Source organism: Thermosynechococcus sp. QKsg1, from assembly GCF_031586415.1.
GTDB lineage: Bacteria > Cyanobacteriota > Cyanobacteriia > Thermosynechococcales > Thermosynechococcaceae > Thermosynechococcus.
The window spans coordinates 793,604-877,500 of record NZ_CP134200.1; the positions used below are offsets into that span (position 1 = coordinate 793,604).

The 83,897-nt window shown below is 52.9% G+C and carries 80 protein-coding genes (2 of these 80 running past the window's edge); 48 read left to right on the plus strand and 32 right to left on the minus strand.

The features are described 5' to 3' along the window. Positions 1–1,705, minus strand: the 5' portion of a protein-coding gene (gene ggt, locus RHP47_RS04040; RefSeq protein ID WP_310841092.1) for a gamma-glutamyltransferase. It extends 23 nt beyond the left edge of the window; the window shows 1,705 of its 1,728 coding nt (coding positions 1–1,705); its start codon is at positions 1,703–1,705; the stop codon falls past the left edge of the window. Positions 1,706–1,804: 99 nt separating this feature from the next. Between ggt and RHP47_RS04045 the strand changes: the two genes are divergently transcribed. The 11 genes from RHP47_RS04045 to RHP47_RS04095 all read left to right on the plus strand — a co-directional run bounded on the left by RHP47_RS04045 (position 1,805) and on the right by RHP47_RS04095 (position 16,280). Then, positions 1,805–3,634, plus strand: a complete 1,830-nt coding sequence (locus RHP47_RS04045) for an NAD(P)H-quinone oxidoreductase subunit F (RefSeq protein WP_302679881.1) — start codon at positions 1,805–1,807, stop codon at positions 3,632–3,634. Then, positions 3,619–5,115, plus strand: coding sequence for an NADH-quinone oxidoreductase subunit M (locus RHP47_RS04050; RefSeq protein ID WP_310841095.1), 1,497 nt, complete (start codon positions 3,619–3,621; stop codon positions 5,113–5,115). The genes RHP47_RS04045 and RHP47_RS04050 overlap by 16 nt, the downstream gene beginning before the upstream one ends. Further along, the gene (locus tag RHP47_RS04055; protein ID WP_149818410.1) at positions 5,112–6,257 is read left to right on the plus strand and encodes a CO2 hydration protein; all 1,146 of its coding nucleotides are present in this window, start codon (positions 5,112–5,114) and stop codon (positions 6,255–6,257) included. Before RHP47_RS04050 ends, RHP47_RS04055 begins: the two co-directional genes overlap by 4 nt. Before the next feature lie 66 nt (positions 6,258–6,323). Continuing rightward, positions 6,324–7,601, plus strand: coding sequence for a serine hydroxymethyltransferase (glyA, locus tag RHP47_RS04060; RefSeq protein WP_286626709.1), 1,278 nt, complete (start codon positions 6,324–6,326; stop codon positions 7,599–7,601). A gap of 28 nt (positions 7,602–7,629) precedes the next feature. Next, entirely contained in the window at positions 7,630–8,676 is a 1,047-nt protein-coding gene (locus RHP47_RS04065) for a glycosyltransferase family 4 protein (RefSeq protein WP_149818414.1), read from the plus strand. A 4-nt stretch (positions 8,677–8,680) separates the two neighbouring features. Further along, a complete protein-coding gene (locus RHP47_RS04070; RefSeq protein ID WP_315863455.1) occupies positions 8,681–9,931 on the plus strand; it encodes a competence/damage-inducible protein A in 1,251 nt (416 codons plus the stop codon). Further along, positions 9,928–10,335 (plus strand): hypothetical protein, encoded by a 408-nt coding sequence (locus tag RHP47_RS04075; protein ID WP_149818418.1) that lies wholly within the window; start codon positions 9,928–9,930, stop codon positions 10,333–10,335. The genes RHP47_RS04070 and RHP47_RS04075 overlap by 4 nt, the downstream gene beginning before the upstream one ends. A 921-nt stretch (positions 10,336–11,256) precedes the next feature. Beyond that, positions 11,257–13,965: a hypothetical protein gene (locus RHP47_RS04080; protein WP_310841099.1), complete on the plus strand. Its 2,709-nt coding sequence runs from the start codon at positions 11,257–11,259 to the stop codon at positions 13,963–13,965. Positions 13,966–14,228: 263 nt separating this feature from the next. Next, a complete protein-coding gene (locus RHP47_RS04085) occupies positions 14,229–15,191 on the plus strand; it encodes a glycosyltransferase family 9 protein (RefSeq protein ID WP_310841101.1) in 963 nt (320 codons plus the stop codon). Continuing rightward, the gene (locus RHP47_RS04090; protein ID WP_286626716.1) at positions 15,184–15,774 is read left to right on the plus strand and encodes an HAD family hydrolase; all 591 of its coding nucleotides are present in this window, start codon (positions 15,184–15,186) and stop codon (positions 15,772–15,774) included. The genes RHP47_RS04085 and RHP47_RS04090 overlap by 8 nt, the downstream gene beginning before the upstream one ends. A gap of 2 nt (positions 15,775–15,776) precedes the next feature. After that, complete coding sequence (locus RHP47_RS04095) at positions 15,777–16,280, plus strand: hypothetical protein (protein WP_310841103.1); 504 nt, start codon at positions 15,777–15,779, stop codon at positions 16,278–16,280. Here the strand turns inward: RHP47_RS04095 and RHP47_RS04100 are convergent. After that, positions 16,269–16,964 (minus strand): Crp/Fnr family transcriptional regulator, encoded by a 696-nt coding sequence (locus RHP47_RS04100; protein ID WP_310841104.1) that lies wholly within the window; start codon positions 16,962–16,964, stop codon positions 16,269–16,271. The two genes, RHP47_RS04095 and RHP47_RS04100, sit on opposite strands and share 12 nt — an antisense overlap. Before the next feature lie 563 nt (positions 16,965–17,527). Between RHP47_RS04100 and RHP47_RS04105 the strand changes: the two genes are divergently transcribed. The 3 genes from RHP47_RS04105 to RHP47_RS04115 are packed head-to-tail and all read left to right on the plus strand — an operon-like array spanning position 17,528 to position 18,579. After that, positions 17,528–17,737 carry a DUF2997 domain-containing protein gene (locus tag RHP47_RS04105; protein ID WP_190278215.1) on the plus strand — a complete coding sequence of 70 codons (210 nt, stop codon included), beginning with the start codon at positions 17,528–17,530 and terminating at the stop codon, positions 17,735–17,737. Positions 17,738–17,757: 20 nt separating this feature from the next. After that, positions 17,758–18,144 (plus strand): DUF1257 domain-containing protein, encoded by a 387-nt coding sequence (locus tag RHP47_RS04110; protein WP_149818434.1) that lies wholly within the window; start codon positions 17,758–17,760, stop codon positions 18,142–18,144. A gap of 24 nt (positions 18,145–18,168) precedes the next feature. After that, entirely contained in the window at positions 18,169–18,579 is a 411-nt protein-coding gene (locus RHP47_RS04115; RefSeq protein ID WP_286626721.1) for a ferredoxin, read from the plus strand. Here the strand turns inward: RHP47_RS04115 and RHP47_RS04120 are convergent. Continuing rightward, the gene (locus tag RHP47_RS04120; RefSeq protein WP_190278216.1) at positions 18,566–18,997 is read right to left on the minus strand and encodes an NfeD family protein; all 432 of its coding nucleotides are present in this window, start codon (positions 18,995–18,997) and stop codon (positions 18,566–18,568) included. The two genes, RHP47_RS04115 and RHP47_RS04120, sit on opposite strands and share 14 nt — an antisense overlap. A 204-nt stretch (positions 18,998–19,201) precedes the next feature. On the opposite strand from RHP47_RS04120, the gene RHP47_RS04125 reads away from it, so the two are divergent. Genes RHP47_RS04125 through RHP47_RS04135 form a run of 3 tightly spaced genes read left to right on the plus strand, consistent with a single transcriptional unit; the run spans position 19,202 to position 20,917 of the window. Then, on the plus strand, positions 19,202–19,378 hold the full coding sequence (locus tag RHP47_RS04125; RefSeq protein WP_190278217.1) for a hypothetical protein: 177 nt from the start codon (positions 19,202–19,204) through the stop codon (positions 19,376–19,378). Between the two features lie 38 nt (positions 19,379–19,416). After that, the gene (locus tag RHP47_RS04130) at positions 19,417–20,181 is read left to right on the plus strand and encodes an EI24 domain-containing protein (protein WP_286626722.1); all 765 of its coding nucleotides are present in this window, start codon (positions 19,417–19,419) and stop codon (positions 20,179–20,181) included. Then, a complete protein-coding gene (locus RHP47_RS04135; RefSeq protein ID WP_310841107.1) occupies positions 20,162–20,917 on the plus strand; it encodes a DUF429 domain-containing protein in 756 nt (251 codons plus the stop codon). The genes RHP47_RS04130 and RHP47_RS04135 overlap by 20 nt, the downstream gene beginning before the upstream one ends. On the opposite strand, the gene RHP47_RS04140 is transcribed toward RHP47_RS04135, so the two are convergent. After that, positions 20,914–21,213, minus strand: coding sequence for a DUF6825 family protein (locus tag RHP47_RS04140; protein ID WP_206199745.1), 300 nt, complete (start codon positions 21,211–21,213; stop codon positions 20,914–20,916). The two genes, RHP47_RS04135 and RHP47_RS04140, sit on opposite strands and share 4 nt — an antisense overlap. A gap of 284 nt (positions 21,214–21,497) precedes the next feature. On the opposite strand from RHP47_RS04140, the gene RHP47_RS04145 reads away from it, so the two are divergent. Further along, positions 21,498–23,189 carry a SulP family inorganic anion transporter gene (locus tag RHP47_RS04145; protein WP_149818445.1) on the plus strand — a complete coding sequence of 564 codons (1,692 nt, stop codon included), beginning with the start codon at positions 21,498–21,500 and terminating at the stop codon, positions 23,187–23,189. Here the strand turns inward: RHP47_RS04145 and RHP47_RS04150 are convergent. Genes RHP47_RS04150 through dnaK form a run of 4 tightly spaced genes read right to left on the minus strand, consistent with a single transcriptional unit; the run spans position 23,180 to position 27,882 of the window. Beyond that, entirely contained in the window at positions 23,180–23,692 is a 513-nt protein-coding gene (locus RHP47_RS04150; protein WP_255451731.1) for a DNA-3-methyladenine glycosylase, read from the minus strand. The two genes, RHP47_RS04145 and RHP47_RS04150, sit on opposite strands and share 10 nt — an antisense overlap. A gap of 46 nt (positions 23,693–23,738) precedes the next feature. After that, on the minus strand, positions 23,739–24,824 hold the full coding sequence (locus RHP47_RS04155; RefSeq protein WP_149818447.1) for an acyl-CoA dehydrogenase family protein: 1,086 nt from the start codon (positions 24,822–24,824) through the stop codon (positions 23,739–23,741). 3 nt (positions 24,825–24,827) lie between these two features. After that, complete coding sequence (locus RHP47_RS04160; protein ID WP_149818449.1) at positions 24,828–25,808, minus strand: DnaJ C-terminal domain-containing protein; 981 nt, start codon at positions 25,806–25,808, stop codon at positions 24,828–24,830. A 49-nt stretch (positions 25,809–25,857) separates the two neighbouring features. Next, positions 25,858–27,882, minus strand: coding sequence for a molecular chaperone DnaK (gene dnaK, locus RHP47_RS04165; RefSeq protein ID WP_310841110.1), 2,025 nt, complete (start codon positions 27,880–27,882; stop codon positions 25,858–25,860). Positions 27,883–28,172: 290 nt separating this feature from the next. Between dnaK and RHP47_RS04170 the strand changes: the two genes are divergently transcribed. Further along, positions 28,173–28,487 (plus strand): DUF6679 family protein, encoded by a 315-nt coding sequence (locus RHP47_RS04170; RefSeq protein ID WP_024125163.1) that lies wholly within the window; start codon positions 28,173–28,175, stop codon positions 28,485–28,487. A gap of 9 nt (positions 28,488–28,496) precedes the next feature. Next, a complete protein-coding gene (gene ribD, locus RHP47_RS04175; RefSeq protein WP_310841112.1) occupies positions 28,497–29,636 on the plus strand; it encodes a bifunctional diaminohydroxyphosphoribosylaminopyrimidine deaminase/5-amino-6-(5-phosphoribosylamino)uracil reductase RibD in 1,140 nt (379 codons plus the stop codon). On the opposite strand, the gene RHP47_RS04180 is transcribed toward ribD, so the two are convergent. Further along, entirely contained in the window at positions 29,608–30,078 is a 471-nt protein-coding gene (locus RHP47_RS04180; RefSeq protein ID WP_149818455.1) for a hypothetical protein, read from the minus strand. The two genes, ribD and RHP47_RS04180, sit on opposite strands and share 29 nt — an antisense overlap. 615 nt (positions 30,079–30,693) lie before the next feature. On the opposite strand from RHP47_RS04180, the gene RHP47_RS13090 reads away from it, so the two are divergent. The 3 genes from RHP47_RS13090 (at position 30,694) to RHP47_RS04195 (ending at position 34,198) form a co-directional block, all read left to right on the plus strand. Further along, positions 30,694–32,022, plus strand: a complete 1,329-nt coding sequence (locus RHP47_RS13090) for a M23 family metallopeptidase (protein WP_310841114.1) — start codon at positions 30,694–30,696, stop codon at positions 32,020–32,022. A gap of 3 nt (positions 32,023–32,025) precedes the next feature. Then, positions 32,026–33,546: a uroporphyrinogen-III C-methyltransferase gene (gene cobA, locus RHP47_RS04190; RefSeq protein ID WP_286668965.1), complete on the plus strand. Its 1,521-nt coding sequence runs from the start codon at positions 32,026–32,028 to the stop codon at positions 33,544–33,546. A gap of 61 nt (positions 33,547–33,607) precedes the next feature. Further along, positions 33,608–34,198, plus strand: coding sequence for a chromophore lyase CpcT/CpeT (locus tag RHP47_RS04195; protein ID WP_149818459.1), 591 nt, complete (start codon positions 33,608–33,610; stop codon positions 34,196–34,198). On the opposite strand, the gene lgt is transcribed toward RHP47_RS04195, so the two are convergent. From lgt to rpmI, 3 genes are read right to left on the minus strand one after another with little or no spacing between them, the layout of a single operon-like run. After that, complete coding sequence (gene lgt / locus RHP47_RS04200; protein ID WP_149818461.1) at positions 34,195–35,001, minus strand: prolipoprotein diacylglyceryl transferase; 807 nt, start codon at positions 34,999–35,001, stop codon at positions 34,195–34,197. The two genes, RHP47_RS04195 and lgt, sit on opposite strands and share 4 nt — an antisense overlap. A gap of 14 nt (positions 35,002–35,015) precedes the next feature. After that, the gene (rplT, locus tag RHP47_RS04205; RefSeq protein ID WP_286626737.1) at positions 35,016–35,366 is read right to left on the minus strand and encodes a 50S ribosomal protein L20; all 351 of its coding nucleotides are present in this window, start codon (positions 35,364–35,366) and stop codon (positions 35,016–35,018) included. Between the two features lie 41 nt (positions 35,367–35,407). Beyond that, a complete protein-coding gene (gene rpmI, locus RHP47_RS04210; RefSeq protein ID WP_149818467.1) occupies positions 35,408–35,605 on the minus strand; it encodes a 50S ribosomal protein L35 in 198 nt (65 codons plus the stop codon). A 65-nt stretch (positions 35,606–35,670) separates the two neighbouring features. On the opposite strand from rpmI, the gene RHP47_RS04215 reads away from it, so the two are divergent. Genes RHP47_RS04215 through RHP47_RS04225 form a run of 3 tightly spaced genes read left to right on the plus strand, consistent with a single transcriptional unit; the run spans position 35,671 to position 37,597 of the window. Beyond that, a complete protein-coding gene (locus RHP47_RS04215) occupies positions 35,671–36,069 on the plus strand; it encodes a hypothetical protein (protein ID WP_149818469.1) in 399 nt (132 codons plus the stop codon). After that, positions 36,070–36,801 (plus strand): photosystem II S4 domain protein, encoded by a 732-nt coding sequence (locus RHP47_RS04220; protein WP_149818471.1) that lies wholly within the window; start codon positions 36,070–36,072, stop codon positions 36,799–36,801. It begins immediately after the preceding gene. A 4-nt stretch (positions 36,802–36,805) separates the two neighbouring features. After that, the gene (locus RHP47_RS04225; RefSeq protein ID WP_149818473.1) at positions 36,806–37,597 is read left to right on the plus strand and encodes a YdcF family protein; all 792 of its coding nucleotides are present in this window, start codon (positions 36,806–36,808) and stop codon (positions 37,595–37,597) included. On the opposite strand, the gene RHP47_RS04230 is transcribed toward RHP47_RS04225, so the two are convergent. After that, entirely contained in the window at positions 37,594–38,481 is an 888-nt protein-coding gene (locus RHP47_RS04230) for an alpha/beta hydrolase (protein ID WP_310841118.1), read from the minus strand. The two genes, RHP47_RS04225 and RHP47_RS04230, sit on opposite strands and share 4 nt — an antisense overlap. Positions 38,482–38,746: 265 nt before the next feature. Between RHP47_RS04230 and RHP47_RS04235 the strand changes: the two genes are divergently transcribed. The 12 genes from RHP47_RS04235 to RHP47_RS04290 all read left to right on the plus strand — a co-directional run bounded on the left by RHP47_RS04235 (position 38,747) and on the right by RHP47_RS04290 (position 54,732). Then, positions 38,747–39,754, plus strand: a complete 1,008-nt coding sequence (locus RHP47_RS04235; RefSeq protein WP_310841120.1) for a PstS family phosphate ABC transporter substrate-binding protein — start codon at positions 38,747–38,749, stop codon at positions 39,752–39,754. 135 nt (positions 39,755–39,889) lie between these two features. Further along, the gene (gene pstC / locus RHP47_RS04240) at positions 39,890–40,903 is read left to right on the plus strand and encodes a phosphate ABC transporter permease subunit PstC (protein WP_149818479.1); all 1,014 of its coding nucleotides are present in this window, start codon (positions 39,890–39,892) and stop codon (positions 40,901–40,903) included. A gap of 2 nt (positions 40,904–40,905) precedes the next feature. Beyond that, entirely contained in the window at positions 40,906–41,853 is a 948-nt protein-coding gene (gene pstA, locus RHP47_RS04245; protein WP_149818481.1) for a phosphate ABC transporter permease PstA, read from the plus strand. Beyond that, positions 41,847–42,650: a phosphate ABC transporter ATP-binding protein PstB gene (gene pstB, locus RHP47_RS04250; protein WP_149818483.1), complete on the plus strand. Its 804-nt coding sequence runs from the start codon at positions 41,847–41,849 to the stop codon at positions 42,648–42,650. The genes pstA and pstB overlap by 7 nt, the downstream gene beginning before the upstream one ends. A 110-nt stretch (positions 42,651–42,760) precedes the next feature. Continuing rightward, positions 42,761–44,323: a polysaccharide deacetylase family protein gene (locus RHP47_RS04255; RefSeq protein WP_286626745.1), complete on the plus strand. Its 1,563-nt coding sequence runs from the start codon at positions 42,761–42,763 to the stop codon at positions 44,321–44,323. Between the two features lie 30 nt (positions 44,324–44,353). Further along, positions 44,354–45,025, plus strand: a complete 672-nt coding sequence (locus RHP47_RS04260) for a Uma2 family endonuclease (protein ID WP_149818487.1) — start codon at positions 44,354–44,356, stop codon at positions 45,023–45,025. Between the two features lie 23 nt (positions 45,026–45,048). Continuing rightward, positions 45,049–45,711, plus strand: coding sequence for a Uma2 family endonuclease (locus RHP47_RS04265; protein ID WP_149818489.1), 663 nt, complete (start codon positions 45,049–45,051; stop codon positions 45,709–45,711). Between the two features lie 23 nt (positions 45,712–45,734). Next, positions 45,735–46,400 carry a Uma2 family endonuclease gene (locus RHP47_RS04270; RefSeq protein WP_286649903.1) on the plus strand — a complete coding sequence of 222 codons (666 nt, stop codon included), beginning with the start codon at positions 45,735–45,737 and terminating at the stop codon, positions 46,398–46,400. A 22-nt stretch (positions 46,401–46,422) separates the two neighbouring features. Next, entirely contained in the window at positions 46,423–47,391 is a 969-nt protein-coding gene (locus RHP47_RS04275; RefSeq protein ID WP_286626747.1) for a cyanophycinase, read from the plus strand. 93 nt (positions 47,392–47,484) lie between these two features. After that, complete coding sequence (gene cphA / locus RHP47_RS04280) at positions 47,485–50,175, plus strand: cyanophycin synthetase (protein WP_310841123.1); 2,691 nt, start codon at positions 47,485–47,487, stop codon at positions 50,173–50,175. Positions 50,176–50,380: 205 nt separating this feature from the next. Continuing rightward, positions 50,381–51,040 (plus strand): transposase, encoded by a 660-nt coding sequence (locus tag RHP47_RS04285; RefSeq protein WP_399381520.1) that lies wholly within the window; start codon positions 50,381–50,383, stop codon positions 51,038–51,040. Positions 51,041–51,084: 44 nt separating this feature from the next. Further along, entirely contained in the window at positions 51,085–54,732 is a 3,648-nt protein-coding gene (locus RHP47_RS04290; protein ID WP_310841125.1) for a hydantoinase B/oxoprolinase family protein, read from the plus strand. A 10-nt stretch (positions 54,733–54,742) separates the two neighbouring features. Here RHP47_RS04290 and RHP47_RS04295 read toward each other — a convergent pair whose 3' ends face one another. Together RHP47_RS04295 and RHP47_RS04300 are read right to left on the minus strand one after the other, a co-directional pair. Further along, a complete protein-coding gene (locus RHP47_RS04295) occupies positions 54,743–55,144 on the minus strand; it encodes an AbrB family transcriptional regulator (protein WP_149818499.1) in 402 nt (133 codons plus the stop codon). Positions 55,145–55,641: 497 nt separating this feature from the next. Further along, complete coding sequence (locus RHP47_RS04300; RefSeq protein WP_149818501.1) at positions 55,642–56,250, minus strand: Uma2 family endonuclease; 609 nt, start codon at positions 56,248–56,250, stop codon at positions 55,642–55,644. An 89-nt stretch (positions 56,251–56,339) separates the two neighbouring features. Here RHP47_RS04300 and RHP47_RS04305 point away from each other — a divergent pair, with 89 nt between their 5' ends. Continuing rightward, a complete protein-coding gene (locus tag RHP47_RS04305; RefSeq protein WP_310841127.1) occupies positions 56,340–59,351 on the plus strand; it encodes an SMC family ATPase in 3,012 nt (1,003 codons plus the stop codon). Between the two features lie 72 nt (positions 59,352–59,423). Beyond that, a complete protein-coding gene (locus tag RHP47_RS04310) occupies positions 59,424–60,671 on the plus strand; it encodes a VWA domain-containing protein (RefSeq protein ID WP_310841128.1) in 1,248 nt (415 codons plus the stop codon). Here the strand turns inward: RHP47_RS04310 and RHP47_RS04315 are convergent. From RHP47_RS04315 to RHP47_RS04345, 7 genes are all read right to left on the minus strand, one after another. Then, positions 60,663–61,439, minus strand: a complete 777-nt coding sequence (locus RHP47_RS04315) for an SAM-dependent chlorinase/fluorinase (RefSeq protein ID WP_310841130.1) — start codon at positions 61,437–61,439, stop codon at positions 60,663–60,665. The two genes, RHP47_RS04310 and RHP47_RS04315, sit on opposite strands and share 9 nt — an antisense overlap. A gap of 7 nt (positions 61,440–61,446) precedes the next feature. Next, a complete protein-coding gene (locus tag RHP47_RS04320) occupies positions 61,447–62,181 on the minus strand; it encodes an SDR family oxidoreductase (RefSeq protein ID WP_310841132.1) in 735 nt (244 codons plus the stop codon). Next, complete coding sequence (locus RHP47_RS04325) at positions 62,178–63,536, minus strand: FAD-binding oxidoreductase (RefSeq protein WP_149818511.1); 1,359 nt, start codon at positions 63,534–63,536, stop codon at positions 62,178–62,180. The genes RHP47_RS04320 and RHP47_RS04325 overlap by 4 nt, the downstream gene beginning before the upstream one ends. Beyond that, positions 63,514–63,921, minus strand: coding sequence for a GtrA family protein (locus tag RHP47_RS04330; RefSeq protein ID WP_149818513.1), 408 nt, complete (start codon positions 63,919–63,921; stop codon positions 63,514–63,516). The genes RHP47_RS04325 and RHP47_RS04330 overlap by 23 nt, the downstream gene beginning before the upstream one ends. Then, positions 63,918–65,324 carry a UbiA family prenyltransferase gene (locus RHP47_RS04335; protein WP_310841134.1) on the minus strand — a complete coding sequence of 469 codons (1,407 nt, stop codon included), beginning with the start codon at positions 65,322–65,324 and terminating at the stop codon, positions 63,918–63,920. The genes RHP47_RS04330 and RHP47_RS04335 overlap by 4 nt, the downstream gene beginning before the upstream one ends. Before the next feature lie 75 nt (positions 65,325–65,399). Next, complete coding sequence (locus RHP47_RS04340) at positions 65,400–66,932, minus strand: protein O-mannosyl-transferase family (protein WP_286626762.1); 1,533 nt, start codon at positions 66,930–66,932, stop codon at positions 65,400–65,402. A gap of 217 nt (positions 66,933–67,149) precedes the next feature. Then, positions 67,150–67,809: a transposase gene (locus tag RHP47_RS04345; protein WP_399381529.1), complete on the minus strand. Its 660-nt coding sequence runs from the start codon at positions 67,807–67,809 to the stop codon at positions 67,150–67,152. A 131-nt stretch (positions 67,810–67,940) separates the two neighbouring features. Between RHP47_RS04345 and RHP47_RS04350 the strand changes: the two genes are divergently transcribed. Continuing rightward, the gene (locus RHP47_RS04350) at positions 67,941–68,576 is read left to right on the plus strand and encodes an EcsC family protein (RefSeq protein ID WP_149818521.1); all 636 of its coding nucleotides are present in this window, start codon (positions 67,941–67,943) and stop codon (positions 68,574–68,576) included. On the opposite strand, the gene RHP47_RS04355 is transcribed toward RHP47_RS04350, so the two are convergent. The 8 genes from RHP47_RS04355 to mnmA all read right to left on the minus strand — a co-directional run bounded on the left by RHP47_RS04355 (position 68,573) and on the right by mnmA (position 76,533). Beyond that, positions 68,573–69,607, minus strand: a complete 1,035-nt coding sequence (locus RHP47_RS04355) for an AI-2E family transporter (RefSeq protein WP_310841137.1) — start codon at positions 69,605–69,607, stop codon at positions 68,573–68,575. The genes RHP47_RS04350 and RHP47_RS04355 overlap by 4 nt on opposite strands. A 6-nt stretch (positions 69,608–69,613) precedes the next feature. Continuing rightward, a complete protein-coding gene (locus RHP47_RS04360) occupies positions 69,614–70,234 on the minus strand; it encodes a DUF3153 domain-containing protein (RefSeq protein ID WP_310841138.1) in 621 nt (206 codons plus the stop codon). A gap of 194 nt (positions 70,235–70,428) precedes the next feature. Next, complete coding sequence (locus RHP47_RS04365; protein ID WP_149818527.1) at positions 70,429–71,064, minus strand: peroxiredoxin; 636 nt, start codon at positions 71,062–71,064, stop codon at positions 70,429–70,431. Between the two features lie 119 nt (positions 71,065–71,183). After that, positions 71,184–71,879: an N-acetylmannosamine-6-phosphate 2-epimerase gene (locus RHP47_RS04370; RefSeq protein ID WP_286649907.1), complete on the minus strand. Its 696-nt coding sequence runs from the start codon at positions 71,877–71,879 to the stop codon at positions 71,184–71,186. Then, positions 71,876–74,467 (minus strand): TIGR03960 family B12-binding radical SAM protein, encoded by a 2,592-nt coding sequence (locus tag RHP47_RS04375; RefSeq protein WP_286649908.1) that lies wholly within the window; start codon positions 74,465–74,467, stop codon positions 71,876–71,878. The genes RHP47_RS04370 and RHP47_RS04375 overlap by 4 nt, the downstream gene beginning before the upstream one ends. Positions 74,468–74,492: 25 nt before the next feature. After that, complete coding sequence (locus RHP47_RS04380; RefSeq protein WP_149818533.1) at positions 74,493–75,173, minus strand: hypothetical protein; 681 nt, start codon at positions 75,171–75,173, stop codon at positions 74,493–74,495. A gap of 5 nt (positions 75,174–75,178) precedes the next feature. Further along, positions 75,179–75,409 (minus strand): DNA-directed RNA polymerase subunit omega, encoded by a 231-nt coding sequence (locus RHP47_RS04385; protein ID WP_149818535.1) that lies wholly within the window; start codon positions 75,407–75,409, stop codon positions 75,179–75,181. 14 nt (positions 75,410–75,423) lie between these two features. After that, a complete protein-coding gene (gene mnmA / locus RHP47_RS04390) occupies positions 75,424–76,533 on the minus strand; it encodes a tRNA 2-thiouridine(34) synthase MnmA (RefSeq protein ID WP_149818537.1) in 1,110 nt (369 codons plus the stop codon). Positions 76,534–76,767: 234 nt separating this feature from the next. On the opposite strand from mnmA, the gene RHP47_RS04395 reads away from it, so the two are divergent. From RHP47_RS04395 to hisD, 6 genes are all read left to right on the plus strand, one after another. Next, the gene (locus RHP47_RS04395) at positions 76,768–77,052 is read left to right on the plus strand and encodes an RNA-binding protein (RefSeq protein ID WP_149818540.1); all 285 of its coding nucleotides are present in this window, start codon (positions 76,768–76,770) and stop codon (positions 77,050–77,052) included. Between the two features lie 102 nt (positions 77,053–77,154). Continuing rightward, complete coding sequence (gene ilvC, locus RHP47_RS04400; RefSeq protein WP_286626778.1) at positions 77,155–78,150, plus strand: ketol-acid reductoisomerase; 996 nt, start codon at positions 77,155–77,157, stop codon at positions 78,148–78,150. A 21-nt stretch (positions 78,151–78,171) separates the two neighbouring features. Further along, the gene (gene ruvB / locus RHP47_RS04405; protein ID WP_286668978.1) at positions 78,172–79,260 is read left to right on the plus strand and encodes a Holliday junction branch migration DNA helicase RuvB; all 1,089 of its coding nucleotides are present in this window, start codon (positions 78,172–78,174) and stop codon (positions 79,258–79,260) included. Beyond that, positions 79,244–79,720, plus strand: coding sequence for a DUF29 domain-containing protein (locus RHP47_RS04410; protein WP_149818546.1), 477 nt, complete (start codon positions 79,244–79,246; stop codon positions 79,718–79,720). The genes ruvB and RHP47_RS04410 overlap by 17 nt, the downstream gene beginning before the upstream one ends. Before the next feature lie 30 nt (positions 79,721–79,750). Further along, positions 79,751–80,248: a DUF29 domain-containing protein gene (locus tag RHP47_RS04415; RefSeq protein ID WP_286626781.1), complete on the plus strand. Its 498-nt coding sequence runs from the start codon at positions 79,751–79,753 to the stop codon at positions 80,246–80,248. Positions 80,249–80,389: 141 nt separating this feature from the next. Next, positions 80,390–81,685: a histidinol dehydrogenase gene (hisD, locus tag RHP47_RS04420; protein WP_286626783.1), complete on the plus strand. Its 1,296-nt coding sequence runs from the start codon at positions 80,390–80,392 to the stop codon at positions 81,683–81,685. Here hisD and RHP47_RS04425 read toward each other — a convergent pair. Further along, positions 81,682–82,779 (minus strand): ArsA-related P-loop ATPase, encoded by a 1,098-nt coding sequence (locus RHP47_RS04425; RefSeq protein ID WP_286626784.1) that lies wholly within the window; start codon positions 82,777–82,779, stop codon positions 81,682–81,684. The two genes, hisD and RHP47_RS04425, sit on opposite strands and share 4 nt — an antisense overlap. Before the next feature lie 780 nt (positions 82,780–83,559). On the opposite strand from RHP47_RS04425, the gene RHP47_RS04430 reads away from it, so the two are divergent. Further along, positions 83,560–83,877, plus strand: a complete 318-nt coding sequence (locus RHP47_RS04430) for a hypothetical protein (RefSeq protein ID WP_310841144.1) — start codon at positions 83,560–83,562, stop codon at positions 83,875–83,877. Here RHP47_RS04430 and RHP47_RS04435 read toward each other — a convergent pair. Then, positions 83,846–83,897, minus strand: partial view of an IctB family putative bicarbonate transporter gene (locus RHP47_RS04435; RefSeq protein WP_149818554.1) — the end only. It continues 1,346 nt past the right edge of the window; the window shows 52 of its 1,398 coding nt (coding positions 1,347–1,398); the start codon falls outside the window, past its right edge; its stop codon occupies positions 83,846–83,848. The genes RHP47_RS04430 and RHP47_RS04435 overlap by 32 nt on opposite strands.

Below are 83,897 nucleotides of genomic sequence, written 5' to 3' on the forward strand. Positions count from 1 at the left end.
CCCCCCGAGGATCCGCTGCCCCTTCCAATTGTCCCTGATCCAAAACGCGAATTAAGCTGGCATTCCCCCAAGGGCGGCTTTGTTCTACCCGATAGCCCCACTGCTGCCACGTTTGAATCCAAGAACTTGGAATCGTTGGCTCGACAAAGAGGGTATCCGGCGCCCACTGCTGATGAATGCGGGGACGGGCAACGGCGGTGGCGGCATCCTGCCCTAAATCAACGACGTTCAGAAACAGTTGCAGCACAGTTGTAATAATGCGACTGCCGCCGGGGGAGCCTAAAACCATATTGAGGCGATGATCCTTTAGCACAATTGTTGGACTCATGCTCGAAAGGGGACGCTTGCCCGGTTCGATGCCATTGGCTAGGGGGGCGTTTTCTGATTGAATACCAACCACACCAAAGAGGTTGGGTTGATTGGGGGCAATGGCAAAATCATCCATTTCATTGTTGAGGAGAATCCCCGTTTGCGGCACCACCACACCCGCCCCAAAGGGACCATTGATCGTAAAGGTTAGGCTAACGGCATTTCTTTGGGCATCGACAACATTCAGGTGACTGGTGTTGTCTGACTCTGCAAGTTGGATTGGGGTTGCGGCACTCACAGCACGTTGGGGACGGGCACGACGGGGAAGAATTTCGCTAACCCGCTGTTGGGCATAGCGAGGATGGGTGAGGGCCGTGACCGGCACCGGCACAAAGTCACTATCCCCGAGGTAACGGGCGCGATCGGCGTAGGCAATTTGCATGACGCTGGCTAGGTAGTGACCGCGATCGCTGGGGGTAGAAGCAGGGGGCAACAGTTGCCAGAGGTTGAGCATTTGCACAAGGGCAACGCCACCAGCAGAGGGGAGTGGCATCGAACAGACCTGAAACGCACGATAGGTGCCACAAATTGGCTCTCGCCAAACGGGGGTATAGGTTCGTAAATCCTCTAGGGTGATCTTGCCCCCTTGCTGCGCCATAAACTCGGCAATCGCTCTGGCAATCCAACCCTCATAAAAGCTGCGCGGATCGCGGGCGATCGCCCCCAAGGTTTTTGCTAACTCTAGCTGTTGAATCACCGTGCCCAAGGGGGGAACTTGGCCATCCCTGAGGAAAATGCGCGCGGCGGTAGCATCGTGCTGCAGAACGGCTTGGCGCATCGTTGCCCACTGCTGATAACGTGGGGTAACCGCAAACCCCTGTTGGGCAGCCTGAATGGCGGGTGCCACCACCTGCGACCAAGGCAGTTGACCATAGCGCTGGTGCAAAGCGGCTAAGCCAGCAACGGTGCCGGGGGTGCCTGCGGCCAAGACTCCATCCAAACTGGCGCGGGGAATCACCTCTCCCTTCGCGTTGAGATACATCGTTGGTGTCGCTTGCAGGGAGGCACGCTCCCGAAAATCAAGGGCACGCAGGGTTTGAGATTGGGCGTGATACACAAGGGCAAAGCCACCGCCACCAATCCCAGCGGCATAGGGTTCAACGACGGCGATCATGAATGCGGTTGCCACGGCTGCATCCACGGCATTGCCCCCTGCCTTGAGGATGTCTCTTCCTATTTTTGCTGCTGCGGGTTGAGCTGCTGTCACCATTCCCCGCTGGCTAATCGTTTGAGCTGGGGCGGGTGGGGCGGCAAAAAACGTTACCGCTAGGACAATAGCGAGGAAGGGCGATCGCCCCCATTGCTCAACCTTCCCTAGAGTGAATCCTTGCTCCATGATTGATTTGGCTCAAAACTGCTGCGGAACCCCAGCCTGTAAAATACACGAAGAGAGCAGTATTGCAAACGTCCTCAACCGCCAAGGTTCATTTTTGCCATGCCAAATTCACTGTTAGAAACCAGTTGGTGGGTGCCCTGTTATGGCTTAGTGGGTGCAGCCCTGACGTTGCCTTGGGCCACCGGTGTTGTGCGGCGCACCGGGCCTCGACCCGCAGCCTACTTCAATCTGCTGATGACGATTGTTGCTTTTGTGCATGGCTTTTTCCTGTTGCAACAAACTCGCAGTGGCGCCACCGCAACGATTGTTTGGCATTGGCTACAGGCACCGGGACTCGATCTCTCGTTTTCATTGCTCATCAACAGTGTCACCACGGGGGCTATGGAGTTGGTGACGGGCCTGAGTATCCTCGCCCAGATTTTTGCCCTGGGTTATCTCGAAAAGGACTGGGGTATGGCCCGCTTCTTTGCCTTAATGGGCTTTTTTGAGGCGGCCCTCAGTGGCATTGCGATCAGTAACTCGCTGCTCCTGAGCTATGGCCTGTTGGAGATGCTGACCCTCTCGACCTATTTGCTGATTGGCTTCTGGTATGCTCAGCCCCTTGTGGTCAAAGCAGCACGGGATGCCTTTCTCACCAAACGGGTGGGGGATATCTTACTCCTCATGGGGGTAGTCGCTGTCGGCAGCCTTGCGGGGAGTTATGATTTTCCCAATCTCTACCAATGGGCAGAAGACGCCAATTTACCAGACGGTTGGGGCTTTTTACTGGGCTTAGCCTTGATTGCAGGTCCCACGGGTAAATGTGCTCAAGTGCCTTTGCACCTGTGGCTCGATGAAGCGATGGAAGGGCCCAACCCCGCTTCGATTATGCGCAACTCAGTGGTGGTGGCGGCGGGTGCCTATATTCTCATTAAGCTACAGCCGATTCTGGTGGCCTGCCCGGGGGCAAACATTGCGCTGATCCTGATTGGGGCAGTCACAGCCATCAGTGAATCCCTTGTTTCCATTGCCCAAATTGACATTAAACGGGCACTGTCCCACTCGACGAGCGCCTATCTGGGGTTGGTGTTTATTGGTGTCGGCACCAACTGGACAGATTTTGCCCTGTTTGTATTGCTCACCCACGCGATCGCCAAGGCACTGCTGTTTATGAGTATTGGCAGTGTGATTATGACCACTAACTGTCAGGATTTGACGGAATTGGGGGGCTTAGGCGGACGGATGCCAGCCACAAGTTCAGCCTTTGTGATCGGCGGTCTCTCCCTAATTGGCTGTCTACCCTTGGGTGCCTTTTGGTCGTTTTATCGCGGCATTGACTATTACTGGCAAACCCAGCTTGGCTTGGTGGGGCTGATTTTGCTGGTTAATACCCTAACGGCGGTCAACCTCACCCGTGTCTTTCGCTTGGTCTTCTTAGGGCCTGCTCAACCCAAAACCCGCCGTGCCCCTGAAGTGCCTTGGCCGCTGGCAGTGCCAATGGTCACCCTGAGTATTTTGAATGTGCTGGTGCCCTTTATCTTGCAGCGGGTGCAGTTGTTACCGACAACGATTGATTGGTGGATTGTGGTTCTGCTTGTGGTGTCAGGATGCACTGGAATTCTCCTTGGGGGTTTTGTCACCCTCAAGCGCCAGTGGACACGTCCGATCAAGGTGCCCTTGCGCTTTGTGCAGGATCTGTTAGCCTACGATCTTTACATTGAGGAACTCTATCGCTATACCGTGGTTTGGGCAGTGCGATCGCTCTCGCAGTTCAGCGCTTGGGTGGATCGCCACGTTGTGGATCGCATTGTGAATACAACGGGTGTGGCATCCCTTGTGGGGGGTGAGTTGCTCAAGTACAGTGCCAGTGGTCAATCCCAAGCCTATTTGCTGCTGGTGTTTATTGGTGTGGCAATTCTTGGGGGGGCGATCGCATGGCTACTACTGTAATGCCGCTGTTAAGTTTCCTTCTCTGGGTGCCCTTACTCGGTGCCCTTGCCCTCAGCCTGTTACCCGCTGAAAGTCTGGGACGCACCTACCGCAGTTTAGCCGCTGTCGTGATGGCGATCGCCCTTGTCGTCAGTCTCGCGATCGCCCGTCTATTTGACCCCGCCAATGCAGCACCGCAATTAACCGAGGTGATTCCTTGGTTGGAGCCACTGGGCTTGAGCTATCGCCTGAGCGTGGATGGCCTGTCGCTGCCGCTATTGGTCTTAAATAACTTCCTGACGCTGATTGCCCTCTTGGCCACTTCTGTCAATCTGCCCCGTCCGCGGTTGTATTACCCGCTGGTACTGCTGTTGAATGCGGGTGTCAGTGGCGCTTTTTTGGCCGATAATTTGCTGCTCTTTTTCCTCTTCTATGAATTGGAGTTGATTCCCCTCTACCTTCTGATTGCGATTTGGGGTGGGGCACGGCGCAGTTATGCGGCCACCAAGTTTTTAATTTACACGGCCATTTCTGGGGTGCTGCTTCTAGCCGGATTCCTAGGACTGGTGTGGCTTGCCCATGCCCCCTCCTTTGACTTTGACCCCCAGTTATCCACCCCCCTGCCCCTCAGTTCACAGCTGGTTTTGCTAGGGCTGATTTTGGTGGGCTTTGGCATCAAGATTCCCCTCGTGCCCTTCCATACGTGGTTACCCGATGCCCACGTTGAAGCTTCCACGCCGATTTCTGTGCTGCTGGCGGGGGTACTCCTGAAATTGGGTACCTATGGGCTAGTGCGCTTTGGCGTGCAGTTATTCCCGCAGGCATGGCAAGTTTTGGCGCCGGGGTTGGCCACTTGGGCGGTAGTCAGTGTCCTCTACGGTTCCCTAATGGCGATCGCCCAAACGGATATGAAAAAAATGGTGGCCTACAGTTCCATTGGGCACATGGGGTTTGTTCTCTTGGCCACTGCCACTGCCACTCCCTTGAGTATTTTGGCGGCTATTGCCCAAATGATGAGCCACGGCTTAATTTCCGCCCTCCTCTTTTTGCTGGTGGGGGTTGTCTATGAAAAAACTGGCAGCCGCAACATTGAGGTACTGCGGGGATTGCTGAACCCTGAGCGGGGGTTGCCCCTGATTGGTAGCCTGATGATTGTCGGTGTCATGGCCAGTGGCGGTATCCCCGGCATGGTGGGCTTTGTGGCGGAGTTCCTGATCTTCCGCAGTAGTTTCCTCACCTTCCCAGTGCAAACACTCCTGTGTATGGTGGGGACGGGCTTAACGGCAGTGTATTTTCTCTTGCTGGTGAACCGCGTCTTTTTTGGTCGTTTGCCCAATGAATTGACGGATTTGCCGCCCGTGGCGTGGGGCGATCGCCTGCCGAGCCTCCTATTAGCCACGCTAATCTTGATCTTAGGGATTGTTCCTAACTGGCTGATCCATTGGAGTGAAACCACCGTTAGCCTTCTCACCACTGCTGTTGCTACGCTGCCCGTACCATGACCCTGATTACTGCTGCTCCAACCTCCCTGCATCAAGAACTGCGTACCGCCATCCTAGAGCGGTTGCTGAATGGTCAAGCCCTGTTACCGGATACGCCAACCCATGTGATGGAAGTGGTGGGCATCCTCAAAAGCTATGGGGTGGTGCTCAAGGCCTATGCCGAAAATCTTTGTGACATTAGTCAGCGGCAGTTTCTGGTGCTCTTTCCCTTTTTCAAATACTTCAACGGTGAGATTACCATTCCCAAGCTGCTGCGCCACTGGTGGCACGACCGCATTAACTACGAATACGCCGAATACTGTATGCGTGCCATGATGTGGCATGGGGGCGGCGGTCTTGATGCCTTCCTTGATTCGGCAGAATTTCGGCAATTGGCGGCCAAGGCGATCGCCGCTAAACTGCGGGGCAATCCCCTGATGCAATTCGTGAACCAGCTTTTTCCAGAGTTTTTGCTGGAAACAGTGCGGATGCTTTGCTACTACAGTGGCTTGGGGCAGTTTTGGACGGTGATGTATCCCATCTTTCTCACCTTGAGCGATTGCTACGATGCGGGTGAGATTCGCAGCATTCCCGATGTCGTAGATCATATTCGCGCGGGACTGATTGCGGCTGCCGATCGCCCCATTACCTACAGCGTTACCATTCACGGCCAAACTTACGATATTCTGCCGGCTAGCGCTGGTCTTACCTTTTTAGCTGACACCGCCATTCCCTATGTCGAAGCGGTGTTCCTGCGGGGTACCCCCTTCTTTGGCCTCATTTCCTTCAATGCCCAAGCGCAACAAATTTCCCGCGATCAAGCCGAATTTGGCTATGGCGCCCTGTTTGCGGATCCCATTCCCACGGGTGCGGCTGGTATTCCTCCCACACTGCTCATGCAGGATATGCGCCACTATCTCCCTCCCTATCTTTTAGAGTTCTATCGTCGCCAAGGCCGAGGGGAAGACGATCTGCGCGTGAAAATTTGCCAAACCTTCCAAAAATCAATGTTTTGCGTCACCACAGCGGCAATCACCGCCCTTGCCCCCTATCCTTGGACGACCACTGACCCCCAAGAGCAAGCCGCCAATCGGGCATTCTACGAAACGTGGCTAGATCGCCTCGAAACCTCCCGACTCTGGAACGTGCAACTGAGCAACTAACCAAGGCTCAGGCAGCGATCCGCGATAAGATAGTAAGGCAGTTCATCTCCCTCCATCGACAATAAAATGACCCATATTGATTGGCTTGCGCAAACGGATCCCTTGGTCGCTGAAATGGTACAGCGGGAAATCCAGCGGCAGCAGCAACACCTTGAACTGATTGCCAGCGAAAACTTTACTTCTCCTGCGGTGATGGCCGCTCAAGGCACAGTTCTCACCAACAAATATGCCGAGGGATTGCCCGGTAAACGCTACTACGGTGGCTGCGAATTTGTGGATGAAGTAGAGCAACTGGCCATCGATCGCGCCAAGGAACTCTTTGCCGCCGCCCACGCCAATGTGCAACCCCACTCCGGTGCCCAAGCCAATTTTGCCGTCTTTTTGGCACTGCTCAATCCCGGCGACACGATTATGGGGATGGACTTGTCCCACGGTGGCCATCTCACCCACGGTTCCCCCGTCAACGTTTCTGGTAAATGGTTTAACGTCGTTCACTACGGTGTCCATCCTGAAACAGAACGCCTCGATATGAACCAGGTGCGGGATTTGGCGCGGCAGCACCGTCCTAAGCTGATCATCTGCGGCTATTCCGCCTATCCACGCGTCATTCCCTTTGCCGAGTTTCGCCAAATTGCCGATGAAGTGGGGGCCTACCTCATGGCCGATATTGCCCACATTGCCGGTTTGGTTGCCACAGGTCACCATCCCAATCCGGTGCCCCTTTGCGATGTGGTCACCACCACCACCCATAAAACCCTGCGCGGCCCTCGCGGCGGCCTGATTCTTACCCGTGATGAAGAGTTGGGCAAAAAGTTCGATAAAGCCGTCTTTCCCGGTACCCAAGGGGGGCCATTGGAGCACGTTATTGCCGCTAAGGCGGTGGCCTTTGGTGAAGCCCTTAAGCCCGAGTTTAAAGCCTATTCTGGCCAAGTGATCCGCAATGCCCAAGCCCTCGCTGCGGGGCTGCAAGCGCGACAACTGCGCCTTGTCTCTGGGGGCACCGATAACCACTTGATGCTGATTGACCTGCGATCGGTAAATCTAACGGGCAAAGAGGCCGATCGCCTGATGGGGGAAATCAATATCACCACCAATAAAAATACGATTCCCTTTGACCCTGCCTCTCCCTTTGTCACCAGTGGTCTGCGGTTAGGAACCCCAGCGTTGACAACCCGTGGCTTCACTGAGGCTGAGTTTACGGAAATCGCCGAAATTATTAGCGATCGCCTGCATGCCCCCGAGGATGAGGTGATTAAAAACCGCTGCCGCGAGCGGGTGGCTGCCCTCTGTGCTCAATTTCCCCTCTATCCCCACTTGCAATTGCCGCAACCAGTGCTAGCCTGAGGGGGAATCCTGCCAATGGTCTAATCAGATGCTGTACCACCTGATTGCCTTCCTTGCTGCCATTGCCGTTGTTCTGTTGGTCACCCCCATTGTCAATGACTTTGGCCAGAAGGCAGGGTTTGTGGATAGACCTAATGAACGCAAAATTCACACCCGCCCAATGGTGCGCCTCGGTGGCGTCTCCATTTTTCTTGGTAATCTGGTGGCACTGCTGATTGTCTGGAATGCCGGCGGATTTGGTGTTTTACCCCAGCCAGCGGAGTATGAAATTTGGGGGGTCACTCTTGGCGGGGTGGCCTTTTTCCTCATTGGCCTAGCGGATGATCTGCTGACTTTACCAGCGCTTCTACGCCTTGTCCTGCAATTTCTGGTGGCGGGTATTGTCTGGGCGGTGGGGGTCAAAATTCGCATTATCACAGTGCCTTTGGTGGGAACTGTTGACCTCGGCTGGCTCAGTTTGCCCTTGACCACAGTGTGGCTAGTGGGCATTGCCAATGCCATTAACTTCATTGATGGGGTAGATGGGCTAGCAGCAGGGGTGTCGGGGATTGCTGCCTCAGCAATGCTGTTTGTCTGTATGCTGATGGGGGAGCCGGAGGCAGGACTATTGGCAGCTGCCTTGGCAGGAGGTGCCTTGGGGTTTCTACGCTATAACTTCAATCCTGCCCAAATTTTCATGGGCGATGGCGGCGCCTACTTCATGGGTTTTACCCTTGCAGGTTTGGGGGTGATTGGCCTTGTGAAGGCTTACACAGCGGTGGCAATTTTGCTGCCCCTATTGATTCTGGCTGTGCCTATTGTGGACACCTCAACCGTTGTTTTTAACCGCCTCCTGAAAGGGCAGTCTCCCTTTGCCCCCGATAAGGGTCATCTGCACCATCGCTTGCTCAAGGCTGGTCTTTCTCAGCGGATGACGGTGCTGTTTATCTATTGCCTAACGCTATGGGTGGGGAGTCTGGCCTTGGCCTTGGCTGGTTTGCCGGGGGGATGGGGCTATGCCGTGGCTGCCTCCCTTTTGATGGGCTTTGCCGCTTGGTATGTATGGGAACGGGTGCGCAACAACGAAGATGACTGAAACAATGAGCGCAGAGATTATTTGCGTGGGCACAGAATTGCTGCTGGGGGAAATTCTCAACAGCAATGCCCAGTTTTTAGCGCAACAACTGGCGAGCTTGGGTATTCCCCACTATTACCAAACTGTCGTTGGCGACAATCCCACGCGGATTAAGAAAGTCGTCGCTATTGCCTGCGATCGCGCCCGCCTATTGATTTTCACGGGTGGCCTTGGCCCCACGCCCGATGACCTGACAACGGAAACCCTAGCGGATTTCTTTCAAGCCCCCCTTGAAGAACGCCCGGAAATTATTACTGACCTAGAACGCAAGTATGCCCATCGCGGCGGCTTTAGTCCCAGTAACCGTAAACAGGCGCTCCTGCCTGCGGGCGCCCAGATTTTGCCCAACCCGATTGGCAGTGCCCCCGGTATGATTTGGCAGCCGCGCACGGGTCTGACAATTCTCACCTTTCCCGGTGTTCCCGCCGAAATGAAGCAGATGTGGCAAGAAACTGCGGTGCCCTTTTTGCGGTCCCAGGGCTGGGGAAAAGAGGTGATTTACAGCCGTGTGCTGCGTTTCTGGGGCATCCCTGAATCGGTACTTGCGGAAAAAGTGGCTGCCCAAATTGCCCGTGAGCATCCCACGGTGGCGCCCTATGCCAGCAATGGGGAAACCCGCCTCCGCATTACCGTCCGTGCCAAAGATGAAGCGGAGGCCCAGCAATTGATTCAACCCGTTGAAGCAGAAATCCGCCAAATTGTCGGCCTAGATTGCTACGGTGCGGATGAGGATACCCTTGCCAGTGCGGTGGCGCGGCTGCTTCAGGAACGACAGCAAACAGTGGCAGTGGCAGAGTCCTGCACCGGCGGTGGCCTTGGGGAGATGCTAACCCGTTTGCCGGGGAGTTCCCTCTCGTTTAAGGGGGGCGTAATTGCCTACGCCAATGATGTCAAGGTAACTCTACTGGGGGTCAATCCTGAGGACTTAGAGCAAGAAGGTGCCGTGAGTGCCGTGGTGGCTGCCCAGATGGCTCTAGGAGTGAAAACGCGTTTAGGCAGTGACTGGGGCGTCAGTATTACCGGGATTGCTGGCCCCGGCGGCGCGACGCTCAGTAAGCCAGTGGGATTGGTGTATATTGGCGTGGCACTGCCCAATGGCGAGGTCATGACCCGTGAATCTCGCTTTAGTGGTCAACGGGGACGGGATTGGGTGCGGCATCTCAGTGCTATGAATGCCCTCGATGTCTTGCGGCGGCAGTTATTGGTGAATCGATGAGTCACGGTCTGCTCTGGTTACCCCTATTGGCTATTTTTATCGTGCTGGCACGGTTGGGCTGGGTCGAGTACCGGAAGGTGGAACACTATCGCCAGTGGGCAAAAAATTTTGAAACCAGTAAATATGACATTGCCGCTGTCCTCGGTCAACAGGGCGATCGCTTGACGTGGGGACGCCCTACCCAACAGGGCATTATTCATTTGCAAACTTGTGAATTATCGACTATTCAAAACATTTGGATTGAGTGTAACGGTCAACGAATTGACACACAAACTACTCATTCTAAAGGAGCAATTCAACTGGTGCTAGAAACCTTTACAGGAGACTGTTATCGCATTCCTTTTACAGAATTCACCCTTGCCTTGGCATGGCGCGATCGCCTGCAACGGGCGATCGGGAACTGATGAGGTTGATTAAAAACGAAAAAAATCTAAATTGTGCTTGACTAAGCTTGACAATTAAGCGAAGTCTGACTAGAGTTACCTAAGTAGTGAGCTAACGGGGGATACCAAAAAGGCAGGGTTTTCTTTCGCTTTTTTAGCGACTGTAGAACTTGTGTCTTTTTGAGTTTAAGGAAAGAGTAGCCCATAGGCAAGTGCAAAATTCTACAAAGCACTTGACTGTTGTATTTACACCTTAACCTTGGGAGGCCTATCCTCATGTGCAAAAGACTACACCCCGTTTTGGCTTGTGTTGTTAGCACAACAGTGCACATTATTCTGGTCACCACACCTGCATTGTCTCAAACTCGAGACTGTGGGAATCCTATTCCTCCTTTTCCTTTTTTGTTCAATTCTGCCACTGGTACAGGGAACGAAAACCTAATTTGTGGCGCAAATAACAATTTACTCCCTGCCTTGCAACGGTCTATTGCTGTTGGTATTAGCAACACAGTAAATGGTGGCACTGTCGCCAATCATGCGATCGGTAGCAACAATAACCTTGGGCCAAACATAAATACCGAAAACACTGCTGTTGGTCATAATAACCAAATTAACAGAGTTAATGCTCAGAATCATGCCTTTGGCTCTAACAACACAATCGGCATTGGAGCGCCTATTCCAGATGAAGACAAAGGCAACAATAACACTGCCCTAGGAGCACAAAATCAAGTCGGCACAACTGGAACACCCAGTGGATCAGGTTCTTTTCCCAACGCAGCTCGCAATAACAATACCGCAGTCGGTTATCAAAACGTTGCTGATGGCACTACGAATACAACTGGCAGTAACAACACCGCCATTGGCATGCAGAACCGAGCCGAGGGTGATAACAACACTGCTGTGGGGATGCAGAACCGAGCCCAAGGAGCTAATAGCACCGCAATGGGGATGCAGAATTCAGCGAATGCAGTAAATGCCACCGCCGTGGGGATGCAAAACCAAGCCCAAGGAGATAGAAGCACCGCAATGGGGTTTGTGAACCAAGCCAATGCAGACAACACTACAGCTGTGGGGTTTGTGAACACCGCACAAGGAGCTAATAGCACCGCAATGGGGTTTGCGAACCAAGCTCTGGGAAATGACAGCAGTGCGGTTGGCTTTGCAAACACTGCACAAGGAGTTCAGAGCAGCGCGGTTGGCTTTGCAAACACTGCACAAGGAGCTAATAGCACCGCAATGGGGTTTGTGAACCAAGCCAACGCAGACAACACTACAGCTGTGGGGTTTGTGAACCAAGCCAATGCAGTAAATGCCACCGCGATGGGGATGCAGAATTCAGCGAATGCAGCAAATGCCACCGCCGTGGGGATGCAGAATAATTATGATGGCACCACCAACACCTACCTTACCCCTGGCGCCAACAGTACCGCTGTGGGGATGCAGAACCGAGCCCAAGGAGATAGAAGCACCGCAATGGGGTTTGTGAACCAAGCTCTGGGAAATGACAGCAGTGCGGTTGGCTTTGCAAACACTGCACAAGGAGTTCAGAGCAGCGCGGTTGGCTTTGCAAACACCGCACAAGGAGCTAATAGCACCGCAATGGGGTTTGTGAACCAAGCCAATGCAGACAACACCACAGCTGTGGGGTTTGTGAACCAAGCCAATGCAGACAACACCACAGCTGTGGGGTTTGTGAACCAAGCCAATGCAGTAAACGCCACCGCCGTAGGCTCTGGTAACCAAGCCCAAGGGCTTGACAGCACCGCAATGGGTTCAGGCAACCAAGCCCAAGGAGTTCAAAGCAGCGCGGTTGGCTTTACAAACACTGCCCAAGGGTCTGACAGCACCGCAATGGGTTCAGGCAACCAAGCCACCCAAGCAAATGCCACCGCCGTGGGTAGACAGAACTTTGCCACTCAACAGGACGCCACCGCCGTAGGCTCTGGTAACCAAGCCCAAGGATTTCAGAGCAGCGCGGTTGGCTTTACAAACACTGCCCAAGGAACTAGAAGCACCGCAATGGGGTATGTGAACCAAGCCCAAGGAAATAGAAGCACGGCAATGGGGTATGACAACCAAGCCCAAGGAGATAGAAGCACGGCAATGGGGTATGACAACCAAGCCCAAGGAGATAGAAGCACCGCAATGGGGTATGACAACCAAGCCCAAGGAGATAGAAGCACCGCAATGGGGTTTTTGAACCAAACCTTGGGAAATGCCAGCAGCGCAGTTGGCTTTGCAAACACCGCCCAAGGAGTTCAGAGCAGCGCGGTTGGCTTTGCAAACACCGCCCAAGGAGTTCAGAGCAGCGCGGTTGGCTTTGTAAACACCGCCCAAGGAGTTCAGAGCAGCGCGGTTGGCTTTGCAAACACCGCCCAAGGAGTTCAGAGCAGCGCGGTTGGCTTTGCAAACACTGCCCAAGGAGATAGAAGCACCGCAATGGGGTTTGTGAACCAAGCCAATGCAGACAACACTACAGCTGTGGGGATGCAGAACCTAGCCCAAGGGCTTGACAGCACCGCAATGGGTTCGGGCAACCAAGCCACCCAAACAAACGCCACCGCTGTGGGGATGCAGAATTCAGCGAATGCAGCAAACGCCACCGCTGTGGGGATGAGGAATAATTATGATGGCACCACCAACACCTACCTGAACCCTGGCGACAACAGTACCGCCGTAGGCTCTGGTAACCAAGCCCAAGGAGCTAATAGCACCGCAATGGGTTCAGGCAACCAAGCGCTGGGGGCTCGTAGTATTGCCATTGGCCACCAAAGTACTGCAAATCCCGCTGATAGTATTGCAATTGGTCAGACTGCCCAAGTCGTGGGTGGTGCTACTGATGGTGTGGCCATTGGTAGAGGTGCCACAGTTCAACATGCCAACAGTGTGGCCATTGGGGCAAACTCTGTAACAACACAGGCCAATGTTGTGTCTGTTGGTGCCCCCGGTGCTGAACGCAAGGTTGTCAATGTTGCGCCTGGCATCATTGCACCAACGAGTACGGATGCAATCAATGGCAGTCAGCTCTCTGCCCTCATCAACCAACTGTTTGCTACTGGAATTTGTTCAATCACTAACGCAACAGTAACGTGCGGTAACATTGCTTTGGGAAATGCTGCTAACCCTGGGGGTGCTAATAGTATTGCCATTGGCAACAATTCAACGACGGGTGCCAATAATGCCATTGCCTTTGGCCCATCGGCACAGGCCATCCATCCCAACAGTGTGGCCATTGGCGCTGGCTCTGTAACAACAGCTCCCAACACGGTTTCTGTGGGCGCCCCAGGAGCAGAACGCCGCATTACCAATGTGGCCACCCCCATCAATCCAACGGATGCTGTCAATAAAGCTTATGTTGACGGCATGGGAGCAGTGGCCTTGGGCGCAGCGAATGCCTACACCGATGCTCAAATCAATCAATTACGGGGAGAGGCTTTTGCGGGCATTGCCTCGGCAGCAGCACTCATGCCGATTGTGCCGGCACGTTCTGGTCAAACCACATTTAATGTGGGATTTGCAACCTACGGTGGATACAGTGCAGCCGGGATGGCTATAGCCCACCAAATCGGACCGGTGATTATTGATGCAGGGGCAAGTTTTTCTAGTGCAGGCTATCCCTTAGCACGCATTGGTATCGGCGCCCGTTTTTAGAACAACAGGGAACTAGGGGGGCTTTGATGTCCACATTTGGGAAAAGACGCTAGCCTTTAAAATTGAAGCTAAGCCTCCTCAATACTGCCCAAGGAATCTAGCCCTATGGATGTGTCTGTGGTCAACCAGAATCCACCATTTATGCTGAATCAGCCAGCAATGGCTCAGTCTTGGATCAAGCCCTGCAAAGTGGTCTTCTTCTGGAAACGCAGTGGCTTTTATGGGGCTTTGGATTCAAGGCTTTTTGCTGTTGGAGGTCGCTGATGAAAAATATTGTGGCGCTGGTGCCAGGGGGTATTGGGGATCAAATTTTGTTTTTTCCTACCCTCGACGACCTCAAAACCCACTTTCCGAATAGTCAAATTGATGTGGTTGTTGAACCCCGTGCGGTTGCTGCCTACCAACTGAGTTCTACAGTCCACCAAGTGATTCCCTTTGACTTCAAAGACCGCAATGCCTTGGCTGACTGGGTAAATCTGATTGGTATGTTGCGGGATGGGGAGTACGACGCCATTCTCTCCTTGGGGCGCAGTAAGGCGGTGCGCTTTTTGCTGTGGCTGACGGGGATTCCCAAGCGCGTGGGCTTTGCGAAGCTCAATCCCTTGGGGTTTCTCACCGATGCGGTACCTGTCAACCTTGATCAATACAGCGCCGCCACCTACCACGATTTGCTCAAGGCCTTTGGCATTACTACCCCTTGTCCCCTACCCAAGGCAGTGATTGCCGAAGAAGATAGGCAATGGGCAACTGCAGAGCAGCAACGCCTAGGAATTACTGGGCGGTATCGCCTCTTGCACGGTGGCTCAAGTCAGATGGCACTTACCAAGGGAATTAACAAAATTTACCCCCCCGCTGCTTGGGCTGTAGTCATCCAGACGCTGCAACAGCAGGAGCCGCACCTGCCCTTTATCGTGGTCTGTGGGCCTGAAGATCACGCATGGGTGAGTGCGCTAACACAGGCGCTACCGGAGATTAAGATTAGCCGTCCTCCAGACTTGCGCAAACTGGCAGCTTTAATGCAACAGGCACAACAGATTCTCTGTACCGACAGTGGCCCAATGCACATTGGCGTGGCGGTGGGGACTCCCCTTGTGGCGCTTTTTGGCCCTACGGATCCTGCCAAACTCCTGCCCAACGATCCGCGCTTTCGAGCCGTTAAATCCCCTACTGGCAACATGGCCGATATTCCCGTCTCAGCCGTGATTGAGGCGGCTCGCCATGGCTAGACCGGCTGTCTTTCTCGATCGCGATGGCGTACTGAACCAAGAGGTGGGCTATATTCACCGCCTTGAGGACTTACAGCTCATCCCCGGTGTGGCTCAGGCAGTGCGACGGCTCAATGATGCGGGGTGGTTTTGCTGTTTAGCTTCCAATCAGTCGGGTCCGGCGCGGGATTATTACAGCATTGAGCATGTCTATGCCCTGCACCACAGACTTCAGGAGTTGCTAGCCGCCAGTGCTGGTGCGGTGTTGGATGCGGTTTATTTCTGTCCTGATCTCAGCCGTCCTGAAGGGGGAGTGGTTGCCGACTATGCGGGTTGGACAACATGGCGCAAACCCAATACAGGAATGCTCGTAGCGGCCGCTTGGGATCATGATTTAGATCTCAGCCGCAGTGTCATGGTGGGGGACAAAGCCACCGATATTGATCTGGCGCGGAATGCCGGCTGCTATGGGATTTTAGTACAAACCGGCTTTGGCGATCGCGTTCTTGAGGGGAGTTACCAGCACGCCAGTCGACCCGATTACATTGCAGCAGATTTAGCCGCTGCCGTAGAGTGGATTTGTACGCACCTTGCACCTCGTTAGCGATGAGCGCATCGCCAGACTATACCAAGTTTCCCCTTGCTCTACTGTTGCTGGTGGTTCTGGGCTACGTCCTCGTGGGCTGGTATTTGTCTGCCTATCCTTGGATGTGGTCAGCCTATGCCTCTTTTTTGGCAGCAATTCTGACAGTGTTTGTCGTGGGTGGCACCTCTAGCCTGTTGCGATCGCGCCAGAGCAACCCTAAAAGTATCTTTAGTGGCTTAATTATGCGCGTGGGCACCCCCAGTCTCTTTACAGTACTGGTGCTGAGTACGGCTGTCACCCTTGCCATTATTGCCTTTCACGTCTTTAGTGTGATCGCCATTCTCATTGGCACCGAAATTCTCGTGCGCATTGAAATGAAAGCCGCCGGCTACCACAACTGGCAAATTATGCTAGTGCTGATTCAAATGGCAATTTTAGGAGTGTTCATTGGCTGGAGCATTGGGCATTACTTGCTGCCATCGTCCTCAGGGCAATCATTATTGTTCTTAGTCCTAAAGGAGTAAACTTTCTAAGGCACGTAGATTCGTAATGCACAAGCTCTCTTGATTGCGGCGAATAATGCCCTTGCGCTCCAGTTTCCCAAGCACCCGTGTTACCGTCTCCCGTGCCATGCCACTTAAGCTACTCAGTTCGCGGTGGGGCAGATTCGGAATTTCTAGGCCATCCGCTCCCTGTCGCCCTTGACCATCCGCCAAAAACAGCAAAATATCCGCCACCCGTGACATACTATCCGATTCCCGCAGCCGCAGCCGCCGATTCAGTTGCCGGAGCCGTCGTGCCATCAACTTGGCGAGGCGTATGCCCGCTTGAGGTTCCGTATTGACAAGATTGACAAAATCCGTCGCGGGCATATTGGCCACAACTGTCGGTGTTAGGGTAATCACATCCGTTGAGCGGGGCACCTCCTCTAGGGGGGCCATTTCGCCAAAGAGTTCGCCGGGCCCGAGGATATTCAGGGTGACTTCTTTGCCATCAATGTTGTAGGTGCGAATTTTGACCCAGCCACTGAGGATAAAGTAAACCGATGTGCCCCAATCATTCTCCAGCAAGATGACTCGGTTGGCGGGATGCTGACGTGTCACTACATGGGCTAGGGCTTTCTCCACCACTGCCTGGGGTAAGTCGCGAAAAAAGGGCGTATTTTGTAAAGATAATTCAGGTGCAGGAGAACTACGCCGTTCTTGCATAAAGGTCAAGGCCGAGAGGGCGAAAGCAGAGGCTGAGCAGACAGGTCATCAGGCGCTGCAGGGAAATCAATACCTGTGATCTTACCATTGCTATCCATCATCACAATCAATGTATCTGTAACGTTAGAAAAGGCTACCTTGATACTGACAATATTGTCGTTGATCTGACTCCCAAGACGCTCTTTGTACACGCCTACCTGTCTCAGAATAACTGTTTTATCGTTTTTTATGGTTTTCTGAGGGTTTAAGGCGAAACGAATTTCTGAATATCATACCGCCTTTTCCAGAGGGATTGAGTGAGGTCGCGATCGCCCTGAGGCCGCCGTCCCGTCCAAGAAAAGCAATCTACATATCTCTTATCAATTCTCGACGCAGACTTGGCTCTATAGATGACTGATTCTTCAGGTCTTCAGGCATCCGGGGGAAACTGCTGCGGAGTGTAAAGTTTATTAAAGACCTTGACTCCTTTGGTTAGCCTTCGTCACAATGAGTTCCATAGGTTAGGACTTGAATTTTATCCTCGTGAGCGGTTAGTCATAGCTGCGAGTGGGTAGGTTGTGCCAATGCTAGAAACCCTTGAATTTGTGATTTATCCCGATGGCCGTGTCGTTGAAACAGTGACGGGCATTTCTGGGGCATCCTGTGCTGAGGTGACTGCTGCCATTGAAGCGCAACTCGGGTGTGTCATTAGCCAACAGCCCACCGCAGAATACTACGCTCCCCAAGAGGAAGAAAATCAATTGGTTGTTCAATCTGTCCCCTCCCAGTGGTAATCGTTGAGGATTGGTGATCCATGTCGCACTTCAGCCAAATCAAAACCCAAATTCGCAGTTTACCCGCCCTACAGGCTGCCCTAACGGACTTGGGCCTACCATGGCAATCTGGCTGCCAAGAAGTGCGCGGCTTTCGCGGTCAAACCCAAACGGCCCAAGTCGTTGTTCCCCAAGATAATGGCTATGACATTGGCTTTCGCTGGAATGGCACTGAGTATGAGCTAGTGGCGGATTTGGAGTTTTGGCAGCAGGCATGGTCAGTGGATCGCTTCTTGAATAAAGTCACTCAGCGCTATGCCTACCATGCGGTGTTGCAATCCGCTACTGAACAGGGCTTTCAAGTGCAGGCCACAGAACAGCAGGCCGATGGGAGTGTCAAGCTCGTATTGCAACGCTGGCGTTCCTAGCCGGTCAAAATAATGGATAGGCAGATGGGTCAGCCCCTTGGCTTAGAACCAGAGCTTGGCGGCCAACTGCGCCAAAGTAAACCTCGCAGCGGCTACGAACCTGAACTCGGAGGAACCCATCGCCAACGCGGTGTCTATGTCGATGAAATTACCTGTATTGGCTGCAAACACTGTGCCCATGTGGCTCGTAATACTTTCTACATTGAGCCGAACTACGGGCGATCGCGGGTTGTACGCCAAGATGGTGACCCCCTCGAACTGATTCAAGAAGCCATTGATACCTGTCCCGTTGACTGTATCCACTGGGTAGATTACACGGAATTAAAACGGCTTGAGAAAGAACGCCTTGAGCAGGTGGTTCCCCTTGCCGGTTTTCCCATTGATCCAGCCACCACGCACCGCAAGAAACGGCGATCGCCCCCTAGGACTGAATAGCATCCTCGGGCATCACAATCAGCGTCGTTCCCTGACGGCCAATGATAATCACCCGCTGATGCTCGGGAATGGCCAAGCGGGGATCATCACAGCGAGCTTGCCAAGAGATCCCTTCGTACAGCACTCGCCCCGTCTCGCCAGCGGGGATTTTCGTAAGTGTTTCCGCCTCGGCGGCTTCCTTGAGTACGGGGGGAACTCGCTTTGGTTGATACCGCCGCAGGAGAAAGACCACCACAACAGAGAGCACCATCCAGAGGAGAATCTGTATTGAAAAGCTGGGAATCAGAAACGAGAGAAAGGCAACAATCAGGGCGCTGAGGCCGAGAGTGGCTTCCATAAAAGCCGTCGGCAAAACAAGCTCCATCACAAAAAGAATGATGGCAACAATTAACCAAATCCAAAAGGGAGACAGGGGCATTGCTCTTATCACCCAAGGCAGCCACTTCAACGATAGCTCAAACTCTGCGGCTACAGCGAGCAGGTTTAACCGTTTTGAGTGTGTTCAATTCTTGCGAAAGAGTTGCACTGGAACTTACAAGAGTCCCACTGCGTCAAGAGAGCCAGCACTCAAGAGAGATTCCTCCGATTCTGTACAATAATGACTTCAATGAGGCGAACAACGATGACGGATCTATTCATTCCCCTCCTGGTGGGACTTCTCACCCTTGGACTGTTGACCAGTTGGCTATGGCGACCGACAGCAACGCCAGTTTCCCGTGCTGAACAGGTCAATACCCCTGATTTTGTTGCCGATGCGCCGCCGCCGGATGATGAAGGAACACCGCCCCGCCGTGGATAGGCTAGGATTTTCCTAGGGGCTTCTAGAAGAACAATTGAGTGATCAAGCAGCTTTGGTCAGCAGGACAGCGGTTTCAGGCGGGTTTCTTTGCCTTTGGTCGTGGTCTTTTTTTTATCGCCCGTTATCGTCTTTGGGGCTATCTATTGTTACCTGCCTGCTTGAGCCTCGTTCTGGGGGTAACGCTTATCATTGCTGCTTTCTGGGCTGTTCAAGTCATTGGTGATGATTGGTTTGTGGGTGGGGAATGGCAGTGGCTCTACCAAGGGTTCATTGATATTTTGGCAACCCTCATTGCTGTCTTTTTGGCCCTAATTGGCTATCAAACGCTGATTCCCCTTGTGGTGATTCCTTTCCTTGGTCCACTGCTCAACCGTGTTGAAAAAATTACCACGGGACAAACGATTGAGGTGGGGTGGCGGCGCGATCTATTGAACGCCATTATCGGTGGTTGGTTTGCGCTGCGGGATGCAGTGTTGCAGGTGATCTTCCTGCTACTTTCATTTCTAACGGGGCCGCTGCAACCTATCGTGATGGCGATCGTCAACAGTTTCTTCCTAGGGCGAGGCAGCTTTGATTACCTCCTTGAAAAACACAGCACCTCTTTGAGAGAGCGCAAGCTCTTGACCCGTGCCTATACGCCCCAAATCTATGGCCTTGGTTTGGCGCAGTTTTTGGGGCTGCTGATCCCCTTCGTCGGTTTGGTGCTCGTACCACCCGTGGGAGTTGTGGCTGCTGCTTTACTGATTCAAGATCATCCACCGCAACAACAGTTGATGGCAGCGAATGCGGTTTCTCGGCGTTGATCTGGCTTGGAAAGGGGGGGCATCAGGGTACTGCTGTTTGCAGTGGCAGGCTCAGCATCTAGAGATAGTGTGTCTGGCTCGCTCCCGTGATACGGATGAACTTTTGGCATGGATTGATCGCGATGCACCCTCTGCGCAAGCAGCCATGGTGGCGGTGGATGCCCCCCTAATTATTCCCAATTCGCGGGGAATGCGTACCTGCGATCGCCAAGCCCATCAAGTCCTTGGGCGGTATCATGCCGGCTGCTATCCTGCGAATCAGCAGTCCCCCTTTGCGCAGCACACCACGGGTTTTAGTCAAGCCCTTAGCCAACGGGGGTTTCGCCATGCGCCTACGATCGCCCCCCAAGCACACGGGCGATTTCAAATTGAAGTCTTCCCCCATGCCACGGCGATCGCCCTCTTTCAGCTTGACCAAATCATTAAATACAAAAAAGGCCGCCTTGCAGAACGAGCCAAAGGGTTAGCCAAGCTTAGGGATTTAATGGCCACCCAGCTTCCCCACTGTGAGCCACCCTTAGCACTAGAACTAACTATCGAAATCCCCAGCAACGGGCGAGACCTCAAGGCTCTTGAAGATCAACTCGATGCCGTTCTCTGTGCCTATACGGCAGCCTATTGGTGGTATTGGGGGCGCGATCGCCACTGGGTTTTGGGTGGTGAGTCTTTTTCCCCAGAGCCAGCATCAACCGATGCCTACTTAAAAACTGGCTATATTGTTGTTCCCCGTCGCTAGCTTTCGCGATTGCGGTAGCGTTGCAGTTCCGTGCGTAGAGCAGCAATTTCCGCCCGCAAATCATCAATGAGGGCTTGCCAATCCACTTGTTGGCTACGCCGAGGCACCACCATTTCTGCCTCTTGACGGGCACGAGCTTGCACCTCTTCCATGAATTGATGGAGCCGCTGCTGCTGTTCGGCATCAAATCGCCCCAGTTGACTCAGGAATTCTACAAATAGATGCTGCGCCTGATCACGCAGGAGCGTTGCGGTTGCCCGACCAAGGAAGAAGGCATCCAGCGGCGATTGACTCATAGGAGCTGTATTCCTCATCAGTTGTGTCTCTCAATCCACGAGTGTAACAAAGTTTTACAGTAAACAGATCTCGCTCTCTCCCCCTTCTCCAGCTTTTTCCTATAGAACAGATAAGAAATTCTTTGACGTTCTCCCTAGACCAATTGTCTCCGCTAAAGCATAGAATTATATCAATTAAATATTTTCTTACCATAGCTACAAGTTATGAGGATGCTCCCATAGGGAGTGCTCTTAACAGCGATTTCGCTATGACACCCTCTCTAGATTCGCCAAAAGGGGCAGAAATGCTAACAAATTTAGTTAATCGAGTTCACTTTCGCGATTGGCGCGGCGATCTCTTTGGTGGGCTGACTGCCGCCATTGTCGCCTTGCCGATGGCCTTGGCCTTTGGGGTCACCTCTGGGGCTGGTGCAACGGCGGGACTGTACTGCGTCGTCTTTCTTGGCTTTTTTGCGGCTCTCTTTGGGGGCACACCAACACTCATTTCCAATCCGACAGGGCCGATGACCGTCGTGATGACGGCAGTGATCACCCGCCTGACCAGTGAATATCCCGAACAGGGGTTATACATGGCTTTTACGGTGGTAATGCTGGCGGGCGGTTTTCAAATCCTCTTTGGTCTGTTGCGGTTGGGTAAATACATCACCCTTATGCCCTACACCGTGATTTCTGGCTTTATGTCGGGGATTGGCCTGATCATGATCCTGCTGCAAATTGGTCCCCTGTTGGGGCACAGCAGTAAAGGGGGGGTCTTGGGGGCAGTGCAACACTTGCCAGAGTGGATTCAAACCCTGAACTCGGCTGCCCTTACTTTGGGCTTGTTCACCCTCGGACTCATTTATTTCACGCCCCAGAAAATTCGGCGAATTGTGCCGCCACAGCTTCTCGCCTTGGTTTTAGGCACGATTTTGTCAATGGTGTTTTTTGGGGATGCCGGTTTGACCCGCATTGGCACGATTCCCACGGGGCTGCCAGCGTTTGTGCCGCCGACGTTTACACTGCCTGCGCTGAAAACGATGATTGTGGACGGGGCAATGCTGGGGATGCTCGGCTGTATTGATTCGCTCCTGACCTCGGTGATTGCCGATAGCATTACCCGCACCCAGCACGATTCCGATAAGGAACTGATTGGCCAAGGTATTGGTAACCTACTGTCCGGCTTATTTGGTGGTCTGCCCGGTGCCGGTGCCACGATGGGCACAGTGGTAAATATTCAAGCGGGGGGACGCACCTGCTTATCGGGCATGATCCACGCTGTCATTCTACTGATGGTGGTGCTGTGGGCGGCGCCTTTGACGGAACCGATTCCCAATGCAGTGTTGGCGGGGATTCTGATCAAGGTGGGGATTGACATCATTGACTGGAATTTTCTCAAACGTGCCCACCTCTTGTCCCTGCGGGCGGCCTTCATTATGTATGGCGTGATGCTGCTGACGGTCTTTGTGGATTTGATTGTGGCGGTGGGTGTTGGTGTCTTTATTGCCAATATGCTGACGATCAAGCGCTTGGCGGATCTGCAATCGGAGGATGTGAAGGCGATTACCCACGCCGATGATCAAACGCCCCTCACCCCCGAGGAAAAAGAACTCTTCCGCGAAGCCAAGGGTCAACTGTTGCTCCTCCACCTTGGGGGTCCGATGAGTTTTGGCTCCGCTTGGGCAATTTCCCAGCGGCAGGCGATCATGTCGGACTATAAGGTGCTGATTCTGGATGTCAGCAGTGTGCCCCTGTTGGGGGTAACGGCAACCTTGGCCATTGAGTCACTCATCCAGGAGGCACAAAAGCATCGTTTAGCAATTTTTCTCGTGAATGGTTCGGCGGATAAGGTGCAACAGCGGCTGCAACGCTTCCGTATTTTGGATCGGTTGCCGGCAGACCATGTGGTGAGCGATCGCCGAGACGCCCTCGAAAAGGCCATTCAGTTTCTCCACCAACCGGAGGAATTGCTGGAGGTGACAACGGGCAGCTACGAATAACGCGAGACCGCCGGGTTGCCCTGCACATACCAGCGCCACGGAATCTCCTGACCTTGGGAAATACCAATGCGAGTGGTTTGTACCACAGGGGCTGTCAGGGGTTGGGGCGGCTTTTCTAACCAGAGGCCGCTCTCTTTCCCTAGCATCAAGCCCGAAAGCTGGCGATCGATCCCCAAGACTTGGCACAGTTTCCCCGGACCAGCGGCACTGCGGGGGGGCAAGGGCGGACTGAGCATCTCAAGGGCACGGATGAGAACAGCACTGGCAAAATTGGGGCGATCGCTGGCGATATTCAGGCAGTGGTGAATGCCATAGATTTGATAGACATAGATTGTCCCCGGTGCTGCAAACATCGGGGCGTTGCGAGCCGTTTGGCGACGGTAGCCATGACACGCGGGGTCGCCGGCCATATAGGCTTCAGTTTCAACAATACGGCCGCGGTAGAGTTGACCATTGGCCTGCTGTCGCACGAGAAGACACCCCAGTAATTCTTGGGCAACCACTGGGGCAGGGCGAGCCAACCACTCAAGGGGCAGACACTGATCTCGCTCAATGGGAACCCTTTTCAAGCAACAAATCCTCCATCAAGGCATGGCGCACGGGGGCATTCAAGCCAGAGACGGTGTAGAGCATGGCTTCGCGATAGAGACGCTGCACCGTGTGACTGAGCATCAAGGCACTGCCACCCGTCGTCATCAGGGCAGCCTGAGCCGCTTGGACGGCAAGGTGAATGGCTGCGGCGCGCAGTTGTGCATGGTGGGGGGGATTCAGGTTCTCTAGCTCTTCTTGAATCTGGTCGTAAAGGCGGTGCCAGCGATCGCGAAAGTGGTGATAGAGGTCTTTGGCGTCGGTACTCTCGGCGAGAATCTGCAAACTGGCACGGGCACAACCCATGGGGGCGGCACTGCCCCGCAGCAATTGCTGGCGATCGCGGAGGGCCATCCAATCCGCCTCACTGATACCCACCACATCTTCCGGCGGGACTAACCAATCCACCACTTCTGCTTGCACCGTTTGAGTTGAGGGCACAGCCGCTAGAGGTAAGGGCAATGAGAGGTGCAAAATGCCACCGCCAGCCTGTTGGGCATTGATAAAGGGCATGAGGGCAAAGAGAATACGCTGATCCGGTAGGGGAGCTGCGGCGATAAACATCGTCATGTGCTGAAAGCCACTGAGCCAAGGCAGCGTGCCCTGCAGGAGGTAGCCCCCACTGGTGGGTTGAGCTTGTAGATCCACTGGGTTGTGGCGTAAGTGGGAAAAGCTGACACCAATCAACATCTGCCCCTTCATTAAGTCCGCTAGGTAGGTTTGGGCAACGTTCCCTTCAGGATGTTCGAGAATCATCCCCAAGGCGGATTGATGTTGTGCCACCAAAAAGGCAAGGGCACCGGAGGTTTGCGCTAGTTGTAAGCTCAAATGCCACAGCGTGCGGCGATCGCACCCCAATCCCCCCATTGCCTTGGGTACCGCCAAACGAAAAATGCCCAAATTTCCTAGGGCTTGCAGACTTTCCGATAAAAGGGACTTTTGCTGATCAATGCGGTTGGCAATTGGCGCAACAACGGTACTGAGGTAGGTCTGAATGTCCTCTAGGAGAGGCTGCGCTGCGGGGTCAGCAAAGACCAAGGCATCCATAGTTTAGGAGTACGCCAGATGGGCACGGGGGTTGTAGGACTCAATGGCCTGAAGTTGCCGGTAGAGATCGCGTTCAGCATCACTCAGTTGGGGCGGCAGTGTAATGACAATCTCCACCAGTTGGTCACCGCGATCGCCATCGGGGCGAGGATAGCCCTTACCCGCCAGTCGCAAACGTTGGCCTGTGCGTACGCCTGCTGGCACCATCATTTTCACCCAACCATCGAGGGTCGGGGCTTCAATTTGGCCGCCGAGGGCAGCCTCACTGGGGGTCACGGGGAGTTCACAGACAATGTCGTAGTCCTCAAGGCGAAAGAGGGGATGGGGCGTCACTTGAATTTTCAGATAGAGATCACCTCCACCCGTACCTTGACCCCGCAGCCGAATCCGCTGACCCGTAACCATCCCCGCTGGCAGCGTCACTTCTAAGGAGCGCCCATCCCCAAGGCGAATCCGCTCCCGTCCCCCTTCGTAGGCCTTCTCGAGGGGGATTTCTAGGGTGGCTTCAGCGTCGCGACGACTCACAGCGGTATAGGCGGTTTTGACGGTGCCGGGGCGAAAGTAGTCTGTCTCTATCGTAGGCGAGCGACGGGGGGGATCCGCAGCAACCGTAGAGGTGCGGGGCGATCGCCGACCCAACAGTTGATCCAAAAACTCTTGAAAATTATCTTCACTGAGGTCGGGTTCTTCCCTGACACTGGTGCCATTGCGCCGAGCCATAGTGGTACGTTGGGAAGGGCGAGTGCGAAAGCCGGGCTGTGACCAATATTCACCGTAGCGATCGTATTGCTCACGGCGAGCCGGATCACTTAGGACTTGGTAAGCTTCACTAATGTCTTTGAACTTCTCTTCAGCAGCGCGATCGCCCGGATTCATATCGGGATGATACCGCCGCGCCAGCCGCCGATAGGCACGTTTAATTTCCTCAGTGCTCGCACCTCGATCCACGCCCAAAAGCTGGTAGTAATCTCGAAAATTACGCATCGACAGTCCTATCTACACTCACAGTTGCGGCAAACAATGCAAACAAGCTCTACCAGTCGTCGTCATCCCAATCCTCCCATGCGGCTGAATCACTGCGCTGGGAATACCCCCGAGAACGCCGCGTCCGGGGTGGCTCATCCCACTCATCCTCATAATCGTCACGCCGCCGCTCTCGACCCCGCACCGCATCAAGGCCTTTATTGACTGCTTCCTTGAGGTTGGGCAGCTTAAAGAGATCCTCATCGTCTTCCAATTCCTCTTCGCTGAGGCGCAGTTGGCGGACAAAGTCGTAGAGCCGCTCTTCAAGAGCCGCATAGGTGAGGTCAATCTGGCGATCGTCCTCATTGCGAATGGCCTCCTGCAATTGCCGCACCAGGGCCTCAATACTCCGGCGCTGATCAGCGGCAAATTGATAGCCAAATTCTTGAGCCGCTTCCCGCAATTGACGTTCAGCGCGGTGAATCAAATCTTGGGCACGGTTGCGCTTCTCAATGCGTGCCCGCCGCTGGCGATCGCCCGCTGCATTGGACTCCGCATCCAAGAGCATCTGCTGAATTTCCTCTTCACTCAGGGTTGATGCCCCCTGAATCACCACACTTTGCTCACGACCGCTAAAGCGATCCAAGGCCACCACTTGGAGCAGGCCATTGGCATCCAAGTCAAAGGACACTTGAATTTGGGGCACCCCCCGAGGCGCTGGCGGAATTCCCGTTAACTTAAAGCGTCCCAAGGACTTATTGTGTTCTGCTAGTTCCCGCTCCCCTTGAACGACGTGGATTTCCACTTGGCTTTGGTTATTTTCTGAGGTTGAGAAAATATCGGAGCGGCGCACCGGAATCGTTGTATTGCGGGGAATCAGCACCTTCGTGACGCCGCCAATGGTTTCCACCCCTAAGGAAAGGGGGGTTACATCCAGCAGCAGGATATCCTTCATATCCCCGGCGAGAATGCCTGCTTGAATGGCGGCACCAACAGCCACCACCTCATCGGGGTTGACATTTTGGTTGGGTTCACGGCCAATCATCTGCCGCACCAGATCCTGCACCATGGGCATCCGCGTCGCACCACCCACCAGCACCACGGCATCAATTTGAGCGGGGGTTAAATGGGCATCCATCAGTGCCTGTTCGACCGGATAGCGCAGCCGTTGCAGCAGGTCTTGGCTCAGGTCTTCAAATTGGCGACGACTGAGGGTGGTTTCAATGTGTTTTGGCCCATCCGCTGTGGCGGTGACAAAGGGCAGATCGATATTGGTTTCCAGTAAGCCTGAAAGTTCAATTTTGGCTTTTTCGGCAGCATCGGTGAGCCGTTGTAGCGACTGGCGATCGCGCCGTAAATCAATGCCCTCTTTGGCGAGGAAGTCTTCGGCTAGCCAGTCCACAATCAACTTATCAAAGTCATTGCCCCCCAGTTGGGTATCGCCGCTGGTGGCCTTCACCTCAAACACGCCATCGCCAACATCGAGAATGGAGACATCAAAGGTGCCACCGCCAAGGTCAAAAACGAGAATCGTCTGCTCCTTCTGGCGATCGAGGCCATAGGCAAGGGCTGCTGCCGTCGGTTCATTAATAATCCGCCGCACATTCAGACCCGCAATCCGCCCAGCATCACGGGTGGCTTGCCGCTGTGAATCATTAAAGTAGGCGGGGACAGTAATCACCGCATCGGTGACGGGTTCCCCTAGATAGCGGCTGGCATCCTCCACCAGCTTGCGCAAGACCATGGCTGAAATTTCTTCGGGGGCAAATTCCCGTTGCAAGCGTGGGCACTTGATGCGCACTTTACCCGATTCATCGCGGCGAATCGTATAGGGTACCCGCTTGGATTCAGCCGTCAGTTCACTGTATTCGCGGCCAATAAACCGCTTCACGGCATAGAAGGTGTTTTGGGGATTGAGCACCGCCTGTCGCCGCGCCAACTGACCCACAAGGCGCTCGCCATCTTTGCCAAAGGCCACCACAGAGGGGGTGGTGCGGGAGCCTTCTGCATTGGCAATCACAACGGGTTTTCCCCCTTCCAACACAGCAATGACGGAATTGGTTGTCCCCAAATCAATGCCAACAATTTTGCCCATGCCGTTTGAACGACTCCGCACTGGTTAGAATAAATGAATAGCGTTATAGTAACGGATTATTTACCCTTCGTTACGCTTATTCGATTGTACGAGATCTGCCCCAGACCGTCAGAGAATCACTCTTTCCCCTGTGCTGCGCGATCGCTACAACGATATGAACAACCTCAGTCCCCACACCTCCCATTCACCGCTGCTCATCTTTTGAAGTCTAGCGGTAAGATGACAGGCAAGAGGTTGCAGCACAGCTTATCAACTGTTGCTACGCCCAATTCCGAGAAGGAGACCGTTCTATGCTACACCGCAAGCTTTATCAACTCTATACCGACGGCCAAGAAGTCTGGATTTACTTGCGGGATCAACAGCGCCTAATTGACCGGGCACGCATTGTAGACATCGAAGGGAATGTTGTTACCATCCGCTACGAAACGGAGGAAGACGACGAAGTGTGTGCTTGGGAAGAGATCGTCAATATCGAAAGCATTGGCTCGATTTCACGGCGGCTCGCAGCAGTTCCGCGGGGTTATGCGGAGTTACCCATTGCGGATGAGTGTCCAGAGGCGGAGCAACTGCCGAAGCATTCCTCGGAAACCGAACACGAGCGTTGATTCTTACCCATGCGCTCAGCCCCCGTTGTGGAGGAGATAGCCACGATTGATGCCCAGTACATGGGGCGCTGCCTTGAGTTAGCCGCTCGTGCCAAAGGCTGTACGGCTCCGAATCCCCTCGTGGGCTGTGTGATTGTGGCGGAGGGACGGGTGATTGGGGAGGGGTTTCATCCCAAGGCAGGGGAACCCCATGCCGAGGTGTTTGCCCTGCGCAGCGTCAGCGAGAGCGATCGCCCCCTCCTCAGCAAGGCCACCCTCTACGTCAATCTTGAACCCTGCAACCACTATGGCCGCACGCCCCCCTGTACCGAGGCGATTATAGCGGCGGGTATTCCCAGGGTGGTGGTGGGCATGATTGATCCGAATCCCCAAGTAGCGGGGGCGGGGGTAGAACGGCTGCGCTCAGCAGGCATAGAAGTCACCGTCGGCGTGCGGGAAGCAGAGTGTCAACGCCTGAACGAAGCGTTTGTGCATCGGGTGCGCTATCAGCGTCCCTTTGGCATTTTCAAGTACGCCATGACCCTCGATGGCAAAATTGCCTCCAGTGCCGGCCACAGTCTCTGGGTAAGTGGTGAAGCCGCACGAACCATGGTGCATCAACTGCGCTCTGAATGCGATGCTGTGATTGTGGGGGGCAATACCGTGCGTCTGGATAATCCCCTTTTGACCTCGCGCCATGAGCGCAACCCCCTACGGGTGGTGATGAGTCGTACCCTTGATCTACCGCCGAATGCCTCTTTGTGGGAAACGGCCACGGCTCCAACATTGGTGGTTACCGCTGCTTCCCCCCAACATCCCCTGATTCCCCAATTGCAGGCACAGGGCGTGGAGGTGGTGCACCGAGAGCCGCTAACACCGACCACCGTTATGGCAGAGCTGCATCAACGGGGCATTATGACGGTGCTTTGGGAGTGCGGCGGTTCCCTTGCAGCGGCAGCGATCGCCGAAGGCATGGTACAGAAAGTGTGGGCATTTATTGCGCCAAAGATTATTGGTGGCTCTGCTGCCCCCGCCCCAGTGGCCGATCTCGGCTTAACCAAGATGAATGAGGCCTTGTGCCTCGAGGACGTGACTTGGCAAACCGTGGGCGAGGACATTCTCCTAGTGGGCTACCTACCGCCTAGGCCTCGGGTTCCGTCACTTCAATAATGGTACAGCCCGTTTCTGTGGGGGGCGTATCCGCCTGCTCATAGAGCAAATCAATCCACAGCGACTCCGGGTAGGGCTTGCGACTAGAGACATAAAAAAGCCAATGCTGGCTGACATTGAGGGACTCGCGCCGCAGCTTGGCCATTGCCGGGGTTGTAATCAGGCGCAGCGCAGCGTTGGCATTGCGCCACTGCTCAATAATCCCAGCCGCCACCCGCAGGGTTTCCCCTTCGCTATTTTCTAATTCCAAAATGCCGTCAATGTGGATACTCTCCCACCAGTGCTGTGGATCCCGCAGATCCAATCCTTGGCCATCCATATAGTCAATGAGGTTGGGAAGATATTCGCGAATAAAGTTTTGGACAACACTAAAGGGGGGAAAAGGACGCAAGACTTTGAGGTGGCTTGCTGTTTGTTGAAACCACAGCTTGTGGTAAGTCATGGGGACAAAGCTCCGTCAAAAAGGCGATCGCCAAAAATCGTTACAAACTGGTTTATTTTACCAAGCAAGCTTGCTCCGATCGCTCCTGAGAGTGAAGATGAATATGTGCCACTTTTGGCGCAATTTGGCACAAGTGTTACTAGGACAATTTTGGTGTAACGACCAACGATGAGAAGGCTGTCAGCTGACTTACATTATTAAAAAAAACTATACACACTGATTAGCTAACTTTACTCTACTTATTCATTTATTGGAAATAATGATTTTTCTTTCATGGGTAGTAATTAAGCCCAAGTCGTGATGAATTCAGGTTTTTTGATTATTGACCAGTAGGTAGAAAATTCGCATTTTTATTTTGCAGCAAGTAATTCACCCCCCAGAGAGGGCAGGACGAGGCAAGGGGGTGGCTTGTCATTTGGTTGTGGATTGGGTAAAGTCACCTAGAAGTTTCGTCGTGGTGCCAAAACACCCTTTGCATAAACAACAGATTGGGACAGTTTTAGGCATAGATGCGGCGAGTGGCCTCTGGCTACCTTGGACGATTGCTCATGATGTGTGTTCTCGGTTCACCGCTTTGTCGAATCACTGTCAATTTCGTGTGCGAGGAGGATTACCTTGAGCAACGATAGTCGTACCCCTACCGCCTCTCAGGATGCACCCCTTGCGTCTGCTGCTATGCTTGGTCGTTCGCTGCGCTCCCTTTGTTCCTGTCTGCCCCTGCTGGGCACCTTTGTTTTGATTCAGCCTACGCAAGCCCTTGATCTGACCACTCTTGCGAGCGATCGCGATCTGGGTTCAAAGGACATTCGCCCCGAATCTCTTAACCTCCCCTCCCTCTTCAGCACTGAAAGCCAAGACCCGCTTGCGGAATTTGAAAATCTTTTATCCGCCGACAAAACTGAGTTACTCTTGGGCGTCACCCAAGCGGCATGGCAACGCACCATCCGGCCCCAAGTAAGGTTTGCCCCCTTGCCCTTGAGCACACCTGCACCGACCCTATCTGCCTCTGCCACCTTTGAGCACCGCAGCCGTCCTTCTGAACCGACCTTCAAAGTGGTGGATCGGCGGGTTCGCACCAATAGCTTGGCGGATCTGGTGACGCAGGCCACCACCTCTGTTGTTGCTTCCTTGGCCATTGATACCCCCTTTGCGATGGGTGGCTCTTTGGAGCAAACCACGACGGCAGTTGAACCACCGTTCACCGAGGGGGAAACGACTCAACTCTCGCAGCGGGTGGCAGTTGTGAACTCTCCAGCCGCATCGACCTCAACTGCAACCCTAGAGCCTGTTCCCTTTGGGCGTGCTGCTGAGCGGCGGCGGCATACCACCCCTGCCCTAGTTTCAGTCCAACAACCCCCTGCTCGCCCAGCGCTACCCCAGCCCACTGTTGCAAATCGCCCGCAAACAACAACAGTAACAGCACCGACACCTGCCGCCGTACAGCCCATTGCCCCCCCTGTGCCCGTCAAGGTGGCACGCTCAATTGTGGCTCCCTCTTTACCCAGTAATCTCGACCTACCCCCTCTGCCCAACTCCGATCGCTTTCTACCTAGCCTAACCACCAACTTTATCTGGCCGGCGCGTGGTGTATTGACCTCTGGCTTTGGCCCGCGCTGGGGACGGATGCACCGCGGAATTGATATTGCTGCTCCCATTGGCACGCCCATCTATGCTGCTGCCGCCGGTGTCGTTACCTACTCCCAATGGAATTCTGGTGGTTTCGGCAACTTGGTGGAAATTCGCCACGCCGATGGGACCCTGACGCTCTATGCCCATAACCATCGCAACTTGGTGCGCGTGGGCCAATACGTTGAGCAGGGTCAGCAGATTGCTGAAATGGGCAGCACCGGTCGCAGCACAGGCCCCCACGTTCACTTTGAGATACATCCCCCAGGGCGGGGTGCGGTCAACCCAATGATCTTCCTGCAACGTAACCAAGGCTAGGCGTTGACGATCTATTTTGTGGGGGCAGGCCTAGGTTCACTTGGCTATCTCACCTTGGCCGCTTGGGTTTGTCTACAGCAGGCGCAGGTGGTTCTTTACGATGCGCTTGTTTCCCCAGACCTCCTAGACCTTACACCCCCCGATTGTTTGCGAGTCGCGGTGGGCAAGCGGGCAGGGGCTGAGGCTGTTCCCCAATCAGAAATCAACCGCCTTTTAGTGGACTACGGCCAGCAGTATGAACGGGTTGTCCGCCTCAAAAGTGGCGATCCGGGACTGTTTGGCCGTTTGCATCAGGAACTTGAGGCTGTCTTGGGGGCAGGTTTAGAGGCTGTAGTGATTGCGGGGGCGTCCTCAGCGCTAGCGGCACCTTTATTGGCGGGTCTCTGTGTTACAGCAAAGGACGTGAGTCAATCCGTAGCGATTCTGTCGGGGCATGCGCCAGAAACCCTTCCTTGGGCAGCGATCGCCCAAATGGAGACGCTGATTTTTTTGATGGCCACCCGTTCCCTGCGATATATTGCCGAACAATTGCTGAGGCAGGGGCGATCGCCCGCTGAGGGACTGGCAATTTTGCAATGGGCCGGCCAGCCGCAGCAACAGTTTTGGTTTGGCACGTTGGAGAGCTATCTAAATACGCCTCACGTTCCAGACAGGGCACCAGCCGTCGTGGTTGTGGGGGCGATCGCCCAAAAACGCTACCCTTTGGCTAGTCTAGATCTGGTCTTCCCTGAATTTTTGAAGATTTCCCCATCAGCCATGTCTCCGCTCCACGGCAAAACCATTCTCGTCACCCGGGCAGCAGCGCAAGCGAGTGACTTTACGCAGCAACTGACAGCCGCCGGTGCCACCGTTTTAGAAATGCCGACACTGGAAATCGTTCCCCCCAGTTCTTGGCAGCCCCTCGATCAGGCTTTGGCGCAACTCAATACCTTTGACTGGCTCATTCTCACGTCCCACAATGCCGTTAGCTTTTTTATGGAACGGTTACAGCATCATGGCAAGGATAGTCGTACCCTCGCGGGTCTCAAGATCGCTGTTGTTGGCGAAAAAACCGCCCAAACCCTCAGCAGTTACGGCTTAGTGGCTGACTTCACCCCCAGTGAATTTGTCGCCGATGCCCTAGTGGCAGAATTCCCAGAACCTGTGGCGGGGTTGCGTTTTCTTTTTCCACGGGTTGAAAAGGGCGGACGACCCGTTCTAGTAGAGACCTTTACAGCGGCTGGGGCTGAGGTTGTTGAGGTGCCCGCCTACGATTCCCGCTGTCCCCAAACCGTTGATGCCCAAGTCTTAGGGGCGCTGCAAGGGGGTCAAGTGGATATGGTCACGTTTACCAGTTCTAAGACGGTGAAACACTTTTGCCAATTGGTGGGTGCGCAGGCGGCAGAGTTACTTCAGAATGTGCAGATTGCCAGTATTGGCCCGCAAACCTCGCAAACTTGTCGCGAACTCTTGGGACGGGTGGATACTGAAGCCACAGAGCATACCCTTGAGGGACTCCTTCAGGCGTTATTACGGATCACTTAGTGCTTTGGGTGCACCAATCCGCTAGTGTGAAAAAAGGACTGTTGTAAGGCAATTGTGGAGCATGACACACGCAACCGATGTGCTGACCCTTGGCCGTTGGATGGCGGCGGATTTTAGTAACCAAGCCCAAGCCTTTGAGAATCCCCCCTTCTATGCCCATATTCGGGTGTGTATGCGCCCTCTGCCCAGTGGTCTTCTAGAGGGCATTGCCCTTTATGTGGAACAGGCCTATGACTATCTTCTAGGTGTTCCCTACCGCACACGGGTTTTAGAACTGGTGCCCGCCAATGATCACATTGTGATTAAAAATTACATACTCAAGGATGAAAAACGCTTCTTTGGGGCAGCTCGCGATCGCCAGCGGCTTCAGGCGATGACAGCCGATGATTTGGAACTCCTCTGTGGCTGCAATATGCTCACCTACTGGACAGGGCACAGCTTTCGCGGTGAAGTGGAGCCGGGCAAAGCCTGTAAAGTCGTACGTAAAGGACGGGAAACCTATCTTGATAGCACGTTTGAAATTGATGGCGATCGCTTCATTAGCCACGATCGCGGACGGGATCCCGAAACCGATGAGCACGTTTGGGGCTCCGTGGCAGGTCCCTTTCACTTTGTGCGCTGGCAGAGCTTTGCTGATGAAATTATTGCCTAGGCGGTTTGCCAATCTGGTAACGGTTTGCCTTGGTAATAGAGGCGAAAGAGTCCCCAAGCCCCTAGGGCGATCGCCACCAAGCTAACCACTTGGGCAATTCGCAGCGGCCCCAACATCAGGCTGTCCATGCGCAGTCCTTCAATCCAGAAGCGACCCAAGCTGTAGGCAATGGCATAGACCAAAAGCAGGGTGCCGGGTTTTTGATAGCGAGGTTGACGAAAGAGCCACAGCAGGAGAACAAAGACTCCTAGGTTCCAAAGGGACTCATAGAGAAACGTGGGATGGTAATAGGCTTCGTTGATTAGCGCCGGGGGACGCTGCGGCGCAGGGATATAGAGTTTCCACGGCAAATCCGTAGGGGCACCAAAGGCCTCAGAGTTAAAGAAATTGCCCCAGCGTCCAATGGCCTGTCCCAAAATTAGTGAAGGGGCAATGACATCCGCCACTTGCCAAAAGGAAAGTCGCTGCACGTACGTAAAGATCGCCATCGCTAGCATACCGCCGAGGATGGCACCGTGAATGGCAATGCCGCCTTTCCAAATTTGCACCACTTGATCTAAGTGCTTTTGGTAAAAGCCCCAGTTAAAGGCGACGTAATAGAGCCGTGCAGCGGGAATAGCGGCAACCACAAGCCAAATCGACAGATCCGCAATCAGATCAGGATCAATCTGCCGCTGGCGTGCCAAGCGCTGACTCAGCCAAATGCCAATAAAGACGGCGGCAGCAATGAGTAGCCCGTACCATCGTAGGGTGATGAACCCTAGCTCAAGGGTGGCACCGGGGGATTGGAAAGTGGCGATCATGCCTAGAATAGGTTCTAAACAGCGCGAGCAGTCTGAATGACAGTGGCAAAGGCGTCCGTATCCAACACCGCCAATTGAGCCAGCATCTTGCGATTGAGGTGAATATCGGCTTTTTTCAGGGCGCCCATGAGTTGACTGTAGCTCATGCCATGTTGACGCGCAGCAGCGTTAATCCGCGCAATCCAGAGCCGCCGAAAGTCCCGTTTGCGCCGCCGCCGATCGCGATAGGCATTGCACAGTGCCTTCATGACCACCTGATTGGCGGTGCGGAAGAGCTTGGAGTGCCCCGCACGATAGCCCTTGGCGAGCTTGAGAATTTTTTTACGCCGTTTGCGGGCAACGTTACCCCGTTTGACCCTTGCCATAGTTCAATTTCACCCTTGATCAAAAACTGAAAATTTATCAATTAAGCGTAGGGCAGCATCAGCGATACTCGCTCAAAATCCCGTGGATCGACGAGGGCCTTGTGGGAAAGACGATTCTTGCGATCGCTCCCCTTATGTTCGAGTAAGTGATTTTTGTTGGCCTTACGGCGGACAAACTTACCACTGCCCGTCGTCCGAAATCGTTTGGCAGCAGCACGACGTGTTTTTAGCTTTGGCATAGCCTTGCCCTATTTTAGACACAGCTTACTAATGTACTATTTTGAAGAGAGTCTTGGCAAGCTGCATGGAACTGGAGTTCATTCCTGTCGAAGAGTTTTATTTTGCCCTTACCTTGGCCATGCGCACCCTAGAAGATTTAGGCGATGCGGCATTTGTGGAGCGGGTGCGATCGCGCTTGCAGGAGCGGTTTGGTCAAGCCTCAACGGTTGCTGCCGGCAAGCAAAACACTTTTAACTATGTCTTTCGCGTCAAGGGGGTGGACAATAGCCCCGCCCCACAGCTCATGCTATCCATCGCCGACTGGCAGGGGAAAATCCGCCTCAGCAGTGACTATGGCTGGACATTGGATGCACAGCGCAAAACCATCCGCACTGAGAAATTTGGCGATCGCCCCCAGTTTTGCCAACAGGTGAAAGCCCACTTAGCCCAGTGGCTGGAACTGCCGGAATTTCTTGAGGTCTAAATGTTTGACCTAGGGACCGCCCTTGACACAGCCATTAAAACTTGGTCGGTGGTGCATACCCCCTTTTTGTCCCCCGATCAGGTGGTGCAGGCACTCCGCACCCTTGAGCAACGGGCCGATGTTCATGGTCTCGCCTGGGGGGGGTACCCGCAAGCGGAACGCTGTCGGCTGGCGATCGCCCCCACTGAACTTAGTCTTGAAGAGCAACAGCCGCCCCTTGCTTTGGTGCGAATCACAGGCAACTTTCTCTTTGATCCCGCCACCTACAGTGATTTTGAGCGAGCGATCGCCAATGCCGGTCTCGATGACGGCGATTATGGGGATGTGATTCTCCTTGGGGAACGGGGGGCACAGGTCATTCTCATCCCTGAAAAAGTCCCTACTTTACAAGAACACTTAAAACAAGTGCGGACTGTAGCGGTGACCGTCGATCTCTGTGACTGGTCAGAACTGGCCGTAGCGCCCCCCCAACGGAAATCCCTCAGTACCGTCGAAGCATCATTGCGCTTGGATGCTGTGGCCTCAGCCGGGTTTGGCGTCTCCCGCAGTAAAATGAGCGACTGGATTAGCCAAGGACTGGTGCGGGTCAACTGGCAAGTGGTGCAACAACCGCGGTATCTGCTCAAGGTGAATGACCTCATTGCCATTCGCGGCAAAGGGCGATTACGGATTCAAGACATTCAAGTTACCAAGAAAGAGCGCTACCGCATCCAGATGGAGCGCATTCGCTAAGACTATGGATCTGCTGCTGTCGAAATTACTGCCGCCATTGCTGTATCCATTGCCCTTGGCCTGTTGGGCATTGATTTTTGCCATTGTTCGCTTTTGGCGTGCTCCCAAACAGGCGGCGATCGCCCTCGTGATTGCCCTGAGCATTTTACTCCTGAGCGGCAATGACTATGTGGCAACAGCGCTTATTGCTTCCCTAGAGCGACAGTATTTACCCCCTGATCCCATGCCCAAAGCTGCCGCGATCGTTGTTCTCGGTGGGGCGGTTGTCCCGCAAACGGCGCCGAGGCCTTGGGTAGAAGTCACGGAAGGGGGCGATCGCATCCTCTACGGTGCCCACCTCTTTCGCCAAGGCTATGCCCCCTATCTCATCCTCAGTGGGGGTCGCATTGACTGGCTCGGCGAAACCTTTCAGCGGGGAGAAGCAGCAGACATGGCGGAAATTGCCACCACCTGCGGTGTGCCGATGGACAAGATGCTGCTGGACACCACCGCACTGAATACCTATGAAAATGCCGTGAATGTCAAAGCGCTTCTTGAGCAGCATCAAATTCAGGGGAATCTGCTGCTGGTGACATCCGCCTACCACATGCCCCGCTCCGTCGCCATTTTTCGCCGTTTGGGAATGAAGGTGATCCCGGCACCGACGGACTATCGGTACCTGTCGATCGCGCGATCGCCCACCTGGCAAAACTTGCTGCTCAGCCTGATCCCCAATCCCTCCAACGTGGACATCACCACGATCGCCCTACGGGAATACCAAGGTCTGCTCGTTTACAAACTCAGAGGTTGGCTTTAGAGACCCTGAGCACGCAGAAACCCTTGACACGCCTCCACAAAAGCAGGGGCTGACTCATAGGGCAAGACATTGCGCCCCGCAATCACAACTCCCTCAGCATTGGGAAATGTCTTGGTATAAAATTGCAACCGTTTTGCAGGGGATTCAGCCCCACCATCGCGACTGATACTAGAGGCTTGGTCTCCCATCACCACAAACACTGGCTGCCCAGTCTGCTGCATTTTCTGACGATAGTCCCGCCGCCAAAAACCCGACAGGAATGAATACACCCCATGGCGACTCTCAAGGTCAGCACAACCAGCGGCCAGCATCTTTAGCCACTCATCATCCACATCCTCAGGCTTGGCAAAAAGCTGATTGATTGAAAACTGCCGCAGGAAACTTTCTTGGCGGGCATAGAGATAAAAGCCCCAACCCAAGGGAGAATCAAAAAGATTCCAGCGCACCCTTTGCCATGTGGGATTAGTGTTTTCAGACACCAAAGTGGCGGCGGGCGGGCCACTGAGGATCATTGCCCTGACTACTTGGGGATCAAGGTTCACTAGCTCCATCGCTACGGGAAACAATGCCCCTTGGACAACAAGAATCACCGCTTGGCGAATCTCAGAGGCGATAAAGACCTGTAACTGAGCCGCCCAATCTTCGGGGTAATAGGCAATGTGGGGTAGGGCGCTCTGGCCACAGCCGAGCAAGTCAGGGATATAAAATGAGTAACCTTCCCCTTGGAACTGCCAATGACCCACACAGCGATCCCAGAACCGCCCAGAGAGGCCAACCCCCACTGGATGGACAAAAACAATGGGGGTATGCCCTTCTTCACCACTGAGACGATAAGTGCAGGCAAAGCCCTGCCACCGATAGGTTTTAGAAACAAATGACGGCATTGCAAACAGCCTCTGAGGATTTTCCTGACACTGAACCAGCGGGTATGGAACCCACCTCAACAATATGGCTAATCCCTAACATTGGGTAGGAATTTTAACCAAATCTTTCCCTTGGTTTAACCTATCCCCTAGAAACGTTGCGTATTCTGACGGAAGGGTAGTTTGATCGGTTCGCCTACCTGCAACCTCTTGGCAGCCGTCAAGCCAAGACCCCAAGGGTTCAAGTCTTTGGGAAACGTTGTTTACTCCGCTAGGAGAGATTACTATGTTTACATCTGTAAAGAGCTATGCTCGTTTTGGTGTCGTCGCCGCGGTCGCGGCTCTATCGGGTAGCCTGATTCCTGCTGCTTTATCCCAAGGGACACCTACAATTCGCATTGATGGTTCCAGCACCGTTTTCCCCATTACTGAAGCTGTTTCTGAAGCCTTCCAAAAAGCCCAAGGGGGCAAAGTCCGTGTAACCGTCGGTGTGTCTGGTACAGGCGGTGGCTTCAAGAAGTTCTGCCGCGGTGAAACGGATATTTCCAACGCCTCACGCCCCATTTTGGCCAAGGAAATTGCTGACTGCCGCGCTGCTGGTATCAACTTTATTGAACTGCCAGTGGCCTACGATGCTATCACGGTAGTGGTTCATCCTCAAAATACTTGGGCAACAAGCTTAGCGGTTGCTGAATTGAAGCGAATTTGGGAACCCGATTCTAAAATCAATAACTGGAGCCAAGTGCGCCAAGGTTTCCCCAATATTCCTTTGAAACTCTTTGGGCCAGGTGCCGACTCTGGAACCTTTGACTATTTCACAGAGGCCATCAATGGTAAATCAAAAGTCAGTCGCAAAGATTTCACCGCCAGCGAGGATGATAATGTGCTAGTCCAAGGTATCAGTCGCGATCGCGGTGCGCTTGGATACTTTGGTTATGCCTACTATGCGGAAAACCGCAATCGGCTCAAAGCGGTTGCCATTGACAACGGCAAAGGCCCTGTTCAACCCTCCGAGCAAAACGTGCTGAATGGGACATACCAGCCCCTCTCCCGTCCCATCTTTATCTATGTCAACGCTAGGTCAGCGCAGCGGCCTGAAGTACGGCAGTTTGTCACCTACTACCTCAATAATGCCCCAGCCATGGTGAAAAAGGTGAAATATGTGCCTCTGCCGACTAGTGCCTACCGCACGATTCTGGCTAACTTCAACCGCAACCGTGTGGGTACGATCTTTGGGGGCAAAGAGGCTATTGGCTTGACGATCAACCAACTGCTGAGGATGCAACCCCAATAGATTGATATTTTGATTTAATGAAGGGTGTGAGGTATCAGCCCTCCACCCTTTTTTCCCATTTTGTCAACCTCAGTCGTTGATTCTCTCAAAAGATAAATTCCAACTAAAAGATTTTTGCTTGCTGGAATAATACCCATGGTAGAACAGCCCCTACCCTACTCAACGAAGCTACCTGTTACCCTGCCATCCCGTACCGTCAGGATTTGGCGGGAGCGGATCATTGCTAGCATTCTATTTTTGGCAGCAATCTCATCGGTCGTGACCACGCTTGTCATCATCTATATCCTGTTTACCGAAACAGTGATCTTCTTTGAAAAGGTGATGGAGCTGCATCAAGAGTCCCTCTTTGAAGCGTTGGTGGAGTTCTTTACGAGTACGGACTGGTCACCTCTGATTGAGCCTATTGGAATCGGCATCTTACCCTTGCTCTCTGGAACCTTCACGACCTGCTTTGTGGCCAGTTGTGTGGCTATCCCCCTTGGCACGATTGCGGCCATCTATCTGAGTGAGTTTGCACCCGCCAAAATGCGGGAGATCCTCAAGCCTATCCTTGAAATCTTGGCGGGTATCCCCACGGTTGTTTACGGCTACTTTGCCCTTTTGGTGGTCACTCCCTTTCTCCAGAAAATCATTCTTGGCGTTCAGCAATTTTTTAATCCTGGCAAGGAACCTTGGGAATATTTTGAGCTGCCTGGTTTTAACATGTTGGGGGCAGGTATTGTGGTGGGACTAATGGTGCTGCCCTATATTGCCAGCTTGACAGAAGATGCCCTGCAGGCTGTTCCTTTGCAACTGCGGGAGGGATCCTATGCAATGGGGGCAACGCGTTTGCAAACAGCAATCAAGGTTCTCATGCCGGCTGCTATCTCTGGCATTATGGCCGCCTATATTCTGGGGCTGGCACGGGCAATTGGCGAAACAATGATTGTGGCCGTGGCCGCTGGGTTACAGCCCAAATTCACCTTTAATCCCTTAGAAGGAGCCTCCACAACTACCGCCTTCATTGTCTCGGTCAGTTTAGGGGATCTCCCCCATGGCTCATTGGAATATCAATCTATTTTTGCCGCTGGGATCATGCTGTTTTTTGCCACACTGATTCTCAATGTGGCGGGGTACTTCTTTAGTCGTCGCTATCGTGAGGTGTACTAGCTATGCCTAGCCAGCACCCGCTTTTGAGTAACCTCCGCAACCCCATCGCCATCGCTGCCTCCATTCGCTCTCGCACCCGTTGGGAACGTTTTTTCATTGTTCTAGGGTGGTTTTCCCTAGCTGTAGCGCTCTTAACACTGATTTTTTTGGTCTCTGACCTTTTTCTGCGCGGCCTGCCAATGCTTAACTGGAAATTCTTCACTTCGCCCCCCAGTAGCGATCCAGAAGAGGCAGGCATCCTCACGGCATGGGTGGGGAGTTTGTTGGTCATTCTTGTAACGGCGTTCGTGGCCATTCCTTTGGGGATTGCGGCGGGCATTTACCTCGAAGAATATGCTCCCAAAAACTGGCTGTTGGATTTCATTGAGGTCAATATCACGAACCTAGCAGGCGTGCCCTCGATTATCTATGGTCTGCTGGCTCTCGGTTTCTTTGTCTATATCCTCAACTGGGGTGAGAGCATTCTCACAGCTGGGTTTACACTGGCACTGCTGATTTTACCCGTGGTGATTGTGACTACCCGTGAATCCTTGCGCGCCATTCCCCAAGGCATTCGGGAAGCCGCCTATGCGGTTGGTTCTAGTCGCTGGCAGGTGATTGCTGATCATGTGCTGCCCTACTCGATGGGGGGGATTCTCACGGGGATTATTGTGGGTATCTCCCGTGCGATTGGTGAGACGGCGCCCCTAATCACGATTGGTGCTTTGACGTTTATCACGTTCTTGCCGGATCCACCGATTCAAAGCGAGTTTCCCTACATTTCGTTTAAGTGGATTTGGTCTCCCTTTACGGTGCTGCCGATTCAGATGTTTAACTGGGTTTCCCGTCCTCAAGAGGCCTTTCAAGTGAATGCTGCAGCGGCTGGGATTGTCCTACTGGTGTTGACGCTGGCGGTGAATGCAACAGCTATTTATCTACGCTATCGTTTTAGGAAGAGTATCAAATGGTAAAACCTACAGATTGGGTCGTGGCTACCGAGAACGAGCCACTGAAAAAGCTGGCAGAAGTTCGGGACTTGAACTTTTACTACGGTGGCAAGCAGGCTCTGAAAAACATCAACTTGCCGGTCTATGAAAAGAAAGTTACGGCACTGATTGGGCCTTCAGGTTGTGGCAAGACCACGTTGCTGCGTTGCTTTAACCGCATGCATGATCTGTATCCCGGCAATCGCTACGAGGGGGAAATTTGGTTGGGGGATGAGCAACCGCGTAACCTCCTGCAAATGGATCCAATCGAAGTGCGGATGCAGATTGGCATGGTCTTCCAAAAGCCCAATCCTTTCCCCAAGTCGATTTACGAAAACGTTGCCTATGGATTGCGGGTGCGCGGCATCAATAACCGTGCGATCCTCGATGAGGTGGTGGAGCGATCGCTCCGTCGTGCTGCCCTGTGGGATGAGGTCAAAGATCGTCAGAAGGAACCGGGCACGTCTCTGTCGGGCGGTCAGCAGCAGCGGCTCTGTATTGCCCGTGCCCTAGCCACTGATCCAGAGATTATTCTCTTTGACGAGCCAACATCGGCATTGGATCCGATTGCCACGGTCAGTATTGAGAACCTGATTAGCGAACTCAAGGAGCAAGTGACGATTCTGATTGTGACCCATAACATGCAGCAGGCGATTCGTATTTCCCAGTTCACCGCCTTTATGTATTTGGGCGAAATCGTTGAGTACAACGAAACCATGTCCATCTTCACGAAGCCAGTGGAACAGAAGACTGCCGATTACGTGAGTGGTCGCTTTGGTTGATCGCTGCGTCAAGTCCGCTTGAGAATGTGGTCTAAGAGGTAAGGTGTGGTTGTGAATCGATCGCTACCCTAGGGCTAGTAGTTATTCGTTCTCGCTCTAGGAGCGCAGTTATGGTGGCATCGCTGGAGTCAACGGTCAGGGAGATTTCACCTCAGGCGATCGCCCGTGAATTAGCGCGCCGCCTTGCGCCGCAGGCCACCTATGTGCGTGTCGCTCACTCCGCCGAAGGCTGGAAAATTCTCCTAGAGGCAGAGCAAATTCCCGATCAACGCACCTGCCTTGATGTCTTGGTTGCTTTTTTAAGTCCTTTCCTACCCCAATCCATTGATGTCTATGGGCGACAGTTGGGGGGGCAGCGCCCTGCATGGGGGGTACGTCTGCGGCCTCGGCCGGTTGCAACCCCCACACCCGCAACAGTTCGCGCTCGCCAGCTTGAACCCTTAGCCCTAGCGGCCAGTGTCTTAGGAATCTTTGGTTTAGGAGCCGTCGGCCAATGGCAGTCTCCTAGTGTTTGGTTGGCAGCAGCACCCGAACCCACCGTTGAACAAGTGCGATCGGTCATTCTTAATGCTGCGCCCATTTTGACTCCCGCCCGCCCACCCCTGTGGCACCACTACTCACCCCCTGAGGCCTTTCGTGGCCATGTGTTTAATCGGGTTGCGTTACCCCCTGAGCAAAAGTTGGTGGCACTGACCTTTGATGATGGCCCTGATCCGACCTACACGCCCCAAGTGCTCGACATTCTTGCCCAAGAAAAGGTCAAAGCGACATTTTTTGCCATTGCCAGAGCCGTTGCAGCGCGCCCAAAATTAGCGCAGCGCATTGTTAGGGAAGGTCATGTCTTGGCCAACCACTCTTGGAGCCACGGCTACCATTACTTTAATCCTGCGGCTGCCCAGCACGAGGTGGATCAAAGCCAACAATTGATAGAAGACATCACTGAGGCAAATATCAAGCTCTTTCGACCACCGGGGGGAAATCTCCATAATGGTCTGGTGAGTCGCGCCAGCCAACAGGGCTACGGTGTGGTAATGTGGTCAGTAGATCCACAGGATTGGTTACCTCGCCAAACGAGCGATCGCATTGTCAACACAGTTGTCCAGCAGGCGCATGCCGGTGCCATTGTTCTGCTCCATGATGGGGGTGGCTCTCGGCGAGCAACGGTTGCAGCCTTGCCCAGAATCATTGCCGAACTGCGAGCTAAGGGCTATCAATTTGTTACTGTTCCTGAGTTGATTGCCGCTCAAGAGCCAACGAGTCTACCAGAACCCCCTTCTTGGCTGACGATTCAAGAAACGGCGCAGCTTCAGCAGTTGATTCTGCAACTAGAGACCCGCATTCAAGTTTTAGAAAAAGAGCTAAAGACTACACCCCCATGGGCGATCGCCGAACGGGAGTACCTAGCGGCCACCCTACGGGAGCAACAGGCAGCTCTGTCTTGGGTGCAACAACGGCTGGCCTTTGAACAAGCTGCTGAAGGTCAATATCAAGCGGCTCTCAAACTGGCGGAGCAGGCGACGCTTGCCGCTAAAGCACAACAATCATCAGTGGCTAAGACCTTGTGGCAGCGGGCGATCGCCACCCTAGACAGCATTCCCAACACGGCTTTTGTTGCCCCCCTTGCCCAAATCAAGCAGCGACAATATAGCCGCAGAATGCACCAACTACAATAAAGGCAGCACGCGGATCCTCAACAGCCTGCCATGACAATTGAACACCCAGTGCAACTGCCGCCCCTTGAAAATGGCGATCGCCTGACGCGGGACGAATTTGAGCGTCGCTACGCGGCTATGCCCCACCTGAAAAAAGCAGAACTGATTGAGGGAATTGTTTACGTGGCTTCTCCCCTACGCTACCGCAGTCACGGTCAACCTCACCTATTCCTAATCACTTGGCTGGGCACCTACTGTGCAGCCACACCGGGGGTTGAAGCGGCAGATGCTCCGACTATTCGCCTAGATGCCGATAATGAACCGCAACCCGATGCCATTTTACGCCTCAGCCACGGGGGGCGATCGCGAATTACTGCTGATGACTATATTGAGGGCGCGCCAGAACTCGTAGTTGAAATTGCCGCCAGCAGTGCTGCCTACGACCTGCACGATAAGCTCAGGGTGTACCGCCGCAATGGCGTTCAGGAATATCTTGTCTGGTGTACCTACGATCGCCAAATCCACTGGTTCTCCCTTGAAGCAGGGGAATACCAGCCCCTCACTGCTGATGCTGAGGGCATCATCCGCAGTCGCCAATTTCCTGGACTCTGGCTCGCCCCTGAGGCATTACTCGCCCATGATCTGGGTACTGTCTTGCGAGTGCTCCAACAGGGAATTGCCACCCCTGAACATCAAGCGTTTGTGGCTCGCCAGCAGCGATAGAGAGATTCTGAGGAGAGAGAGCCATGACACTAAAGTATTCTCTACCCCCCCTTGAAAATGGCGATCGCTTGACACGAGCGGAATTTGAGCGCCGCTATACAGCCATGCCCCACCTGAAGAAAGCAGAACTGATTGAAGGAGTTGTATTCATGGGGTCTCCCGTGAGTATCGATCATAGTCGCTCCCATGGCTCAATTATGGGATGGTTATGGTTCTACAGTGCTGCAACACCGGGGCTAGGTTGCTATGACAATCCGACGGTTCGCTTGGATGGCGATAATGAACCGCAGCCCGATGCTGTGCTCCGCCTTGAAAGCGGGGGCAACTCTCGCATTAGTGAGGATGGTTATATCGAGGGGGCACCGGAACTTGTAGTTGAAATTGCCGCCAGCAGTGCCGCCTACGACCTGCACGATAAGCTCAGGGTGTACCGCCGCAATGGCGTTCAGGAATATCTTGTCTGGTGTACCTACGATCGCCAAATCCACTGGTTCTCCCTTGAAGCGGGGGAATACCAACCACTTGCTGCCGATGCTGAGAGGATAATTCGCAGTCGTCAATTTCCCGGACTCTGGCTTGCCCCTGAGGCATTACTGACCCATGATCTGGGTACGGTTTTGCAGGTACTCCAACAGGGAATTGCCACCCCTGAACATCAAGCGTTTGTGGCTCGCCAGCAGCGATAGAGAGGTTCTGAGGAGAGAGAGCCATGACACTAAAGTATTCTCTGCCGCCCCTTGAAAATGGCGATCGCCTGACACGGGACGAATTTGAGCGCCGCTATGCAGCCATGCCCCACCTGAAAAAAGCAGAACTGATTGAGGGAATTGTTTACGTGGCTTCTCCCGTTCGTGTCAGTCACAGTCAGCCCCATGCCGAGATCATGGCTTGGCTCGGTTTTTACAAAGCAGTTACGCCGGGGGCTCTCGTCTATGACAATCCGACGGTTCGCTTGGATGGCGATAATGAACCGCAGCCCGATGCTGTGCTCCGCCTTGAAAGCGGGGGCAACTCTCGCATTAGTGAGGATGGTTATATCGAGGGGGCACCGGAACTTGTAGTTGAAATTGCCGCCAGCAGTGCCGCCTACGACCTGCACGATAAGCTCAGGGTGTACCGCCGCAATGGCGTTCAGGAATATCTTGTGTGGTGTACCTACGATCGCCAAATCCACTGGTTCTCCCTTGAAGCAGGAGAATACCAGCCCCTCACTGCTGATGCTGAGGGCATCATTCGCAGTCGCCAATTCCCCGGCCTTTGGCTCACCCCTGAGGCATTACTGGCCCATGATCTGGGTATGGTTTTGCAGGTACTCCAACAGGGAATTGCCACCCCCGAACATCAAGCGTTCGTGCAAATCTTGACCAAAACTTAAAAAATTTCCCTAATCTGGCATTATTCTGTATAGAATCCCCGTGTCAATAGGGGGGTATTGGCATCGCCCTTGCCAAATGCATCGATTCTGTCTGCCGATTGAACGTTTCATTCACCGTAGCCCTATGTTGCAATTAGACCCCATTTCCAAAACGACCAATCAACATTCTGGTCACAAAGGTTTAGTGATGGCGATCGGGGGAGCCGAAGACAAAGTACGTGGGCGACAAATTCTCACCACCTTCTGCCAACGCGCTGGCGGCCTAGATGCCATCATTGGCGTCATTCCCTCTGCTTCCCGTGAACCCGATGCCATGGGGCGGCTCTACCACGATATTTTCCGCGAAATTGGTGTGCGCGAAGTGGACGTTCTATTGGTGGGCGATCGCGCTGATGCCGAACAGGAAGAGATGCTAGCTCGCTTGAGTCGCTGTACTGGCATTTTTATGTCCGGGGGCGATCAACTGCGTTTGTCGGCGCTGCTAGATGAAACCCCCCTCCTCTACCAATTGCGTCATCAAGTCTGGGAAGGCAAATCAATTCTTGGGGGCACGAGTGCCGGTGCCGCTGTCATGGGTGAGTGCATGATTGCCAGTGGGGGCAGCAATGAAGCTCCAAACCGCTCCCTAGTGGATTTGGCTACAGGCTTGGGTATTCTTCCCGATGTTTTAGTGGATCAGCATTTCCACAATCGCAATCGCCTCGCGCGCCTGATCAGCGCCATTTCTGCTCACCCCGACAAGCTGGGAGTCGGCATTGATGAAGATACCTGTGCCATGTTTGAAGCTGATGGTATGCTGCGGGTTCTTGGTCGTGGCTCTGTCACCATTGTTGATCCTCGGGATGTCAGCTACACGAACTATGCCCATGTGGATGTTAACGAACCCTTGAGTATCTACAACTTGCGCCTGCACATCCTCAGTGATGGTGACTGCTATAACCTCCGCACCCATCAAGTGCAGCACAAATGTATTTTGCCTCCCCTAAATTAAGTTTTCAGGAAAGTGTTGCTTAAGATACAGTTTATTGCGTCACTCGCCTCAAAACTAAAAATGGTAAGCTGTCCTTAAAAAAGCCACTCTTCTATGAAAATTCTCAAATTACAAACGCTGCGGGGTCCTAATTATTGGAGCATTCGGCGTCATAAGCTGATTGTCATGCGTTTAGATCTAGAAGAGGTGGCCAACACCCCCTCCAATCAGATTCCCGGCTTTGTGGATGGGTTGGTGCGGGTTTTACCCAGTCTCTACAATCATTTTTGTTCCCTTGGCCATGAGGGGGGCTTTCTCACCCGCCTAAGGGAAGGCACCTACCTCGGTCATGTGGTTGAGCATGTCGCCCTCGAACTCCAAGAACTAGCAGGGATGCCCGTTGGTTTTGGCCGCACGCGGGAGACCTCAACGCCGGGGGTGTATCAAGTCGTCTATGAATACCAAGTGGAAGAAGCGGGTCGCTATGCCGGCCGCGCAGCAGTACGACTCTGTCAAAGCATTATTGATACGGGCACCTATCCCCAGCGCGAACTGGATCAGGATCTCGCCGATCTCCGCGAGTTAAAAGCCAAAGCCTCCCTAGGCCCAAGTACGGAAGCGATTGTCCGCGAGGCGGAAGCCCGTAATATTCCTTGGTTTGAGTTGAGCAGTCGCTCGATCATTCAATTGGGTTATGGTGCCCGCAGTCATCGCATCCAAGCCACCTTGAGCGATCGCAGTGGCATCTTGGCCGTGGAACTCGCAGGGGACAAAGAAGGGGCAAAGCGACTGCTTCAGGATGCCGGAATTCCTGTGCCCAAGGGAACCGTCGTCCGCTACATTGAAGACCTCCCTGAAGCCATTGAAGACATCGGCGGCTACCCGATTGTCATTAAGCCCCTCAACGGCAACCACGGTCGGGGGATTACGATTGACATCAACAGCCTAGAAGAGGCCGAAGAAGCCTTTGAAATTGCCAGCAGTGTCTCCAAATCAGTGATTGTGGAACGCTACCATGCGGGTCGCGACTTTCGGGTTCTAGTGGTCAATGGCAAAGTAGTCGCCGTTGCTGAACGGGTGCCAGCCCATGTCATTGGCGATGGCCGCTCCACCATCGAAGAACTCATTGAGAAAACTAACCAAGACCCGCAGCGGGGAGACGGTCACGATAATATCCTCACTCGCATTGAGGTGAATCACGACACATGGACACTCTTGGAAAAGCAGGGCTATACCCTAAATACTGTCTTGCAACCGGGGGAAATTTGTTATCTACGCGCCACGGCGAACCTGAGTACCGGTGGCATTGCCGTCGATCGCACCGATGAAATTCACCCGGAAAATGTTTGGATTTGCCAGCGGGCGGCTCAGATCATTGGCCTCGATATTGCGGGGATTGATGTTGTCAGCCCCGATATTAGTCAGCCCCTGCCTAAAGTTGGCGGTGTGATTGTCGAGGTCAATGCTGCTCCCGGCTTTCGCATGCACACAAACCCCAGCCAAGGGATTGCCCGCAATGTCGCCGAACCGGTGTTGAATATGCTCTTTCCACCGGGAACGCCCTGCCGCATCCCAATCTTTGCGATTACGGGCACCAACGGTAAAACCACCACCACCCGCCTCATTGCCCATATCTGCAAACAAACGGGGCAAACCGTTGGCTACACCACCACAGACGGCATCTATATTGGCGATTATCTGGTGGAAAAAGGGGACACCACCGGGCCTCAAAGTGCCCAACTGATCCTGCAAGACCCCACAGTTGAGATTGCTGTCCTAGAAACAGCGCGCGGTGGTATTCTCCGCTCCGGCTTGGGCTTTGACCACTGTGATGTCGGGGTGGTGCTAAATGTGCAGGCTGACCATCTTGGCCTTGGTGATATTGACACCGTTGAACAGTTGGCGGACTTAAAGGCCGTGGTGGTGGAATCCGCTTGGCCGAATGGCTATGCTGTCTTGAATGCCGATGATTCCCTCGTGGCGGGAATGGCACGCCAAGTCAAAGCCCAAGTGGCCTATTTCTCGATGAATCCCCACAATCCGATTATTCGGCAGCACATTCAGCAGGGGGGTCTCGCCGCCGTTTATGAAAATGGCTATCTCTCGATTTTGAAAGGGGACTGGACGCTACGGATTGAGCAGGCAGAAAATGTGCCCATTACCCTTGGCGGTCGAGCCGGCTTTATGATTGCCAATGCCCTCGCTGCCAGTCTAGCCGCCTTTGCCCAAGGCATCAGTATTGAGCATATTCGCGCTGCCTTGACCAGCTTCCGAACCTCAGTGGAGCAAACCCCCGGGCGGATGAACCTCTTTGATTTGGGGCAATTTAGTGTCTTGGTGGACTATGCCCACAATCCAGCAGGGTATGAGGCCATTGGTGAATTTGTCCAAAAATGGCCAGGGCAGCGCATTGGTGTCGTTGGCGGACCGGGCGATCGCCGTGATCAAGACTTAGAACAACTGGGTGAACTCTCGGCGAAAATCTTTGATTGGATCATCATTAAAGAAGATGACGATACCCGTGGCCGGCCGCGCGGCGATGCCGCCTATTGGATTGAGCGGGGAGTACATCACCACAGTGTCCAACGCCAATACGACATCATCCATGACGAGGTAGCAGCGATTCAATTTGCCCTCGATCGCGCCCCCCAAGGCTCCCTAGTGGTGATCTTTCCAGCGGAAATCAGCCGCACCATTCAACTGATTCACCAGCATCATCAACGACTCCAAGGGGAAACGACCAATGGCTTTCACAGTGAGGGAATTTCCACCAGTGGTGATCTCAATCCCTCCATCTCCCAATAGGCAGTTTCTCGACCGCGGGCAACGCTGATCTGATCAAGTCACTCTGATCAACAGCGAGAAGGACAGTATAGGCCTTTTCAAAAAGGTTGGAGGATCTCACCGCTTTTACCAGAAGTGTTGAAAGATAGTTTGAGAGGCTAGAAAAAAGGGAAGAAATGTCATATTCTTCCCTTAAAAGAAGAAAAAACAATCAACTTACTATACTATGGTATCTTTTGCAACTCTTGTCAAGTCCATTCTCAATCAGCTCAGCCCCTGTGACTACCCCGTGCTGAACTCTCAATTGTTCTTCAAAATCTGGTTGACCTACGTTCTCGACCAAGGGTTAACCAGTATGAGAGCCTTATTTTATCGCTTGAATCATGCAGGGATTACAAATGCTGTTGTAATCATGGATAGAGGGTTTGCGAGCTGGCAATTTTTAGAGCGACTGAGTGAGAGGAAGTGCCCATTTGTTGTACGTATCAAGAATAACATGAGAATGAAGCTCAATCATGAGAGATATCGCGTGGTTCAATTTTTTGACGAGAATCAAAGGGAGTTTCGTATAGCGACAAATCTAAAGGAGCTAAGTGATGAGGAAGTGAGTGAGTTATATCGGCATCGGTGGGCGATTGAGAACCTATGGAAATTTCTGAAGATGCATTTATCATTAGACAAGTTGATTACGAAGAGTTTGAACGGGGTGATAAATCAGATTTATATGGTTTTAATTGCCTATTTAATTTTAGAGCTGGTGGAGATACCTGAATACTTTGGGAAGAAGCTATTAGACAAATTGCGATATTTGCAACTGGAACTCAGTCGTCGCTGCTCGATAGTGCATTGGAGCTTTGATTGGCAGCCAGAGCTACTGGTCACTTAAAATGTTAAGTTTTGTTGTAGGATTCAACACTTCTGAGAGTGATCATGAACAATGCGGTTGCAATGAAAGCCAAATGGCAATTTTGGATCGATCGCGGCGGCACGTTTACGGATATTGTCGCCCGCCGTCCCGATGGTCAAATGGTGGTGCACAAGCTGCTCTCAGAGAATCCAGAGCAGTATCGCGATGCAGCAGTAGCGGGAATTCGTACCCTCATGGGGTTGGCGCCGGATGCCCCCATTCCCAGTGAAGCCGTTGAAATTGTGAAACTGGGGACAACGGTAGCCACCAATGCTCTTTTAGAACGCAAAGGCGAGCCAACGGTGCTCCTGATTACCCAAGGCTTTGGGGATGCTCTAGCCATTGGCTACCAAAACCGCCCGGATCTGTTTGCCTTAGCAATTCAGCAACCGCCGCCCCTCTACAGCCATGTCATTGAAGTCAAAGAACGGGTGAGTGCCCAAGGGGAAATTCTCGTCCCCCTTGATTTAGAAGCCCTGAAGCCGCAATTGGCAGCGGTCTATGACCAAGGCATCCGCAGTTGCGCCATTGTGCTCGTGCATGGCTACCGCTACCCTGACCATGAACAACAGGTGGCAGCCTTGGCAAGGGAGATGGGGTTTAGCCAAGTGTCGGTGTCCCACGAGGTAAGTGGCCTGATCAAGCTGGTCAGCCGGGGCGATACGACTGTTGTGGATGCTTATTTGTCGCCGGTGCTGCATCGCTATCTACAGGGGGTGCAGGGGGAGCTGGGGGAGATTCCCCTCTACTGTATGCAGTCCAATGGCGGTGTGGTGGCGGCGGCCTGCTTGCGCGGTAAGGATAGTCTGCTTTCAGGCCCTGCTGGGGGGATGGTGGGGGTGGTGCGCACTGCTTTAGCCGCAGGGATTGAGTGGCTGATTGGTTTAGATATGGGAGGTACCTCGACAGATGTCTGCCACTATCGCCACAATCCGGATGCCCCTTGGCCAGAGTATGAGCGGTGGCAGGAAACCACCATTGCCGGTGTGCGCTTGCGATCGCCCCTCCTAGCCGTGCATACCGTCGCTGCCGGCGGTGGCTCGATTTTGCGATTTGATAAGGGGTGCTACCAAGTGGGGCCAGACTCTGCCAGTGCCAATCCCGGACCTGCTGCCTATCGTCGCGGCGGACCTCTCACGGTGACCGATGCCAATATCCTCTTGGGGAAAATTCAGCCCGCCTATTTCCCCGCTGTCTTTGGCGCCGATGGTCAACAGCCCTTGGATCGCGAGACGGTGGAACAGCAATTTGCTCAACTGCGCCAAGAGATCTACGAGAGCACCGGAGATGCCCGCAGTGTTGCCGATGTGGCGGCTGGTTTTATTGAAGTGGCGGTGAATACCATGGCACAGGCAATTAAGAAAATTTCCCTAGAGCAGGGGCACGATGTGCGCGACTATACCCTCTGCTGTTTTGGCGGTGCCGGCGGCCAACACGCCTGTTTGATTGCCGAGGTGTTGGGAATGCCGCAGGTGTATCTCCATCCCTATGCGGGGGTGCTCTCGGCCTACGGCATTGGTCAGGCGGAGCTGCGGGTACTCAAGGAGCAAACGATTGAACAACCCCTCACCGCCGCTGTTCTGGTGGAGCTGCAAGGCCAAATTGAGCAGCTAAAAGGGCAAGCAATAGATGAACTTGTTGCCCAAGGGGTCGATCGCCCGCAGATTCAAAGTCAAGTGCGCATCGGCTTAGGTTATGTGGGGACAGATACGATCCTCTGGGTGCCCTGGGCAGATTTGGAAAGGATGGCAGCCGCATTTGCCCAAGCCCATCGCGATCGCTATGGGTTTACTATACGGGGGCGATTGCTCCGCATCGGTCAAGTCGCGGTTGAAGCCATTGCTGTTCAGGCAGTTCCAGCGGTCACGATGCCCCATGCCGCCACAGAACTCACGCCCCTTGCCCATGTGTCGGTTTACAGCAAAGGCCAATGGCACAAAGCACCCGTCTATGAGCGCGATTGCCTCCCTGTCCATCAGGTCATTGCAGGGGTGGCCTTGATCTTAGATGCTACGGGCACCAATGTGGTTGAGGCGGGCTGGCAGGCGGAAGTGGATGATCAAGGGGGATTGTGGCTGCGTCCCCTGCAGGAATCCCCGGCACCGTCAAAGCAGATTGCCGTCACCGTTGCGGATCCGGTGCAACTAGCCATTTTTCAGCAGTTATTTCGCGCCATTGCTGAGCAAATGGGAGTAACGCTCCAGCAGACCAGTGCCTCGGTCAATATCAAAGAACGGTTGGATTTTTCCTGTGCTCTGTTTGATGCTGCCGGCAACCTTGTGGCCAATGCCCCCCATATCCCCGTCCATTTGGGGTCAATGAGCGAAAGTGTTAAGGCACTGCTGGCTGAGAAAGGCAACACCCTCCGGGCGGGTCAGGTTTTTGCCACAAATAATCCCTATCGCGGTGGCACCCATCTGCCGGATATTACCGTGATTACCCCCGTATTTCTCAAGGGGGAAGCGCAACCCGCCTTCTTTGTCGCCTCACGGGGGCACCATGCTGACATTGGGGGCATTAGTCCTGGATCAATGCCGGCCAATAGTACCGATGTCCGTCAAGAGGGAATTCTCTTTGATAATGTGCTGCTGGTGGAGGGCGGGGAGTTTCAAGAGGCGGCCATTAATCAACTGTTGAGCCAAGCCCCTTGGCCGGCTCGCTATCCTGAGCAGAATCTGGCGGATCTGCAAGCCCAAATAGCCGCCAATCAGCGGGGGGTACAAGAACTGATTACCCTGTGCGATCGCTATGGTCGCGAGGTTGTCGCTGCCTATATGGAATTTAGCCAAGCCAATGCTGCTGAGTGTGTGCGCCAATGCCTGCGATCGCTCCAAGGGGGACGCTTTTGCGTGGCCATGGACAACGGCAGCCAAATTCAGGTGCAAATCACCATTGATAGCAACGAAGGCACCGCCTGCCTGGACTTTGAGGGCACCTCCCAGCAAACCAATGACAATTTCAATGCTCCCCTTGCCATTACCAAGGCGGCTGTGCTGTATGTCTTCCGAACCCTCGTACAAGAGGACATTCCCCTGAATGCGGGCTGTTTGCGTCCCATTGAACTGCGGGTGCCGCAAGGCTCACTGTTGAACCCCCAGTTTCCGGCGGCGGTGGTTGCTGGCAATGTCGAAACCTCGCAAACCCTCACCAATGCCCTCTACGGTGCCCTCGGCATTATGGCAGCGGCTCAGGGAACGATGAACAACCTCAGCTTTGGCAGCGATCGCTATCAATACTACGAAACCATCTGTGGCGGCGCTGGGGCAGGAGCCACCTTTGCCGGAGCCAGTACGGTGCAAACCCACATGACCAACTCTCGGCTCACCGATGTCGAAGTGCTCGAAAACCGCTACCCCGTGATTGTTTGGGAGTTTTGCCGTCGGCGGGGCAGTGGGGGCAAAGGGCAGCAACCGGGGGGAGATGGGGCAATTCGTGTCCTTGAGTTTCGTGAACCCATGACCGTCAGCCTCCTCAGCCAGTCGCGGAAAATTCCCCCTTTTGGCCTTGCGGGTGGTGAGTGCGGTGCAGTGGGTGAAAATCAATGGCTGAAACTCGGCCAAATTCCCCATCCCTTAGCAGGAACCGCCACAATCAATGTTGAAGCGGGCGATCGCCTGCGCATTTGTACCCCAGGTGGTGGTGGCTTTGGGGTACCTCAACTCTCAGATTAGATATATCAAATTAATCTTCATCGTCGGTGGGTTGACCGTTGCTGCTCACTTGTCTAAGGTGAATGTGCTTACGGCCAAGGGTAATTTCAAATTCATCCCCCGGCTTGAGATTCATTTGCTTGGTATAGGCCGAACCAATGAGTAAATTACCATTGGCTTGTACCGTGATTCGATAACTAGCACTGCGACCGCCTCGGCTACCACCACGCCCTGACTTCGTATCAAGATTCATCCCCAAGGCTTCAAGAAGCGCCTTATTAAACTTCATTTTGCTGATGCGCTCCTTACCACTTTGGGTGACCGTGTAGTAGCCACAGGCCTTTGCTTTTTCCTCGTGGCTGAGATGTTCCAATTGTTTGTACTTCTCTAATAAAGCAGCACCTGTCAAGGGTTCTACTTGCTTGCGTCCCATTTTAACCTACCTTTTCAATGATCAAATACTGTCTATTCATTGGCGATTCAATCAAAGAGTGCCAAAGCCTGACAGCGAACTCGTAATGAATGAGTGTCTATTTTTAGCAAACCATAATTTTTTTCAGAATTCAAGTTGCGATCGCCCTTGAGTCAGGGTTTTACATTTCCTTTAGACGAGTTACATTGACACTCTTTTCACAGGGACGCAAGAGACTCAAAAAAGTGAGGGCTAGTGTAGAAAGTACGCCACCTCTTTTACAGCCCTTTTCACAGGTATCGCGCAGACTCAAACACTACAAAAGCCACGACGGAAGAGATTTCTATCAGCGTTTATGTATCCCTTATTTAAGACAAGGGCGGTAGATGCTCTATCCTTCAGAAAATGACGCCAATCAAACTTACGGCACTTTTTGCAAGAATTGAATACGCTCACAACAGTCGCTTCAGTGTGAGGTGGCAAAGCCCAAGAGTGTCAAACCCGAATTGGCCTGCTGATCATTGTGAACTATTTGGGAAAATAGAAGCAAGCTCAAGCACTTGTTCGGGGAACTGCGGCAATTGCACAACGCCACTGGTCGGAATAATTCTCTTGCTGAGGTAGCCAAACTGCCGCGGGGTAATTTCAGCAGGTTCGCTATAGACTTCCAGTGTGCGATCGCTGACATTGAACAGCCAGTAATGGGGAATCTTGGCTTCAGCATAAAGCGATAGTTTCACTGTGCGATCGTACTCTAGGGATGAATCCGCCACTTCTATCACAAGGAGCGTGTCCGCAGGTGTGGGATGGGCTGAGGCATAGTCATCTTCTTGGTTTTTAACGATCGCCACATCGGGTTCTGGCTCACCGTCAAGGGCAATCGTAATCGGCGACTGGCACTGAAGCGTGGCGCGATCGCCCACAATCTTCGGTAAAATTCGCAACAATCGCCGCAGACAGCTTTCGTGCGCTGTTCCCTTGGCCGCCATTCGCACCAATTCCCCCCGAATTAGCTCAATGTGGTCATCTTCCCTCAGAAACCCAAGTTCCAATAAACGGTGATAGTCCTGCACCGTAAATCGCACTGGTTGGGGGGTTGGAGTGGGTTGGCAAGTGGTGATGATCATGATCTTAATTTTAGGCAGAGTCTCAGAAGTGACGCATTCTTCGCTAGAGAATGCCCTAAACTGTGGAAACATCAAGGGTGTGGTGCCCTATGATTCCACGTCAACTGGTATTGCGCAATTTCCTCAGCTATCGCCAGGCCATTCTTCCCTTTGCGGGGTTACATCTGGCCTGTATTTGTGGTGCCAATGGGGCGGGCAAGTCCTCGCTTCTTGAGGCGATCGCCTGGGCACTCTGGGGGCAAAGCCGCGCTAGCCGTGAGGATGATGTGATCTACTACGGCGAAATGGAAGCCCAAGTGACGTTTGAGTTTAGCGTTCAGGGGCAGACCTATCGGGTGGTACGGTTGCGGCGACGCGAGCAACATACGGTTTTAGAGTTGCAGATTCAAACAGCAGCGGGCTATACCTCGCTAACGGGGCGATCGCTACGAGCAACACAGGAAAAAATCATTCAAATTCTGCGCCTTGACTACGCCACGTTCGTCAACAGTGCCTATCTGCGCCAAGGCCGTGCCGATGAATTTATGGCCAAACGCCCCAGTGAACGCAAGCAACTCTTGGCCACCCTTTTAGGCTTGGATCAATACGAGACCCTTGCGGAAGCGGCTCGCGATCGCGCCCGTGACTACAAAGCCCAAATCAGCGTTCTGGAACAACGCCTCCAGAGCCTAGGGGAGCAACTCGCCCAAGAACCGCAGTTACGCGCCCAACAGGCAGCGGTGAGCCAGCAGATTCAACAGCAACGGCAGCAAGTCGAGCAGTGTCAACAACGGCTCCAAGAGCAACAGGCCGCCTACCACGTCCATCAACTGCAACAGCGGGACTATGAACACCTGCAACAGCAGCGAGACACCCTCGGGACAACAATCGCCCATCTCGAGCAGCAGTGCCAGACGCTCCGCCAAGAACAGGCCGCGATTGCGGATCTAGAAGCCCGTGCCCCCCTCTTGGAAGCCGCCGTTAGCCAATGGCAGCGCCTGAAAACCGCTGAAGCGCAATTGCAGCAGTGTTTTGCTGACTATCAACGGCTGCGCCAAGAGCGCGATCGCCAGCAGCAGAACCTCGACCAGCAGCGCCAAGACCTTCTGCGCATCCTGCATGGATTGGAGAGCCAGCAGCAATTTCTTCTGGAACAATGCCAGCAGTTGGAAAAGCTCCTCAAGCAAGAAAATCAGATTGTCGCTGCCCTTGAGCAGTTACAGCGATCGCGCGCTCAGCTCCAAGCACAGGAAGAGCTTCAACAAAAAGTCTTTCCCCTTCTGCAAGCCAAACAGCGCCTTGAACTGGAACGGCAACAGCAGGAGCAACGCCTCCGCAGCCGGCGCGATGAATTGCAGCAGCTGTGGCAGCATCTCCACCAACAGGTGGAACGACAACCTGCTCTCCAAGAGGCGGTGATACTGATTACAACACAGATTGAAACCCTTGAAAAACAACGGGTTTATCAAGACCATGTGCGGGAAAAGGGACTAGAGCGCCGCCGCTTCCTAGAGCAACTGCAAGCCCGCCAGCGGGAATACGAGCGGCAGATTCATCAACTGAACCAGCGCCTAGAACTGCTCCATCAACCGGGAGCCATCTGTCCCCTGTGTCAACGTCCCCTCGATGCCGAGCACTACCAGGCTGTCCTGCAGCGCCATGTCGCTGAAAAACAGGAACTGCTCAATCAGGTGTGGGTAATCCGCGAGCAGCTGGCAGTCACAGAGCGCGAAATTCAGGTCCTGCGGCGGGAATATGCAACGGTTGCCCATGAGATTTCCCAACTGACGCAACTCTTTGAGCAGCGGGGGCAACTCCAGCAACAACTCCAGAGCACACAGGATTTGGAACCTCAGTTGAATCGCTTGGCTGCAGAAATTCAGCAGATTGAGCGGCAGCTGAGGAACGGCCATCAGGAAACCCTTGGGGAACTACAATCGATTGAGGCGGAACTGAAGCGCCTCAACTATGACGAGAAAAATTTAGCGATCGCCCGCGGGCAAGTGGAAAAATGGCGTTGGGCCGAAGCCAAGGAACAGGAACTCCGCCAAGCGCAGCGGCAATACCGCCAAATTCAGCAACAACTGCCGGCCCTAGTGGCACAACAGGAAGAACTGCAACGCCAACTCAATGCCCTTGAAACCCTCTCCCCCTTGGCACAAACCTTGGCCACCATTGATCAGCAGTTGGCGGCCTTAGCCTACGATCCTGAGCAGCATGCCCAAATTCAGGCACAACTGGCGGCATTAGAACCGAACTGTGAGGCCTATCAGACCCTGCAACGGGGGCGATCGCGCCAATCCCAACTCCGCCAAGACCTCCAGCACCTAGAGGAAACGCTGCACCAACAACGGGAACAACTGCAACGCATTACTGACAAACTTGCTACCCTTGAGGACACTGCACGCGCCGCCAGCCGCCTTGCCGCCGAGCTGAACCAATGTCAACAGGAACTCCTGAAGCAGCAGCAGACCCTCGAAGCTAACCTTGCCCAGCATGGCAAACTCAGCGCTGAATTAGAGCAACTCCATCGCCTAGCCCAAGAATACGAACAGGGACAGCAAACCCTTGCCCACCTCCGCTATCAATACCGCCTCTACTGCGAACTAGCCCAAGCCCTAGGCAAAAATGGCATTCCTGCCATGCTCATTGAAACGGTCTTGCCCCATCTGGAGGCAGAAACCAACCATATCCTAGGCCGCCTGAGTAACCATCAACTCCATGTGCAGTTCATTACCCAACGCAGTCGGCGGCGCAGTGGCGCTGATACTAAGCCCATTGAGACCCTCGATATTCTCATTGCCGATTGCCAAGGGACTCGACCTTACGAAAGTTATTCTGGGGGTGAAGCCTTTCGCATCAATTTTGCGTTGCGTTTAGCCTTGGCGCGATTGTTGGCGCAGCGCTCCGGCAGTGATGTCCAGTTTCTCATTATTGATGAGGGGTTTGGAACCCAAGATGCCCAGGGCTGTGAACGGCTGATTGCCGCCTTGAACGCGATCGCCCCTGAATTTCACTGCATCCTCGCCATTACCCATGTGCCTGCCCTCAAAGAAGCTTTTCAAACCCGCATCGAAGTCACCAAAATAGGGGGAGCCTCCCAACTCAGCATCATTACCTAGGACAGGGGTAGCAGCTTGCGGCACAATATCGGCAAAATGGTAGAGTAGGGTCAGCAACAGCACACTTTGCCAATGACGGTTGAACTTATTGCCAAACTCAGCGATCCCATTGTCAGTGCCGGACAGGGGGCACAGCGCCAACTGGAACTAACGTTAGCGGCACAGCGGCAACAACAGCGTGCTCCCCTCAATCTCTGCCTGATTTTGGATCACAGTGGCTCAATGGCCGGACAACCTTTGGCAACGGTCAAGCGAGCCGCGCAGTCCTTGGTGGATCGGTTACTGCCGAGCGATCGCCTAAGTGTCGTGGCCTTTGATCACAAAGCTCAGGTGTTAGTGCCCAATCAATTTGTGCAGGATAAAACCGCAATCAAGGAGCAAATTGCAACCCTTGAGCCAAGTGGTGGCACTGCCATTGATCTGGGGATGAAACTGGCTCTGACAGAGTTGGCCAAAGCCAAACAGGGAACCATCTCCCAAGCCTTTTTGCTCACCGATGGGGAGAATGAACACGGCGATAACCAACGCTGCCTTGAACTGGCCAAGCTGGCAGCAGAGTACAACATTACGTTTAATACCTTGGGGTTCGGCGTTCACTGGAATCAGGATGTCCTTGAGCAGATTGCTGATGCGGCAGCAGGGCGTTTAGTCTTTATTGAATATGCGGAGCAGGCGATCGCCTGTTTTCAAGCACTCTTTAGCCACATTAGCAGCGTGGACTACACCAATGCCTATGTCCTATTGACCCTGAGTGAGGCGGCACAACTAGGGAACTTCAAACCAGTCAACCAAGTGGCTCCCGATACGATTGAACTCACCTACGACAGCCCCACCCCCCACGAGTATGTGATTCGGGTTGGCGATGTTTCCGCTACCGTCAAACGCACACTCTTGATCACCCTGAGTACCCAACCCTTGCCCCCAGGCTCTCACCTGATTGGTTTTGTCCAAGTCCGCTACAATGACCCCGTGCAGCAGGCCACGGGTCTTTTCTCTGAAAAAATTCCCCTCACACTCACGGCAGAACCCGATCACATCGCCCAAGTGGATCCAGAAGTACAGCAGAGTATACTCACCCTCGAAAAATACCGCAAAACCCAGTTGGCAGAAACAAAGCTGCAAGCGGGAGATACCGCGGGCGCTGCCACCTTTTTGCAAAGTGCTGCCAAAACGGCTCTGCAAATGGGAGATACGGAAGCAGCAAAAGTCCTTGAAGCCTCGGCTCAAGAGCTACAGCAACAATCTACCCTCAGTGAAGCCGCCCTCAAGCGCACCCGCATTGCCTCAAAAACAGTCCTGAGCAATCCCCCCTCAAACTAGCCACACAGCATCGCCATTCTGGCAGCCTAAGAGCGACTGGGCATTGCCACCATTCACCGCTAGCTCAATAAACCCATGACTGCCTACTAATGCCATCAGATGTTGAGGTGGAACATCGCCATAGGTGTGGACGAGGGGAATCTGCTGTCCCTGAATCTGAATGTGGTGGTAGTCCTTGGCTAAAAGCGCCGCAGGGAGTGTGGTGATCACATTCCCAAAGTGATCAATGGCTTGAATCCAACCTTGGATGCCTTGGGGGGTAATCTCATAGGTGAGATGGGGCAAGCGCACCAAACTATCTGGCTCAATGGCAGAGCCAAGGCGCGCCAAATCGGTTCCTGCAGCTAAATGGGCGGCCACGGGGGCAAAAATATCCCGCCCATGGAAGGTAGCACTGGGGTTGGGGGTACGCCAAAACTGCGGCTGGGTGAGTTCAACCACTCGCTGAGGAGGATAGCGATCGCCCACTAGACTAAAGACCCCATTATCGGGTCCCACACAATAGCCAACCCCCAGATCAAGGGCGATCGCCCGCCGACGGGTTCCCACCCCCGGATCCACCACCACGACATGCACCGTTTGCGGGGGAAAATAGGGCACCGCTTGCAGCAGTTGAAAACTGGCCGTGCGACAATCCTGCGGTGGAATTTCATGGCACAGATCAATCACTTGGGCTTGGGGATCAATACTTAAAATCACCCCCTTCATCACCCCCACATAAACATCCTGATGGCCAAAATCCGTCAGCAGGGTAATGCAGCGAGCCATAGGCAGTTCACAGAGACAGTCGCTTAAACAAGGGTTCAGGAATCCAACGAATGATCACCATGATCCAGCGCCAAATGGGTCGCACATAGATCACATCTTTCTTTTTTTCTATGGCTGTGAAGATCGCATTGGCCACTTCCTGCGGCTGAGCAGTGAGTAGGGGGGGCAACCTCATGCCTTCGGTCATCCGTGTCTTCACATAGCCCGGCAAAACCGTTAAGACCCGAACCCCCGATTTGGCCAAGCGCTGCCGCAACCCCGACAAAAAGGCTGTAAACCCCGCCTTGGCAGAGCCATAGCAGTAATTCTTTGCCCGCCCCCGTTCCCCGGCCACAGAGGAAATCCCCACTAACGTCCCAAACCCCCGCTGCTCAAACATATTGGCAAAGAGACTCAAAATAACGACTGGCCCCTCATAATTGGTGCGCATCACTTCAAGGGTAAGGGATAAATCTTGCTCACATGCCTTTTGTTCTGGCATGAAACCAACAACGCAGATCACGATCGCGGGTTGCTCCGGGAGTTGCTGGATAAAACTTGCATGGGTCTCCACCGCTAAAACATCAAATTCATGGACACTGACGGCCACGCCGTAGCGTATTTCCAGATCTGCTTTATCTGGCTCTAGGCGACTCACCTGTCGTGCCGCCAATTGAATCGGATAGCCCTGAGCTGCAAACCGCTGGGCGATCGCCCGCCCCATATCGGAAGTTGCCCCCAAAATCAGCACAGGCGCCCTCATAGATGTAACCTCTTTGACTGTTCCGAAGCAAAGTTCACCGTCCACTGTTGGGCATCCCTGACCTTGACAAACGTTTCTACCCGAGCATCGGACTGGCGCAGGCGCATTGGCGTCAAATGGCTATCCTTGGCAAGGTAAAAGCGACCCCCATAGTGTAGGGTGATCTCCTCCAGTTGATCCAAAACCTTGAGGGTGCGTTGCGACATCGGAAAGTCCAAGGCCAAGGTATAACCCGCCATGGGAAATGAAAAATAACCCTGTTGATCCCCCAACTTCTTCAAGACCGCCAGAAAGGATCCCGCTCCTGCGGCTGACGTGCAATGCAGTAACGCCGATAAACCTTCACGGGCAGTGCTCAGGGGCAAGACACATTGGAACTGGACAAAACCGCGCCGCCCATAGATGCGATTCCATCCCAATAAGCTATCAAGGGGATAGAAGAAGCGATCCCAATCCACGAAGGACTGGCTGGCTTGCCGTTGCTGATTGAGAAAATACAGTTGATTAAAAGCGCGAACCGTCAAGGGATTCAAGGCACCATTGGGAAAATCCACGGGAATCGAGAGTTTGCGTCGTTGCGGAGTCCGCAGTGGCCTTTGGCGATATTTGGCTGGCAACTCCTCCCGTGTGGCATGTTCGCCCAGTATGAGCACAGACCGTCCTAACTGCGAACCAGTCGCCAGACAATCAATCCAAGCCACGGAGTAGGTCACGTCCTGAGCCGCCTCAAAGAGATCAATGACCTCGTCTAAATGCTTGGCGATGCGGGTCGTTTGGCGAATCCACGCGGTTTCAATGGGGCGCAAGCGAAAGGCGGCTCTGAGGATCACCCCCGTCAAGCCCATTCCCCCCACCGTCCAGTAAAACAAATCCTGATTTTCGGAAGGGGAGCAGCGATAAATTTGCCCCTCACTGGTGAGGAGATCCAGCCAGTCCAAACTCTGAACAAAACTGCCCTCTTTGTGGTGATTCTTGCCATGAACATCAGCCGCAATCATGCCCCCCACAGTGACAAACTTTGTACCGGGGGTAATCAAGGGAAACCAACCGCGAGGCACAAAAATCTCGAGAATCTCCGCCAGCAGCACCCCCGCCTCAGCAATCAATTGACCCGTGTGCGGATTAAACCCCAATAGGCGATTGAAGTGGCGCATTTGCAGCGTTGCTTCCCCATTGAGGGCGCTATCGCCGTAGGCACGGCCATTTCCTCGGGCAATGAGCGGCAAATCCCTCTTGAGAAGCTGGAGAATTTCGGATTCTGAGCGCGGGCAATAGACATGACAGGTCTGCACAGGATACCGCCCCCAGCCGCAGAGCGTTTTAAGAGAACCCCTAGGCGTCATGGGAGAAGACATATCGCTTATCCAAGTGATACTTGACCACATAGCCAATGGCTAGACCAATAATGGCGCCAATTTCGCGCATGAAATGGCTGTGCCAAATCAACCAAAAGACAGTTTCAAATCCCCAAAAGATGGCCGTTGTGAAAATCCCCATCGAAGCATACAGACTAAATTGACGGCTATAGTGATGCACACCCTTTTTATGATCAAAAAAAATCCAGCGCTTATCCAGATAGTATTTCACTACCAAACCCACGAGGGTACCCACTGCCACTGCGGTTATAAAATAAGGGAAACTATTATCAATGAGTAATATCACTCTTTGAAAAAATAAATTCATAAAGGTGGCAATAACCGCAAAAACTGTATAGCGAATAATCAGAGTTTGCAAACTCATAGAATCCCACCAAGAATAAAGAGAACTAGGCAGATCAAGAAACAAATTTGACTTTGGCGATCTTTAATTGCATAAACAATTGGATCATAGTGCATCAACCCGCGATGGGTCAGCAGGATGGTGCGGGTAATCCAATATAGCAGCACACAGCAAATACCCCAGAGCACCTGTGGTCTTGTGTAAAGAAGCTGCACTTGGGGAGAGTTGATATAGAGTGCCAGCACCAAAATTGAGACATAACCCGCCCCAATGGCCATCATGCTAATAATCGGCAAATCGTCAATATGATAGCTCCGACCACTGGTCTTGAGTTGTTTGCGGTGACGATGATCCACCAGTTCTGCTTGCCGCTTGACTGTTGCTAGGCAAAAGAAGAAAAAGATGGAGAAGGCCAAAAGCCAGACACTGAGGGAAATTCCTGTGGCAACCGCACCCGCAAAGATGCGAAGGGTATAGAGACCAGCGAGGGTGCAAATGTCAACAATAATCCGTCGCTTTAGGTAAAAGGAGTAGGCAGTTGTGAGACCATAATAGGCCAGCAGAATGCCCAGAAATGGCCAACTGATAGTGGTGGCGATCGCCATTCCCAGTTCTAAAAGCACCAAAATCATCCAGATGCCATGACAGAGGGGAATATCTCCAGCGGCAAAGGGGCGATGACGCTTGCGGGGATGGGCGCGATCGGCCTGCAAATCCAAAAGATCATTTAAGACATAGACACTAGAAGCCGTGAAATTAAAGGCAACCACTGCCAACAGCGAAATCCAAAAGGTTGGTAAATCAAATTGATGTGCCGCGAGCATAGGCACAAAGACCAAACTATTTTTCACCCACTGATGGGGGCGGATTTCTTTCAGGTAGGGCTTAATACTTCGTTTTGCGCTGCCGAGATGTTCCACATTGGGATTAATTTGCTCGACTTTTTTGCGTAGCCGAGGAGACGCATTGACCGTCATTGCTTTGGCCGCAACTGCCCACACAGGCAAATCAGCCTCAGAGTCCCCCATGTAGATAAAGTTTTTCTCACCAAAACGCTCTATAATGAACCTTGCCTTATGCTCTCCCTTCAAATTAAGCTGGCCATCAGACCCATAAACCTCGTCAAAAAGCCCTAAATGGGCAGCAATCTTATCAGCAATGAGTTGATCAGTGGCAGTGACGAGAGCAACCTTACCCCCCCTTGCTTTCCAAGCTTGGATATACTGAATAACTTCTGAATTATAGGGTAGTGATGTAACCTCTATTTTAGAGAGAGTGGCTAATTTTCTTTTGATCTGGGCGCGATTAAAACTTCTTGTTTTGAATAATTGAATTAGAGACTGACTAAAAGACGACCAGATTAATTCCAGCAGAACATCTGTTTTCAGTAGTGTTTTATCTAAATCAACTGCAAGGTAAATCATCTATTCATGCCAGAAATAGAAAGGCGGAAGTAAAAAATGGGATAGATAGAACTCTATTGTCACAGCGATTTAAGGTCATGGGTGATTACTCAGTGAGCTAGATGAGTTTAATTTTGGAATAATTTGATAAATAATTCCTTTTTGCTCAAGTTGATATTTTTTGATCACTTCATCTAACTGATAATAAGCAGGTGGTTCAATTGCTGCAATAAATATCTGATTATCATCAATATTGCGATCAATCCAATTTACAACTCCCTCCGAAAACAGTCTTTCTACAAAAATTAATCGAACATCTGTCCTATACTTATCAATGGTCTGAATAAATAGTAAAGGTCTCCACAGTGTATAATCTGCTATCAAAATACCATCTTTGGATACATTACTTAAAGCCGTTTCAGCAAATAGTCTAGGTGAGTAGTCTCCATTTTTAGGTGGCCATAAGAAGTACCAATTATTATCTCGCAATGGTGCTACTCTTGCTCCAACTATATCTATTTTCGTAATTTCACTAAATTTAACTGCGGAAAAATATGTGATTGGGGGAATTAATGCAATTGCTAAAAACAGTAAAATAATATTCCTACGAAAGAAAGGATATAGATGTGTAAGATAGGCAATCCCCAAACCAACAAAAACCGAAAATGCTGGATAGACATGAATATAAACATTGAATTTATCAGGAATAGAACTTATCGACCCTGCATATATGAATGTTCCGCCCCAAATGATAATAGGTAATGCCTCAAACACACGAAACCAAATAGAAGCAACGACTCCAACTGAGCCAATTAAAATAGAGAGACCAAAGTAATTATATGCCAGATAAGCAAAAAATTTAAAAAATTCACGTAAAGGCGAAACTTCATAAAATGAATTTTGAGTCATGACCAATCCAAGTGCCTTGAAAATACTTTGACCTGAAAGTAATTCCAAGAAAACATTGTTCCAGTATGTATGAGAAACTAGAAAGAAGATAGCTAGACAAATAGCAAAATTAGCTAGATTAGTCTGCCTCCATCGAATGAATGTTAAGGAAACGATAGCTACTAGAAGAATTAAGCCAGTTGGCAGATGAAGTAAACTAAATCCTGCTAAACCATAGGAGAGTAACAAAAAGTATTTCGAGTGGTGTGCATTGTAGCGACTCCAATAGACTATGCTGCCAAGAGTTGCAAAAGCTAATGTAGTACTAAAAGTATAAACTTCAGCAATGACTGACAGCAGCCAAAAACTGTGAGATACAATGAGGCTAGTACCTGCAAGAACAGAGGCAGTTCTATTAAGGGTAATTACTTGTACTATCCATGTTACCAAGGCTACGGTTACTGCACCAAAGAAAGCCGAAACAAAATTAGCCCTAGCACCGACATCACCAAAAGGAATTGCTTGGAAAAATTGGCCTATTGAAAGGAATAACTTATACTCTCGATGACTACCTATGAAAGTTGTATCTTGTGTACTAAGCATTCTGAGAGCAAGATCGGCACTATCACCCCATGATATTGTAGGCGCAAGTGTTAGTGTATAAATTATTAAACCAACTAAAAAGGTAATTGAAGGAGTAATTAAGCTATTATATGAGGTTGAATTGATAGAGCGGCGCATATCCTCAGAATAATTAAAATATCAGAATTGTTACTGAAAACTACTGTGACCATACAAAATCCGTGTATATTTTAACATCTTAACACAAAACACAAAAGCCTGTGATTAGCACTACTTTTCCCAAGAATTCTGTGATCCTTCGTGAGGAGACCTCAGTCACAAACATACTACAGGAACTTGGTCAGAAGTGTTGAATCCTGCAACAAAACTTAACATTTTAAGTGACCAGTAGCTCTGGCTGCCAATCAAAGCTCCAATGCACTATCGAGCAGCGACGACTGAGTTCCAGTTGCAAATATCGCAATTTGTCTAATAGCTTCTTCCCAAAGTATTCAGGTATCTCCACTAGCTCTAAAATTAAATAGGCAATTAAAACCATATAAATCTGATTTACCACGCCGTTCAAACTCTTTGTAATCAACTTGTCTAATGATAAATGCATCTTCAGAAATTTCCATAGGTTCTCAATCGCCCACCGCTGCCGATATAACTCACTCACTTCCTCATCACTTAGCTCCTTTAGATTTGTCGCTATACGAAACTCCCTTTGATTCTCGTCAAAAAATTGAACCACGCGATATCTCTCATGATTGAGCTTCATTCTCATGTTATTCTTGATACGTACAACAAATGAGCACTTCCTCTCACTCAGTCGCTCTAAAAATTGCCAGCTCGCAAACCCTCTATCCATGATTACAACAGCATTTGTAATCCCTGCATGATTCAAGCGATAAAATAAGGCTCTCATACTGGTTAACCCTTGGTCGAGAACGTAGGTCAACCAGATTTTGAAGAACAATTGAGAGTTCAGCACGGGGTAGTCACAGGAGCTGAGCTGATTGAGAATGGACTTGACAAGAGTTGCAAAAGATGCCATAGTAAGTTGACTGTTTTTCTTTTTTAAGGGAAGAATATGACATTTCTTCCCTTTTTTCTAGCCTCTCAAACTATCTTTCAACACTTCTGTGCCAACGCCATCCCTTAAGTTGACAATTATTTCTTAAGCCTATGGCCACAGCGTCAGCGTCTATACCCGATTGGCTGCTCAACCTCATGCTTCTTGCTATTCAGGATGGTCGAGAATGGGGATACGAGTTTCTTCGTGATCCCCACTGGGGTGGCGATCGCGATCGCATGGCCAACCACGCAATTTATGAAGCCACCCTCTGGTCAGTGGGTTCTGGAGTCGCCACTGGCGTCATGGGCTGGGCTGGCATGCCCCTCGACATTGGCTACTTTTACTATGCCCAAATCAAGCTGGCAGCGGCGCTGTTCATCATCTATGGCTTAGATCCCGAAAACAAAAATGTGCTGATGATGCTGATTCCCACTGCCTTGGGGTTTACTGCCGCTGAACTTGCAAACCACTTCGGTACCCAATTTTGTCGGCAAATCTTCAAGACCTTTGGCCGGCGGGCGGCGCAAAAAAATTTATCCCAAGTGCTGATGGCAGTCTTCAGGCAGCTGCCGCCTCCCCTTTTGCGGCAGATTTTTGGCAAAGCCTCGAGCAAAAGTCTCACCCTACCTGCGCGGGCCGTTCCCCTTGTGAGTGGCGTGATTGGCGGGGCGACGAATGCCGTCATGATGAACATTTGCGGTCATGGGGTTTGTACGGTGATCAAAACGTTTCGATCGCCTAGTTAGGTGTCTTCGACAGGCTCAGACTCTAGGACGGTTTTCAGCGTTGCGGCTAGGGGAATGGCCAGCAAAATTCCCAAAAAACCTGCCACCCGTCCGCCAATGAGCAGAGCAATAAACTGCCAGAGGGGATTCAGGCCCATCAAGTCCCCCAGTAACTTTGGGGTAAGCACGTTATCCTTAATTTGTTGCAAGACCACAGCAATCACGAAAATATTCAAAGCCAGCCACGCATCCTGAAAGAGGATGAGCAGTGTCACTAAACCAATGCCCAAGGTCGCCCCCACCACAGGGATGAGCTGGGCAATACCAATGATCAGGGCAAAGAGAAAGCCAAAATTGACCTTGAAGGCGATCATAAAGGGAATCAGGGCAAGAAACATAAACAACCCCAGAAAAAGCTGTGCTGAGAAAAAACTGCGAATATTCAGCCGCAGCGAGTAATCCACCATCTGTCGCCAAGGCTTGGGTACCAGTTTCATGATTCCGCGCCAAATTTCACTGCCATAAAAGAGCATATACACCGTTAGGATTAGCACGAGGAGCACATCAACAAATTTAGTTAGGGTTGTAATCGCTACACCGGGTAACATGGCGGCAATCCCTTTGAGCTGGATCGTCAGCTCTTCCATCAAGTCATTCACCCCCACGGGAAAGCGGTAGCGGCGCAGTAGTTGATCCAGATGGCGCAAATTTTGATTGCTGGTATCCGCCAACTCTGGCAGTTGATTCAGGAGTTCTTCCGCCTGTTGAATAGCAAGGGGGAGCAGCAACAGCATCAAGACACTGACCACTAAAAGAGTAATCAGTAACACAAGGGCGATCGCATTCCGCCGCCGCAAACCACGAGCACAGAGGCGAATCACCACTTGATTGAGCAAAAAAGCCAAGATGGCGGCAATGACAAGGAGATTAATCGGATATTCAAAGTAAAGGTAAACCTGCTCCGCCACCCAGAGATTGAGGACAATCAAAGGTCCCGCTATTAAATAGGCAAGATACCGTTGCCAACTCCTTGGTAGCCCATCCCCTTTCATGAAAACCTAGGTTGAAGGATGCAGGCGAGTGCGTAACCAATTGCCCAGCACCAGCAAGCCCACGATCGCCAGTGTGCCCCAACCCAAGGGACTCGGATACCAATAGGCTGCCTCTAGGTGATTCAGATAACCGGGCATCAATGTCCAAGTCAGGCGATCGCCCCTTTGCTGAACATGAGGATTGACCACGGTATCAGCAGTAGTGGCTGGGCGCTCAATTGGGCGTGCCCCCCAAGGGGTTTCTAGGGCAAGCTGAAACTTCAGGAGCGACTGCGGTGCCACCAAAACAGCTTGATCACGGGACTCAATGCCCAAGGGGCGCAGATCAATGTCATAGCGAAAGCGCTCCCGTACAAAGAGCAACCAGTTCTGGTCAAAAATCTCCGCCTCAGCAGTGACTTGGGGAAGATAGGGCACACCACCGATGCGGTTGAGGACAGTGGCCAATTGCTGGCTGGTGTCAAAGGGAATCGTCAGCTGAAGATGGGTTTTATCGCGTTCCTTGACCACTCCCCCCAAGCGGCGCGCCTGCTGAATCACCTGTTCTGTAAAAGGGAGATCGGGTTGGGGCAGCGTCAGCGTGTAGGTTAGGCTCCCCCCAGTTTGTCCCTGATGCTGGATGACCATATCTGCTTGGACGCATCCACTCAAACAGACCACAAGGGGTATCAAGAGCCAAAGTATCCAGCGCTGCATTCCGCCTCTATTCCTTTCCTTGGTTTTGCTGTGCAAGATTATCCTATCTTGGGATGCTGCCAAGGCACAAAAAAACACCCCGAACAGCTCAGGGTGTCGCCATAACTTGTCTAGGCTAATCTAGGCTATTTGTTGGGTTGAGGTGTCAACCGCAGATAGGGCTTAACAGCATTGAAGCCCTTGGGAAACTTCTGCTTCGCCTCTTCATCGCTGAGGGAAGGCACAATCACGCACTCTTGACCCTCTTGCCAGTTGACGGGGGTGGCCACACTGTAGTTGTCCGTCAGTTGCAGCGAATCAATCACCCGCAGAATCTCAGCAAAGTTACGCCCCGTGCTCGCGGGATAGGTCAAGGTCAAGCGCAGGCGTTTTTGGGGGTCAATGATAAAGACTGTGCGCACCGTCAGGTTGTTGAGGGAGTTGGGGTGGATCATGTCGTAGAGGTTGGAGACTTTTTTATCTTCGTCTGCCAAAATCGGGTAATCCACCTTGACGTTGTTGACTTCTTCAATGTCTTTGATCCAGCCGAGGTGGGACTCCACACTATCCACACTCAAGGCCAAGGTTTTGACATTGCGCTTCTCAAATTCTGAGCGTAACCGCGCCACTTCGCCCAGTTCTGTCGTACAAACGGGGGTGTAATCCGCTGGGTGGGAAAACAATACAACCCAGCTATCCCCTGCCCACTCATAGAAGTTGATTTCCCCCATGGAAGACGCTTGGGTAAAGTTGGGTACGACATCCCCAAGTTTTAGGCTCATAGATGGTGGCTCCTAGGCTAACGATGTATCTTTAGCTACGGATTCTATCTTGCCACAAACTCTCGTTTATCGGTCGGAATATAGAGGAAAATATACAAACCGATAGAATTGGATAGGATTTAGGGTTGAGAATTTTCAATCGTCGTTGCCTTTAGGGTCTGGACATACTGCTGCACCTTGAGGTCAATACCCGTAATATCCGTGCCCACGACCACTGCCCAAGCGCCCAAATTCAAGGCTTTTGCAGCCATTGTGGAACTGGCAATCCCCCCTTCACAGAGAATAGGGACATTGAGGTGCTCAACAAGCTGACTCAGGAGCGCCCAACTGGGGGGTGGGGTATGCGCCGTGGTTTCGGTGTAACCAAAGAGGGTCGTGCCCACCCAATCAGCACCGGCAGCAACCGCCGCTTCAGCACTTGCAAGGGAGTCAATGTCGGCCATGACGGGCTTGCCCAGTTCATCGTGAATTCGCTGAATCAAGTCCTGTAGGGGTTCAGGGCGCGATCGCGCTGTGGCATCGAGGGCAATCACATCGGCACCGGCAGCAGCAACGGCCACTGCATCGGCAAAGCGAGGCGTAATATACACGGGGTACTCGGGCAACACCTGTTTCCAGAGGCCAATAATGGGCACCTTTACCGCTTGGCGCACCGCCTGAATATGGGCTGGGGTATTGATGCGCACGGCCACTGCCCCCCGTAAAACAGCGGTTTTTGCCATGGCTGCAATAATCTCTGGGACGGCTAGGGGAGAATCGGGCGGTGCTTGGCAGGAGACAATCAGACCGCCGCGAATTTCTGTTGCTAGGTTCATGGTGTCTCTAAATGCAATTTCTGGCGGGCGATCGCCCCCAGTTCCAAGGACAGACCACTCACCCTCTCCAGCAAGTAAAGGCAATGCTCTGGCCGCAGGAATGTGCCATCGTTGCGACAGACCCCCGTGTAGATCAGGCTCATCATCGGCCAGTGGTCTTGGTGCTCCTTGAGGCGGATCTCCAGCAGGCGATCGCGCAAATTCACCACTTGGGTTTTCCCTGACTTGGTGGTTAGCTCATAGAGAATTTCAGGGGTGGCTCGCAAATCCTCTAACCACTGTTGCCAAGTGCCCCGCTCCACGGGTTCAGGGGTACGGATGAGCAGTTCATAAGTAGCTGCCCGCAGGGCTTGACTCGCTGCCGGTTCACTTAAGGGCACCACTTCCCAGGTGTAAAGGGGCACCTCCGCCGGCAGTTGTTGCCGCAATTGCTCCAGCACCGTTGGCGGATCCACCTCGCGATAAAATTCCAGATCAACAATTTCGCCATAACTGGTCACCCCAAGGGGCAAGGCGCTGGCGGTGGAGATGCGGGGTGAAGGATGAAATCCCCCCGTAAAGGCAATGGGTAGATGGGCACGGCGTACTGCTCGCTCAAAGAGGCGCAGTAGATCTAAATGGCTGAGAAGCGTCATTTCCCCAGTTTTCCCAAAGGTGAGGCGCAGACGTTGCACCCGTTCTTGGGGGGCTTGGGGCTGACCTTGAATGGGCGGAATCGGGGGGGGCGGCACGACCACGTTATGGCCAAAGTCAATGCCACAGACGCCACAATGGGAGCAGCCCTCAAAGGAACAATCGGGAACAACAACCGCTTCTAGGGCACGGTGCAAGTCTTCCTTCAGCCATGTTTTACTAATGCCCGTATCAATGTGATCCCAAGGCAGGGGAGCATCGAGGTTGTGGCTGCCACCACTAAAGACATTCCACTCACCCGCTTCCAGTTGACGGTATTTCCAGTCCAGGCCAGCTTCTTGAATGGCTTGCGTCCAAGCGGCATAGGCGCGATCGAGGCTTTCCCACCAAGAATCTTCCCGTGCCCCCAATTCCCACGCGCGGCGGATCACTGGCCCCAGTTGGCGATCGCCCCGACCGACAAAGTCTTCCATTGCTGAGATGCGCACATCGGTAAAGTTGGCCTTTAGCCCCTTGATCGTGCGGAATTCCGCCTTCAGTAGCTCCTGTTTGCGTAGAAACTCACTGGTGGAGACCGCGTGCCACTGGAAGGGCGTATGGGGCTTGGGGGTAAAGTTGGAAATGGTCAGGTTAAAGCTCAGGGGTTTGCGTCCCTTGATCCAGCATTCTCGCTTCAGCCAACGGATCGTTTCAGCAATGCCTAACACATCGGCATCGGTTTCCCCCGGCAGGCCAATCATAAAGTAGAGCTTGACCTTATCCCAGCCCTGTTCGTAGGCAGTTTTGACCCCCCGCAGCAGTTCCTCATTGGTCAGACCTTTGTTAATAATGTCCCGTAGCCGCTGTGTTCCCGCTTCCGGGGCAAAGGTCAGTCCCCCTTGGCGCGTGCCCCCCACAATATGGGCAATGTTTTCATCAAAGCGATCCACCCGCTGGCTGGGGAGTGAGAGGGAGATGTTCTCGTTTTGCAGGCGGTTTTTAATTTCCACACCCACGGCGGGCAAAGCCAAGTAGTCGGAGCAACTTAACGACAGTAGCGAAAACTCGTTGTAGCCCGTGGCGCGCATCCCCGTTTCAATGGCAGCAATCACCTCATCGGGGGCAACATCGCGGGCAGGGCGGGTGAGCATCCCCGGTTGGCAAAAGCGACAGCCGCGCGTACAGCCCCGGCGAATTTCCACCGTCAAGCGATCGTGAACGGTTTCTACATAGGGCACCAAGCCAATGGCATAGTGGGGCATCGGGGTAGCTACTCGCCGCAAAATGCGCTCAGGCACATCGGGGCGATTGGGTTTAACAGAGCCATCCCCTTGGCGATCGTAAAATTGCGGCACATAGACCCCCGGCACCTGTGCCAAATCCAATAGCAAGTCCTGCCGACTCAAGCCGGCTCGTTTGCCTTCTGCCACCACGAGGCCAATTTCGGGCAAGAGTTCCTCGCCATCCCCAAGGGCAAAAAAGTCAAAGAAGTCAGCGTAGGGTTCAGGGTTTGATGTCGCTGTCTGTCCACCGGCAAAGATAAGGGGAATCTCTTCTAGGGGTGCCTGTTGGCGTTCTCGCCAAGTCAGGGGTAAGCCAGCCAAGTCGAGCATTTCCAGAATGTTCGTGGCACCCAACTCATAACTGAGGCTAAAGCCAATGAGGTCAAACTCCCGCAGGGCACGGCGCGATTCCACAGCAAAAAGGGGAGTTTGGGTCACTCGCAATTTGGCGGCTAAATCCGCTGCGGGTAAGTAGGCGCGATCGCACAGTTGATCGGGGACGGCATTGAGAATGTTGTAGAGAATAATGTGTCCTAAGTTCGAGGCGCCCACCTCATAGATTTCCGGATAGCTGAGCACCCAGCGCACCGTTGCGGCCTGCCATGGCTTATGAACCGCCCCTCGCTCATTGCCCAAATAGCGAGCAGGTTTGAGAATCTCTGGGGTGAGCAACTCAGTAATCGGAACAACCATGACTCATGAACCCAATTGCAAACATCTAGGGCAGTAAAAAACGGGATTCCCCAGTGGGCATCGGGCGGGGGGGTTCGGGGGGCGCCAAAAGTCCAGCACTGCCAGGTTGGGGAACGGGGGGCAAAACGGTGGGAGGTCTCGATGTCGGTTCTGGCAGTGTTGTTTGGGGTTGGGGACGCTGGGGCGTAGTCGTGGGTAACCCCGCTTGCTGGGCGTAGAAGGTGGCCAGTGTGCTCACCAAGGCATCCCGTTGTTGGCGATTGAGTTGGCGAATAGCAGCAATATCCCCTTCCATGGGGTTGACTGTCAGGTAAGAACGTCCCGGATAGGTTTCTCCCCGCAGGAAGTCATTCAGCCCCAAATAGTCAGCAAGGGAAATTTTCCAGTCAAAACGGTAGAGGGGCGATCGCCCTTTGACAGTGGTGTGATAGACAATGAATCGCTCAAGGAGGGTACTCTCCGGCGCGGGCTGACGATTTTCTTGGCGGATATAGTGGTTTTCCTTCGGTAAAGCGGGCAATTTGGGATAGAGGGTTTCTGCCACCAGCCGCGGGTTAATGAGAATTTGGGCAGTGGCATCGGGTAGGTTGGGGTCAGGTTGCGATCGCCCCACACTCCAAGTACTGCTCAGGGGCAACCACAGAAGTGCCAGCAAGCACCCCCCCGTCACCCAGCCCAAAAACGTCCAGCCCCGTCGTCTTCCCATGGCGCCTAATCTGCCAGTAACTCCGGTTGAGCAATTTCATCGGACATTTCGATAATGGCACGGGTCACCGGCTTCAGGGGCAGATCATCGAGATCTTCACTGGCCTCTAGCCCCCGCCGCTGTTTCGCCCGGTTGGCAATTTGCACCGTAATCCGATAGCGATTGGCGGAGTGCTTGATTAATTCTTCCGCTCGGCGGTTAATTTCCAAGGCTGAGTAATGAAGGCGCTTTTGCATGGTCAGTCTTTTCCTTAAACGTGGGTGGCCATTGCTTGTAGGGGTTGTGGTGTCGGTGTCACAAAGGGCTGGATAATGCCGCCCCCCAGCAGGCGATCGCCCGCATACCAAACCGCCGCTTGCCCCGGCGTTACCCCAAATTGCGGTTCAGCAAACTCCAATTGTACCTGCTCAGCGTTGGCAGCGGGAATGATGGTTACCGGCACCGGAGGAGTACGATAGCGAATTTGTACCGTGGCTGTGATCGGTTCTGTGGGAGGGGGAATCGAGACCCAGTTCACCCGGGCCACTGTACACTCACGACGGCCGGCGGTGGCACGATCGCCGACAATGACGCGATTGTGTTCCCGATCCAAGGCCACCACATAAAGCGGTTCAGGTGCCGCAATTCCCAAGCCTTTGCGCTGGCCAATCGTATAGTGGTGAATCCCCTGATGGTACCCCAGCACCCGGCCATGGACATCGACAATTTCCCCTTGCTGACTGGGCAGATACTGATCCAAGAATTGGCGCATGGAGCCATGGGCTTCAATTAGGCAGAGATCTTGGCTTTCCGGTTTACTGGCGGTGTGCAGGCCATACTGCGCCGCGAGGGCACGGGTCTGCGCCTTGGTTTGCTGACCAAGAGGAAACAGCACATGGGCCAGAATCTCTTGGGGCAAGTCATAGAGAAAGTAGCTTTGATCCTTATGACGATCCACCGCCCGCCACAGTTCATAGCGATCGCTCGTGGGATTGTATTTCACTTGGGCATAATGCCCGGTAGCAATGTAGTCAATCCCCAGTTGCTCACGGCTATAGGCGAGCATCGGCCCAAACTTCACCAAACGGTTGCATTGGGAACAGGGCAGCGGTGTCACCCCACTGGCGTAGCCACTGACTAGATAGTTCACAATATATTTCTCGAAAATTTCGCGGCTATCCACAATATGGTGAGGGACTCCCAGCTCCTCACAAAGACGCGCCGCATCCACTAGCCCCTCAGAGCAGCACTGCCCCTTACCCTTCATCAGCCACAGCGTCAGACCAACAACGGGGTACCCTTGAGCTTTGAGGCTAGCAATGGCCACGGAACTATCAACACCGCCGGAAAGGCCAACAACAACCGCCGGTAAATCGGACATTGTTAAGATTCACAAAAAATCTACCTCTTTTAGGGTAGCATCCCTACTTTCGCAGCGCAGGCCATCGCAATCGGCTATAATCGGGAGACAAGGTTGGCGAGTAATCGCCGCTTGAGTTTTTTAAGTAGAGCGATTCTTGAGTTCGGTTTTAGGGAAGGTTGGTTACGTGACAGTCGTCTCTCCGAAGTCAGCGTCAACACATGGTTCAATTTTTGCTTTGGAGCAGATCAGATTATGTCTATTTATGTCGGCAACCTTTCCTACACGGCCACCCAAGAAGACCTAGAGGCCGTTTTTGCCGAGTACGGTTCCGTCAAACAAGTCTACTTACCGGTGGATCGGGAAACAGGCCGTAAGCGGGGCTTTGGTTTTGTGGAAATGTCCACGGATGCTGAAGAAGAGGCGGCGATCGCTGATCTCGACGGTGCCGAGTGGATGGGACGGCAACTCAAGGTCAACAAGGCACGCCCCCGTGAAGCCATGGGTGGTGGCAACAATCGTTATTCCCGTAATCGCTAACTCCCGCAACTAGCCCTCTAGGAGGTGCTATATCGGCTCTGCCAATGTGGTAGAGAAATAATAACAACCTGCTGAATGCAATTGGAAAGGAACATCATCACTATGGCGCGCATGTATTACGACGCAGATGCCCAATTAGAACTCCTCAAGGACAAAACGATCGCCATTATTGGCTATGGCTCCCAAGGCCACGCCCATGCCCTCAACTTGCGGGATAGCGGTCTCAATGTTGTGGTGGGTCTCTATGCCGGCAGTCGTTCTGCAGAGCGTGCCCGTGCCGATGGTCTAGCGGTGCACTCCGTGGCGGAAGCCGCGAAACTGGCCGACTGGATTATGATTCTTCTGCCCGATGAAGTTCAGCGGGTTGTTTATGAGCAGGAGATTGCCCCCCACCTGCAAGCGGGGAATGTTCTTTCCTTTGCCCACGGCTTTAACATTCACTTTGGCCAAATTGTGCCCCCCGGCAATGTGGATGTGGTGATGGTGGCGCCCAAAGGCCCCGGTCACCTCGTGCGCCGCACCTATGCCCAAGGGGAAGGGGTACCCTGCCTGTTTGCGGTCTATCAAAATGCCAGTGGTCAAGCCCGCGATTTAGCCATGGCTTACGCCAAGGGGATTGGAGGCACCCGTGCCGGCATTCTGGAAACCACCTTCCGCGAAGAAACAGAAACCGATCTGTTTGGTGAGCAAGTGGTGCTCTGTGGTGGCCTCAGCGCCCTGATTAAGGCTGGCTTTGAAACGTTGGTGCAGGCCGGTTATCAGCCAGAGCTGGCCTACTTTGAGTGTCTCCATGAAGTGAAGCTGATTGTGGATTTGATTGTGGAAGGGGGGCTTGCCAAAATGCGGGACAGCATCTCCAACACCGCAGAATACGGCGACCTCACCCGTGGCCCACGGATTATTACCGAGGAGACCCGCGCGGAAATGCGCAAAATTCTCCACGAAATTCAAACGGGTCAATTTGCCCGTGAGTTTGTGCTGGAAAATATGGCGGGTAAACCGGGCTTTACTGCCATGCGGCGACGGGAGGCAGAACACCCCATTGAACAGGTGGGTCAAGAACTGCGTTCCATGTTTAGCTGGTTAAAACGGGCTTAAGCTTTGCCCTAGGGGGCAGCAATGGCGATTATTTCATCGCAAAATTCACCGCCGGAGCGATCGCGCCCCCCTTCACTGCTTTCCAATCAACCCACCCCAGAGGAACAGCACGCGCCGGCTGAAGAGTCCCTACGTCCCCGCTCTTTGCAGGACTACATTGGCCAGCAGGAACTAAAAGATGTGCTGCACATTGCGATCGAGGCAGCCAAGGCACGCCAAGAACCCCTTGATCACCTGCTGCTCTATGGCCCGCCGGGCTTAGGGAAAACCACCATTGCCTTGATCTTAGCGGCAGAAATGGGGGTCAACTGCAAAGTGACCAGTGCCCCAGCTTTGGAACGCCCCCGCGACATTGTGGGTCTCTTGGTGAACCTGCAAGCGGGGGATATTCTCTTTATTGATGAGATTCACCGCCTCTCCCGCATGACCGAGGAACTCCTCTATCCCGCCATGGAGGATTTTTACCTTGATCTGACCGTGGGCAAACAGCAAACGGCACGCACGCGACGACTGAAACTCAATCGCTTTACCCTTGTGGGAGCAACCACCCGTGCCGGTGCGTTGACCTCACCCTTGCGCGATCGCTTTGGTTTAGTGGAGCGCTTGCGCTTTTATCATCCCGAAGAACTCCAGCAGATCGTTCAGCGGGGGGCAGCCCTCTTACAAACTCCCATTACTCCTGAAGCCGCTCTAGAAATTGGCCGCCGCAGTCGGGGTACCCCCCGCATTGCCCTGCGGCTCCTGAAGCGGGTACGGGATTATGCCGCTGTGAAACACGATGGCACGATTAGCCTAGAGGTGGCTACCGCTGCCCTTGAACTGTTCAATGTGGATCCAGCAGGCTTGGATTGGAGCGATCGCCGGCTCCTCAGTCTGATGATTGAGTCCTATCAAGGCGGGCCTGTGGGCATTGAAACCCTTGCTGCAGCCACTGGTGAGGATGTGCAAACCATTGAAGAGGTCTATGAACCCTACCTGCTCCAGATGGGCTATCTGCAACGAACCCCCCGAGGCCGCGTTGCCACTCCCCGCGCTTGGCAACACCTAGGCTATACTCCACCAGAGAACCAGTTGCCGTTGTTATCTCGTCCCCATGACCCCTTGTCTTAAGACCCAACTCCTCTATGAGACCGACTATTACCTTTGGCTTAAGGAGACCGTTGCCCAACTCAAGGCAGGGGACTTCGACAACTTAGATGTGGAAAATTTAATTGAGGAGATTGAGAGCTTGGGTCGAAGCGAAAAACGCGCCCTATTCAGCTATCTACTGCGTCTTTGTGAGCATCTTCTCAAGCTCAAATACTGGGAAACTGAGCGACAATACTGCTATAGGGGTTGGCTGTTGGAGATTAGTCATTTCCGTTTAGAAATTGCACTAATTTTGCAGGATAGCCCCAGTCTTCAGCCATTTGCAAAGGCATCTTTCCTAGATTCCTATCAAAAGGCAAGGAAAAATATGCTGAAGGTGATTGGGTTATCCCCTGACGTGATTCCGGAAGTCCCCGACTTCACAATGGAGGAAGCTCTAGACGAGGAGTGGCTGCCTTGGCAATCTGACCTCAATTCATAGAATCCACTGGCCTTCGAGAAGTATTCTGGTATGACCTCTCCCATTAAAACTAAGCCTGCATCCCTCTACACCGCAGACTATTACCTTTGGCTTAAGGAGACCGTTGCCCAACTCAAGGCAGGGGACTTCGACAACTTAGATGTGGAAAATTTAATTGAGGAGATTGAGAGCTTGGGTCGAAGCGAAAAACAGGCGATCGCGAGCTATTTAATGCGACTCTGTGAGCACCTCCTCAAAATTAAATACTGGGACACGGAACGGGAATACTGCCTGCGGGGTTGGCAACGAGAAGTGATGAATTTTAGACTGCACATTCAGGAAATACTCGAAGCCAGCCCTAGCTTGACATCCTTTGTACAGGAGATTTTCATCAAACAATATTGCAATGGGAGAAAACTCTTTCTCAGCGCTAGTGGGGTAAATCCTCATTTGATTCCTGAAGCCCCCGAATTTAGCCTTGAACAAGCTCTCGATCAGAACTGGCTGCCTTGGCAATCTGATGCGAACTGCGAAGGCTCAGTCTCGTGAATCGCGATCTTGCCCTAAGCACTCGTTGTTGGCCAGCCTTAGCCCGCCCCTGTAATTGGAAAATCGCTGTAAGCTATTGATAGGGTTGATTAAGGTTTTTTAACCTTTCCCCGACTCTCTGCCTCGCCTACGTGAACGACCATGTTGCGGATCATCACCCAGTTAACAGACCTACGCGCTGAACTACGCCGCATTTGCGATCGCACCGATAGCGGGGAGATGAGCGAACAACAGGCTACCGTTGAGGCAATTTTGCGCCGTGTGGCCAAGGAAGGCGATCGCGCCCTGATTGAGTACACTGCCCAGTTTGATCACATTGACCTCACCCCCGAAACATTACGAGTGAAAGGAGATGAACTGGATGCTGCTTACCAACAGGTGTCCAAAGAACTCCTCGATGCCATTCGCCTCGCCAAGCAGCAAATTGAAGCCTTCCACCGCCAGCGCGTGCCCAAAAGTTGGGTGCAATTTGGTGAAGATGGCATTGTCCTCGGCAAACGCTACACTGCTGTTGATGCTGCCGGACTGTATGTGCCGGGGGGACGGGCTGCCTATCCGAGTACGGTGTTAATGAATGCAATTCCCGCTCAGGTGGCCGGTGTGCAGCGGATTGTCATGGTCACCCCTCCCGGTCAGGGCAAAGGTATTAATCCTGCGGTTCTCGTTGCCGCCCAAGAAGCGGGAATTCAAGAGATTTATCGCGTTGGTGGCGCCCAAGCCATTGCTGCCCTTGCCTATGGCACAGAAACGATTCCTCGGGTGGATGTCATTACTGGGCCGGGAAACCTGTATGTGATGCTGGCCAAAAAACAGGTCTATGGCCGCGTTGGTATTGACTCCCTAGCAGGGCCGTCAGAGGTCTTGATCATTGCCGATGAGACAGCCAATCCCGTTCACATTGCTGCTGATCTACTGGCTCAAGCGGAACATGATCCCCTTGCGGCAGCCATTTTGCTCACACCGAGTCTTCCCCTTGCGGAAGCAGTTGTCACGGCTGTTAATGAACAATTGGCTGAGCATCGGCGCCGTGTCCTCACCGAGAAGGCGATCGCCCACTACGGGTTGATTGGCATTGTCGAGAGCCTAGAACAAGCGGTAGAACTCTCCAATCACTTTGCCCCTGAACATCTGGAATTGGAAGTCGAAGACCCTTGGAGCCTTGTCGAGCAGGTGCGCCATGCCGGTGCGATTTTCCTCGGCTATTCCACCCCTGAAGCGGTTGGCGACTATCTCGCGGGTCCCAATCACACCCTGCCCACCTCTGGTGCCGCCCGTTATGCTTCTGCCTTGGGTGTAGAAACGTTCCTCAAACACTCCAGCATTATTCAATACACCCCTGCTGCCTTACGCAAACAGGGGGGAGCGGTCATGACCCTCGCTGAAACAGAAGGCCTGATTTCCCACCGCGACTCCGTGCGTCTGCGCCTTGAGCCTTAGAAACTAACAATCAGGTAGGGGGCTTCAAATTTACCCCCGCGAACCGGTTTGCCCTTCAAGCTAGGGGGCAGTTCAATGTGGCGTCGCTGATCGCCAGCCTCCACCGTCAGTTCCCCACTAAACTCGCTGAGTTTCACCTGTTCTTTGCGAAATCCTGGCAGGAAAATGCGCACCTGCTGTTGCGTCTCATCAAATTCATGGGGAGCTGGTGCTGCCGCCAACTGGTTCAGGTCTGGAAGATGGGAAACAAGGCTTTGCCAGTGGCTCCAGTCTTTGGGGAGCGCCGAAATGCGTAGCAGTGCAAACGTGCGGCTGACCTCTGGCGTGGGTTCCCCCATACAAAAGACCTCAGAAATGGGGATATTCACCTGTTGAGCACTGCCCCATAACCATTCGGTTTGAGCCGTTGAGATCACTGTGCCATCCGTTAGCAGAAACACCGATAACCGTTGCGAGTCCGCGGCAATCTGCACACCGCGATCGATCCACTCCTTCGCCTCACCGAAACGCTCCCGCACTTTTTGGGTATCAATATTGGCTGCCATAATTGCACTAGCGATCGGCCCCCCAATAGCATTGGCGATCGCGTTGAGATCTAGTTGATCTAGCAAACGTTGAAAGCGGCGATAGTACCACGCCAACCCTTGGGGCAACCCAATCAGCCGCAGTGTATCTTGACTATTCCCGCCCACGTAGACAATCACATCGTACTCACCACTGCTGTAGTGAATGCGTAGGGCATTGAGGGTGAGCAAAGTATCCATCCCCGGCAAGATCACCAATTCGCCTGCATAAACCTTACCCACCAACTCTTGGGGCAAATAGGGTTCCACCAAACGGCTGAGTTCTTGCCATGCGGTGTTGAGACTTTCAGTAGCCAGCAGCTCAGCGATCGCTAATCCCTCCGACAGCAACTTGGGTTGCCAACCAATCGCCTGATCTGGACTGCCAATGAAAAATTGCAGGGAAGTGGCTGGACTCGGCACTGCTAACAAGGTTCGCTGCTGTCGCCCGGCAAACCACTGGGCAATAGCCAGACCCAGTGCTGTTTGTTGTTCTGGGGTTGCTCCTAAGAGAGTAACAATGCGTGTCATGGCAAGTTTGAGGACGATAGTTGCTTGGACTATCCTATCGGCAAACGGCTATCCCAAGGTTCTCTAGACAACCCCTCATAAAATCGCTTCTATGGGCAGCAAAATCCCCTCAACGATAAAGCTACTTACTAGGGCGATCGCCCTCCTTCTAGGGGCTTCTAGACCCTTCTCAGGCCAAAAAAATTTTTCGCGGCGCAAACAGATCCTCATTAGAGCATTCTGAACCTAAATTCAAATCCTTTTTCAGAGTTTTCCCCAAGTTCCCCAAAGTTTTCCCCAAGCACTTGGAAGTTCTGATCCTCTAGCCATCTCAACCCTTCGTTTTGTTCTTGTCTTCCTAATGTTTCCCAGTGTCACAACCCTCTCAACCAAGATTTCCTCAAGCTCTAAGACAGCTTCAGACTAACCCCACATGCCCCAAATCACATCTTTATTTTTCTCTGTCAGAATCTTATTCTCTTTAGATCTTAGAGATCTACTACTACTAAATTATTTAAATAATATTTATAGTAGTAGTAGGGGCTGTGGAAATGTGGAAAAATTTTCGGAAACCCGCTTGCAGAGCGACTTTGAGCCACTTCCCCCCTGTGGAAAACTTGTGGAAAAAGTGGGGGGTTTTTCCACAGGCCATTATCTTAGTGGAAAAAGAATAAAAAGTTTTCCACAGTTTTTCAGAGTTTTTCCGGGGTTTTCCACAGGTTTTCCCCAGAATTTTCCACAGGCTTTTTGGAGTTTTCCACAGGCTAGAGGGGGAAGATTTCCGTATTTCTACGATTCCCCTTGCCGGCGATCGCTCGCACACTGAAAAAAGAGATTGTGCCAACCGATACGAACGTTCCTGTGGACTCCCTGATGTTTTCCCTAGAATGCCCCACAGCCAGTCTTGAGCAAGTGATTGGTCATCTTCCTCCTGTTGAGCAGATTCGGATGCTGATGTACCACCCTTACTTCACCGGTCGCTGCCCTGCGTGTCGGCAACCTATCCATCACTCCCAACTCAAGATAGGTCAGTGCCATTGCTCCCACTGTGGCTGGCAAGATCAAGCGGGCGATTCCGAGCTTATGCCTAGGTTGACGGCTCAGCATCCAGACCGTTAGCGGCTGTATTCTCTGTTCGG

Bases quoted from the DNA above. Each gene is read 5' to 3' on its own strand.
- RHP47_RS04295 (WP_149818499.1), bottom strand. From the start codon at position 55,144: ATGGGACGCAAGCAAGTAGAACCCTTGACAGGTGCTGCTTTATTAGAG.
- RHP47_RS04095 (WP_310841103.1), top strand. From the start codon at position 15,777: ATGAGCGCATCGCCAGACTATACCAAGTTTCCCCTTGCTCTACTGTTG.
- RHP47_RS04170 (WP_024125163.1), top strand. From the start codon at position 28,173: ATGCTACACCGCAAGCTTTATCAACTCTATACCGACGGCCAAGAAGTC.
- RHP47_RS04425 (WP_286626784.1), bottom strand. From the start codon at position 82,779: ATGACACGCATTGTTACTCTCTTAGGAGCAACCCCAGAACAACAAACA.
- pstB (WP_149818483.1), top strand. From the start codon at position 41,847: ATGGTAAAACCTACAGATTGGGTCGTGGCTACCGAGAACGAGCCACTG.
- RHP47_RS04085 (WP_310841101.1), top strand. From the start codon at position 14,229: ATGAAAAATATTGTGGCGCTGGTGCCAGGGGGTATTGGGGATCAAATT.
- RHP47_RS04350 (WP_149818521.1), top strand. From the start codon at position 67,941: ATGGCCACAGCGTCAGCGTCTATACCCGATTGGCTGCTCAACCTCATG.
- RHP47_RS04075 (WP_149818418.1), top strand. From the start codon at position 9,928: ATGAGTCACGGTCTGCTCTGGTTACCCCTATTGGCTATTTTTATCGTG.
- RHP47_RS04335 (WP_310841134.1), bottom strand. From the start codon at position 65,324: ATGATTTACCTTGCAGTTGATTTAGATAAAACACTACTGAAAACAGAT.
- glyA (WP_286626709.1), top strand. From the start codon at position 6,324: ATGACCCATATTGATTGGCTTGCGCAAACGGATCCCTTGGTCGCTGAA.
- RHP47_RS04380 (WP_149818533.1), bottom strand. From the start codon at position 75,173: ATGGGAAGACGACGGGGCTGGACGTTTTTGGGCTGGGTGACGGGGGGG.
- RHP47_RS04100 (WP_310841104.1), bottom strand. From the start codon at position 16,964: ATGCAAGAACGGCGTAGTTCTCCTGCACCTGAATTATCTTTACAAAAT.
- RHP47_RS04395 (WP_149818540.1), top strand. From the start codon at position 76,768: ATGTCTATTTATGTCGGCAACCTTTCCTACACGGCCACCCAAGAAGAC.
- pstA (WP_149818481.1), top strand. From the start codon at position 40,906: ATGCCTAGCCAGCACCCGCTTTTGAGTAACCTCCGCAACCCCATCGCC.
- RHP47_RS04345 (WP_399381529.1), bottom strand. From the start codon at position 67,809: ATGGCATCTTTTGCAACTCTTGTCAAGTCCATTCTCAATCAGCTCAGC.
- RHP47_RS04325 (WP_149818511.1), bottom strand. From the start codon at position 63,536: ATGTCTTCTCCCATGACGCCTAGGGGTTCTCTTAAAACGCTCTGCGGC.
- RHP47_RS04255 (WP_286626745.1), top strand. From the start codon at position 42,761: ATGGTGGCATCGCTGGAGTCAACGGTCAGGGAGATTTCACCTCAGGCG.
- RHP47_RS04090 (WP_286626716.1), top strand. From the start codon at position 15,184: ATGGCTAGACCGGCTGTCTTTCTCGATCGCGATGGCGTACTGAACCAA.
- RHP47_RS04080 (WP_310841099.1), top strand. From the start codon at position 11,257: ATGGGGATGCAGAATTCAGCGAATGCAGTAAATGCCACCGCCGTGGGG.
- RHP47_RS04045 (WP_302679881.1), top strand. From the start codon at position 1,805: ATGCCAAATTCACTGTTAGAAACCAGTTGGTGGGTGCCCTGTTATGGC.
- RHP47_RS04370 (WP_286649907.1), bottom strand. From the start codon at position 71,879: ATGAACCTAGCAACAGAAATTCGCGGCGGTCTGATTGTCTCCTGCCAA.
- hisD (WP_286626783.1), top strand. From the start codon at position 80,390: ATGTTGCGGATCATCACCCAGTTAACAGACCTACGCGCTGAACTACGC.
- dnaK (WP_310841110.1), bottom strand. From the start codon at position 27,882: ATGGGCAAAATTGTTGGCATTGATTTGGGGACAACCAATTCCGTCATT.
- RHP47_RS04215 (WP_149818469.1), top strand. From the start codon at position 35,671: ATGGAACTGGAGTTCATTCCTGTCGAAGAGTTTTATTTTGCCCTTACC.
- RHP47_RS04300 (WP_149818501.1), bottom strand. From the start codon at position 56,250: ATGATCATCACCACTTGCCAACCCACTCCAACCCCCCAACCAGTGCGA.
- RHP47_RS04315 (WP_310841130.1), bottom strand. From the start codon at position 61,439: ATGGCTCGCTGCATTACCCTGCTGACGGATTTTGGCCATCAGGATGTT.
- RHP47_RS04110 (WP_149818434.1), top strand. From the start codon at position 17,758: ATGTCGCACTTCAGCCAAATCAAAACCCAAATTCGCAGTTTACCCGCC.
- RHP47_RS04415 (WP_286626781.1), top strand. From the start codon at position 79,751: ATGACCTCTCCCATTAAAACTAAGCCTGCATCCCTCTACACCGCAGAC.
- rplT (WP_286626737.1), bottom strand. From the start codon at position 35,366: ATGGCAAGGGTCAAACGGGGTAACGTTGCCCGCAAACGGCGTAAAAAA.
- RHP47_RS04330 (WP_149818513.1), bottom strand. From the start codon at position 63,921: ATGAGTTTGCAAACTCTGATTATTCGCTATACAGTTTTTGCGGTTATT.
- RHP47_RS04135 (WP_310841107.1), top strand. From the start codon at position 20,162: ATGCGGTTTCTCGGCGTTGATCTGGCTTGGAAAGGGGGGGCATCAGGG.
- RHP47_RS04305 (WP_310841127.1), top strand. From the start codon at position 56,340: ATGATTCCACGTCAACTGGTATTGCGCAATTTCCTCAGCTATCGCCAG.
- RHP47_RS04355 (WP_310841137.1), bottom strand. From the start codon at position 69,607: ATGAAAGGGGATGGGCTACCAAGGAGTTGGCAACGGTATCTTGCCTAT.
- lgt (WP_149818461.1), bottom strand. From the start codon at position 35,001: ATGATCGCCACTTTCCAATCCCCCGGTGCCACCCTTGAGCTAGGGTTC.
- RHP47_RS04140 (WP_206199745.1), bottom strand. From the start codon at position 21,213: ATGAGTCAATCGCCGCTGGATGCCTTCTTCCTTGGTCGGGCAACCGCA.
- RHP47_RS04365 (WP_149818527.1), bottom strand. From the start codon at position 71,064: ATGAGCCTAAAACTTGGGGATGTCGTACCCAACTTTACCCAAGCGTCT.
- RHP47_RS04155 (WP_149818447.1), bottom strand. From the start codon at position 24,824: ATGGATGCCTTGGTCTTTGCTGACCCCGCAGCGCAGCCTCTCCTAGAG.
- RHP47_RS04260 (WP_149818487.1), top strand. From the start codon at position 44,354: ATGACAATTGAACACCCAGTGCAACTGCCGCCCCTTGAAAATGGCGAT.
- rpmI (WP_149818467.1), bottom strand. From the start codon at position 35,605: ATGCCAAAGCTAAAAACACGTCGTGCTGCTGCCAAACGATTTCGGACG.
- RHP47_RS04180 (WP_149818455.1), bottom strand. From the start codon at position 30,078: ATGACTTACCACAAGCTGTGGTTTCAACAAACAGCAAGCCACCTCAAA.
- RHP47_RS04050 (WP_310841095.1), top strand. From the start codon at position 3,619: ATGGCTACTACTGTAATGCCGCTGTTAAGTTTCCTTCTCTGGGTGCCC.
- RHP47_RS04235 (WP_310841120.1), top strand. From the start codon at position 38,747: ATGTTTACATCTGTAAAGAGCTATGCTCGTTTTGGTGTCGTCGCCGCG.
- ribD (WP_310841112.1), top strand. From the start codon at position 28,497: ATGCGCTCAGCCCCCGTTGTGGAGGAGATAGCCACGATTGATGCCCAG.
- RHP47_RS04115 (WP_286626721.1), top strand. From the start codon at position 18,169: ATGGGTCAGCCCCTTGGCTTAGAACCAGAGCTTGGCGGCCAACTGCGC.
- RHP47_RS04065 (WP_149818414.1), top strand. From the start codon at position 7,630: ATGCTGTACCACCTGATTGCCTTCCTTGCTGCCATTGCCGTTGTTCTG.
- RHP47_RS04340 (WP_286626762.1), bottom strand. From the start codon at position 66,932: ATGCGCCGCTCTATCAATTCAACCTCATATAATAGCTTAATTACTCCT.
- RHP47_RS04310 (WP_310841128.1), top strand. From the start codon at position 59,424: ATGACGGTTGAACTTATTGCCAAACTCAGCGATCCCATTGTCAGTGCC.
- RHP47_RS04125 (WP_190278217.1), top strand. From the start codon at position 19,202: ATGACGGATCTATTCATTCCCCTCCTGGTGGGACTTCTCACCCTTGGA.
- RHP47_RS04225 (WP_149818473.1), top strand. From the start codon at position 36,806: ATGGATCTGCTGCTGTCGAAATTACTGCCGCCATTGCTGTATCCATTG.
- RHP47_RS04105 (WP_190278215.1), top strand. From the start codon at position 17,528: ATGCTAGAAACCCTTGAATTTGTGATTTATCCCGATGGCCGTGTCGTT.
- RHP47_RS04195 (WP_149818459.1), top strand. From the start codon at position 33,608: ATGACACACGCAACCGATGTGCTGACCCTTGGCCGTTGGATGGCGGCG.
- RHP47_RS04230 (WP_310841118.1), bottom strand. From the start codon at position 38,481: ATGCCGTCATTTGTTTCTAAAACCTATCGGTGGCAGGGCTTTGCCTGC.
- ruvB (WP_286668978.1), top strand. From the start codon at position 78,172: ATGGCGATTATTTCATCGCAAAATTCACCGCCGGAGCGATCGCGCCCC.
- RHP47_RS04320 (WP_310841132.1), bottom strand. From the start codon at position 62,181: ATGAGGGCGCCTGTGCTGATTTTGGGGGCAACTTCCGATATGGGGCGG.
- cphA (WP_310841123.1), top strand. From the start codon at position 47,485: ATGAAAATTCTCAAATTACAAACGCTGCGGGGTCCTAATTATTGGAGC.
- RHP47_RS04270 (WP_286649903.1), top strand. From the start codon at position 45,735: ATGACACTAAAGTATTCTCTGCCGCCCCTTGAAAATGGCGATCGCCTG.
- RHP47_RS04285 (WP_399381520.1), top strand. From the start codon at position 50,381: ATGGTATCTTTTGCAACTCTTGTCAAGTCCATTCTCAATCAGCTCAGC.
- RHP47_RS04385 (WP_149818535.1), bottom strand. From the start codon at position 75,409: ATGCAAAAGCGCCTTCATTACTCAGCCTTGGAAATTAACCGCCGAGCG.
- RHP47_RS04070 (WP_315863455.1), top strand. From the start codon at position 8,681: ATGAGCGCAGAGATTATTTGCGTGGGCACAGAATTGCTGCTGGGGGAA.
- RHP47_RS04220 (WP_149818471.1), top strand. From the start codon at position 36,070: ATGTTTGACCTAGGGACCGCCCTTGACACAGCCATTAAAACTTGGTCG.
- RHP47_RS04290 (WP_310841125.1), top strand. From the start codon at position 51,085: ATGAACAATGCGGTTGCAATGAAAGCCAAATGGCAATTTTGGATCGAT.
- RHP47_RS04160 (WP_149818449.1), bottom strand. From the start codon at position 25,808: ATGCGTAATTTTCGAGATTACTACCAGCTTTTGGGCGTGGATCGAGGT.
- RHP47_RS04375 (WP_286649908.1), bottom strand. From the start codon at position 74,467: ATGGTTGTTCCGATTACTGAGTTGCTCACCCCAGAGATTCTCAAACCT.
- RHP47_RS04265 (WP_149818489.1), top strand. From the start codon at position 45,049: ATGACACTAAAGTATTCTCTACCCCCCCTTGAAAATGGCGATCGCTTG.
- RHP47_RS04410 (WP_149818546.1), top strand. From the start codon at position 79,244: ATGACCCCTTGTCTTAAGACCCAACTCCTCTATGAGACCGACTATTAC.
- RHP47_RS04120 (WP_190278216.1), bottom strand. From the start codon at position 18,997: ATGCCCCTGTCTCCCTTTTGGATTTGGTTAATTGTTGCCATCATTCTT.
- pstC (WP_149818479.1), top strand. From the start codon at position 39,890: ATGGTAGAACAGCCCCTACCCTACTCAACGAAGCTACCTGTTACCCTG.
- ilvC (WP_286626778.1), top strand. From the start codon at position 77,155: ATGGCGCGCATGTATTACGACGCAGATGCCCAATTAGAACTCCTCAAG.
- RHP47_RS04145 (WP_149818445.1), top strand. From the start codon at position 21,498: ATGCTAACAAATTTAGTTAATCGAGTTCACTTTCGCGATTGGCGCGGC.
- RHP47_RS04055 (WP_149818410.1), top strand. From the start codon at position 5,112: ATGACCCTGATTACTGCTGCTCCAACCTCCCTGCATCAAGAACTGCGT.
- mnmA (WP_149818537.1), bottom strand. From the start codon at position 76,533: ATGTCCGATTTACCGGCGGTTGTTGTTGGCCTTTCCGGCGGTGTTGAT.
- RHP47_RS04360 (WP_310841138.1), bottom strand. From the start codon at position 70,234: ATGGTCATCCAGCATCAGGGACAAACTGGGGGGAGCCTAACCTACACG.